At 42.1% G+C, this 115343-nt stretch carries 119 protein-coding genes, 3 pseudogenes and 2 riboswitches; of the genes and pseudogenes, 23 read left to right on the forward strand and 99 right to left on the reverse strand.

Features of this window, described 5'->3' with window-relative positions; translation table 11 throughout:
* A pseudogene (locus tag L1028_RS15165) lies at nt 1–200 on the reverse strand (IS110 family transposase); the annotation flags it as partial.
* Nucleotides 201–432: 232 nt separating this feature from the next.
* Nucleotides 433–666, reverse strand: a complete 234-nt coding sequence (locus L1028_RS15170; RefSeq protein WP_234535194.1) for a hypothetical protein — start codon at nt 664–666, stop codon at nt 433–435.
* 272 nt (nt 667–938) lie between these two features.
* Between L1028_RS15170 and pyrH the strand changes: the two genes are divergently transcribed.
* The 3 genes and pseudogenes from pyrH to L1028_RS15185 form a co-directional block, all read left to right on the forward strand.
* Complete coding sequence (gene pyrH / locus L1028_RS15175) at nt 939–1676, forward strand: UMP kinase (RefSeq protein WP_234535196.1); 738 nt, start codon at nt 939–941, stop codon at nt 1674–1676.
* A 403-nt stretch (nt 1677–2079) separates the two neighbouring features.
* Complete coding sequence (locus L1028_RS15180; RefSeq protein WP_279306867.1) at nt 2080–2955, forward strand: aminoglycoside phosphotransferase family protein; 876 nt, start codon at nt 2080–2082, stop codon at nt 2953–2955.
* Nucleotides 2894–3403: pseudogene (locus L1028_RS15185) on the forward strand (alpha/beta hydrolase); the annotation flags it as partial. The gene L1028_RS15180 and the pseudogene L1028_RS15185, both read left to right, overlap by 62 nt.
* Before the next feature lie 79 nt (nt 3404–3482).
* Here L1028_RS15185 and L1028_RS31700 read toward each other — a convergent pair.
* Together L1028_RS31700 and L1028_RS15190 are read right to left on the reverse strand one after the other, a co-directional pair.
* Nucleotides 3483–3725, reverse strand: a complete 243-nt coding sequence (locus L1028_RS31700; RefSeq protein WP_423803048.1) for an integrase core domain-containing protein — start codon at nt 3723–3725, stop codon at nt 3483–3485.
* A gap of 22 nt (nt 3726–3747) precedes the next feature.
* Nucleotides 3748–4368 carry an IS3 family transposase gene (locus tag L1028_RS15190; RefSeq protein WP_234535199.1) on the reverse strand — a complete coding sequence of 207 codons (621 nt, stop codon included), beginning with the start codon at nt 4366–4368 and terminating at the stop codon, nt 3748–3750.
* 222 nt (nt 4369–4590) lie between these two features.
* Here L1028_RS15190 and L1028_RS15195 point away from each other — a divergent pair, with 222 nt between their 5' ends.
* Nucleotides 4591–5391, forward strand: a complete 801-nt coding sequence (locus L1028_RS15195; RefSeq protein WP_234535201.1) for a hypothetical protein — start codon at nt 4591–4593, stop codon at nt 5389–5391.
* Between the two features lie 1006 nt (nt 5392–6397).
* On the opposite strand, the gene L1028_RS15200 is transcribed toward L1028_RS15195, so the two are convergent.
* The 4 genes from L1028_RS15200 to L1028_RS15215 form a co-directional block, all read right to left on the reverse strand.
* On the reverse strand, nt 6398–7726 hold the full coding sequence (locus tag L1028_RS15200) for an SMI1/KNR4 family protein (RefSeq protein ID WP_234535203.1): 1329 nt from the start codon (nt 7724–7726) through the stop codon (nt 6398–6400).
* Nucleotides 7727–7744: 18 nt separating this feature from the next.
* Nucleotides 7745–8077, reverse strand: a complete 333-nt coding sequence (locus L1028_RS15205; RefSeq protein ID WP_234535205.1) for an endonuclease V — start codon at nt 8075–8077, stop codon at nt 7745–7747.
* A gap of 757 nt (nt 8078–8834) precedes the next feature.
* Nucleotides 8835–10259 carry a PQQ-dependent sugar dehydrogenase gene (locus L1028_RS15210; protein ID WP_234535207.1) on the reverse strand — a complete coding sequence of 475 codons (1425 nt, stop codon included), beginning with the start codon at nt 10257–10259 and terminating at the stop codon, nt 8835–8837.
* Nucleotides 10260–10476: 217 nt separating this feature from the next.
* Nucleotides 10477–10737 carry a hypothetical protein gene (locus tag L1028_RS15215; RefSeq protein WP_234535208.1) on the reverse strand — a complete coding sequence of 87 codons (261 nt, stop codon included), beginning with the start codon at nt 10735–10737 and terminating at the stop codon, nt 10477–10479.
* A 273-nt stretch (nt 10738–11010) separates the two neighbouring features.
* On the opposite strand from L1028_RS15215, the gene tlp reads away from it, so the two are divergent.
* Complete coding sequence (gene tlp / locus L1028_RS15220; protein ID WP_234535210.1) at nt 11011–11235, forward strand: small acid-soluble spore protein Tlp; 225 nt, start codon at nt 11011–11013, stop codon at nt 11233–11235.
* Nucleotides 11236–11483: 248 nt separating this feature from the next.
* On the opposite strand, the gene L1028_RS15225 is transcribed toward tlp, so the two are convergent.
* The 14 genes from L1028_RS15225 to melA all read right to left on the reverse strand — a co-directional run bounded on the left by L1028_RS15225 (nt 11484) and on the right by melA (nt 23368).
* A complete protein-coding gene (locus L1028_RS15225) occupies nt 11484–11780 on the reverse strand; it encodes a putative immunity protein (protein WP_341482550.1) in 297 nt (98 codons plus the stop codon).
* On the reverse strand, nt 11781–12008 hold the full coding sequence (locus tag L1028_RS15230) for a hypothetical protein (protein ID WP_234535215.1): 228 nt from the start codon (nt 12006–12008) through the stop codon (nt 11781–11783).
* Nucleotides 12009–12023: 15 nt separating this feature from the next.
* Nucleotides 12024–13901 (reverse strand): asparagine synthase (glutamine-hydrolyzing), encoded by a 1878-nt coding sequence (gene asnB, locus L1028_RS15235; protein WP_234535217.1) that lies wholly within the window; start codon nt 13899–13901, stop codon nt 12024–12026.
* A 171-nt stretch (nt 13902–14072) separates the two neighbouring features.
* On the reverse strand, nt 14073–15254 hold the full coding sequence (locus L1028_RS15240; RefSeq protein ID WP_234535219.1) for a hypothetical protein: 1182 nt from the start codon (nt 15252–15254) through the stop codon (nt 14073–14075).
* Between the two features lie 106 nt (nt 15255–15360).
* Nucleotides 15361–16299: an alpha/beta fold hydrolase gene (locus L1028_RS15245; RefSeq protein WP_234535221.1), complete on the reverse strand. Its 939-nt coding sequence runs from the start codon at nt 16297–16299 to the stop codon at nt 15361–15363.
* A 275-nt stretch (nt 16300–16574) separates the two neighbouring features.
* Complete coding sequence (locus L1028_RS15250; RefSeq protein ID WP_042188496.1) at nt 16575–16799, reverse strand: DUF896 domain-containing protein; 225 nt, start codon at nt 16797–16799, stop codon at nt 16575–16577.
* Nucleotides 16800–16825: 26 nt separating this feature from the next.
* A complete protein-coding gene (locus L1028_RS15255; protein ID WP_234535223.1) occupies nt 16826–17248 on the reverse strand; it encodes a MarR family winged helix-turn-helix transcriptional regulator in 423 nt (140 codons plus the stop codon).
* A gap of 145 nt (nt 17249–17393) precedes the next feature.
* Nucleotides 17394–18491, reverse strand: a complete 1098-nt coding sequence (locus tag L1028_RS15260) for a HAMP domain-containing sensor histidine kinase (protein ID WP_234535225.1) — start codon at nt 18489–18491, stop codon at nt 17394–17396.
* Between the two features lie 83 nt (nt 18492–18574).
* Nucleotides 18575–19213 carry an ABC-2 transporter permease gene (locus L1028_RS15265; RefSeq protein ID WP_234535227.1) on the reverse strand — a complete coding sequence of 213 codons (639 nt, stop codon included), beginning with the start codon at nt 19211–19213 and terminating at the stop codon, nt 18575–18577.
* A gap of 17 nt (nt 19214–19230) precedes the next feature.
* Nucleotides 19231–19866 (reverse strand): ABC-2 transporter permease, encoded by a 636-nt coding sequence (locus L1028_RS31705; protein WP_423803049.1) that lies wholly within the window; start codon nt 19864–19866, stop codon nt 19231–19233.
* Nucleotides 19859–20728 (reverse strand): ABC transporter ATP-binding protein, encoded by an 870-nt coding sequence (locus L1028_RS15270; protein ID WP_234535228.1) that lies wholly within the window; start codon nt 20726–20728, stop codon nt 19859–19861. The genes L1028_RS31705 and L1028_RS15270 overlap by 8 nt, the downstream gene beginning before the upstream one ends.
* A complete protein-coding gene (locus L1028_RS15275; protein WP_042188506.1) occupies nt 20725–21105 on the reverse strand; it encodes a GntR family transcriptional regulator in 381 nt (126 codons plus the stop codon). Before L1028_RS15275 ends, L1028_RS15270 begins: the two co-directional genes overlap by 4 nt.
* Before the next feature lie 158 nt (nt 21106–21263).
* Nucleotides 21264–21944, reverse strand: a complete 681-nt coding sequence (locus tag L1028_RS15280; RefSeq protein WP_234535421.1) for a M14 family metallopeptidase — start codon at nt 21942–21944, stop codon at nt 21264–21266.
* Nucleotides 21945–22069: 125 nt separating this feature from the next.
* Nucleotides 22070–23368, reverse strand: a complete 1299-nt coding sequence (gene melA, locus L1028_RS15285) for an alpha-glucosidase/alpha-galactosidase (protein ID WP_234535230.1) — start codon at nt 23366–23368, stop codon at nt 22070–22072.
* 254 nt (nt 23369–23622) lie between these two features.
* Between melA and L1028_RS15290 the strand changes: the two genes are divergently transcribed.
* Nucleotides 23623–24486 carry an AraC family transcriptional regulator gene (locus L1028_RS15290; protein ID WP_234535232.1) on the forward strand — a complete coding sequence of 288 codons (864 nt, stop codon included), beginning with the start codon at nt 23623–23625 and terminating at the stop codon, nt 24484–24486.
* Between the two features lie 11 nt (nt 24487–24497).
* On the opposite strand, the gene L1028_RS15295 is transcribed toward L1028_RS15290, so the two are convergent.
* Both L1028_RS15295 and L1028_RS15300 read right to left on the reverse strand, forming a co-directional pair.
* Nucleotides 24498–25022 (reverse strand): GrpB family protein, encoded by a 525-nt coding sequence (locus tag L1028_RS15295; RefSeq protein WP_234535235.1) that lies wholly within the window; start codon nt 25020–25022, stop codon nt 24498–24500.
* Complete coding sequence (locus L1028_RS15300) at nt 25019–26242, reverse strand: MFS transporter (protein WP_234535236.1); 1224 nt, start codon at nt 26240–26242, stop codon at nt 25019–25021. Before L1028_RS15300 ends, L1028_RS15295 begins: the two co-directional genes overlap by 4 nt.
* 177 nt (nt 26243–26419) lie before the next feature.
* On the opposite strand from L1028_RS15300, the gene L1028_RS15305 reads away from it, so the two are divergent.
* Nucleotides 26420–27199 (forward strand): GNAT family N-acetyltransferase, encoded by a 780-nt coding sequence (locus L1028_RS15305; RefSeq protein WP_234535238.1) that lies wholly within the window; start codon nt 26420–26422, stop codon nt 27197–27199.
* Between the two features lie 24 nt (nt 27200–27223).
* Nucleotides 27224–27538: a DUF4190 domain-containing protein gene (locus L1028_RS15310; RefSeq protein ID WP_234535240.1), complete on the forward strand. Its 315-nt coding sequence runs from the start codon at nt 27224–27226 to the stop codon at nt 27536–27538.
* A gap of 74 nt (nt 27539–27612) precedes the next feature.
* Here the strand turns inward: L1028_RS15310 and L1028_RS15315 are convergent, their stop codons facing one another.
* From L1028_RS15315 to L1028_RS15375, 13 genes are all read right to left on the reverse strand, one after another.
* Complete coding sequence (locus L1028_RS15315; protein ID WP_234535242.1) at nt 27613–28797, reverse strand: response regulator; 1185 nt, start codon at nt 28795–28797, stop codon at nt 27613–27615.
* The gene (locus tag L1028_RS15320; protein ID WP_234535244.1) at nt 28778–30559 is read right to left on the reverse strand and encodes a cache domain-containing sensor histidine kinase; all 1782 of its coding nucleotides are present in this window, start codon (nt 30557–30559) and stop codon (nt 28778–28780) included. Before L1028_RS15320 ends, L1028_RS15315 begins: the two co-directional genes overlap by 20 nt.
* Nucleotides 30560–30636: 77 nt before the next feature.
* The gene (locus tag L1028_RS15325) at nt 30637–31560 is read right to left on the reverse strand and encodes a carbohydrate ABC transporter permease (protein ID WP_234535247.1); all 924 of its coding nucleotides are present in this window, start codon (nt 31558–31560) and stop codon (nt 30637–30639) included.
* 17 nt (nt 31561–31577) lie between these two features.
* On the reverse strand, nt 31578–32471 hold the full coding sequence (locus tag L1028_RS15330; RefSeq protein WP_042188566.1) for a carbohydrate ABC transporter permease: 894 nt from the start codon (nt 32469–32471) through the stop codon (nt 31578–31580).
* A 76-nt stretch (nt 32472–32547) separates the two neighbouring features.
* On the reverse strand, nt 32548–33921 hold the full coding sequence (locus tag L1028_RS15335; protein ID WP_234535249.1) for an extracellular solute-binding protein: 1374 nt from the start codon (nt 33919–33921) through the stop codon (nt 32548–32550).
* Nucleotides 33922–34148: 227 nt separating this feature from the next.
* Nucleotides 34149–35339 carry a Ger(x)C family spore germination protein gene (locus tag L1028_RS15340; protein WP_234535250.1) on the reverse strand — a complete coding sequence of 397 codons (1191 nt, stop codon included), beginning with the start codon at nt 35337–35339 and terminating at the stop codon, nt 34149–34151.
* Complete coding sequence (locus L1028_RS15345; RefSeq protein ID WP_234535252.1) at nt 35332–36435, reverse strand: GerAB/ArcD/ProY family transporter; 1104 nt, start codon at nt 36433–36435, stop codon at nt 35332–35334. Before L1028_RS15345 ends, L1028_RS15340 begins: the two co-directional genes overlap by 8 nt.
* A 36-nt stretch (nt 36436–36471) precedes the next feature.
* Nucleotides 36472–38136 (reverse strand): spore germination protein, encoded by a 1665-nt coding sequence (locus L1028_RS15350; RefSeq protein ID WP_234535254.1) that lies wholly within the window; start codon nt 38134–38136, stop codon nt 36472–36474.
* Between the two features lie 177 nt (nt 38137–38313).
* Nucleotides 38314–40512 carry a DEAD/DEAH box helicase gene (locus L1028_RS15355; protein ID WP_234535256.1) on the reverse strand — a complete coding sequence of 733 codons (2199 nt, stop codon included), beginning with the start codon at nt 40510–40512 and terminating at the stop codon, nt 38314–38316.
* Nucleotides 40509–41828, reverse strand: coding sequence for an ATP-binding protein (locus L1028_RS15360; RefSeq protein ID WP_234535258.1), 1320 nt, complete (start codon nt 41826–41828; stop codon nt 40509–40511). Before L1028_RS15360 ends, L1028_RS15355 begins: the two co-directional genes overlap by 4 nt.
* Before the next feature lie 15 nt (nt 41829–41843).
* Nucleotides 41844–43439 carry a TerB N-terminal domain-containing protein gene (locus L1028_RS15365; protein WP_234535259.1) on the reverse strand — a complete coding sequence of 532 codons (1596 nt, stop codon included), beginning with the start codon at nt 43437–43439 and terminating at the stop codon, nt 41844–41846.
* Between the two features lie 192 nt (nt 43440–43631).
* Nucleotides 43632–44834, reverse strand: a complete 1203-nt coding sequence (locus L1028_RS15370; RefSeq protein ID WP_234535423.1) for an MFS transporter — start codon at nt 44832–44834, stop codon at nt 43632–43634.
* A gap of 91 nt (nt 44835–44925) precedes the next feature.
* Complete coding sequence (locus L1028_RS15375; protein WP_234535261.1) at nt 44926–45693, reverse strand: DUF1836 domain-containing protein; 768 nt, start codon at nt 45691–45693, stop codon at nt 44926–44928.
* A gap of 113 nt (nt 45694–45806) precedes the next feature.
* Between L1028_RS15375 and L1028_RS15380 the strand changes: the two genes are divergently transcribed.
* Nucleotides 45807–47132, forward strand: coding sequence for a hemolysin family protein (locus L1028_RS15380; protein WP_234535262.1), 1326 nt, complete (start codon nt 45807–45809; stop codon nt 47130–47132).
* A gap of 35 nt (nt 47133–47167) precedes the next feature.
* On the opposite strand, the gene L1028_RS15385 is transcribed toward L1028_RS15380, so the two are convergent.
* Both L1028_RS15385 and L1028_RS15390 read right to left on the reverse strand, forming a co-directional pair.
* Nucleotides 47168–47701 (reverse strand): GNAT family N-acetyltransferase, encoded by a 534-nt coding sequence (locus L1028_RS15385; RefSeq protein WP_234535264.1) that lies wholly within the window; start codon nt 47699–47701, stop codon nt 47168–47170.
* 27 nt (nt 47702–47728) lie between these two features.
* On the reverse strand, nt 47729–48085 hold the full coding sequence (locus L1028_RS15390) for a VOC family protein (RefSeq protein ID WP_423803050.1): 357 nt from the start codon (nt 48083–48085) through the stop codon (nt 47729–47731).
* A 158-nt stretch (nt 48086–48243) separates the two neighbouring features.
* Here L1028_RS15390 and L1028_RS15395 point away from each other — a divergent pair, with 158 nt between their 5' ends.
* Nucleotides 48244–49590, forward strand: coding sequence for a TrkH family potassium uptake protein (locus tag L1028_RS15395; RefSeq protein WP_234535266.1), 1347 nt, complete (start codon nt 48244–48246; stop codon nt 49588–49590).
* A gap of 59 nt (nt 49591–49649) precedes the next feature.
* On the opposite strand, the gene L1028_RS15400 is transcribed toward L1028_RS15395, so the two are convergent.
* On the reverse strand, nt 49650–49925 hold the full coding sequence (locus L1028_RS15400) for a hypothetical protein (protein WP_234535268.1): 276 nt from the start codon (nt 49923–49925) through the stop codon (nt 49650–49652).
* 177 nt (nt 49926–50102) lie between these two features.
* On the opposite strand from L1028_RS15400, the gene L1028_RS15405 reads away from it, so the two are divergent.
* From L1028_RS15405 to L1028_RS15415, 3 genes are all read left to right on the forward strand, one after another.
* The gene (locus L1028_RS15405) at nt 50103–51335 is read left to right on the forward strand and encodes an aminopeptidase (RefSeq protein WP_234535271.1); all 1233 of its coding nucleotides are present in this window, start codon (nt 50103–50105) and stop codon (nt 51333–51335) included.
* Between the two features lie 50 nt (nt 51336–51385).
* Nucleotides 51386–52615 carry an aminopeptidase gene (locus L1028_RS15410; RefSeq protein WP_234535273.1) on the forward strand — a complete coding sequence of 410 codons (1230 nt, stop codon included), beginning with the start codon at nt 51386–51388 and terminating at the stop codon, nt 52613–52615.
* 220 nt (nt 52616–52835) lie between these two features.
* Entirely contained in the window at nt 52836–53018 is a 183-nt protein-coding gene (locus tag L1028_RS15415; RefSeq protein WP_234535275.1) for a hypothetical protein, read from the forward strand.
* 71 nt (nt 53019–53089) lie between these two features.
* Here the strand turns inward: L1028_RS15415 and L1028_RS15420 are convergent, their stop codons facing one another.
* From L1028_RS15420 to L1028_RS15465, 10 genes are all read right to left on the reverse strand, one after another.
* Entirely contained in the window at nt 53090–53782 is a 693-nt protein-coding gene (locus L1028_RS15420; RefSeq protein WP_234535427.1) for an AlkZ-related protein, read from the reverse strand.
* A gap of 26 nt (nt 53783–53808) precedes the next feature.
* Nucleotides 53809–54381 (reverse strand): TetR/AcrR family transcriptional regulator, encoded by a 573-nt coding sequence (locus L1028_RS15425; protein ID WP_234535277.1) that lies wholly within the window; start codon nt 54379–54381, stop codon nt 53809–53811.
* Between the two features lies 1 nt (nt 54382).
* A complete protein-coding gene (locus tag L1028_RS15430; protein WP_234535279.1) occupies nt 54383–55099 on the reverse strand; it encodes an MBL fold metallo-hydrolase in 717 nt (238 codons plus the stop codon).
* A 90-nt stretch (nt 55100–55189) separates the two neighbouring features.
* Nucleotides 55190–55447: a hypothetical protein gene (locus L1028_RS15435; RefSeq protein WP_234535281.1), complete on the reverse strand. Its 258-nt coding sequence runs from the start codon at nt 55445–55447 to the stop codon at nt 55190–55192.
* A gap of 38 nt (nt 55448–55485) precedes the next feature.
* The gene (locus tag L1028_RS15440; protein WP_234535283.1) at nt 55486–55689 is read right to left on the reverse strand and encodes a helix-turn-helix transcriptional regulator; all 204 of its coding nucleotides are present in this window, start codon (nt 55687–55689) and stop codon (nt 55486–55488) included.
* Nucleotides 55690–55860: 171 nt separating this feature from the next.
* On the reverse strand, nt 55861–56463 hold the full coding sequence (locus L1028_RS15445; protein ID WP_234535285.1) for a nitroreductase family protein: 603 nt from the start codon (nt 56461–56463) through the stop codon (nt 55861–55863).
* 117 nt (nt 56464–56580) lie between these two features.
* A complete protein-coding gene (gene pstB, locus L1028_RS15450; protein ID WP_042188599.1) occupies nt 56581–57357 on the reverse strand; it encodes a phosphate ABC transporter ATP-binding protein PstB in 777 nt (258 codons plus the stop codon).
* Nucleotides 57358–57396: 39 nt separating this feature from the next.
* A complete protein-coding gene (gene pstA / locus L1028_RS15455; protein ID WP_060623454.1) occupies nt 57397–58293 on the reverse strand; it encodes a phosphate ABC transporter permease PstA in 897 nt (298 codons plus the stop codon).
* Complete coding sequence (gene pstC / locus L1028_RS15460; RefSeq protein WP_234535287.1) at nt 58290–59192, reverse strand: phosphate ABC transporter permease subunit PstC; 903 nt, start codon at nt 59190–59192, stop codon at nt 58290–58292. The genes pstA and pstC overlap by 4 nt, the downstream gene beginning before the upstream one ends.
* Before the next feature lie 91 nt (nt 59193–59283).
* The gene (locus tag L1028_RS15465; RefSeq protein WP_234535289.1) at nt 59284–60216 is read right to left on the reverse strand and encodes a phosphate ABC transporter substrate-binding protein PstS family protein; all 933 of its coding nucleotides are present in this window, start codon (nt 60214–60216) and stop codon (nt 59284–59286) included.
* 332 nt (nt 60217–60548) lie between these two features.
* On the opposite strand from L1028_RS15465, the gene L1028_RS15470 reads away from it, so the two are divergent.
* Entirely contained in the window at nt 60549–61433 is an 885-nt protein-coding gene (locus tag L1028_RS15470; protein WP_234535291.1) for a LysR family transcriptional regulator, read from the forward strand.
* Nucleotides 61434–61593: 160 nt separating this feature from the next.
* On the opposite strand, the gene L1028_RS15475 is transcribed toward L1028_RS15470, so the two are convergent.
* The 18 genes and pseudogenes from L1028_RS15475 to L1028_RS31195 form a co-directional block, all read right to left on the reverse strand.
* On the reverse strand, nt 61594–62583 hold the full coding sequence (locus tag L1028_RS15475; protein ID WP_234535293.1) for a substrate-binding domain-containing protein: 990 nt from the start codon (nt 62581–62583) through the stop codon (nt 61594–61596).
* Nucleotides 62580–64364 (reverse strand): cache domain-containing sensor histidine kinase, encoded by a 1785-nt coding sequence (locus L1028_RS15480; protein ID WP_234535295.1) that lies wholly within the window; start codon nt 64362–64364, stop codon nt 62580–62582. Before L1028_RS15480 ends, L1028_RS15475 begins: the two co-directional genes overlap by 4 nt.
* The gene (locus L1028_RS15485) at nt 64361–65971 is read right to left on the reverse strand and encodes a response regulator (RefSeq protein ID WP_234535297.1); all 1611 of its coding nucleotides are present in this window, start codon (nt 65969–65971) and stop codon (nt 64361–64363) included. Before L1028_RS15485 ends, L1028_RS15480 begins: the two co-directional genes overlap by 4 nt.
* 113 nt (nt 65972–66084) lie before the next feature.
* On the reverse strand, nt 66085–67065 hold the full coding sequence (locus L1028_RS15490) for an ABC transporter substrate-binding protein (RefSeq protein ID WP_060623448.1): 981 nt from the start codon (nt 67063–67065) through the stop codon (nt 66085–66087).
* A 60-nt stretch (nt 67066–67125) separates the two neighbouring features.
* Nucleotides 67126–68118, reverse strand: coding sequence for an ABC transporter permease (locus L1028_RS15495; RefSeq protein ID WP_234535299.1), 993 nt, complete (start codon nt 68116–68118; stop codon nt 67126–67128).
* Between the two features lie 32 nt (nt 68119–68150).
* Entirely contained in the window at nt 68151–69650 is a 1500-nt protein-coding gene (locus L1028_RS15500) for a sugar ABC transporter ATP-binding protein (protein WP_234535302.1), read from the reverse strand.
* 241 nt (nt 69651–69891) lie between these two features.
* On the reverse strand, nt 69892–70737 hold the full coding sequence (locus L1028_RS15505) for a class I SAM-dependent methyltransferase (protein ID WP_234535303.1): 846 nt from the start codon (nt 70735–70737) through the stop codon (nt 69892–69894).
* Between the two features lie 32 nt (nt 70738–70769).
* Complete coding sequence (locus tag L1028_RS15510; protein WP_234535305.1) at nt 70770–71684, reverse strand: DMT family transporter; 915 nt, start codon at nt 71682–71684, stop codon at nt 70770–70772.
* A gap of 142 nt (nt 71685–71826) precedes the next feature.
* On the reverse strand, nt 71827–72963 hold the full coding sequence (locus L1028_RS15515) for a zinc-dependent alcohol dehydrogenase (protein ID WP_234535307.1): 1137 nt from the start codon (nt 72961–72963) through the stop codon (nt 71827–71829).
* Nucleotides 72964–73046: 83 nt separating this feature from the next.
* Nucleotides 73047–73865 (reverse strand): VanW family protein, encoded by an 819-nt coding sequence (locus L1028_RS15520; protein WP_234535309.1) that lies wholly within the window; start codon nt 73863–73865, stop codon nt 73047–73049.
* Nucleotides 73866–74390: a cysteine hydrolase family protein gene (locus L1028_RS15525; RefSeq protein WP_234535311.1), complete on the reverse strand. Its 525-nt coding sequence runs from the start codon at nt 74388–74390 to the stop codon at nt 73866–73868.
* Nucleotides 74391–74518: 128 nt separating this feature from the next.
* On the reverse strand, nt 74519–75241 hold the full coding sequence (gene queE / locus L1028_RS15530) for a 7-carboxy-7-deazaguanine synthase QueE (RefSeq protein ID WP_234535313.1): 723 nt from the start codon (nt 75239–75241) through the stop codon (nt 74519–74521).
* Nucleotides 75234–75716, reverse strand: a complete 483-nt coding sequence (locus L1028_RS15535) for a 6-pyruvoyl trahydropterin synthase family protein (protein WP_234535315.1) — start codon at nt 75714–75716, stop codon at nt 75234–75236. Before L1028_RS15535 ends, queE begins: the two co-directional genes overlap by 8 nt.
* On the reverse strand, nt 75716–76378 hold the full coding sequence (queC, locus tag L1028_RS15540) for a 7-cyano-7-deazaguanine synthase QueC (protein WP_234535318.1): 663 nt from the start codon (nt 76376–76378) through the stop codon (nt 75716–75718). The genes L1028_RS15535 and queC overlap by 1 nt, the downstream gene beginning before the upstream one ends.
* A 29-nt stretch (nt 76379–76407) precedes the next feature.
* Nucleotides 76408–76881 carry a preQ(1) synthase gene (queF, locus tag L1028_RS15545; RefSeq protein WP_042193989.1) on the reverse strand — a complete coding sequence of 158 codons (474 nt, stop codon included), beginning with the start codon at nt 76879–76881 and terminating at the stop codon, nt 76408–76410.
* 163 nt (nt 76882–77044) lie between these two features.
* Nucleotides 77045–77088, reverse strand: a riboswitch (PreQ1 riboswitch).
* A gap of 251 nt (nt 77089–77339) precedes the next feature.
* Nucleotides 77340–77585, reverse strand: a complete 246-nt coding sequence (locus L1028_RS15550; RefSeq protein WP_234535320.1) for a hypothetical protein — start codon at nt 77583–77585, stop codon at nt 77340–77342.
* Nucleotides 77578–77958: pseudogene (locus L1028_RS15555) on the reverse strand (AAA family ATPase); the annotation flags it as partial. The pseudogene L1028_RS15555 and the gene L1028_RS15550, both read right to left, overlap by 8 nt.
* A 95-nt stretch (nt 77959–78053) precedes the next feature.
* Nucleotides 78054–78314, reverse strand: a complete 261-nt coding sequence (locus L1028_RS31195) for an ATP-binding cassette domain-containing protein (RefSeq protein WP_341482551.1) — start codon at nt 78312–78314, stop codon at nt 78054–78056.
* A gap of 185 nt (nt 78315–78499) precedes the next feature.
* Here L1028_RS31195 and ymzB point away from each other — a divergent pair, with 185 nt between their 5' ends.
* Entirely contained in the window at nt 78500–78835 is a 336-nt protein-coding gene (gene ymzB, locus L1028_RS15565; RefSeq protein ID WP_234535323.1) for a protein YmzB, read from the forward strand.
* Nucleotides 78836–78895: 60 nt separating this feature from the next.
* Here ymzB and murB read toward each other — a convergent pair whose 3' ends face one another.
* The 15 genes from murB to bcaP all read right to left on the reverse strand — a co-directional run bounded on the left by murB (nt 78896) and on the right by bcaP (nt 94755).
* Nucleotides 78896–79807 (reverse strand): UDP-N-acetylmuramate dehydrogenase, encoded by a 912-nt coding sequence (gene murB, locus L1028_RS15570; RefSeq protein ID WP_234535325.1) that lies wholly within the window; start codon nt 79805–79807, stop codon nt 78896–78898.
* Between the two features lie 149 nt (nt 79808–79956).
* The gene (locus tag L1028_RS15575; RefSeq protein ID WP_042188632.1) at nt 79957–80757 is read right to left on the reverse strand and encodes an ABC transporter ATP-binding protein; all 801 of its coding nucleotides are present in this window, start codon (nt 80755–80757) and stop codon (nt 79957–79959) included.
* Between the two features lie 75 nt (nt 80758–80832).
* Entirely contained in the window at nt 80833–81867 is a 1035-nt protein-coding gene (locus L1028_RS15580; RefSeq protein ID WP_234535327.1) for a FecCD family ABC transporter permease, read from the reverse strand.
* Nucleotides 81867–82922, reverse strand: coding sequence for a FecCD family ABC transporter permease (locus L1028_RS15585; RefSeq protein WP_234535329.1), 1056 nt, complete (start codon nt 82920–82922; stop codon nt 81867–81869). The genes L1028_RS15580 and L1028_RS15585 overlap by 1 nt, the downstream gene beginning before the upstream one ends.
* Before the next feature lie 221 nt (nt 82923–83143).
* On the reverse strand, nt 83144–84151 hold the full coding sequence (locus tag L1028_RS15590; protein ID WP_234535331.1) for an ABC transporter substrate-binding protein: 1008 nt from the start codon (nt 84149–84151) through the stop codon (nt 83144–83146).
* A gap of 199 nt (nt 84152–84350) precedes the next feature.
* Nucleotides 84351–86168 carry an APC family permease gene (locus tag L1028_RS15595; RefSeq protein ID WP_234535334.1) on the reverse strand — a complete coding sequence of 606 codons (1818 nt, stop codon included), beginning with the start codon at nt 86166–86168 and terminating at the stop codon, nt 84351–84353.
* Nucleotides 86169–86291: 123 nt separating this feature from the next.
* Nucleotides 86292–86450, reverse strand: a riboswitch (cyclic di-AMP (ydaO/yuaA leader).
* A 197-nt stretch (nt 86451–86647) separates the two neighbouring features.
* Nucleotides 86648–87112 (reverse strand): disulfide oxidoreductase, encoded by a 465-nt coding sequence (locus tag L1028_RS15600; RefSeq protein WP_042128176.1) that lies wholly within the window; start codon nt 87110–87112, stop codon nt 86648–86650.
* A complete protein-coding gene (locus L1028_RS15605; protein WP_234535336.1) occupies nt 87109–87861 on the reverse strand; it encodes a DsbA family protein in 753 nt (250 codons plus the stop codon). The genes L1028_RS15600 and L1028_RS15605 overlap by 4 nt, the downstream gene beginning before the upstream one ends.
* Before the next feature lie 160 nt (nt 87862–88021).
* Nucleotides 88022–89338, reverse strand: coding sequence for a hemolysin family protein (locus L1028_RS15610; RefSeq protein WP_234535338.1), 1317 nt, complete (start codon nt 89336–89338; stop codon nt 88022–88024).
* Nucleotides 89339–89748: 410 nt separating this feature from the next.
* Nucleotides 89749–90153, reverse strand: a complete 405-nt coding sequence (gerQ, locus tag L1028_RS15615) for a spore coat protein GerQ (protein ID WP_423803051.1) — start codon at nt 90151–90153, stop codon at nt 89749–89751.
* A 245-nt stretch (nt 90154–90398) separates the two neighbouring features.
* On the reverse strand, nt 90399–90830 hold the full coding sequence (locus tag L1028_RS15620) for a cell wall hydrolase (RefSeq protein ID WP_234535339.1): 432 nt from the start codon (nt 90828–90830) through the stop codon (nt 90399–90401).
* Between the two features lie 213 nt (nt 90831–91043).
* Nucleotides 91044–91436, reverse strand: coding sequence for a DUF2500 domain-containing protein (locus L1028_RS15625; RefSeq protein WP_042194012.1), 393 nt, complete (start codon nt 91434–91436; stop codon nt 91044–91046).
* Nucleotides 91437–91627: 191 nt separating this feature from the next.
* Entirely contained in the window at nt 91628–91804 is a 177-nt protein-coding gene (locus L1028_RS15630; RefSeq protein ID WP_179085723.1) for a hypothetical protein, read from the reverse strand.
* Nucleotides 91805–92056: 252 nt separating this feature from the next.
* Complete coding sequence (locus tag L1028_RS15635) at nt 92057–93346, reverse strand: WD40/YVTN/BNR-like repeat-containing protein (protein WP_234535341.1); 1290 nt, start codon at nt 93344–93346, stop codon at nt 92057–92059.
* Between the two features lie 14 nt (nt 93347–93360).
* A complete protein-coding gene (gene bcaP, locus L1028_RS15640) occupies nt 93361–94755 on the reverse strand; it encodes a branched-chain amino acid transporter BcaP (RefSeq protein WP_234535343.1) in 1395 nt (464 codons plus the stop codon).
* 172 nt (nt 94756–94927) lie between these two features.
* Between bcaP and L1028_RS15645 the strand changes: the two genes are divergently transcribed.
* Nucleotides 94928–95848, forward strand: a complete 921-nt coding sequence (locus tag L1028_RS15645; protein ID WP_234535345.1) for an L-lactate dehydrogenase — start codon at nt 94928–94930, stop codon at nt 95846–95848.
* Nucleotides 95849–95933: 85 nt separating this feature from the next.
* Here L1028_RS15645 and L1028_RS15650 read toward each other — a convergent pair whose 3' ends face one another.
* Nucleotides 95934–96839: a tyrosine-type recombinase/integrase gene (locus L1028_RS15650; protein ID WP_234535347.1), complete on the reverse strand. Its 906-nt coding sequence runs from the start codon at nt 96837–96839 to the stop codon at nt 95934–95936.
* Between the two features lie 63 nt (nt 96840–96902).
* Entirely contained in the window at nt 96903–97799 is an 897-nt protein-coding gene (locus tag L1028_RS15655) for a LysR family transcriptional regulator (RefSeq protein ID WP_234535350.1), read from the reverse strand.
* A gap of 127 nt (nt 97800–97926) precedes the next feature.
* Here L1028_RS15655 and L1028_RS15660 point away from each other — a divergent pair, with 127 nt between their 5' ends.
* The 3 genes from L1028_RS15660 to L1028_RS15670 all read left to right on the forward strand — a co-directional run bounded on the left by L1028_RS15660 (nt 97927) and on the right by L1028_RS15670 (nt 101834).
* Nucleotides 97927–99249 (forward strand): APC family permease, encoded by a 1323-nt coding sequence (locus L1028_RS15660; protein ID WP_234535351.1) that lies wholly within the window; start codon nt 97927–97929, stop codon nt 99247–99249.
* A gap of 141 nt (nt 99250–99390) precedes the next feature.
* On the forward strand, nt 99391–100347 hold the full coding sequence (locus tag L1028_RS15665; protein WP_234535353.1) for an alpha/beta hydrolase: 957 nt from the start codon (nt 99391–99393) through the stop codon (nt 100345–100347).
* Nucleotides 100348–100523: 176 nt separating this feature from the next.
* Nucleotides 100524–101834, forward strand: coding sequence for an outer membrane protein assembly factor BamB family protein (locus L1028_RS15670; RefSeq protein WP_234535355.1), 1311 nt, complete (start codon nt 100524–100526; stop codon nt 101832–101834).
* 6 nt (nt 101835–101840) lie between these two features.
* On the opposite strand, the gene L1028_RS15675 is transcribed toward L1028_RS15670, so the two are convergent.
* The 5 genes from L1028_RS15675 to L1028_RS15695 are packed head-to-tail and all read right to left on the reverse strand — an operon-like array spanning nt 101841 to nt 103512.
* Complete coding sequence (locus L1028_RS15675) at nt 101841–102224, reverse strand: hypothetical protein (protein ID WP_234535358.1); 384 nt, start codon at nt 102222–102224, stop codon at nt 101841–101843.
* A gap of 3 nt (nt 102225–102227) precedes the next feature.
* Nucleotides 102228–102404: a spore gernimation protein GerPD gene (locus L1028_RS15680; protein ID WP_234535359.1), complete on the reverse strand. Its 177-nt coding sequence runs from the start codon at nt 102402–102404 to the stop codon at nt 102228–102230.
* A complete protein-coding gene (gerPC, locus tag L1028_RS15685; protein ID WP_234535361.1) occupies nt 102385–103005 on the reverse strand; it encodes a spore germination protein GerPC in 621 nt (206 codons plus the stop codon). The genes L1028_RS15680 and gerPC overlap by 20 nt, the downstream gene beginning before the upstream one ends.
* 48 nt (nt 103006–103053) lie before the next feature.
* Nucleotides 103054–103275, reverse strand: a complete 222-nt coding sequence (locus L1028_RS15690) for a spore germination protein GerPB (RefSeq protein WP_234535363.1) — start codon at nt 103273–103275, stop codon at nt 103054–103056.
* Between the two features lie 12 nt (nt 103276–103287).
* Nucleotides 103288–103512, reverse strand: coding sequence for a spore germination protein (locus tag L1028_RS15695; RefSeq protein ID WP_036687577.1), 225 nt, complete (start codon nt 103510–103512; stop codon nt 103288–103290).
* 116 nt (nt 103513–103628) lie between these two features.
* On the opposite strand from L1028_RS15695, the gene L1028_RS15700 reads away from it, so the two are divergent.
* Together L1028_RS15700 and L1028_RS15705 are read left to right on the forward strand one after the other, a co-directional pair.
* Nucleotides 103629–104087: a hypothetical protein gene (locus L1028_RS15700; protein WP_234535365.1), complete on the forward strand. Its 459-nt coding sequence runs from the start codon at nt 103629–103631 to the stop codon at nt 104085–104087.
* 239 nt (nt 104088–104326) lie between these two features.
* Nucleotides 104327–104503: a hypothetical protein gene (locus tag L1028_RS15705; RefSeq protein ID WP_167348469.1), complete on the forward strand. Its 177-nt coding sequence runs from the start codon at nt 104327–104329 to the stop codon at nt 104501–104503.
* A gap of 131 nt (nt 104504–104634) precedes the next feature.
* On the opposite strand, the gene L1028_RS15710 is transcribed toward L1028_RS15705, so the two are convergent.
* The 5 genes from L1028_RS15710 to L1028_RS15730 all read right to left on the reverse strand — a co-directional run bounded on the left by L1028_RS15710 (nt 104635) and on the right by L1028_RS15730 (nt 109957).
* The gene (locus L1028_RS15710; RefSeq protein WP_341482549.1) at nt 104635–105573 is read right to left on the reverse strand and encodes a GNAT family N-acetyltransferase; all 939 of its coding nucleotides are present in this window, start codon (nt 105571–105573) and stop codon (nt 104635–104637) included.
* A 112-nt stretch (nt 105574–105685) separates the two neighbouring features.
* Nucleotides 105686–106258 (reverse strand): GNAT family N-acetyltransferase, encoded by a 573-nt coding sequence (locus L1028_RS15715; RefSeq protein ID WP_234535367.1) that lies wholly within the window; start codon nt 106256–106258, stop codon nt 105686–105688.
* Between the two features lie 163 nt (nt 106259–106421).
* The gene (locus L1028_RS15720; RefSeq protein WP_234535369.1) at nt 106422–106835 is read right to left on the reverse strand and encodes a VOC family protein; all 414 of its coding nucleotides are present in this window, start codon (nt 106833–106835) and stop codon (nt 106422–106424) included.
* 34 nt (nt 106836–106869) lie between these two features.
* On the reverse strand, nt 106870–107793 hold the full coding sequence (locus tag L1028_RS15725) for a ketopantoate reductase family protein (protein WP_234535371.1): 924 nt from the start codon (nt 107791–107793) through the stop codon (nt 106870–106872).
* A 388-nt stretch (nt 107794–108181) separates the two neighbouring features.
* Nucleotides 108182–109957, reverse strand: coding sequence for an ABC transporter substrate-binding protein (locus tag L1028_RS15730; protein ID WP_234535373.1), 1776 nt, complete (start codon nt 109955–109957; stop codon nt 108182–108184).
* A 135-nt stretch (nt 109958–110092) separates the two neighbouring features.
* Between L1028_RS15730 and L1028_RS15735 the strand changes: the two genes are divergently transcribed.
* Nucleotides 110093–111328: an MDR family MFS transporter gene (locus L1028_RS15735; RefSeq protein ID WP_234535375.1), complete on the forward strand. Its 1236-nt coding sequence runs from the start codon at nt 110093–110095 to the stop codon at nt 111326–111328.
* A 168-nt stretch (nt 111329–111496) separates the two neighbouring features.
* Here the strand turns inward: L1028_RS15735 and L1028_RS15740 are convergent, their stop codons facing one another.
* Nucleotides 111497–112453, reverse strand: coding sequence for a helix-turn-helix transcriptional regulator (locus L1028_RS15740; RefSeq protein WP_234535377.1), 957 nt, complete (start codon nt 112451–112453; stop codon nt 111497–111499).
* 111 nt (nt 112454–112564) lie between these two features.
* Here L1028_RS15740 and L1028_RS15745 point away from each other — a divergent pair, with 111 nt between their 5' ends.
* Complete coding sequence (locus L1028_RS15745) at nt 112565–113500, forward strand: Gfo/Idh/MocA family protein (RefSeq protein ID WP_234535380.1); 936 nt, start codon at nt 112565–112567, stop codon at nt 113498–113500.
* A gap of 283 nt (nt 113501–113783) precedes the next feature.
* On the opposite strand, the gene L1028_RS15750 is transcribed toward L1028_RS15745, so the two are convergent.
* The 3 genes from L1028_RS15750 to L1028_RS15760 all read right to left on the reverse strand — a co-directional run bounded on the left by L1028_RS15750 (nt 113784) and on the right by L1028_RS15760 (nt 115229).
* The gene (locus L1028_RS15750) at nt 113784–114263 is read right to left on the reverse strand and encodes a flavodoxin domain-containing protein (RefSeq protein ID WP_234535382.1); all 480 of its coding nucleotides are present in this window, start codon (nt 114261–114263) and stop codon (nt 113784–113786) included.
* Nucleotides 114264–114293: 30 nt separating this feature from the next.
* Nucleotides 114294–114944 carry a TetR/AcrR family transcriptional regulator gene (locus L1028_RS15755; RefSeq protein WP_234535383.1) on the reverse strand — a complete coding sequence of 217 codons (651 nt, stop codon included), beginning with the start codon at nt 114942–114944 and terminating at the stop codon, nt 114294–114296.
* Between the two features lie 183 nt (nt 114945–115127).
* Nucleotides 115128–115229 carry a YjcZ family sporulation protein gene (locus tag L1028_RS15760; protein WP_234535385.1) on the reverse strand — a complete coding sequence of 34 codons (102 nt, stop codon included), beginning with the start codon at nt 115227–115229 and terminating at the stop codon, nt 115128–115130.
* Nucleotides 115230–115343 lie beyond the last annotated feature (114 nt).

Raw genomic sequence — 115343 nt, forward strand, 5'->3', positions numbered from 1 at the left:
TAATGGCCCGTTGCTTCTAATACGACGGTTGCACGCTTCCCCGTAAAGGATTCTAAATCTTGAGCAAAACGAAGAAAGGAAGCGAGTCCCTCAAGATCGTGTTTAAAACGAAATATCTTTCTGTAGGGGGTTCCTCTATCTGCAAAAGCTTGCGCATGACTTTCCCCTTTGGAAACATCCAAACCAATGACAGGATTCACATAATCACTCCCAATATATTTTCACCGGCAACCCCTAACCTTCTTGTCGTCCACATTATCGCATGTGATTCGGGATCATTGTCCCAACCAGCCTAATCATGGTTTAACAAGTAGGGGGGATGAACTGTATAGCTCTCGGGATCCGACTCCCACGGGCAGAAACGTTCGATCCCCGGCTACCGCTATCTTACGACCACACAAAAATGAGGTCCACCAGAAAGATCTGGTGACCTCATAATACGAAAGGGCAGGATAGTTTCATTTCACGGTGAACCGTATCATAAATAAGGGCAAGTTTTTTGCGTAATTCCTTGCGGGGCATTGGGATAAATTCGCTCTTAGCTTTGTCTTCAAGTTCAACCCTTAGCTGGTTGAAGTAATCTTGGACAAGATCGAGGAGCGCCTGCGGAATTGCTTTGGCGTGGCGAAGCACTTTTAAATCCTGATACGTAAAGATGATACGCAAAACAAATACCTCCTTAAGAAACAGAAATAGAGCCCCTTAGAACAGGAGCTCATGGAAATAATATATGTTTGAAATTCTGCCACTTTCGGTGTTGCGTTATACTCCCACACAGTATAGAATGAATTGATGACAAATTACTGGAAGGAGTGGGAATATGAGGTGGAAACGGGAGGCTTACAATAAGTCGATTGTTACAATTTCATATTCTCGTTCCATTAAGACACTAAAGCATTCGTTGCTTTAGTGTTTTTTATTTGCGCGGAGGTGTTAATTTGACAAGGTACAAAAGAGTTCTTATTAAACTAAGTGGTGGAGCAGTCGCCGGAAACACGGAATTTGGTTTTGAGCCTGAAAGGTTGGACCATATTGCCAATGAAATTATGTCAGTTGTGAATCTAGGTGTTGAGGTATCATTAGTTATAGGTGGAGGGAATATTTTTCGCGGTAATATGGCGGAAAGCTGGGGAATAGAAAGAGCAGAAGCTGATAACATCGGGACGCTTGCGACTGTTATTAATAGCTTGATGCTTCGAGGAGTTCTTAAAGCCAAATCAAACAAAGAAGTTCGTGTAATGACAGCAATACCTATTACATCAGTTGCAGAACCATACATCAGACTAAGGGCAGTTCACCATCTGGAAAAGGGCTCCATAGTAATTTTTGCGGGAGGAAACGGGCAACCCTACGTTACAACAGATTATCCTTCCGTTCAAAGGGCAATCGAAGTTAATTGTGATGCTTTGTTAGTTGCAAAACAAGGCGTAGATGGTGTTCTCAATGCTGACCCTAAGTTCGACAAAGAAGCAAGGAAGTTTAGGTCAGTTCACTACAACGATGTTTTAAAATATAACTTGAAGGTAATGGATCAATCAGCTTTCATCTTAGCTAGAGACTACAATCTGCCAATGCATGTGTTTAATTTTGACAAGCCGGGCTCAATGAAAGAAATTTGTGAAGGGAAAGATAATGGAACGATAATTAGCGGTGAGTCAATTTTGGAATTGGAATGAGTTGAAGATTATGAGGGGGTATAACAGCGCTCCTTCTTTTTCGAAATACTTGCCGTTACAGACAGCGCGGAGAACCGTATCACAAGTAGTGATAAAACGGAGAGTCGAATTAATGGTGAGTTTAAAATAGTAATAAGGAAAAGACCGGAGCACAGTAAATCCGGTCTTTCTTTGTAACAATCATTCAGGTAACGGGCAGTTTAGCGTACTACTTTAAAAAAAGTTCTTATTCATTCATGATACGGTTTCACCGTAAATTAACCTACAACTTATCAGAAGAATGCTGGAGTTGGGCGAAACAGGATTTTACATCATCTCATGTCGAAGAAGAGTAGAAGCAGACTACTTCGCTGAAAGGAGCCATTGCGGCATGATTGTGATCCCTGATACTTTTATTGAAAGAATGCACGAACTCTACGGTAAGCAAGGCATAGCATGGGCGGAAGTGCTGCCTGGGGTGATTACCGACTGTGCAAGCCGCTTCGACTTTAGTCCAGAAGCTCCATTTTCCAATTTATCCTATAACTTCGTACTCCGCGCAAAGCGCAGTGACGGGAAGCCAGTAGTCCTAAAATCATCTTTCATGAAGGACGAGCTTTCTAGGGAAGTTAGTGTGCTTCGTGCCTATGAGGGCCGGGGGGCGATTCATGTGCTAGATGCAGACGAGGAGTGGGGCGTGGCCCTGCTGGAGGGTGCCGACCCTGGCACACCGTTGTCGACAATTGAGGATGATGCGAGTGCGACGGATATCTTTTGCGAAGTATTTCGCCGCCTTCACCTTCCTGCACCAACCGGTAGTCTGTACCCGTCCATGAAGCAACACTTCGCGGCAATCGAGCGATACCGCGAGCGATTCGACGATGTAATCACTGCAGCACCACTGCCTGAGAGCTGGGTGGAAAATGCCGAAGAATGTCTGGCGTATCTCATTACGACCACGAGAGAGAATCTACTACTGCATGGAGACCTGCATCATGAAAACATCCTCCGCCAAGGAGAAGAGCAATGGGTTGTCATTGACCCCAAAGGCATCATCGGCGATATCCATTTTGATACTATCCAGTATCTGCTTAACTACGTTGATCGAGGTGGTAATTGCGAGCAGGTGCTACGGGGCCGGATTGCGATTATGGCCGATCGCCTTGGCCTGGACCCTCGCCGAATCGCGATGTGGGGTGTGGTACGAGGCGTGCTTGAGGCGTGCTGGACGATTGAAAATATACGGCCTGGATTATGTGAACAAATATCCAAACGAAGTAAGTTCCTTTGTCGGAATTGAGAGCAGTGTCCCCACGCAGGGAGGTACGGATGAGCCGTTTCAAACAGGGGTGTACAAACTGCTCAAAAAATCAGGGTTTTACCGATTGTTAATGAAGCTGGCCCCTGACCAATTGGGAGCCCCAGCCGTTGATGATGAGACCAGAGAACAAATTAGAATGTTATCACTCAAAAATACGTTTAATCCGAACAATCTAAATGAAGGCGAGAATTTCGGTCCTAATTTTAAGGCAGTTGAAAGCTTGTCCTTCCCCAAAGATCTTCCTGTTATTTTCTTTTTACAAGCGAATGATACAGAAACGGAAGGATGGATACCTTTGCATGAAGAGCAAGTTAAAGATTCTGTGCATGGAAAAGTGATGACATTCGAGGGAGAACATTATTTGCATCACACCCGATCCAAAGAAATTGCGGATAATTTCAGGAGATTTATGAATGAAATAAAATAAAAGATATAAATGAGTAGAGAAAAAGACACCTCGTCCATGGATGGTCAAGCCCCCATTTTATAGACACTGAAAAAAGACCCTAGGCAATAAGCTGTTTCCGATACTCTACCGGGGGCAGCTTATTTAGTTTTCGTTGTGGCCTATGTTGGTTATAAAATCGAATGTAATCTTCAATTTTCCTTTGTGCCTCATCCATATTTCGGATATGATATGGATAGAGTCCTTCCGTTTTGAGATGCGAGAAGAAGCTCTCCATCGAGGCATTGTCATAACAATTGCCCAGGCGTGACATGCTGATTCGGGCGCCAACCTTTGGCAGCATGTCGTGGTATGCATGGGACGTGTTATTTACATCCCTGATCGCTGTGAACGATCAGTCCAGTCACGTCTTTTTGCTGAGTCCAGGCCTGCTGAACGGTTCGGAGAGCCAGTTCATTGTCGTTCCTAGCGCTCATTTGATAAGCGATAATTTCGTTATTGAACAAATCTTTAATCGCAGATAGATAGAGCCACTTTTCGCCTACGCGATATTGCGTAATGTCTGTCACCCATTTTTGGTTGGGAGCATCCGCTTTGAAATCCCGTTTCAATATATTTTTCGCCACGCGATCTCCTTCGGAAGTAGCATAATTACAACGATGTTTTCGGCGGATCCTCGAACGAATCCTTAAATCCTGCATAATTCTGAGTACTTTCTTATGATTCATCCAAACCCCGTGGTCTTGCAGCAGGAACAATTGAATTTGGCGATAACCGTAGACTCCGTTATACCTTTCATACACCTTTTGAATCAGCGCCTTTGCTTCCTGATCCCGATCTGTTCCTTTGCGCTTCAAAAAAGCGTAGTATCCACTTCTGGAAACCCTGAAGAGTTTACATAGGTCGCTAACGGCATACTCTTTTGCGGCGCTCTCAATGACTCTATATTTGTGCGTTTCACCTCCTGCATCCAGATTTCCAAACACTTTTTTAACATTTCATTTTCCCGTTTGAGCTTTTGAACATACCCAAAAAACATAAGACAATTATTCCTGCTAAGTTATATAATATAAGAGGAAAGTAATATGCTGCTTTTGCTACCTGAGACCTTTTCATGAAATGACTTAGCAAAATTGGTAGATGCTTTACTATTAATAATCAAGCGGGGATAAGGCTATATGAAACGAAAGAGTTGGATTTATTCGCTAATGCTAGCAATTATAGTATCTGTTGTATTCGGGGGTGGCAGTATTTTTGCGGCTGCACGGAACATCACCGACATTGTAAAAGTGACCAAACCTGCTGAGATAAAAGTTGGGGAGTGGAAGTCATACGAAATAGCCATCACTGACTGGACCGATGCAGACGTTACGGAACATGACTTTACTCCGATCTCTTCAGATGAGAATGTTGTCAAGGTCGTACGAAAAACGCAATGGGTTTCTGAACTTCATGCAATAAATAAAGGGAATGCTACCTTAACTGTCAATATTGGAGAAAAGTTTGAACCTTATGTATTTACTGTTCAAGTGGTGGATGATTATACAGTCATTCCTGAACCAACTAAACCGGTAGTTATAAAGGAAGCTACACACGAAGAAATTATGTTACAGGATCTGGAAGATTACATTGAGCAGTTGCAGCCATTAGGAAGCTATGAAAAGAAAGCCATAACTACGTTAAATCAAAATAGACTCCTGAACGATTCAACCAGAAAAACACTCTTTCTTACTTTAAACAATACTGTATTGCCCAATTATACTAAATTTGTATCCGGGTTGAAAAACCTCAAAGCTAATAATGTAGAGTTGAAAGAAATACATACCTACTATCTGGCAGGAGCAAAACTCCAACTGGAAGGGTTCACTATAATGCGGGACAGCTTGAAGACGACCAAAATAAATTGGTCCAAATTCAATGCAGGTGAAAAAAAGAAGGCAGAAGGAATTAAGCAATTGAACAAATCCGAAATGCTTCTTGACAAGTATGCAAGTAAATATGTCAAATAAATATATTAATGAACAGAACACTTAAAGTGCTTTAAGTGTTCTGTTATTTTTTTTGAGGGGCCTGTGCCAAATATATAGACCGTTAAGGCATGCCGGCAGGGAGCTGGGGCACGGATGCTTCAAGAATGTAGATTATGTCATAAAGATAAAGTTCTTATAAATTCTCACATCAGCACAAAGCTAATTTCAAAATGGCTTTTAAATACCAAGAGGTTAAAGGTAAGAACGCTGTAAGTATAAACTTTAAGATGTATTATGAGAATACAATCAACACAAGAATCACTAAATATCAATGCCCTAATCATAGCTTAAGAAAAAAGAAAGCTATTTCAAAAATGAAATCCTATGTACCACCATGGATATCCATTGATTATCCAAAAAATTATGAGCTACTTAATTACGTAAGTTCTTATATAAAGAAGCATGATTATTAAAAACTGCTCCATTTGAGTTGTTGTTTTTTTTATGGCCAGAATAGGGGCTTTGTCGGCGAAGGGGCCAAGTTCTTGTCCTGTGGTTTTAAAAGGCATTGATATACAATGAATAGAACTACATAAGACATATGTACAAAATACGGGTTTTGTGAGTAAGTGGTATATAAAGTAATGGAGCAAGCCAATTTAAACCATACTAATGCTGTCTAATGACACAATCCCCCCTCATTAGTGACACAAATCTCCACTCATTTGCTTCTGGTCGCTCTTATCTTTATTGTAACGAGGGGAGATTTGTGTCATTAGTTAAATATAAGGTTATGAGTGTGGTGACACTTCGCGGCGACAGCTTCATCCGAGGAGGTATTTTGAATTAAAAAATTGGCAGTCTTCGTAATTTTAATCACTGAACCTTTGTCCAACATTTGTTTTTTTATCCAAATCAACATATACCGTGATACTTTCAGTTGAAACAGTCTCAGTATGATTAAATGTAACGGACCTATCCTCCCATTTGTAGATCAAACCACCCAAAACTGAAAAGGGATAGATCGTATCCACCTCTACTCAAATTATTCTTTGTCAAAATAATCATCTGGCAAATTTAATTCTTTTAAACAACCTATAGATTTTTCCCTGAAATTATTTTTGCTTTTATATTCCGGCCATGCAGCCTTATAATAAGGCAATAACTTCTTATGAGGGATAATGCCCCAAAATAAAATAGTGTTTTTCACAACCTCCTTGTCGCCACCCATTAACATCTGTTCAATGGTTTCCCAACTTTCCGATTTGTCATTGCATTTGCGTGTGGCATAGATTGCGGTAGTTTGTATATTCGAGTCGGTGTGGCACAAAAAGGGCGCAAAGTTTTGGAGTGTAATTGCGCCGGAGGATTCCAAAACATACCCCACATGACGTAACGTTTCCGGGTCCTGAACCCTGTCAAGACTTTGCAATATCACTTTTATAAATTCCGCTAAATCAAAAGATTTACCGTACCAGTTCAGAATGTTTAAAGCTTGTAGAAAATCCTCATTTCTTTCAGAATGCAACAGCTCGAGAAGAAAGTCTCTTCCCGCGTCAACAGAGGTTTTGCAGATTAGCTGAATGGCTGTGGTGCGATCATTTTGTCTTTGCTCAGCAACGCTTTTTAAAAAATCAATGGTTGGCTGCGAGATTTTCTTAAACTTGAACATTCCATTAAGCGCTTTTAACTTGATTTCTTCGTTTGGGGCGTTTTGATAAACCTGTATCAACACATTTTCATTGCCCGGCATTCTGCTGCCAAACCACGCGATATCATAATCCAGAATAATTTCGTCCAGCCAGCGCTCATACCAGTCCAGAAAGTTGTCTTCATAGATAAAGGAAAAGGGATGATCAGGATAAAAATCTGAAGTGTAAACGATTTTCCCACTGTGTTGCCCTTCAAGTACGAGATACATATCATATTCGCAGCCTTGTGTGCCAATGCACAACATGCCGCCCATTACCCTATCACGGGCTGCGTCGTATTCCAGGTCGGAGATGTCCTCACTATTGATCAGGGGCTCGGTCAGATGGTTCCATTCCTCTTTTGTCATTCTGGGGTGCAGAACGCATTTTGTAGTGAGTGCATTTCTATCGGTATAGGAAGTTGCCTTTTCAATCGAATAAATCCCGTAATACGGCCCGGCACCTCCATTTCCGACTTTCGTTAAAAACTGCGTATAAGGCTCCGGGAGTGTGACCTGATTCTTTGCTTGCCAGTCCGCAAGCTCTTTTGCTGTAAGCTTTTCATCAACCCTGTATTTGTGTGAGGATGCTCCAAACACCAAAAAAGCCGTATCTTTGCGCAGGGCCTTTTCGAGTTTGTTTTTTATTCGATCAAGTTGCGTTTCTTTCTTCCAAAACAACATATTGAATCCCCCTATTGATTATAGCCGGGCTTCCTTTGTTTGCTTATCCAGCAATTTCAGCAGATGCGGAAATCGGTATTCTCTGTGCATACTCTGTATGTGCTCGGCAGCGACTGCTACCTCCATGCCGATAGAGGTTATATACAAAGGCTTGGAGCTGTTGCCTCGGTAAATCTTTTTGACAAAGGCTTCGTTGTCGTGAAAGGCACTTTTTGCAACACCGATCACTGGAATTTTCCCTGAAAAATCTGTGTAAACATAATGTCCGAACCCAGGCTTTTTCTCATTGTTTAAGTACACATAACCATCCACAACAATGGTATGTATTTGGTTTATATCAGTAAGTTTCAACAGTTCCTGTATGCAAGGGAGCTCTCGTTTATAGAAAAAAACCCGTTTCGTATTCGTGAGGGTTTTCCGTATAAGACATGATGACTTCGAGTGGTTTAGAATCTTCCCAACATTGAAAAATAGCCCCCACTGATTTCGCTTGATTTTTCTCATAATACACATCGACAGCGATGATCATTGATAGCGATTCCTTCCTTTAAGCTCATTTTAAGTTATAGATTATAGCCATTATATCACTTAGTATTTTTTCTGCCGCAGGCGCAGCACAGAAAATATCTCAACCATGAGGTTCTATCAATACTTATTCATGAACAATCCAGAGTAGCCGAGATGGGGCTTACGGGCCAATTTTTCATAGATATGCCAATCGGACTGCTTGCTAGCTACAGGCTATTACGAGCTTTCCTCAAGGAATTCTAATATCGGTGTAATCAACTATATCCCTCTCATTCCTGGATTTAATATCTATATTAAACAGAGTTACTGATAATGATCTACGGGTAAGTTCCGTTTGTATAATGAAAGGCAGGGGACCACCAGCCTTTGATTGGATGATCTGATTATACCGAAAAAAGAGACAGCTTCCTCTAAAAAATAGAAGCTGTCTCTTTTTGGGTTGAGGGGCTTTTTCAGTGGCCTCCAGATACCGCATCGTTCTTTGACCCCAAAAAAGGACGCTGAAGAAACAAAAGATGCGTATGAAGTGGCATGGCATATGCCGAATGCGGATGATTAAGTCGAATTTTATAGTTATGAATTATGGAACAATTTCAAAAACGGTACCTTGGTTAAAATCAGCCACTTTCATAGAGCCATTAACCCCTAAATATAGTCTGGATTGATCCAGATTCGTTCCCAAACTAACAAAATATGCTGGTCGAGATCCGAAATTATAATCGGTTTCAATAACACTAAAATCATTTAGTTTACAATCTGCTTGTACCCTGGTATAAGCTAAAATCCCTCTAACTGGAGGGTGAGATCCTTCATCCCTGGCAAGATCGGTAAACACAACGCTTCCCGTTAAATCGGGGATTCCATTTCCCAAATATGGCTGGACTCCTGTAAGTGCAGTTCCTCCAAATTTGTCGGGTCGTGGATCCTTATGAAAATAACTCATTAAAGGCTGAAGACGCCTCACTGAAGTTTTTACTGCTTCATTGTAATAAGCAATAGTTTTCTCATCCAAAGTTGGATCTGCAGGGCAGCCCCTGATCATCGAAGTAGGAAAAGCACCTTCCCAACCTCGCCAGCCAAAGTTAATAAATCCTTCGTGGTCAAGTTCGGAATTCATTAAAGAAGCCTGAATAAGCTGGGGAACCGGTATTGGTTTATGATGAACGAATGAAAAAATCGACTCTACCAAATCCTGTCCGACATTTCCTACATATTTGATATAGTGGTTATAAAACCTTTTAAATGAAATACCCGGTATATTGCGAACCCCTTTGGCAATTACTGTAAGCGTTTCCTGAATAGGTTCGGGAAGTTCATTAAACCGTGTGACTACGGGTGGATTATAAATAAGTGTATTCTTAACTACATCAATTTCAATAATTTTTCCGGCTATTTCCATGTCATTCTGACTTAAATTAAATGGATCATAGCCTGATCCACCATCTCCGGTGGTTAGAACAAGTTTTCCTGTTTCAGGTGAAAAGTTTAAACTATTGACACCATTATGATTTAAAAATGGTCTTCTTAAGTTAAGTAATGTCCGTCGTTTTTGAGGTTGACCATTCGGTTGTAAAATCCATTCTTCAACTGTATCGATATGATCATATTGCGTTTCTCTATTTATCCACCTTAGGTTTAAAGTTCTGGGGTCACACGGGTTAGGCATAAAAGATTCAAAAGCACCTGGAAGAGCACCTGGACCTTGTGTTCCAGCTACTGAATAATGGAGATAAAACAGACCATTATAATAAAATTCGGGATGAAACGCTAGCCCTAGCAATCCCCGTTCATCATATCCACCACTAGAGACACCTAGTTTTATGATTCGCGGGCGAATATCTAAAAAAGTCCTTATAACTCCGTTTCGTATGTAAAAGATCTCTCCTACCTGGGTTGCAATAAATAATCTTTCAATTGAATCACCCGGAAGTATAGCTGTTTTCAAAACAGTGGGCATATTTATCTTACTTACAATGAGCCGTAAACTAACCTTAACTTTTATCAACTAACTTTAGCACTCCCTCCTCTTGTTTCCTTTTTTAAAATATGATTAGAACTGTTCCTTTAGTACCAATTAGGGCCGGGCAATACTTCCCGCTGTGGTATAGAACGTTCGCTGACTGACCTCAAGGGTCTCTCCAAGCGCTCCAAAACTATTGCCTGAAATTTGCTCCCTTATCCGAATTCACATGGAACAGGCGATGTTTTCAACCATTGAGACGTTATGAGCGTCTGGTAAAGAGAAATGCAAAAGAGACACCTTTTTCGGTACCCCCAGACGCTTGACTGGATACCCGCTCCCCTCCCTGCAAAGCATCATCCTGAATCGCAACAGTCAGTCGCTTCATTGCAGTGTACATCGTTTGGCTTGCGCCTTCACCTGTTTGAATGAGGGGCTCTGCATCCTTTATTTCTTCAATAGAACCCTCGACTTGTCTGGCTTTAGTTTGAAGTAAAGTTTTGCTGCTGCATGAGTACTTCATGTGTACCTTCTTCAACTATTCTGCCCGGTCCAAAACCATAATTCGGCTAGCAAGTTTCGCCAATCCCCTCCTATGAGTAACAAATACGGCTATCTTTCCTTTCAAAAAGTAAAGACGGTTGTGTTTGACCTCCTGCTCTATCTGACTCTGCTTGGTGGGCTAATACAGCCTCTACATAATAATATTACGATTATGCATAAAATCGTCCGTTAGCGAACAAGCTACTTGTTAGCGCTCCAGTGAGCGCTTCAATTACCAGGAGGCGATATACTAATGGCAAAACCGGATAATCGGGCAGATAATGTTGAGCATTTACAGCAAAGTATTCAGAATACACAGCAAAACCTGAATGAAGCTGAAGGATATTTAAACGAATTCTCCTCTGAAATCAGCAGCGAGGAACGTAACCAAATCGAAGAAAAAAATGAACGCCGTAAAGAAAGTATTAAAGGTTTTCGAGAGGAAATTAAGGACGAAGCAGAACATTCTCAGGAGTAAGAAAAAAACGGCGATTCAACCCCAGAAATTCGAGTGGGGCTGAATCGCCGTTTTCTTAATAAGGGCCATTCCATGAAACGTTGAGTTTTATGGCTGACTGACGAGCACGCAAGCGGTTTGTCCGGTCATGGTCATGACTGGCAAATGGAATAAAACAGGCGTATTCAATATCGAAGAGTTCGCTAATTATTACCATTTATCAACTTATATCAGTATCTTCATGCACGTTCAGTCTTATAGCTTCAATTTTAAAACATTTCTTCAACAATCCTTAATTGTCTTTCCCGTTCTTTAGTGGCAGCCCCGGCCACCGAGGAATCGTTGGATACATTCACCAGTTTAACCGCATAGTCACTGCTTACCATAGCGTGTCCTCTCACATGTCCAGTTGCTATGGCTTGTGCAAAAGAACGGGCAGCATACTTACTAGCCTCGGTTGTGGATTCTTTCGCCAATTCATTCACTATAAATCCAACTTTCCGTAAGTCAAAGGCTCTGATATCACCAGCTATACGCTTTTCTAGCGTTTCTATCCCTAAATCAATTCACGGGTCATTTTTAAGATGTTGATCCAGATGATCCAGGTGTTCAACAGCAACGCTCAAAGCCCATTTGGCCAGGAACTTCTGCGGTAATTTTTCAAGTGTCTCTTCAAGCTGATTTCTTAATTCATTATTGTCTACAATCTTTATCTTAGGACTACTGTAAGTAAATTCGTTAGTTTCTTTTATTTGCTGTTCATGTTTATTCCATGCGAATTCCTCAATGTTCAAACGATCACTCCCCCATTACAACACGGCACTCTTTAACTCTTTCAGATCTTCTTTCATAAAAAGCGTGTACCACACTGAAAAAATGTAAATTAGCCAGATTCTACGCGAATAATCACCTTTATTAATCCGATGCTGGATAAACATTTCTTCGATGATATTCATATTGAATATCTCTTCAATACCGCTATAGCGTATTTGCTCAAACATTATATCTGAAATCGGGGTCTTAAGCCAATCACGAATCGGTACGGGAAATCCTAATTTCGGGCGATTCACAATAGCATCTGGAACAATTCCTTCCATAGCTTTACGCAAAGCGAGTTTTGTTGTATTTTTGCCAATCCGATTGGAGACAGGAATTTTACTAGCTGTTTCGAAAACCTCTTTATCTAGAAATGGAACTCTTAATTCCAATGAATGTGCCATAGACAGCTTATCTGCTTTTGACAAAATGTCGCCAGGTAACCAAAAGTTCATATCAATAAACTGCATTCTTGTCGTAGGATCTAGGTGAACTGTCTTATCATAAAAAGGCTTAACGATATCCGTGGGATGTAAAAAGCTATTTTGAGCGTGTACCGATTCATGGAGCAAGTTCATCTTTCCACTTTTGTTAAAGATATTAGCATTACCGAAAAAGCGTTCCTCTAAAGGTGTCAGCCCCCGCAGTAAATAATTTTTGCCATAAAAATGATATGGATAGATGGTTAATGTTTTTCGTAACGAATCCTTTATGAAGTTGGGCATCCATGTGATGGGTCTTAATGCATCTGGCTCTCTATAGATTCTGTATCCTCCGAATAATTCGTCAGCGCCTTCCCCTGATAGGACAACCGTGACATGATCTTTTGCAAGCTGATTGAGATGATAGAGCGCAATGGCGGAAGGATCCGCAACAGGCTCATCTAGATGCCATACCGTTTTCGGAATACTCTCAAAAAAGTCTTCTGTAGATAAGATATGAAAATAATGATCCGTTCCCAGTTTAGCTGCCGTTTGATTTGCAATGATGGTTTCATTGTTTACCCCTTCAAATCCAATCGAAAAGGTCTTTGTTGATTCTTCTGCTTTCATCATTGCAGCTATAGCTGTGGAGTCAATTCCACTGGACAAAAAACACCCTCTATTCACATCACTTTGTAAATGAAGGTTTACAGACTCTTTCAATTTCCACTGAATTTCTTCCGCATAGTCTGCTAAAGATCGTTTTACCGGATGAAAATGGGGTTCCCAATATTTCTCGATCTTCATTTCACCACCAGCGTTAACAAATACTCGTTCTGCAGGTCCTAATTTATAAATATGTTCAAACATCGTATCCGGTTGCGGCACATACTGAAAAGTTAAGTAGCTAAATAAACTTTGATATTGAAGCTTTCTGGGTACCCCTTGCACTGCAAGAATGCTTTTGATTTCAGAAGCAAATAAAAGATTATTCTCGTCTTTGTAATAATAAAAAGGCTTGATGCCAAAATGATCTCTGGCAGCAAAAAGGGTCTGTTCCTTAACATCCCAAATCGCAAAACTAAACATCCCACGTAAATGATGAACACAATCCTTACCGTATTCCTCATATAAATGCACAATGACCTCTGTATCTGATTGCGTTTGAAAGTGATGTCCCTTTAGCCTAAGCTGATCTCGTAGTGTTTTATAGTTATAGATTTCACCATTAAAAACAATCCAAAGAGTACGATCTTCATTCGTCATCGGTTGGTTGCCATCACGTAAATCTATAACGGATAACCTACGAAAACCGAGCCCAATTCGAGAATCGAGCCATACGCCTTCATGATTAGGACCTCGGTGATTCATTGCCTCTGTCATTTGTTTTAAGGTTTCTTCTTGTGGAGGTTGTCCATTATATTTTAATATTCCTGCTATTCCGCACATGCTATTGTAGTCCTTCCTATAGTAAAGATTAGGATATAGAGTGCCCACAATTACGTTCATCAATCATCTTTTTTTAGAATCACGCTGGTGAATCGAACTTTAATCCATAAGAAAACGCCGAATGATTCACTATATGAATCTTTCGACGTGTTTGGATAAGGCTATATAAAGTTACTGTTCGCCAATAAGCTGCTTAACTATCTTCGCCCCCTGTTTGCGTAAGGCATCGTAATCGTATACTTCTTTAATTTCACCTAACTGGCTTTCAATATTAGTTAGATCATTCATTTTAAAATAGTTTCTCAAAATCTCGTACGGTGTCATCCCTGGTTTCTTCCCTGGTACATCTTCTATCGCTTCTTTCCATGGTAAGTTTACCTTATCCATCGTTAACTCCAAAGCGGCACCAGTTTCATAACGCATACTTCTTTCCAAAAAAGAAGGTGACTCCGCTTGCCCATTGGCAATAAAATCATATGCCTGTATAAATGTCACATGGTAAGGCTCCTGCTTGGTGGCCAGCACCATTAAATTACCGCCAGTTAACTTACTATAGCGATATTCCAAATACCTTGCAGAACCTTCAATGGCTTCTGCCTTCGTCTCGCCAATTAATTGGGGCCATTTATAGTACCTGTAATTTCGTACAACTGTCCAATCACGTAAATACTGTTGAATGCGTTGAGGATTGTTTTCAGCCATTGCTTGATCCAACAGTTTAAACTCGATGCCCATCAAAGCGTAATTCTCCTCATTTACAGGATAGTTATCGATATGCTCAGCCCCATTGGCATCATACGTCCAGTCTTTTTGTTTGAAAATATGAAACCCTTCATGCAATAAAAAAGAAGAAAAATCAAAATATAACTCGGGATCGCTGAACATTTTGGGATAATACTTAAAATACATTGTTTCCATACCTTTCAGATTTAGCGTCCCAAAATTAACTGGAAACCATGCCGAGAGGGTTGTAGGTGAAAAACGACTGATCCGATATACCTTCGGTAAGCCCATCGACTCGGGCATTTTGATTTCTTCGGCAAAAACCCCGTCCTTCATAGGTACATTCACGGCAAACCCTTCGCTACGAATCAGTCCGCTATCCTTAGTCGTTCGCACCAGCAACAAAGGTTTGGTGTCAAATCGATAATCCTCATTCCAGAGCTGATCACTGGATTGCTCGAAATGGTTATACAACTCGGATAACTCCGTCAGCATCAGCCGATCGGTTTCAGGCAAGGATTCAAACGTAGTACGGTAGGTCTTATTTAATAAAACGGATACCAAGCATATCCCAACTATACCTGCCAATATCGATAACAGGATGTTTCTTTTTCTATTCCTCTTGCTCATGGTTTACCTCGCTGTTTATTTCTTGTTATATGAGTAGTATGATTCAAGCTAAAAAAAACGTCAAATGATTCACCATATGAATCGTTCGACGTTTTCTCATTCACACTTATTTTATCTCTCTCATGAAGCTTCTAAAGTTCTCCACGATTTCTTTCGATCGGGTATGGTGTAAATAATGATCGCCTTCAAACATCATTATCTTCCCATGTAAGGAATCTTTGATCTGTTCTTCATGTAAAGCTGCCCAGCCCTCAACATCCGAATTATCTTTTACTAAGAAGAACATCACAGGAAGTTCTTTAGGGAACTTTAAGTTTTCTGCGGCTTTGAAGTTGCTTGAGAAATAATCTGCTTCGCTGATGATGTTTGGATTCATCATGTTTTTAAGCGAAATCATTCTATTTTGCTCTTTCGTTTTAGCATCAACATCGGGTGCAATGATTTGATCAGGCGAGAGTTTAACCAGCAATCTGTAGAAACCCGATTGTTTAAGGGATTTTAAGGCTGCTGTTGGAAGTTCATCGCCGGCTCCTTGTGCCGGAACACTGCTGTCGATCCCTACGAATGCACTAACTTCGTTTTTGTATTTGTTTACATAGTCTAGAGCATAAATTCCGGATATGGAGTGTCCCATCAGAATATAACGGTCTATATTTAATTGTTGTAAACACTCATGTAATTCACTCACAATATTTTCAGTACTTCGTTCTTTTTCGGTGACATCACTTAATCCATAGCCAAATGGCTCAATCACAACCACTTTGTAAAATGGAGATAACTGGTCAACAAGCGGCTTAAAATCAATACCCGGCGCTGCTGTTCCATATCCTGGTAGTAATACTACTGTCTCTTCACCATTTCCTTGAATTGTGACGTTCATGTTTTTTCCATCTACAGGTACAAGCTGACCATAGGGTTCAATTTTCCCTTTCTCGATTTTGTTGCAGATCACATTAACAGTAAAAACAATGGCTAGAAAAAGCGCTATGGCTATGACTATAACTCCTATTGCTTTCAGTAAAAAGAAACGTGTCCTTTTCATCATGTAATTCCCGCTCCCCACATATTTATATCTTCTCTTCTGTCCATATCATTCTAACAATCCAGTCTTAGATTCTGTGAAACACAAGTTTAAGTGAACCTTAACTTTCAGCATCAGCTAACGAAATCAAATTAAGCTTCCGTTAAGATAACTTTTATAAATATGTTCCACTTTCGTCCATTTGATATCATAAAAAACACCTTTAGATATTCGCTGATTAGCCCATAGGACCATTCAACGATATTCTAAAGGTGTAATTTCACTTCATTAGTTAAACATTAGTTCAAAGTTTCTTTACGCGATAAACGAATCTTTTCAGGCGTAACATCATTTCCCTCAGGATCTACAATCGTCACTCCCGATAGACTGTTACGAACTTGTCCACGAATTTCACGTAGATAATCTTCACGCAAAGCGATCTGCTCCACCCATTCACTTTTTGTCAGACCTTCTTCACGTTCTTTCCTGGCTAGTTCATTAATACGAGTCAAACTGGTAATCATCTATGTTCCTCTTTTCTAAGTTTTGATTAGCTTGCTAATAAATTAGCAACCATCTGTTTCATAAGCCTTCTTAATAATAAACGTTCTTCGGGTAGAATTCCTGTTAATAATTTATCCAGTTGCTTATTCCATATACGTTCCACAGGTTCACAAAGATTACGTCCGGCTGGAGTTAGATACACTCGGCTTACTCTGCCATCTTCAGGATCTCTTTTTCGAACAACAAACCCATGACTCTCAAGTGATTTCACCATATTCGTAATAGTTGGAGGCTCACAATTCAGACTTTCGCTTAACTGGATCTGTGTCATTCCATCTGATCTCCATAACCGGCATAATAACTGTTCTTGGCCCACATGAAGATTAAATTCTCTAAGCAATGCTGCATAATCTCTACGCATTTCCGCTGAAATTCTGTCCAGTAGTTCTCTTATCTCATCTTCAATCACAGCTTGTTCCCCCGAATCACCTTACAAATTAATTAGCAAGCTAATTATATCATGTTTTAAGAGGATTTCAAAGGTGGACGATCTTTAGATATCACCCACCAACGAATCCTCTTTAGGTTGGTACTTCATCGTATAAAAATGGTCTTCAACTACTGTTTCTCGGGAGTTTCACTTCAAAGATTGTCCGCACCACACTGCTTTGCACAGATACGGTTCCATTATGCTGCTCTACTATATTTTTAGTAATAAACAAGCCAAGTCCTGTACTTCCTGTTGGATGTGTTCGTGCACGATCACCCGTGTAAAACATATCAAAAATACGTGGCAGTTCTTCCGGCTCAATACAATTTCCATAGTTGATCACTTCAATGACTACCTCGTTAGCGTCCAAGTAACCGTGAATATCAATAAATTGACCATCGCTTCCGTATCGGGCTGCATTCATAAGAAGGTTCTCAAATACACGTGCTAACAATTCCCCGTCGCCGTATATCATCAGATGTTGTGCCATATCCATTCTGGAGATTAGACCATTTTTCTCAAAGACTGGATATAATTCTTCATTTAATTGTAAGAGAAGCTCACCGAGATCAATCGAGGATTTCTCAAGCTTAAGCTTGCCATAATTCATTCTTGTAATTTCAAACAGCTCATCGATTAATTTTTCTAAACGTTGAGATTTGGTATAAGCAATCGTCGTGTAATGCCTGGTCTGTTCAGGAGTTAATTGATTGTCTTTCAAAATAAAATCCAAATAGCCAATAACCGAGGTTAGGGGTGTACGCAAATCATGAGCCAGATTCAACACGAGTTGATCTTTACTGCTCTCGGCAATGTCCCCCCGCTCAATGGCTTCTTGCATATTCTCAATGGCTAGATTGAGATCATGACCAATCATCCCAAATTCATCTTTGGAGGGTATATCTACTCGTTCGGAGAAATCACCTGACGCTAGCTGATGAATCCCCTTTGATATTTCTTTGAAGTATTTTGCATACGGCTTAGTGAATAAGAAGAAGAATAGAATGGCTAGTGGTATAAAGATAATTAAAAATGTATTCACATCTCCAATATCTCTGATTACATAGCGAACTTTGGTTAGAGGATTCTCAAACTTCACCTCAGAGTGATAATATCGCTGGAGCACCTTATAGATTAAAAAGGTTATCCCACCGGATACTAGCATACTGGCCATCAGCAGCATAATCATTTTTGTACGAAAACTATAAATCATTTTAGGCATTGGATGTATACCCTTCCCCTACAGTATTTATCTTTGTAGTGATAATGGTATATGAATTCAATCTAAATCTCAAATTATTAATATCACAGATCTTTTTTCTCAAAGATCCGCAATGAAATGAGATAAGAACAGCTGAGTAAGAACACGTAAGCGAGTCCTAGTATGATATAAGGAATATAGCTAGACTTCACGCCAAAGCTCTGCCAGTTCTCTAATTCAGGAAACCATTGAAGCAAGCTACCAATCACATTCGGACCAACCATTATAATCATCATAAAAACGAGATTAACCACTTGCGTTCCTTTAGCCCCTAACCAGTAATGAATCGGTAAATAAAGCATAGCGAGGAGCGGGAAAATAGATATCGCAATACCAACCTCTTGCCAGAAATGAGGGGTTACCTCTTTACCTGTCATAATAATCAGGAGATAGGTAAAAGCAGTTGCTGCCAGCCCAATAAGCGCATACGGAAGGATTGAGAAGTATTTAGCACGGACAAGCTCTTGTCTCCGCACAGGGAGATTAACGAGAAACCGTTGCGTCATCTGCTGAGTATCCATAGAACAGGAGCTTATCAACAACAGCATGGGTGGCATTACCGTAAATAAACTGAAGCTATGATAGTTCGAGTAAGCTATAAAAATAAAGAAAGGGATGAGCAACATCAGAAATTTACGCAAAAGAATGAAGTCTTTTTGAATAAGACACAATGAATGATACACTATAATTCCTCCTTAGCTTATAACTCTTCCCTGCAAAACAATCGTAGTGAAATCTTATATGAGAAGTACAAGATGAATAGATAAACGATCCCTATCAAACTTATCTGCATTAGATGATCTTGCAGCTTTAAATGGGTTATTTTTGAGAAAACTGATGAATGTGAGAGTGAAGACCCAGCGTTTATGGTGGTTATCGTTATAACTACATTAAAGAAGATATTGAAGTAATAGTTTTTGTAACCAAGCCAATAATGAATCGGCAGATAAATAGACGCAGTCAAAGGAATCATAAGCAACGTTAAAGATACCCCTATCCAATACACTGGGCTAATGGAATATCCAAATGAAAAGGAAATTAGAAACAAAGCTAAAGAGCAAACTAAACCGATGAAACTATAAGGAATCAGTGATAAGTATTTAGCCAAGACAATCTCTTGCCGACTTACTGGCAGTCCTATAACAAACTTTGTGTTGTTATTCTGTGCATCCATTGAACAGGAGTATACGAGCAATAGTAAAGATTGAAATGTAGCAAACATACTGGAGCTATCCAATTGTATATATGCGACAAACAAAATACTCAAGAGAAATAAAGGGATGAAATTCCGCAGGAGAATAATGTCTTTCCGAATCAACAGCAAGAGATTAGACATACAAAGCGTTTCTCTTTACCGTAAAATACATGATTTCTTCCAGGGTAGGTATTTCGCATATCGCTTGATCTCTAAAATACCGCGCCTCCTCAGAATTGTGGTTAAGAAGCCCCTCAAAACCAAGTGCTGTCTCTCTAATCCCAATGAAACACTTCCGCACATCTCGATCAAGCAACTCTTTGTTGCCTTTTACCAGCATATATTTATTAGGTAGAGATTCTTTCATCTCATTAAATACTAGCCGCCCCTCATTTACAAAAACAATATAATCCGCTATCCGGTCTAAATCAGTCGTGTTATGCGTGGAGAAAAGAATAGATTTCTTCTCATCCTGGATATGTTCACTAAGCAGATCGAGCAGTTCTCTTCGGAATATGGGATCAAGACCTGCAGTAGGTTCGTCCATGATGAGCAGATCTGCACCGTGTGATAAAGCAATGGCGAGCGAATACTTCATTTTCATCCCTTTAGAGAGTTCTTTAATCTTTTTCCGCGGGGAAAGCTTAAACATCTCTATGTATTTCCTATAAGTCTCTTTATCCCACTGACTATAAAAGGGAGCAATCATCTTACTCATCTGATCGATGGTTAATTGATCGTAAAAGTAGTTCTCATCGGAAACATACCCAATTCGCTCTTTGTACTTTGCATTCTTTACGGTTGTTTCTTTGCCGAAAATCTCGATACTTCCTTGGTCGGGTTGTACCATACCCATCATCATTTTAATTAAAGTTGTTTTCCCTGCCCCATTGGGTCCTATTAACCCCGTAATATATCCTTCCTTGATACCGAACGTAAGTTCGCATAGGCTAAAATGGCCATATTTTTTAGATATTTGATTCAATTGAATGACATCGTTCATTCTGTCTCCTCCTCATACAGCAATTTCAACATCTCACTGAACTCAGCAAAATCAATCCCTAACATTTTACTCTCGTCGATAATCTCCTTCATTTTGTTCTCCATGATCCGTAACCGTTGTTCCCGAATAAACTCCTGATCTGCACCAGAAACAAAGGAGCCCTTTCCCACAATGGAATTGATAAGCCCTTCTCTCTCCAGTTCTTCATAAGCTCGTTTTGTTGTAATTACGCTAATCTGCAGCTCTTTGGCTAACAGTCGAATAGAAGGTAAAGGCGTGCCTGAGACTAACTCTCCTTGCAGGATCATCTGGCGGATCTGACTTACAATCTGTGCATAGATGGGCTCACCGGAAGTGTTGGATATCAATATGTTCATGAACTCGTGCCCTCACTCCTAGTTTATGTGTGTTCAATGTATATATGTAATATATACACTATGCTCTTTGTTGTCAATGATCTTTCAAAATCCACAAAAAACAAGCCGATTCCTATGAACTCAGGGTCAGCTTGCTTGACATTCAGCATATATAATCATCACCACATCAATCCAGCACTTCTTAAAAAGCGACTAACAATGTCTATCTGATAGCGAATACGAAGGTCACGATCAAGACTCCAGCAGGTTTCCACAGTAAATGCCTTCGCTCCTATGATACGGGAGACGGCTGAACGTGACGAGCCAGGGCGTTCTCGTAAACGGATATTAAAATGATAAGAAGGTTTAGCGATTGTACGATTAATGTCTTTTATGATACGTCTTGCCGTAACCGTTCCTTGGCTCCCCTGCTTAATTATTATAGACTGACCGAGGCGTTTCGGATTTCTTTGAGACAAACCGTTCGCTTCATGGAGATCAAGGTACCAGGTGGGGCGATAACGCCGTACTAATTGAAGCAAGGCTACGGATAACGGATGTTTGGCAGATCCATTCCGAGTACGTGGAAACGTTCGGTTCAAATCCGGCACGCCCCGAATTCGTTTACGATAGGCTTTTTGATTCATGAGGGGAACAATAATAAGCGTACCACGGTAAATATATAGTTCTCCTTGTCTTAAGTGATTCACGATGTTTTTCGCCGCACGAATGCTTGCCGTTTCATTCCCGTGTATGCCGGACACCACCATAAACACAGGACCAGGGAGCCCACCACTGATCACGTAATAAGGGGTGGCATGGGATGTGAACGATGCTAAGGTATAATTCTCAATGATCATCATGCCTCACCTCCGCATTTAGGTGTCCATATATGTGTATTCCGTAGGACCCCAGTTGTCCTAGACAGATAAGCAAAAAAAGCCTGATTTCTCAGGCTTTCTTTAGAATTTTAGAAATATGCAATTTATTTATACGCGGGCAGCCAATCTCCATGGGCCGTGATCAGCTCATCACACATATTTGTAATGTCATCCATCGACAGTTCGGCGGCAGTGTGCGGATCGAGCATAGCTGCGTGATAAATATGCTCTCTCTTATGAGTAATCGCTGCTTCGATTGTTAATAATTGTGTATTAATGTTCGTACGATTCAGTGCGGCACACTGCGGAGGCAGATCTCCCACGAAGGTTGGAGTGACGCCACTACGATCTACAAGGCACGGAACTTCTACACATGCCTCTTTCGGAAGATTGGTGATAAGACCTGTATTCATAACATTACCACCAATTTTGAAAGGTACGTTCGTTTCGATGGCTTCCATAATGTAGGACGCATATTCATGCGAACGTTCATGTACAAGCTCTTTGTTATTTACTAATTCTTCACGCATTTTCTGCCACCGTTCAATTTGTTCTACACAGCGGCGTGGGTACTCGTCGAGTGGAATTTGAAACCGTTCGATGAGCTCTGGATAATTACGCTTGATAAAATAAGGATGATACTCTGCGTTATGTTCTGAAGACTCCGTAATGTAGTAACCAAATTTAAGCATCATTTCATAACGAACCATGTCCCAGTGATGTTCTTTCTGCTTCTCAGCAGCGCGGCGTTTGATTTCCGGATATAAGTCCTCTCCGTCCTTCGTAACCTCGAGTAGCCAAGCCATATGGTTAATACCGGCAATCTTAGCCTGTACACCTGTCTGATCTATTCCCAGATGCTCGAATAAGCCTGGAATACAATGCTGTACGCTATGACATAATCCAACGGTATTCACACCACCATAAGTGTTCATCACATTCGTCAATACAGCCATTGGATTCGTATAGTTCATAAAGAGTGCATCTGGACAAACCTCTCTCACATCTGCAGCAAAATCAAGCATGACAGGAATCGTACGTAAGTTGCGGAAAATGCCACCGATACCAACCGTGTCCGCAATCGTCTGACGCAAGCCATATTTCTTCGGAATTTCAAAGTCTGTAATGGTACAAGGATCGTAACCGCCGACCTGAATCGCATTAATCACATATTTAGCTCCACGTAAAGCTTCCTTGCGATCCGTATAGGATTTCACGATACAAGTACTGCCACTACTTGCTTTTATATTACTCAGCATATTCTCGGAATCTTTTAGGCGCTGAAGATCAATATCATATAGGGCAAGCTCAAAGCCTTGAAGGGCTGGAGTTCTCATGCAATCTCCTAAAACGTTTTTTGCAAATACAGTACTGCCCGCTCCGATAAATGTAATTTTGGACATGTGAAATATTCCTCCTTAAGTAGTGAGTTCTACGGTCTCGACATCGCTAACCACTCCGAAAACCTCGATGAATTGTCCTTATAAACACTAGGATGTCAGAGGGTATCCGTCTCTCTCTTCACTATTCACTATAAATGAGAGCGATCTCAATGAGTATGGAGAAATACAATTCATATATGGATGTTTGTTGCATTTAAGTGGTCCGTCCTATAATCTAAATGTAATTCAAATCACGTATAGGAGGTCAGAAGCAAATGGCTTCAGAGCATTATCATTTCACAGCAGGGTTTAATCTTGCTCCTGATGAACCCGACCTGACTGTATTGTTCAGCGGAGAAGGTAAACCGGTCCCGGGACATAAGATGGGGCCTTCTGTTCACGATTACTACCTTATACATACCGTAATGGATGGAAAGGGTGTGTTTCAGAGTGGAAGTAATTCTCATGTATGTGGTACGGGAGATACCTTTGTTATTTTCCCAGGGGCATTATTCAGCTATCAGGCAGACATGGAACAGCCTTGGACTTATGTATGGGTAGCCTTGCAAGGAGAAGCTGTTCAGCAGCTATTTAAAGAAGTGGGGATTACACCGGACAAGCCGTTAATACACTTAGATAACCTTATAGAGATACATAACTTGTATGAACATATTCGTTTTTCCTTTCAGCAGTCTGCTTATCCAAGGTTGGAAAGTTTGGAGGCTTCTGGGTGGCTGCGCCTTTTGGTGCACAAATTCGGCCTTGCGAACATAGGTTCGCTCACACCTAAATCCGCACAATTACCGGATGTTATCGACCGCCAGATCAATCAAGCGATCCGCTGGATCTCTCTCCAATTTCATCAACAGATCAGTATCGACCACATGGCGTCCTCTCTTGGTTATCATAGGGCACACCTCTCTAAGGCCTTTAAGCAAAAGATAGGAATGTCACCCAAGCAATATTTGTTAAAGGTTCGCATGGATAAAGCAAAGGAACTGCTTGGAGGAACGCTCACCATCGACCAGGTATCCTCTTCGGTCGGTTTCAATGACGCGTTGTATTTCTCCAAACAGTTCCGTAAATGGAGCGGCATGTCCCCCAGTGAATATCGAAACCATCTTCGATCTGGCACATGATTGCTTATGGGTTATTTCATGGTTTTCGATAAAATCGAGGTGACAAACGCTGTTTTTCCCTCACAGTAAGCATCCATATCGTAGCGGTGTTGTTCTGCCAGACGCTGTTTGACCTCTGCATATGCTTGACGCGCTACCGCATTTGAACGGAGATAGTCTCTAAAAGCGATATGCTCTAAATACCCTTTTCCATCCTTAGGGCATGCATACAGATGATATTTCATAAATCCGTCTGCTTGACGTCTTTCGAAGGCTTCTCTGCCCTCGATTCCCAAGTTTCCTTGATGTTCATAGCCATGCTGTTGTAAACGTTCTATGATTTGTGGGAGTACATCGTAGCTATCCATTACAAGATCAAGATCTATGATGGGTTTAGCAGCAAGCCCTTCAATGGAAGTACTCCCCACATGCTCTATCGTAATAATGAGGTCGCCAACATAAGATAACAACTGTTCTCTTATTCTATCGAATTCTACCTTCCACTCTGGATCATACGGGACAACTTCTACGACTTTCGTCTTCTGAGCGATACTCATGCACCTCCTGCGTTGAATGTCTTCTTCTCAATTCCTCTATAGACTATCCATATACATATAGCGGCCACAATTAGCATTCCACCCATCAAGCAAACGCCACTCCAGCCCCAATGCTGCCATGCAAAGCTTCCTAGTGTTGATCCAATAGCTCCACCTGTAAAAGTGCTGACCATAAACACAGTATTTATTCGGCTGCGCGCCGCCGGCTCAAGTGCATAGATCCGTGTTTGGTTACTAACCTGTGACCCTTGTACTCCAAGATCCAGAATAATAACACCGGCAATCAGGCTCCAAATTGTAAATCCAGCTAAACCGAAGAATCCATAAGCAATCAATGTCAGCAACAGTAGTATACCTACTATCTTTTTCGGTGCGATTCTGTCAGCTAACCTCCCGATAAATGGAGCACCCGCAGCACCTGCTACACCGATCAACCCAAACAAGCCTGTGATAGAGCTACTATAGTGGTAAGGTTCACCTTCTAGAAAGAAAGCCAGTGAAGTCCAGAACACGCTGAAGCCACCAAACATACAAGCACCAATCAGTGATGCTTCACGAAGCGTCGAATATCTGCCAATCAAATTCCCCATTGATTTCAGTAGATCCGTATAGGATGAATTATTTTCTGGTTTCTTCTTTGGAATTAGTTGGTATAAGATAAGGGATAACAATAGCATTATAACTGCGGCAATCCAGTACATGGCTCTCCAGCCGAACAGATCTCCTATAATTCCGGATATCGTTCTTGCCAGCAAAATACCAAAAAATAGCCCGCTCATTACGGTTCCAATAACCTTACCTCTTTCTTCTGGCAAAGCGAGCTCCGCCGAGAGAGGAATGATGACCTGCGGCACCACCGTAGTTATGCCAATAGCAAAACTGGCGATATACATCCAAATAAGGTTCTGAGCTGTAGCGAAACCAACAAGTGATAGTGATACAGCAATAAGAAGTCCGGATATTAGTGTTCTTCGTTCACGAATGTCGCCTAACGGAACAAAGAATAACATCCCAAGCGCATAACCGATCTGAGTAAGCATCGATACATATCCTACTGCGTTAGAGGATGCATGGAATGTTCGTCCTATATCGGCCAAAAGGGGCTGATTGTAATACATATTTGCGACGCTTAATCCTGATGCAATGGCTAAAATAAGTATGAATTGTTTAGTTAGGCCTCCTCCTACACGAACTGCAGCGGGTGTGATAGATTGTGTCATGAAATTCTGTGCCTCCGATTACGTATGCTGCATCAAACAGCAAGCTTTATTTTCCTAATACATTATAGCAGTCACTGTCAAGCTAACGTATGTCTGCGATATAATAATTATCCTAAATATAATGATTCTGCATAAGTACAAATTATATTGAAATATACGGAGTGAGGAGTAAATAACATGCACCAGAATGACCGAATTATGACCAGATTGCGCAAGGAACCATTGAAGAATGTCAGTCTATTAAAAATGCTAACCTCATTCCACGAAGTCATGGAGTCTCATCTTGTCGAGCAAGGAAATCAATGGGGTGTTTTATTGCTTCTTCCTGCCTCAGCCTACGCATATGATCATAGAGTATATCCTCAAGCGGATTACATCGCATTTATGGATTACAGCAGCCCAGATGTATTTCCGGCGCTGTTTCAACTGCTGCCTCCGCAAGCAAAATTTGTATTTAAACTGCAAGACGTGAAATACAAAGAGGCATTGTCTTCATATTTTTCAATGGAGAAAGTCCGGGGTTTCTACTCATACAGTACAACTGAGGGACAAATCTTTCCGAAGGACGAAGAAGTTGTTATCAGTCATGTGGTTGACGACAGATTAATTCCGCTGTGGGCCGCTAATCATTACACGAAAGACGAAATAGAAGACTATTTTCAATATGGTGCTTTTTCCGTGTCAATTTTCCTAGGCGACAATCCGGTCAGTACCTGCTTAGCGTTCCGTAATGAAGAAACCATCTGGGAAATCGGCGCTGTACATACTTTAGAATCCTCTCAAAGAAACGGATATGCGAAAAAGGTGGTCCAAACCGCCATACAAGTAACGTTAGAACGAGGGTTTATTCCACGCTATCATGTGCTTGAAACAAATCAAGCTTCCATCAGACTAGCTGAATCTATTGGACTCGCTCCTTGTGTACAGCTAGAACACTGGATTAACTATATCCAATAACACGCTTGATAGGAGGTGATTTGAATGAGTTATGGGCCGAACGAGAATCAAAACTATTATCCTCCCCCGCCCCCACCAACACCGATGAATGGAAAGTCAATTGCTGGTTTCGTCTTAGGAGTGCTTTCCATAATTGTTCCTTATATCGGATTTTTGTTAGGGATTGTAGCGGTTATTCTGTCTGCCCTATCCCTTAGAGAAATACGGATTCGGTATGAGCAAGGAAGAGGCTTAGCTATTGCGGGTCTGGTATGCGGGATTGTCGGCACTCTACTTTACGCCATATTAATTTTATTTTTCGTTATTTTTATATACGCAGCTTCTGGTTACCCATACTGACCTATACACAAAAAAAGATCTCTATAGCCACCCTAATGGCTGCAGAGATCCTTTTTCTTTCCTAAGAACAAAATTCAGTAGGTTCCATTGTTAAGCTGCTGACGATACTCCGTCGGAGTTACTAGGAACCGCTTGCGGAACATCTGTGTAAAATGTCGCATGTCCTGATATCCAATACGTTCAGCGATTTCTGCCACCTTAAGCTTCGAGTTTACTAGCAGCAGCTTTGCTTGCTCCAATCGTAAGGATGTCACGTATTCTTTATAACCTTGACCCGTCTTCTGTTTAAATAATTGACTGAAGTAGACCGGATTCAGAAATACAACGGAAGCAATCTTTTCCAAAGTAAGGTCTTCGAAATAGTGTTCTTTTACATACTGCAATGCGATGTCTATGGCTTTTTCGCCACTACCTTTCGCTGGCGTTAAATCCAACACTTGCGAATTCACTGCCTCTCTTAAGCTCGTTACGATCTGAGGTACAGTATTTATATCGTAGCTAAGTCCGGAATGTATCATTTGGAAGGGTGTTTTTAAATATTGCTTCAAATAGGTCCGCCCATCTTCAAGAAAAGATTCTAATCGTGCTTCTTCTCTTAAAGTGATTAATCCCAGCAGACTCTGGCGGTCATAGCTGACCACAAACCCGCTCCCGTCCCGCTCTATCAGCTCAGTTAACACATTCTCTACAATAAAATGTTCTATCCGAATGTTTTTATCACCCGCATCCATTTGTAGCAAAATCAAATAGAAGCATTGATGATCTTCTATTAATTGGCTGATGTCTAAATTACCGAGATTATAACCAGAAGCGAGCCTCTGAAATACACCTTCTCTTAAATATTTCAGACTTGACCTTAATCGGTCTTCATCTTTAATAAGTTTATGATCCTGTTCTATTTCTAGCGATAAGTTACTAATAATCTCAAGTAGCTTGCTTTTACCGATCGGCTTTAGTAGATAATCTCTCGCTCCAAGACGAACGGCCTCCTGCGCATAGGCGAACTCACTGTGTGCAGAGATGACCACCCATTTGACATAAGGATACCGACGCTTAGAAATCCTCATGAACTCTAGGCCATTCATACCGGGCATAAGAATATCTGTTAAGACGATATGGATGGACTGTTCCTCCATAATCTTGACAGCTTCTTCTGTCGACGCAGCAACATGTACACAATAATCTGGATAAATACTTCTTATAGTGCGCTTAATGCCTTCTCGGATCACCCGTTCATCATCAGCTATGAGAATGTTCACGACTACGCTCTCCTTCCTGCGGAATCGGCAGCATGATAGAAACCTCGGTTCCTTCTCCAGGTAAGCTTCGAATCACAAGACCATAGGATTCTCCGAACATATGCTGGAGCCGCCGATGTAGATTTTGAAGACCTATCCCCATTTTTCCATTTTCTTTCGTTGTTGGTCGATCCAAGGATTCCACCAGCGCATTCAGCTTCTCTGCATCCATACCTTTGCCATTATCTTGAACGACGATGTTCAGCACTCCAGCTTCTTCAAGTATACTCACCTTCAGAATACCTTGACGATCAAGCGATTCTAATCCATGTTTCACAGCATTTTCAATGACCGGTTGTACAGTCATCTTGGGAAGGCGAACCTCAAGCCATCGTTCATCTATATTTATCTCAATCCGCAGACGACCTTCCAGCCGGATAGAAATAATATTTAAATAGTGCCCGATTTGTTCCAGTTCTTCCCGTAGCGTGACTTCTACGTCAACTTCCCAATGACTGCTGTACCGGAACATCGAAGATAGCGAGAGAACAAGTTCACCCAGTTGCTCATTCCCTTCCTCATCCAGCATCCAATAAATCATATCCAGAGTATTGTATAGAAAATGTGGGTTCACTTGAGATTGCAAGGCATGAAGCTCAGCATTCTTCTCACTGACGGAAGAAAGTTTTACCCGCTCGATTAGTTCTTCGATTCGGCGAACCATCCGATTAAACGAAGCAACAAGAATATTAATCTCTTGATAAGAAGAAACATTCACCATTCCACGAAAATTACCGATCTCCACCTGCTTCATCTCACGAATCACCTTTTTAAGCGGCAAAGAAATCGTTCGTGAAACAATAGAAGCTATCAAAGTAGAGACGAGAACAAGAATCGAAAATACAATGAACAGATAACGTTTCATCTCTACCAACTCTACATTCAGGTCGCGATTAGGTGTGATACTAAGCACCCACCAACCTGAGAAGGACAGTTTAGAAGCGACAAGCAGACGATTGGCTGTCTGTTCGACCACAACATTCTGGGAGTTCTGCAAAGACGGGAGCTGAGTTAAATCAGGTTCCTGATCTTCGGCAGAGGATACGAATCGTCCATCCTGCGACATTAAGTATACCTGGCTATGCTCACCCAGCTTCACATTATCCAGCGCATCCAGAACAGGCTTCGGATTCATCTCGTACAGAACAATGCCAATCGGTTTGTGTTCATTGAGATCGTAAATCTGACGGCCGAAGGCAAACACAGGACTATCCTCCACTTGATCGATAAGAGAATGTTCATAGACGCCGAGCCAGACCATTTTACCGGAGGAAGCTTGCAGCTGATGGTACCAATCTTCCTTCATATATTCGGGATCAACCACATTCATATAGTTTCCGTAATTATAGATCTTACCTTTATCTGTAATGACATGAATACCTACGAGATCATCCCGAGAATAAAATATAGCTCCTAAAATATTGGTAATCGTCTGTTCATTGATGTAAGCTACCGCGGGCTCAGTGCTTGTCTCATTAATCAAACGTATCAATTCAAAGTTATTGCTGAGTGATTTAGAGAGACTATCATACCCTTTGTACAGTAAGCTAAATAGATCCGCCGTCTGAGCGACATTCTTCTGCGATAAATCACTTATTTTCTCATGAAACTGTACAGTTGTGCGGTTGTAATAGAGCAAACTCACAATTAATAGAATGCTAGACATACAAAAAAGAAACAGCAAAAACAATCGATGGTGGATGGAATGAAAGCTGTTTCTCAAAAAGGCTTCCCTCCTCAAACTCATCTGTCCTGCTGCTTCTTCATTATAATTCCATTATTGTAATTTGCAATATCGATTTATCCTTTTACTGCTCCCGCCACCATTCCTTTTGTAATCTGATTGGATAAGAAGAAATAGATTAAAATGACGGGTAACGCACCCATCACTAGAAATGCGCCGATATTCCCATAGTTTACAGAATACTGACTAACGAATGTGTACACGCCAAAGGGCAAGGTCTTCAATTTCTCGGAAGAAATGAAGGTGGCCGCTAAGATATACTCATTCCAGATGTTGATGAACGTTAGAATACACACAGTCATTACCGGTGGTACGGATACAGGAAGAATGATCGTGCGGAAGATCCGATATACGCTCGCCCCATCAATAAAGGCTGATTCTTCGATTTCATGCGGAATGCTCTTCATAAACCCACTTAATATGAACACCGCTATAGGGGTTGAAAAAGCAACATAAGGCAATATGAGCGATAAGTGCGTATTCAGAATATGCATATTTTTGAAAATGATCATCAGCGGGAGCAAAGTGGCCTGCATGGGAATCATCATCCCCATTAAGAAGATCGTCATGACCAAGTTGCCGTAACGCCAACGGAACCGTGAGATCGCGTAAGCTACCATCGAGCTAAGCAGGATGACGAAGATCATTGTTACACCGGTAACCAATACACTGTTAGATAAATATTTTAGATAGCTACCGGACTTATAAGCCTCGCTATAATTATGCCACTGAAATACTTTAGGAAATGAGAAAAAACTTCCTCCCAAAATCTCTTCATTTGTCTTCAAGGAATAGAGCATTAGCCATAGAAGAGGATATAGCTGGGTAACGACAGGAATCGCAAAGAGAAGATACACGAATCCTTTCTTGAAATATAAGAACGTATGAGTTTCACGGAAGACATTATTCTTATATTTCTCGCTTAAACGCTCATCGTCCTTGTAAGGACGCTTTGGGCGTTTATGCTTGACATTCCGCATGATCGCGCACTCCTTTGCTAACTGAATTTTTTCTCAAGCTTATTAAAGATAGTATTAATGCTAGCAGTAAACACAAGGCACAGTATGACCAAGAACGAAGCGATAGCACTACCATATCCATATTTAAAGGATAAGAAAGAACTGTTGTACATATGTGTGGAAATAACATCTGTAGCATGAGCGGGTCCACCGGCTGTCATAACCATGACGAGATCAAAAGCCTGCAAAGACCCTATAAAGGCGAGTACGATAGATATTTTAAAGATTGGAATAATCAGCGGAAAAGTAATATATCGATCGGCTTTGAATCCGTCAGCCCCATCAATCTTTGCCGCTTCATACAGCTCATCCGGGATATTCTGAACCCCGGTATATTGAATCAACAAATGGTAGCCGAAATATTGCCAAAGAGATACTGCATAAAGCGCGAACATCGCAATTTTAGGTTCTGTGATCCAATTGTGAGTCCAGCTATCCAGCCCAAGAGAGATCAGGACGCCATTCAACATCCCGCCCATAGAGACAGGATCATAGATCGTTTTCCAGAGCTGTCCAATGATAACCACCGACAAAATAACCGGCGTAAAGTAAATAGAAACTAAAGTGTTTCCTTTTCTCACGTACCGATTTAGAAGGATAGCCATCAACAAACAAAATGGAATTTCCACCATGGAAGCCACAGCATAGAGTAACGTTCTCTTTACAGATGGCCAAAACACCGGATCATGAAAAAACATCTCTTTGAAATTAGCAAGTCCAGCAAATGTTTTCGTAGTCGTAATTCCGTCCCATTGTAGCAATCCTGTATAAAAGGATACTAGGATAGGAGCAAACACCAAGCACACATACAAAAGCAGGCAAGGTAACACGAAGACGGCGATTGTGCGCGCTGGAACCTTTAGTACCTTCATTATTTCCGCCCCCTAGAATGTAAACACGATGCAAAGAAGCGTTTAAGCACCCTCGCATCGCGTTTTCGAAACCTTCTTATTTATTAGCTTCAAATGCGGTTTGATGTTCTTTAGCTACTTGAGCGGAATCCACTTTTTGAACAAAAAGATTTTGGATGCTGCTTAGATGGACTTGTGCCGTTGCTGGGTTCATGGTGTTGTCAAAGGCCAAGTCGCCACCTTTAACCTGATTGAACAATCCTGAAATGTTGATCGCCAGATCAGAATATCCTGCGCCTTTCAGGTCCCCATCCACTTTTTGACCAATTCCTACAGCATTTTTAAGTTCAAATTGTTTTTTAGGAAGATTGAGTGTGAAGAAATTCAAGAAATCTTTCGTTTCTTGTAAATGCTCACTGTTCGCAGAAATCGCAAAGGCGCTACCTGGTGCGAGCATGAATTCATTTGGATCCCCTTTACCATTAACGCTTGGGAATTGGAAGGCCCCTGCTTTACCAGCGACTGAGGAAGCGTCAATTGCACCTGTTTCCCATGAACCGATAACCCACATAGCAGCTTTACCGGACTTGAAGATATTACCACCTGCATTAGCATCGATGGAAGTTGCTCCATCTGGGAATGCACCTGCTTGCACGAGGTCTTGGAAACGATCTACAGCTTCTACGAACGCAGGATCTTCAAATGTTTTTTTGCCATCAAGTACATCTTGAAGGAAACCAGGTCCTCCATTGGTGCGAAGCAGGATATTCATGAACAAGAATGAACCCGTCCATGAATCTTTTTCACCGATCGCGATTGGCGTAATGCCTTTTGCTTTCAAGGTTTTTACATCTTGGAGTAGTTCATCAAATGTTTTAGGAGTGTCTGCGATTCCCGCTTGTTCGAAGAGTTCTTTATTATAGTAGACTACCTCAATGTTATTACCATCTGGCAGCGCATAAACATTACCATCGAAGCTGTAGTAATCAAGTAGACCGGATTGATAAGTATCTTTCAGTCCATTTTGATCCAGCATATCATTCAGAGGAGCAAACAGCTTAGCATCAACGAAAGGTTTCATTTGTGCAGCCGGGTTAACAATCGTAATATCAGGAATTTCTTTGGAAGCAGCTTGTGTTTTCAATTTGACCTTTTGCTGGTCCGTATTTAAAGTATCCAGTTCGATGTGAATGTTAGGGTTTTCTTTTTCATATTGGTCAACTAATTCATGAAGCATCTTATAAGAAGGTGTTGCTGGATCCGGGTAAATATTTTGAAAAGTAATCGTGACCTTCTTACCGCTTTCGGTTTTTGTAGTTTCGGCATCTGGAGCATTCGTAGCTGTATTCCCTTTCGACTCTGTAGCGCCTTTACTCTCGTTGTTGTTTGAATTTCCACACGCTGCCATACTTAAAACTAAAGCTGCTGATAACGCAATTGTTGAAGTTGCCTTCATTTTTTTGCTAACCATTGTTTGACGCCCCCTATTTTCGTTATATGCTAATTATTATACTGTTAAGCGCTTTCAACAAGGTGTTAAATTTAAGATATATGGTTTGTTTTTTCTAGAAAAATACAATATATGTCCGAACATAACGAAACACCCGCTAATTCGGGCGCTTCGATTAAAAATATTTTCGATATTCTGTCTGTTGCAAGCTTCGTTCTATAGCCAATGTTTTCTGCCTGGAAATTTGTTCAATCAGATGTTGAACCAAAATCGGTAATCTTAAGCTTTAAATCAAAGGTCACTGGAATCCGAGTAAATTCCTCGTCCCAATGGTCCTTAATCTGTTTCCAGACATGCGGCTTTTCAATGCTGTACCAATCTCCGAATCCTGCTACATCCACTTTGTAAGTGGACTGCATTTTGTGGATAAGAGCATTTATATGTTGAGTTTGTGCTTCTTCAAATATTTTCTCTAGTTCTTTGAAATAATCAACATCCGAGGAATGCTTTTCAACATCCCAATTCTCTATTAGTCGTCCAGTCGACTCAATTGCAACATGAAATGATAACTTCTTTTCACCGGTCTCTTTCAGCGTAATCTTGCTCTTAACAGATTTTATCTCATAAGTAATTGCGTCGTTCGACTGATCATATGCTTTGAGGCTCCCGCCTTTTATCCCTCCCTTGATCCAAGCAATACTCTCCACATCATCTTGGTCGAGATTACCGATCCAATGTCCTGTATCTCCCTTGATAATACCGGCTCCGGAAAATTTGACCTCACCTTGTGCCTCCATAACGTTCTGCAACACAAAGCTTTGCTTGGAGTACATCAGCGCATCTAGATTCGATAACGTTATACCCTTCATAACTTTACTGGTTCTGAAGTTGTTATGGACCATCTCCACCAGTCGAAAGGAAGGAATCTCCTCCTCGGTCGTCATAAGCGTATCGGACGCGCGCCCTTGGCTAAGAAATATGAGACAGCTGGGACGGATATCGTTATCCCGCAGTACAAAATCCATCAACTGTCTGATCTTCACCTGTTGCACTAGATCCTCTGATATGACTATAACCTTGAGGTGATGGCCTATAATCGGACGGTTCTTGCGAATGGAGAACTGACGGAATATTTCAAGCAGAGAATCCCCTGTTTCTGAAATATTGTTAAAATGGGTTTTGATTTTTTCGCCTTCTTTACCAGAGGTTCCGATTGTTCTTTCAGGCACAATTTGTACGGTTGCCGTAACTTTATTATGCTTTTGGTAGCTCCCTCCACGTTCCTCAAAATCCCGCTCGAGCGTTCTAGGTTCCCCCTTGTCAAGCGCCAATCCCGTAATAACACTCAGGTCTTCAATCTCTTTGCTGCTCCAACAACCAGGCTGTGTAAGCAGAATCATGAATATTAATAGGAAGTGTATAATTCTTTGTCTAAACATTCTGCTTGAGTCCTTTCTTCCTGATCAGTAATACAACCGACAATAACAGTGGCAACAATATAAAAATCAGCACACCTACATAGCCGATGGAATCACCAAGTTTGAAGACATCATTAATGCGTTGAGGGATCATCGTGCAGATGAAGATTACAGGCATTAAGGCGAAAATCACCGGATGGATCTTCAGGTGGAACACTTGCGAGATTCCAAGTGACGCATTAAAGAAAAAGCTGCAAAAATTGCAGAACATCTGCATCAGCCATATGACTAACAGCGGAAATTCAAATCGTTCAAAAAAGAAACCTGAAATTTCAAAGCTCCGTACCAAATCTATCGTAGGCCAGGTACTGGTGATTACAGAATTGATGGACAGACCTCCAATAACCATCACAACAGTAACCAAATACAGTACCAGCGGGATGCAGAATCCGACCATCATTCCTTTGACCGCTTCTTGCGGGTGCTCCATAAAGGCCGTCATTGTCATTACAACCTCACATCCAGTGAAGATCAGGATGCTCGACTTCATCCCCCGGATGACCGGCATCAGCCCTTCACTCATGAAAGGACGCAAATGATGGATATCAAATATTCTGGAGCTTAAGATAAAACAAATGATCAGGATAAAAATACTGATCGGGAACACAATTTGAAACACACGGGCAATGGAATTAATCCCACCATACACCAAATAAGTACCGACCCAGATGAACGGCATCACTACCGCCCAAATAGGAGTGCCTTCCAGAAGAAAATATAACGTTACTTCCGCTAATACACGGATTTCGAAGCCTGCAATGACAATAAAGTACAGAATCAGCAGTGAACTCAGCACACTACCTGGAAGAATCCCAACAATTCTTTTAGAATACTGAAAGACAGTTTTACCTGGAAATTGCTGACTAAGCTTCACCATAACCATGATTACCATAAACACAACGACACCACCCAGCACCACAGAAACCCAGGCATCGGGAGTCTGCACAGCCTTGACTACATTTCTTGGCAAGGTCAGAATTCCAGCACCCAGCATCGAATTGGTCAATACTATGGTAGCCTGCGAGGTTGTGATCTTGTCATCCGTACGTTTGAACACTGTGATCTTCCCCCTGCTCCTGCAAGAATACATTCACTACGATTTACGATTTTTCTTCTGGGTCTTCAGCATCTCTGGTCTTTGCTTCATGATGGATAACGGTGCACGGACGAATAAATCCTTCCAGTCACTTACCCGGAAAGGGGAGATAGGCGTGATGTAAGGAACTCCAAAACTTGAAAGTCGAGTCAGATGGCTGCAAATCAGCAGGAAGAACAGGATGGTTCCGTACATGCCCAGGACTGCCGCAAATAACATGCCTGCGAATCGTAAGATCCGGAGAGTAATGCCGGTACTATACATCGGTATGGAAAACGAAGAGATCGCTGTCACGGCTACGACAATTACTAGAAAGGGACTTACAATACCGGCCTGTACCGCGGCATCTCCAATGATCAGACCTCCGACAATCCCCATTGCCGGACCTATGGGCTTCGGTAGACGAATTCCAGCTTCACGTAAGATCTCAATGGAAATCTCCAGAATCAGTACTTCAATTAAAGCAGGAAAGGGTACACCTTGGCGTGCTTCAATTATGGAAATGGCCAGCTGAGTAGGAATTAGTCCCGGATGAAAGGAGATAAAGGAAATATAAAGCGCAGGGGCTAACAGAGCCAGAAATGCTGCGCAAAACCGTAACACCCGTAAAAGTGTACCTGGAAACCAGCGCTCATAATAATCCTCGGGAGACTGTAAAAGCATACTGAACGTCACTGGAACAATAAGTGCAAACGGTGTGCCATCAAGTAAAATTGCAATTCTTCCCTCTAATAAGGAGGCAATCACACGATCGGGTCTTTCCGTATTTTGTGTTTGCTGAAACGGACTTAAATAATCATCCTCGATCAACTGCTCCACATAGCCAGATTCCAGAATAAAATCCATATCAATTTTGGAGATCCGGTCCTTCACTTCCTGAAGCAGATCAGGATTTACAATGTTTTTCATATAAGCGATAACCAGATTTTTCTTGATTTCACTGCCCACTTCAACCTTTTTCATTTCCAGATTCTTATTGAGCCCTTGGCGCCGTAGCATAGAAGTATTCTCACTGAGTACTTCGGTAAAGCCAATCCTAGGTCCCCGGAGTAAAGCTTCTGAGGTTGGCTCCGTGATTGCACGCACAGCTCCATGTGGAAAGCCCACCAGAAGCATCTCACGCATGCCTTCGACAATCAGTGCAGTGTATCCAAACAGGACAGACTCCTGCAGATGGTTCAAATCTCTAGCATCACTAAGCTGAGCCAGTGGGAGCATATTTTGTTTCATATAAGTGTATATTTCTTCCGATGCTTGCATTTCGCCGGCAAACATCAGATTTTGCAACACCTGTTGATTGATCAGTTCTTCATCCTGCATGCCCTCCACATAGACCAATGCTGCTCGTGCCTGAATACCTTTGACTGAGAATTCACGGAAATGCACATCACTATTCCCCCCCAATGCCATTCTTATTACTGCTAGGTCGGCTTCGTAGTCTTGGGTAAACACTGTAGACAAAGGCTGCTGTTGATTTGCTTCTCCTACCTTCTTCGGTTCCGAATCCTGAGATTTAGCCCCTGATTCCTTGGAACGTCCGCTTCCAACATAAAAATACAAATGCTTGTAAAGATAATAAATCCCTATGGGAAAGAGCAGCGTGATCGCCGCCTGCATAAAAATTGTCCAATCCGGAATATAAGAGGCTATTTTAGACCACATCGTTATCATCCTTTAATAGGAATCTTCTAGATACTATTCTCCGCTCGCCCTATATTTATACAACTTTTGGAATAGGAGGAAAGTCTAGATCGGCGCAAGGGGATAAATGTTGCTGTGCGTCCGAACATAAAGAGACGCCCGCATAAGCGGGCGTCTCGATTAAAAATATTTAAATAGTTACTGTGGTTGCCGCCATTGTTTTAGCACTTCAAGCAACCCCGGAACATCTAATCCATCTAAAGAAAAAGCTTTGCGCAGCAGCTCATGTGGGATGAACTCGTCATATTTCCCGAGGTAGGGTGCTTCATCTGGAGATAACAATGTTAAAGGATCAACGGCAGCCATACTCTCAGCGATGATCTCCGCTTCCAGCGTTTCTGCATCTGTTTTGCCTGCAACCACCATATAATAAGGCTCCATCGGCACGATAGATCGAAGTCCCTGTGAGCTCTTCAAATTATTCTTGAGAAGGCGTTCTAGTGTGCGGAATTGCCGACTACCGGCCCATGGTAAGATAAACATCGAATCTCCACCTGCTGGCATAACGGAACGTTCAAGCATCCCACTTTCCTTCGCTAAACGACGAGCTCGTTCAAGCCGCGCAGCCGCACTCGGAGCAAGATACGGATACAAGGATGTTGCGCCTAACACTTCACGTATTTTGGTCATAATCCGTGTATGCACATCACCACCCGCTCCAAGCCATAACGTATCCACTTTACCTCGTGAGGTTTTTACATAAACAGCTTTATGGCGATTATCGACCTCTTCTACCTTCCAGAGCTTCCCTGCCAGAGTAAAACAGTAACCCGGTGGTGGCACTGTTGTGATCGAACCGATCTCTTCAGTCCCGTTATAGACAACATGCTCTTCATCGTCTTTGAAGACTGCATAGAAGCGGAAGTTGTTCACGATCTTCTCCCCTGCCATCCCGATAATCAAGCTGCCTTCATCCATCTTCTCGATTTGTCCCATACCCAGCATATAAGTCATGAAGGTATCGTAATCCGCAGGATCAATGCTATTGAAGGAAGGTAAACTTAGCACTGCTTCCTTTAAATCCTCCGGCTCCGCTTCCCCCATACTCTTCAATATGCTCATCGTCTGATGGTATAACAGCCCGACTGGCAGCTGACGCACCACCAGTGGTTCAACCCACTTCTCGCGCACATATAGCTCTATAACCGCTATCGCTCGAAGCAGCGTCCAAGGCATCCGTGCCGGAAGCTGCGCTTCCTCATCCTCTTCCTCGGGCGTGACAAAGATCATCTCGGATGCGGCGTCACCGCGCCTGCCCGAGCGACCGAGTCGCTGCACAAAGCTTGCGCAGCTATAAGGAGCGCCGACCTGGAGCACCCGCTCCAGCTCTCCTAGATCAATGCCCAGCTCCAGCGTCAATGTCGCTGCCGCAACTGCAGGTCCGGAGCCTTGCCGCAGCGCGGCTTCCGTCTCTTCGCGGAGCATCGCGGAGATGCTGCCATGGTGAACGTGAAAAACATCACGTTCCCCACGCTTCGCGGCCGTTCTCCGCAGCTCAAGGGTAGCCGTCTCCGCATCCGAGCGGCTATTCGTGAAGATCAACACTTTCTTAAGATGCGTATGATCGTAAATGAAATCATAGTAAGACTGCTTCGCGCGTTCTAAATGCTCCGCCTGCACTTCATCCCGTGCATCCGGGAAAGAGAAATGCTCCACACTTAAACGGAGCTTACGCCCGCCTTGTGGAGCGGACACCTCTACACTCTCCCTTGTACCAGCCGCCAGCCACTCCGTCACCGAATCATAGTCGCTAAGCGTAGCCGATAGACCGATTCTACGCGGATAACATCCCGCCATTCGTGAGATTCTCGCCAGCTGACTCAGAACCTGAATCCCCCGATCAGCGCCCATAAAGGCATGCACCTCGTCAATGACAATATAACGGAGATCATGGAACAGCGCCGGGATAGCATTCGGACGGTTCATCAATAGTCCTTCAAGCGATTCAGGGGTAATCTGCAGCACGCCGGAAGGATTCTGCACCAGCTTCGTCTTATCAGCTTGGGGAACATCCCCATGCCAGTGCCACACCGGAATATTGCCCTCACGGAGCAAATCGTTCAGCCGTGTAAATTGATCGTTAATCAATGCTTTCAGAGGAGCGATATACAGAATACCAACCGAACCGGAAGGACGTTCATACAGCTCAGTAAGCGCTGGGAAAAAGGCCGCCTCTGTCTTACCTGAAGCTGTACCCGAAGCAATCAGTAAGTGATGCGGCGTATCAAACAACACACGACAGGCATCCACCTGCGCCTCGCGCAAAGTCTCCCAACGGTTCTTATAGATAAACTCTTTAATGAAAGGAGCCAGTCTATAAAACGGATTATCACTCATAATTCAAACTCCGCGAGGAATCCATCTAACTCGTTTTGTTCAGTATAGGCAGGTTTAGAGGTTCGTTCGCCCACTAGCTTCTCGAAAGAAATCTCCGGATGCTGGTGCAAGGTGTGAAGCAGATCCATGAAATCACGCACCACTTCACGCGGAGTCAGGAGCTCGTCTGCCCCTAATCTGCCTACAGCTTCTTCCATAAAATGAACCAATTGTTCCTGTGTTAACTGTGCTTCGTAACCATAATGAAGGGCATGGATATCTCTAAGCTTTTGCAAAAGGATCAAAATTTCTTCATGTGAGAGCATGTCCAGTGCAATAATAGGCCCAGTATAATTGTTCAGACCTGCTGCACCGTATCTTCCTGCAACTAATCTTGAACGCAGCGCTTCATAACTAAATAATCCTCGCCGGCCATCCTCCACAAATTGCGGAGTCCCCCCTATAAAAATTCCCAGGCTTTCTGCCTTGCCCTGCATCGTATCGTTGAACATCGTAAGCAGCTTTTCATAGTTGCTCTGACGTGAGATACTGTTCGTGATTTTGTAGAGATTGACGCCTTCGTCTATGAACAGCAGCAGTCCCTTATAACCAATAGCAGAAGTGAATTCCGCCCACAGCTTCATATAATCATACCAATTATCATCATCAATAATTACGCCTACACCGAGCGCTTTTCGTGCTTCCGTTCGAGTAGCGAATTCACCTCTTAGCCAGCGAAGGGAATCCTGCTTCAATTCATCGTCAGCGAGCTTATGTGCATTCCAATAAGAAGCCAGAACTTTGGCAAAATCAAATCCATGTACCAAACCGCGCATTTCGGAGGCTACAGCATAGATTCGTTTCTCAACTTCGTCTCCAAGCTGGGGGTGATCAGGGCCATATTCATTCTCTTGCATCACAGACTGCTGAAGCGTAATGATCCATTTTTGCAAAATAATCTCCAGAGCGCCTCCATCTGGACGTGTCCGGGTAGACAAATGACTCATGAGCTCTCGATAGGTAGCAAGACCTTGTCCTTTCGTTCCCACTAATCTTCGTTCAGGGGATAGATCCGCATCGGCTACTACAAAATCCCGATCCATCGCATAATTGCGAATCATCTGCAAAAGAAAGCTTTTGCCGCTACCGAATTTGCCTGTAATCAGCTTAAAAGCAGCTCCACCCTCCGCAATATTATCCATATCTCTCAATATCGCTTCAATCTCTGGCCGGCGGCCTACGGCTATATGCTCTAGTCCGATACGCGGAACCACACCGGCTGTCAGTGAATTGACTAGTGCTGTCGTCATGCGTTTGGGTATTTTTAAAACATTCATCCAAAGTTCACCCCATTAAATATTAAGCAGATAAATTTTATAATCTTCTGCAATTTCTTCGCCATCTATAATCAAATCACCAAGAATATCCATTGCGATATCATTGATCTCATCAATCAAGAGCTCTGACATCGTGCCATTTGCAGCCGCTAGCTTCTGTATGGTTTGTGTTCCATCCTCGTTCATAAGGGTAATCAGAGCTTCGTGTTGGAGTGGACTTAAAGCATAAGAGAACTGCTCCCACTCCGTATTTACGTTAGCAGATTGAATTTCTTCTATAGTTAATTCAGGATCAAGAGACTGAAGCGGTACAATGATTTCATCTTCAATTTCTTCTTTTTCTACTACTTCTTCAAGCTCGGATTCCTCAATAGTAATCTCAAAACCCCTATCCTCAAGCTCTTCCAGCTCATTCATTTCCTCAACCGTAAGCATAGTTCGTACAATCTCGGAATCACTCTGCAGCCTTTCAAGCTTCTCACGATCAATAACTACTGCCGGCCCCTTACCTTCCTGTTTCTCTTTCTCAAATTCCCGCTTCAGAAAACGAGTGATAAGGTCATCCATATCCGCATCCACATTAACCCCTTTGAGCCGACCTCGATACCCCAGCAGTTCCCGTAATTTATTCTCAGTCAAACGGAATAGCCTTGTAATCAAACTGCGAAGCGGTGGAGATTTACTGATACGCACAACTGGTATAAGTACAGAATAACCATACATCGAAATATCATATACGGCGCTACGGAATAAATAACGCTCTCGCATTACTGAGGGACCTGGTGGGAACATTTCAACCAAATTCGAGCCATGTTTCCGACTGACATAAGCGTTGATCAGTGCCACTACCTGTGGAATATATCGTTCGAGGGCTTCTTTACCTTCCCCCATATAAAACTTCGATTTACTAATATCGTAGTCCGACATTGCTGTTAATACCGTAAAAGTTAACTGCTCAGGAGTTACAGTAAGACATTTCTCTAACTCTAGCTCTGCCAGATCTCCAGCGAGACCGCGTGAACGAGCAACGATTAAAGATAGAGGCACATCCAAATGATGAACAAACGAGAAGTCCGCGATCCAACCACCCAAATATTGATCCAGACGTTTATAATTTTCTCGATAAGCTTCCCAGATTTGACTGAGCTGCTTATAGCCATCATAAGGGTCTTGCCAACCTACACCATTAATAAGCTCATACACGTGCAGAAAAATATATGAAAGATCCGTTTTTGGATATCTACCCTGCCTAACTTCATTACGCCAATAAAAATACCATCTACTTTGCGTGCCTGTCATATGACCATACGTTGGCCAGTAACTCTTAAAAGGAACAAATAGTGCCGAATCCTCAGTTCTATGCTCCAACTCCTTCGCTCTAGCTACAAATTGACCTTCGGTAGTTGTCACAGGCTCTGGCGTGTCGGTCTCCAGATCCCAAAGCTGAAGCTGTAAAGAAGATTCAGACGACGCTTTAGGCTTCCCAATAATTGAAGTAGATAACTTAGGCAGCGCTGGTTCTGATGAATTTCGCGGGGGAATAGGAACATTTTGTTCCGTACTTTCCCAGACTAATTCCGTGAAATGAGGCTGATTCCTATCCTTACTCATGTTCGATCGCTCCGTTCTTATAAAAGAAGGACTAATGGAAGCACAACGCCTTCTTTGCGGGGGCCCTAAATATATAGTTTCTAATGTTAAAAAAAACGGCCCTGTTCACAACTGTGAAGGAACCGTTTTGTTCTTATTAAATTTTAGCATTGTTGGTAGATTAACATCAAGTATGTAATGAAGAATTATCCTCTACAGGAGCTCCGTTCCCTTTGTCTCTTTTCCTAGGAAGAGCACCGCTAATGCACCGATAATAATCGTTACAAAAAATAACATGAAGATCGAACCAATCGCTATAGATTTACCTACCAGCAACCCTACTAGTAAAGGAGCGATGATACCACCAATCCGGCCAAAGGAAGTCGCTAAACCAGCACCTGTTGAGCGAATGGTTGTTGGGTACAACTCTGGTGTATAAGCGTACATGCCACCCCATGCTCCGAGATTAAAGAAGGATAAGCAAATCCCGGCTGCCATCAGCATACCTTCTGTAGTTGCATTTCCGAACCATGCCGCACTAACGGCAGTGAACAGCATATAGATGACCAGGACAAATTTACGTCCGAACTTCTCGATGAAATAAGCGGCAGTAAAGTAACCAGGCAACTGAGCGAGTGTCATGATAAGCACGTATTCGAAGCTTTTAACTAAGCTGAAGCCTTTAAGGACCATAACTGTAGGTAGCCATAGAAACATCCCATAATACGAGAACACTACAGTAAACCATAAAATCCATAGCATAATCGTAGAACGACGATATTCCGGTGACCATACCGTTGCGATACGTTTTTTCAAGGACACCGGTGCCTTCTTAATCTCTGCAAACTTCGGTGAATCGTCTATTGCGCGTCTTAAATATAGAGCATACAGAGCGGGAACAGCACCAATACCGAATGCAACTCGCCAACCATAATCGGGAATGACGAAGAATGCAATTAATGCAGAAGCAATCCATCCAACCGCCCAAAAGCTCTCCAGTAGCACAACCGCACGGCCTCTCTCACGGGCAGGCATACTTTCAGACACTAATGTTGAAGCGACGGGCAGCTCACCACCTAGTCCAAATCCAGCGATAAACCTAAATACACAGAGTATTCCGAAGCCTGTTGCAAAAGCCGATAAACCACTCGCAGCCGAGAAAATTAGGAGTGTCCATAGAAGTATCGGTTTACGTCCAAAACGATCGGCTAATATCCCTGCGGCCGCAGCACCCACAGCCATGCCCACGGAGTTAATACTTGTCAATATGCCTATCTGCTCCGGTCCCAGATTCCAATCTTTGGCTAAAGCTGCTACAACAAAAGAAATCATCCCGACGTCCATCGCGTCGAACATCCAGCTTAAGCCTGCACTGAAGAGTAATTTCCTTTGCTTCGGATTCCGCAGCAGTGTCATTTGATTCACTTCTAAGCCCCCTTATATCCAACATATATCTTATGAAACTTACTTTTGATTGTTTCACTTATACATATTAAAATTGAAGCGTTCAAAAATCAAGAAATAAAGCAGCATTAAAGTATTGTCTGGCAAGCGATTGAAAATAACAGGTCTGAACAGCTATCGTGGCTATCAGCAGTATATTGCGTACAGATTCTCTCTGAGATCTCGTAAGATGCGTCAGCCGATTAATCACACGATCTGTGGAACTTCTAAGCAGGGAATCTTCTTTCCAGGAAAACTCCTTGTGCAAAAGCTGATCTACTTTACATTGCGTTTGTATAGTTGGATTACTCTTAATCTCCTCAAAAAGTCCAGCATATGCAAAATATAGTTTTGCCGGTTCTATAAGATCATCATCGTCGCGATCTGGCTTTAAGAACATCAGTCGGAATAGCTGACGGATACTTTCGAAATTCAGGGCCGATTTGAGATCATCAATCATAAACAGAAGTGCTGCCTGATTGACTGAATACTTCTTTCCCTCTCTTGGAGAACCGAGATACTCCTTAAAGTCGCGCTTCACCCAGTTCTGCATAGTAGTCACAGTCAACGTGGAATACTCTATAAGATGGCCTAATGAAGCAATTTCACCGAGTGAAAAGCCTTTAACATTATCGCCCTTAATGATCTTTTGTAAAATGGGTGGAACATCTGTAGATAAAAAGGCGGGTAACGAAGTCCCCTTTTGTACTTCATCAAGATGAAATTTAGTCCATGCCTCTTGGAGGATATTCAGCGATTTCCGGTCTGATAATCCGGTCAATGAGAGCAGAAGACTGGACATCTCCACACGAGTCAATGCAAATGATTCCATATCTGTTTCCCTCCACCATTTGATATTTCTCTGAAAAGTTCGTAGAATAGTTCATAAGAACTCATAATATGAGTATAACCTATTTTAGGAACGAAAGGGATGGTAAAGATTATATGGGTATAGGACTTAGTTTGACGTTGGTGGCTATTTTGATTATTTTAACCGCTTTTTTTGTAGCAACGGAATTTGCATTGGTGAGACTTAGAGGTAGTCAGATCAGTCAAATGGTGATCGAGGGAAAGAAGAATGCGCTAGCTGTACAACGAGTGTCTGCTAATCTTGACGGGTACTTATCTGCTTGTCAGCTCGGGATTACAATCACTGCGCTGGGTATTGGTGCACTGGCAGAGCCAGCGTTTGAGCAGTTGCTCCTTCCAGTATTCGACTGGGCTAATATTAGTCCAAGTGTGAGTCACCCTCTTGCTTTTGCATTCGCATTCATCATTGCAACATTCCTACATGTCGTTGTCGGGGAACTTGCTCCGAAGACAGTAGCTATAAACATTCCGGAAAAAATCGGTCAAATTACATCACCGCTGATTATTTGGTTCTACAGAATTTTGTACCCACTCATTTGGTTTATGAATGGTTCCGCAAATCTGCTTGTTCGCCTTTTCGGGATGAAGCCTGCCAGTGAGCATGGAGACGCTCATAGTGAAGATGAGATTCGTTTGATCTTGTCCGAAAGCTATGAAAGTGGAAAAATTAATAAAGCTGAATATGGCTATGTCAACCGGATCTTTACTTTTGATGAGATGTTGGCCAAAGAAATCATGGTTCCACGAACCGATATGGTATGTCTTTTCACAAATCATTCATTGAAAGAAAATTTGGAGATTATTCGTAAGGAACAATATACTCGCTTCCCGGTTGCAGAAGGCAGCAAGGATAATATCATCGGAATGATCAATACGAAACAGCTTTATTTGCAATATGACAATAACCCTGATTTTGATTTCAAAGGCTTGATTCAGCCAGTCTTAACCGTATCTGAGGTAACACCTGTTAAGAACCTTTTAACACGTATGCAATTGGAGCGGGTGCATATTGCCCTGCTGCTTGATGAATATGGTGGAACATCTGGACTCATCACGATTGAAGATATTTTGGAAGAAATCGTTGGCGAAATTCGAGATGAATTTGACGGTGATGAACGCAGAGAAGTTGAGAAACTAAGCGATACAAATTATCTGTTCGATGGTAAGGTATCTCTAATTGAGGTCAAGGAACTTACTGGTCTTGATTTCGAAGATGAAGAAGTGACCACGATTGGAGGCTGGTTATACAGTCATATCCCAGATCCAGCCGTTGGCAAAAGTATTGTTCATGACCATGTAACCTTAATCATTCGTGAGATGAACCGATACCGTGTCCGCAAGGTTGAGGTCATCATTGGGACATCAGGTGACACTGAATCATCAGAGCTTGAGAATTCATAAGCTTTTAATCATAAAAAAAGGATAGAGTTATCAGATTAAATCTGATCCTCTATCCTTCTTTCTTTTATCAAAATCTTACTCATGTAATATTCATCTACCCATTGGCTATCGATCACAAGTGATTTTCTCTTTATCCCTTCGATCTCAAACCCATTTTTGATATATAGCGACATAGCTAGCTCATTATGGGTCATAACTGTTAGCTCTAACCGAACAATTTCTGTATTCTCAGCCCATGCATCCAGTTCTTTGAATAGCCCCGTACCGATCCCCTGACCTTGATACTGTCTTAGAATGCCAATGACTATGTACGCACTATGGCGATTGCGTCTAACATTTCCACCTCTAACCGATATAAATCCTATCAAAAGGTTATCAACCTCTGCACCAATAAGGATTGAAGTATCTGCTGAGGCGAATCTTTCCATCATCTCTTGGACCTGATTTAGACTGGATTGCCGTTCATCCGGCTCTAATAACATAAATTTGGATTCCTGATCCAACTGATGCTGTAAACGAAGTAATGCTTCTGCATCCTCTGGGATCAGCTTTCTTAGTGTAATGACCATTACTTACTCCTCCGGGCTGCAAGGTTCTTAACAACGACAGACCATAATAACATTACCGTCAGGATCTTTAAAATTAAACCAATGGTCATGCTCGATATCCGTAAGAATCTCTCCTCCATTCGCTTTCACATAATCATAAGCAGCATCAATATCTTCGGTATTCAGATGAAAAGATGGGATATTAAGAATGGACTCAGTAGTGTAAATCTTGCTGTCTAATACGATTTCTGGTCCCTGCATGGGGATGACGTATAAATGCCCGAATAATATCTCCCCATCTAAAGGCAAACCAAGCAATTGGCAATACCATTCTCTTGATTTCTCAATATCCTTTACCGGAATAAAAACTGCACCAATCTGATTCAGAATCGGACTTATCACCATTAAGAAAGCCTCCTCTTTAAAGTTGCAGAATAGGGTGTTATTCTAGAATAATTCGATAAAATATGTCAATTACCTCCCTCCACTTAGGGAAGGTCTGGCAAGTTATGCTATAATTTTGTAAGCACTACTCTAATTTTACGTATGACAGGAGAATTAATTTGGCTAACCTGAACTTCGGTGGATTGAAATTAACTCCACCTAAAGTCTTATCGCTAGGTTTTGTAATACTTATTACTGCCGGAACTTTTTTACTATGTTTGCCGGTCGCCTCAGTAGAAGGGCATATTTCTTTTATTGATGCGTTATTCATGGCAACATCGGCAACCTGTGTTACAGGTCTGGCAGTCATTGACACGGGTACACAGTTGACTACTTTTGGACAAGTTGTTCTACTCGTATTATTTCAGTTTGGGGGATTAGGTTTTATTACGATGGCCACCTTGATTACTTTGGTCCTTAATAAACGAATATCCTTTAAAGAGCGAATTCTGATGCAAGAATCTATGAACCAGAATTCCATGCAAGGTATTGTCCAGTTAATCCGCAGAGTCCTGATATATTCCCTGGTTATTCAGCTCACAGGTGCCGTCATGTTTGCCGGTAGGTTTATGATGGATATGCCTTTCGGGAAATCTGTGTATTATGGAATTTTTCACAGTATTTCTATCTTTAATAATGCGGGCTTTGATCTATTCGGTGATATTCATGGGCCCTTTAGTGGACTTACTCGTTTTGTAAATGATCCTATCGTGAATTTCACCTCGATGATCCTCATCTTTCTTGGAGGGGTTGGTTTTATCGTCCTGTCTGATGTTTTTGACTTCCCAAAACGTAAAAAGCTTACTCTACATTCGAAGGTTGTTCTTTCAACCTCAGCGATATTGATTGTCGTTGGGGCTGCTCTATTTTTCATACTAGAGTTTAATTCTACGCTGAAGCCCTTGAGTGCAGGTGGAAAGATGATGGCTACATTTTTACAAGCAATAACACCACGTTCAGGCGGTGTCACTACAGTTGAAATTCCACTTATGCGGGAATCAACGCAATTTCTAATGATCCTGCTAATGTTCATTGGGGCTGCGCCTGGATCTACTGGTGGGGGAATTAAGATTACTACGTTCGCTGTTCTAGTGGCTGCGGTTTCTGCAAGATTAAGGGGTAAAGAGGATATTGTAATGTTTCGTCATAGGATCGCTAAAGAAAATGTCTATAGAGCCGTGACGATGACATTAATGTCTCTAATGTTAGTGGTGATCGCTACGATGTTGTTATCTGTAACAGAGAAGGCTGAGTTTCTTGCTGTACTCTTTGAGTCCATATCCGCATTCGGGACTTCAGGACTCTCCATGGGACTTACTCCAGAATTGACTACGGCGGGTAAAGTGCTCATTATTTTTCTAATGTTTCTGGGTCGGACAGGTCCGCTAACCCTAGCTTATGCACTCAAGCCTAAGGGTAGTAAGGAACTTTACCGCTATCCTGAAGGAAAGATTAGCATTGGGTAAAGCGAGATGTAACCAGCGGCTATGAATCGCCGCTGGTAATCTCATCAACACTTGTATGTTTAATCTTCAACGATCTCTTGTTTATCTAATGCAGCATCAAGCAACTGATTGTATACATCGTCATCATTCTCAAGCAGCGCGTCGGTTTCTAAGAACTGCTCTTCGCTACCAGGTTCACCCGCGAAGCTTAAGCTGTAATCCCATTCCGTTCCCCTTGTACTAAAGAAAGTAATCTCATATGGAGCCTTATGGTTTTCGAGAGTGAATATCGTCCTCCCTACATAGCTTTTATCCTCTTTACGGCTCATTTCAGCACTTACGATCTCTAAATTCATCCGCTAATCTTCCTTCCATTCATCAAATCATTTCCCCTTTCAGTATAGCATTGAAATGAATGTAATTCCTCAATTTACACTGTAAATTCCATGTAATTGACTTTTTTCATCCGGCGGTTAATAATTTAGTACAATACTTGTAAAGTACCAAACTATTAGTAATTGGAGGAAAAATCGATGACTGATTTCGAGGCAAAGCTTAGTAAATATGCAGATCTAGCTGTGCAAATTGGGGTTAACGTTCAACCAGGGCAAATTCTGGTGGTGAATGCGCCGATTCTTGCAGCTGATTTCGTTCGTATGATCACCGCCAAGGCATATGCGATTGGAGCACGCTTGGTGAAGGTGAACTGGAGTGATGCGAGCATTACGCGCCAGCAGTTTGAACATGCTGCTCCAGAAGTGTTCACTGAACCGCCTACTTGGTACGCAGGTGAAATGACCGAACTCGCCGAGAAGGGTGCGGCTATTCTTAACGTGATCGCGGAAGATCCTGATGCACTTAAAGGTATTGATCCTGTACGCATTTCCAATTATCAAAAAGTACGGGGAGCCGCACTCACCAAATATCGTGAAATGCAAATGTCCGACAAAGTTAGCTGGAGTATTGTTGCCGTACCTTGTCAGGCATGGGCGGATAAAGTATTCCCGGATGTTCCAGCTGAAGAACGTTTAAGTAAACTTTGGGAAGCTATTTTCCACACCGTGCGTCTTGATCGTGAAGATCCAGTAGCGGCATGGCAAGAACATCTCGACACCTTAGATCAAAAAGCAAATGTACTCAACGCAAAAAAATATAAGAAGCTGCATTACATAGCACCGGGTACAGACCTAAGCATCGAGCTTCCAGAAGGTCATATTTGGGCGCAAGGAGACAGCATTAATGCGAAAGGTCATTCTTTTGTAGCCAATATGCCTACCGAGGAAGTATTTACCGCCCCTCTGAAGACTGGTGTAAATGGCACCGTACGAAGCACCAAACCTCTCAGCCATGGGGGCAACATTATCGATGGATTCTCTATTACTTTTGAGAACGGACGAATTGTTAGTGTTAGTGCAGAGCAAGGGCATGAAGCACTAGAGCACCTCATTAGTATGGATGAAGGAGCAAAATACCTCGGTGAAGTTGCATTAGTTCCTCATAAGTCCCCTATCTCAGAGTCCAATATTCTTTATTACAATACCTTGTTTGATGAGAATGCATCCAATCACCTAGCTATAGGTATGGCTTATGCTTTCTGTTTAGAAGGCGGTAAAGATATGACTCCGGATGAACTGATTGCACATGGATTGAATAATAGCGTTACCCATGTAGATTTCATGATCGGTTCTGCGGAGATGAATATTTACGGGATTTCTGCTGATGGAACAGAAGAACCTGTATTCCTGAATGGAAACTGGGCGTTCTAATAACAGTAAATATGAAATAAAGACTTGAGATATTGGAAGGAGTAGAAACTATGTTGGATTTCAAGCAAAAACTGGAGAATTATGCCTTGCTGGCAGTGAAGATTGGGGTTAATATCCAACCTGGACAGACGCTTGTTGTAAATGCCGACATCGTTTCCGCAGAACTAGTGCGTCTTGTAGTACGTAAAGCTTATGAAGCGGGTGCGAAGCTAGTCAAGGTTAATTATAGTGATGAGGTTGTTACACGTACTCGTTATGACCTTGCTCCATCCGATTCCTTTTTGGAACCGCCACAATGGCAAGCAGATGAATTGGAAGACTTGGCTAAAAAAGGTGCAGCATTTCTATCGATAACTTCAACGAATCCAGATCTATTGAGCGGTGTTGAGTCAGGAAGAATTGCGGATAATCAGCGGATCTCTGGACAGACATTAGCTCCATATCGTGAGCTGTTAATGGGGAATCACGTAAGCTGGAGTATTGTAGCATTCCCATCAGCATCGTGGGCGGCAAAAGTATTCCCTGAAGCATCACCTGATCAGCAAATTGATTTGCTATGGAATGCTATCTTTAAAGCTACACGTGCGGATCAAACTGACCCTATTCAAGCATGGAGTCAACATTTAGATGGTCTGAAAGCACGTTGTACTACCTTGAATGATAATAAGTTCCGCAAGCTGCACTATACAGGACATGGAACCGATTTAACGATTGAGCTACCAGAGGGGCATATTTGGTGTCAAGCAGGAGCTGTCAATGGCAAAGGAGTCCCTTTCCTAGCCAATATCCCTACAGAAGAAGTATTTACTGCCCCACTGAAGTCTGGTGTGAATGGTAAGGTAAGCAGCACTAAGCCGCTTAGCTATGGGGGTAATCTTATTGACAATTTCACTCTCACCTTTGAGAACGGAAAAGTAACGGAGTTCACCGCTGAAAAAGGTTCAGAAACGCTTGCTTCCCTTATCGCGTTAGATGAAGGTTCTGCTTATCTTGGAGAAGTCGCTTTGGTGCCTTTCCACTCCCCGATTTCTGAGAGCGGAATTCTATATTACACCACATTATATGATGAGAATGCCTCCTGCCATTTGGCCTTAGGTGCAGCATATGCCTTTACCCTTCAAGAGGGTACGACAATGACCAAAGAACAATTGCAAGAAAAAGGAATGAACCAAAGCCATACACATGTTGATTTTATGATGGGCTCACCTGAAATGAGCATTGATGGTATTAAGGATGATGGAACAACCGTACCTATCTTCCGTGATGGAGATTGGGCTTGAATTATTCGCTTAAATTATTGAATAAATAAATGCCAAACAACCTGCTTGGTTCCTCTTCCGAGGACAAATGCAGGTTGTTTTTTATTGCATACAAGATATCCAGAAAATAAATAGTCCAAATTTGAATAAAAGTTCAATATTTGTTCACACTATTGTTGATTTCCGTTCACAAATATGTCACAATACAGTTAAGGATTGAATTTCCAAGGAGGGGATTATCATGTTAAGAGATCCAGTATCCAATGAAATTGACAGCGTTGAAGAAGAACAGCTCGAAATTCAAGCACCGGTGGATTCAAGAATTGTTGCATCTAATGCAATCAAATATACCGCCTATGTTATGCTGTTTTTCGGATTCTTGTATTTCCTGATTGCTTACTTGGCACCCATGTTGGAACAATAATGTGATGGATATGATTTTATTAGAATACGCTTACGGTTAATCACTCTCAAGGGAGTAGTGATTAACCGTTTTTATTTCCATGAGAATGCTTTGTTCGTCCAGGCTATTGCTGCAGGCGACCATATGCCATTCATTTTCGAATGTAGCCAAGCTTTTGCGTCTTCTCTATCGCCTTCAAATGCGGAAAGACCGTTATCTTCCATCCAGTGGCTTACAGTCTCAAACGAGGTACTGCTCCAGCCATTTTTCTCACCTTCTGCATTTTGGCGTTCTTTTACACCTGAAATAACGATGTCCAGCGATGCCTGAAGCTCCGTAACCGCATTATCAAAAGCCGTCTTCTTTTCTTTAGCCTTCATATCAGCTTCAACACGAAGTATACGCGTATCAATCCCTTGATGTTCACGAATAATTTGCAGTAAAGTCACTGCTTCTCTGCTGGCTAATCCGTCATTATAACGTTCTTCTATAGATTTAGTACTACCTACAGCTACCACAAATGCTGGAAACCACTCCCTAGAGACCAGGATAGCTTTTTTCTTAACAAATTTACCGTATCCAGCCAGGCCTTCACCAGGAAACCTTACACGCCATGACCATGGATCTAGCTCTGAACCTGTATGCCAATTCTCCGCTTTCGTTAATCCGTTTAAAGATGGGTGCTCAGGAATCAGAGTGGCAAGCGGCAAAATCCCAATCTTGGCAACGATTTCTGCAGTTTCCCCAAAAGTGATAACACTTTCCTTTTCATATCCCTTATACATCACTACATCATCTCCTATGTACTCCATTATTTAGACTTCATATTTCCGATGCCGGCAATATAAGTACTGATGAGCCGAGATAGGCTCACATTAGTATCAAGCGCCAGTCCAAAACCGCCTTTTTGTTCCAAAGAGGCAAAGCCATGCAATATGCTTCGTAACCCGCGTACTGCATGAATTTCTCCTTCATCACCCAATTGATAATCCTTCATCACATGAATGATAAGCTTCAAAATATGATCACTTGCCGTTTCCAGCTCCGTATTTGCTTGTTCAGGGGCTCGCAGCGTTGTCTCGTATAATCCAGGTCGGCTTCTAGCAAAATCCACATACGCTCGCCCCATCGCCTGTACAGCGTCGTCTCCACTAAAGTCTTTAGCTGCGTTGTTCATTGCATTGGAAAGCTCTCCTAGTCCATAAATCGCAAGTTGTGTGCGCAATTCCTGTAGCCCGTTAATGTGATTGTATAAAGACGGAGAACGAACACCTAGTTTGTTAGCCAATGCGGCTAAGGTTACGGCCTCTATTCCTTCATGATCGGCGATTTCTGCTGCTGCAATAACTAGCGTACGACGATCTAATCCTGCTCTAGGTGACATTTTAATTACTCCTATCTTGAATCATTTGTGCTTTGTGAATAGCCTTCTCCATGGTTTGTACTGGGTTCCTAAGTAAGTCTCCATGTCCAGTAGCCAGTATAGTCGGGGAAGCCTCTAGAAGCTTAATCGCACTTTTTATTGCTTGATCTTTACTCCAGGTTGCCATAGCCGGAAACGGAAACCAAGGAATTACGGTTCCTGAAACTGCGGTTCCCCGGAAGGTTTGAAAAGCATCTCCAACGATAACAGCGCCGCTTCGTGAATCAATGAAGGATATAGAACCAGGGGTATGACCAGGCGTTAGAATTGCTGTTAATGAACCAATGGTATCCCCATCATAGAGTAATACATCTGGCTTTGTTGTGACCTTCTTGGGTACGCCTCCCTTAATAGGGGTCTGAGGTTCTCCCTCACGAAGTGAACGATCTCCGCGAAGCAATGCCGAATCCCTTTCTGAAATGTACACCTGAGCCTCTGGAAGCTGTCTCTTTAGCTCATCCAGTGCACCTATATGATCGTCATGAGCATGCGTTAATATAATACGAGTGATCTTTTTATCAAGCTTCACTGCGGTATCGATAATTCCTTTTACACTAAACGGCATTGCCGCATCTATCAAAGTCAATTCATTGTCTTCCTCAATCAAGTAACAATTCACAGGAAACACTCTTGGCATCCAAGTCAGCTGCAGTAAATGACCTTCACGTGTTAATCTCATCGTTACCCTCCATAAAACTAATGGTATTAGCTTAAATATAAACTAATCATATTAGTTTTACAAGCGTGAATTATTAGTTTTCGTAACCATCTAGATTTTGTCCGTATCTTTATTGGATCTTTTAATAATGAACCACTGCATCCATGTAATCCCTTTGAAAAATATAAAGGAACCCACAAGGATGCTCATGATACTTTTTGCAATATCCAAATCCCCGGCTTCTCTAAGATCAGATACGAACATTAACACAGCCCATATTAATGTGCTGGCAGCTCCCCAAAATAAATTGATTTTCTTATACCCTCTCACGTCGCCTTCTTTACTCGGCAGCAGATATATTCCGTTCATCCTCAATCCTTAATCCTTGATCTTTGACCCTCTAAATCTTATTCCTCCCAAAAAATATCGTTTAATGTTCGATCCAATGCCTTACAGATGGCTATGCACAACTTAAGCGTTGGGTTATAGTTTCCGGCTTCAATCAGACCAATCGTCTGTCTTGTAACCCCTACAACTTCCGCTAACTGTTCTTGGGAAAGATCTTTTTGTATACGTGCCAGCTTCATCTTGATGTTCTTGTTCTCCCCCATGCTTTTCCCTCCTTAATAAAATTCATCCACTTAACCAAATTGTAATCAATATCAATCATTATGTACATTATATATTGCTATATATTCATAAAACAAAAAAAGCATCCCTTCGGATGCTTCGGAGATATATTCCTTTGATATTCATTATTTAAATACTATAAAATCTTCTGCTTATTCCACCACATCGTTCTCTGGATAGCTATCAATGATCTTCAGTAGTTCAGAAGCATCCGTCCGTGGACGGCTGTCTGGCACAGTCTCCGGGTATCCAGCATGGATCATAGCTATGATCTTCTCTCCTGGCTTCACACCAATTTTGTTACGGAATTCAGGATTATTGATATAAGGATCGGTCTTCCATATCGTTCCCACACCTTGCTCCCAAGCCGCTAGCTGGAAGTTCTGCACAAGTGCTGACGCTGCTGCAAAATCCTCATCCCACTCTCTCTGCCGCGGATCTTCAGGCATCACCACAATTAACGTTAAAGGAATATTTGAGATATATTCTTTTCGCTTAGCAGCCACTTCAGGATCAGAAAAGGCACGTTTCACGAAAGCAAATGCCGCTTCAGCCAAGAACTTTGTACCATCACCTTGAAAAGCAATAAATCTCCACGGCTCACGCACCCCATGATTGGGCGCCCATACAGCTACATTTAACAATTCCTCTAATAGACCTTGTGGCAGTGGATCTTTTTTAAAAAGCTTAATTGAGCGACGTTCCTTTATTACTTCAGCTACGCTATTCTTTTGAGTCGGTTGAGTTTGTGTCATAAGATCCACTCCCTATAATAATGATAATCATTATCAATAATAATACAGTATCTATCTCCCTTTTGCAAATAATAGAAACAAAAAACACCGTTCCCTAAGGAACGATGTTGAAAGGCTTCAGCCGAAACGACCCATGATATATTCTTGTGTCATTTGATTCTCAGGATTAGTAAAGACCTTATCCGTCTTATCGTATTCTATAAGAGATCCTAGATAAAAGTAAGCCGTATAATCAGAAATCCGTGCAGCTTGTTGCATGTTATGGGTCACGATTACTATGCGTAGCTCTTCTTTTAACTCCTTGATGAGCTCCTCTACTTTACCCGTGGAAACTGGATCTAGTGCGGATGCTGGTTCGTCCAAGAGTAGAATTTGCGGGTTAACTGACAACGCTCTTGCAATACAAAGCCGCTGCTGTTGTCCACCGGACAATGCTAATGCTGAATCTTTTAAACGGTCCTTCACTTCATCCCACAATGCTGCTTTACGAAGGCTGCTCTCTACGATCTCATCAAGTGCTTTTTTTCCTTTAACCCCATGGTACTTAGGTCCAAAGGCAATGTTATCATAAATGGACTTATAGAACGGATTCGGCTTTTGCCAAACCATCCCGATCTTCTGACGCAGTTTGATAACGTCTGTTCCAGGAGCATTAATATCAACGCCATCAATCCAGATGCTTCCTTTGGTTGTTGATCCGGAGATTTCGTCATTCATACGGTTCAGTGAACGAAGAAAGGTTGATTTACCGCAGCCGGATGGGCCGATCAGTGCAGTAACCGTATTTTCAGCAAAAGGAAGACTAATCCCCTTAACTGCCTCATATGTTCCATAAAAAATACTCAGGTCCTCGGTTTGAAAAGATTCACGCACTGCTGTTGCCGACGTTCCCATCGATTACTCCTCCTACATCTCTACTTTAATTTTTAGGAATTAGTTCATTCTTTTTGAAGCTGTAAGCTTACGATAAATAAATCTTCCGAAATATCGTGCTGCCAAGTTGAAGATTAATACCATAATTACAAGTACTGCTGAAGCTCCCGCAGCTATTTGCGCGGCATCAGGAGCAATGCCTTCACTATTTACCTTCCAGATATGAACAGCCAGTGTTTCAGCTGGACGAAAAGGATTCAGTGGTGAGTTCGGGCTAAGTGGATTCCAGTTGGTGAAATCTAGTCTTGGGCTACTCATTCCTGCAGTAAACATCAATGCGGCTGCTTCCCCAAAGACACGGCCAGCGGACAAAATAGTACCCGTAATAATCGTTGGTAATGCTACTGGAAACAACACAGAGGTTACGATTTTCCATTTGGACAATCCTAGTGCAAAACCAGCCTCTTTTTGTTGCTTTGGAACACTACGGAAAGCTTGTTCAGTAATCCGAACCATCAGCGGTAGATTAAAGACCGTCAATGCCAGTGCTCCAGAGATTAAGGAGAAGCCAAGATTAAAATAGTTAACAATCAGCAATAGACCAAACAAGCCGACTACGATTGAAGGGAACGAAGATAATACCTCAACAATTAAGCGAATAAAGCCTGTGATTTTTCCTGGCCGAGCATATTCTGCCATGTAAATACCGGCACCCAGACCAAGAGGTACTGTAATTATTAGCGTGAGTACCAAAAGGAATAAGGAGTTGAATAACTGCGGGCCAATTCCTCCACCTGCTCGAATTTTTTGCGGTGCAGAGAATAGAAAATCCCAACTAATGTGACTAAGACCTCGAAAGAGGATATATCCTAATAGACCAACCAGAATAGCTACGATGAGCAATGCGAAAAACACAATAAGGCTTGTGGCAATTTTATTTACGGTTCTCGGCTTCAAATTTTATTTCTCCTTTCAAGCAGTCTCACAAAGAAGACAAATACAAAGGTCATCAGCATAAGAACCAGTGCCATACTCCACAGAGCATTATTGTGCGCAGAGCCCATGGTTGTGTTCCCCATTCCAAGTGTGATTACACTCGTCAGGGTAGAAGCTGATTCAAAGAGTGATTTTGGTACGAATGGCGCATTCCCGATAACCATCTGTACAGCAAGGGCTTCACCGAATGCACGTGCCATCCCTAGTACAATACCAGTCATAATAGCAGGAAACGTTGTCGGAATAATCACTCGAGAGATCGTCTGCCACCGGGTGGCACCAAGCGCATAGGAGGATTCCTTTAAATTTTGCGGCAATGAAGCCAGCGCGTCTGCAGCCACGCTTGTAATCGTCGGAAGAATCATGACCGAGAGCACAAGCGCGCCTGCAGCTACCCCGATGCCTTGACCAGGCAGGTTGTTGCGTAGAAACGGTACAATAACACTTAATCCGATGAAACCATAAACAACTGAAGGGATACCTGCCAACAGCTCGATTACGGGCTGAAGCAATTTTTTTCCCCATCCTGGGACAATCTCAGTCATGAACAGCGCAGCGCAAAGGCTAAGTGGACTAGCAATCAATGCTGCAAGTAGAGTAACTAAGAAAGATCCCATGATAAACGGAAAAGCACCAAAGGATGGCGTATCTGCTTCAGGTGACCACTTTGTTCCGAATAGAAAATCAGTAACGCTAACATCGCCGCTTGTGAAAGTTGAAATACCTTTAGACGCCACAAAATATACCATCGATACAATGATTGTTATCAATAGCAGTACACAGAAGGACATATATGTACGTCCCACAAAGTCTTCAATATGATGTTTCTCGATGCGTGAGTTTTTTAGTTTCACCCTCAATTGCTCCCTCTTTCTAAAGTGAAAAGAGAGGCAGATGTATCCGCCTCTAATCACTTGAGATTCTAATCCTTACTAATTGCTTAGAAGTGAATTACTTAGCTGTAACATTTCCTGAAACGTCACGAGTAACTTGCATTTTCACTGCTGGAATGTATCCAAGCTCAACGACTTCACCTGTTTGTACTTCGTCTGTTAAGAAAAAGTCAAGGAATGCTTTTACCGTTTCATTTGGTTCGCCGTTTGTGTACATGTGCTCGTAAGCCCATACTGGATATTTACCAGAAATAACATTGTCTACAGAGGCTTCTACACCATCAAGACTAAGTGTTTTGATTGAATCATCAAGGTATGAAAGAGCCAGATAACCGATAGCCCCTGGAGTTTCTCCGATCATTTTCTTAACAGTACCGGAGGAATCTTCTTGAATCGATCCTGGGATATCTTCAGTTTTAGTTCCTAGTGCAAAGCTTTCAAAGGTTGCGCGAGTACCGGAGCTGCCTGGACGGTTGATGATTTGGATTTTTTGATCCGCTCCGCCAACTTCTTTCCAGTTCGATACCTTACCTGTGAAAATATCTAGAAGCTGTTGCTTAGTCAAGCTGTCTACGCCAGCATCTGGATGGGTTACTGCTGCGATCGCTACTACTGCTACTTGATGATCTACAAGAGCTGCTGCTTTTTCTGCATCTTTATCTTTTAGTTTTTCTTCTGCGAATACGTCAGAGTTACCGATATCTACTTGTTTCTCAGCTACTTGAGTAAGACCAGTACCACTGCCGCCGCCTTGAACCTGAATGTCCACACCAGCATTTTTATCCATGAAATTCTCTGCTACCAGCTCAACCAATGGTTGTAGTGCTGTTGAACCTGAAGCTAGAATCGAACCACTTATTTTAGCGCCGCTACCTTCATTTGTAGCTGCAGCGTTTCCTCCCGTGTTGTTTGCCCCACCATTACCGCAAGCTGAAAGTGCCAGTACGCTTGTTAAAGCCAAAGTCATAACCCAAGATTTTTTTAATTGCATTGTTTTGTCTCCTCCTAAATGTTTTGTTAGCACGGCTTCCTCAAACAGTTCATATGAAACTGGCTTCGAAAGCTTTAACATGGTGTTGTGGAGCTTTGGCCCCCATATGCTTGTTTACTGTAAAAGTGCATTGTACGCATATGCTATTGTTGTTGTCCGGAGCTTCTTGGCCCCTCTGACTCTTCTTATTCTAGGGCTCGTTCGTTAGAGAAACTTCTTAACTTTGTAAAGCCAACAATAAAAATACCAATAGAAACTATATATATGTATAGATTTAATCTATAATGGAGATATAATTTGTTATCTAACTTAGCATTGTGCGGAGGAAAGTCATGAATATTATGAAGTTTAAGATCGTTATCCTACTTGAAAAATATAAGAAAGTAACCGATGTAGCTGCTGAATTAGGCCTTAAACAACCCACAGTATCTTTTCATATGAAGAATCTAGAGAATGAATTTGGAACGCCTTTATTCCAATATCGAAGTGGAAGAGTACTTCTCACAGATGCGGGTCGGGCCCTTTATCAATATGCGCTCAAGATTGTCTCACTTACAGCCGAAGCTGAACGTACTGTTAAACAGTTTTCTTCCCCGTCACAAGGTACTTTAAAGCTGGAAGCAAGTTATATTCCTGCAACTTATATTTTACCTAAAGCGCTAATCCAATTCATGAAACAATATCCTGGGATTAATAATTCAATGACGATCCAAAGTGATACTTTGTTAAAGGAACGACTCCGAAGCCGAGAAATTCAAATGGCTATTTTACACACTTCTGATTGGCATGATGAATCCTTTAACTTTCAGCTGGTTGTCCGCGACGAGCCTGTGCTCATTTTTGCCACTAGTCACCCTTTTGCAACTATAGAGAAGTTAACACCAGAACAGATCGCGCTTGAGCCTTGGATTCAGTATGAGGGTGGTTCTTGTTTACGGGGATTTGCGGATCAATGGGCAGAAATAAATCATAGTCGCTTGTGGAACCGATCCGAGTTGAATTCACCTGAAACTCTAAAGAAGTTAGTTAGCGAGGGAGATGGCGTAGGCATTTGTTCTAGAGTCAGCATTGAAGCAGAACTTGCGTTAGGTCGTCTTTGTTATGCTCCTCTACCGGGAGTTTTGCCTGAGAGCGGCGGTTTTGTACTGGCTTGGCGAAAAGATCATATATTAACGCCATTGCAGCAATCTTTTGCCGAAATATTAAACAACTTATAGGTCCTTATATGCTTTAAAAGGGAGCGTCCAAAGCCATAGTGGTTTTGAGCGCTCCCTTATTTGAAATATAGAAAGTAAAAGTTTCACACTATACTTATCCTTATATTTCTCACATAAACGCTAACCGTCTTTTAGGAACGCCGAAGGCGTTATTGCTTGCTTATTCTATAAAGGGAAACATTAACTTTTCATTCTCACTTGTGTACATATTTTCCTTCGTAATAAATTCGGAGCCTGTATCCATAACAGGAGCTACTTTGTGACCTGAAACGACTTCAAGTGCAGTTTTCACAGCCAAGTACCCCATAGTAAAAGGTTTTTGAATCACTGTTCCCAGCATCGTTTCATTCTCCAGCAACTGAACCTCACTACTGGAATTGTCGAAACCAACCAGCTTCACTTTTGATTTCAAGCCCATATCCATAATTGCCAGTCCCGCACCTAACGTAGAGGGCTCATTGAGACCAATGATTCCCTTTAGTTGTGGCTGATTCTTTAGAAGATCAACAGTTAATTGATATGCCTTCTTCGAAGATCCGTTACTATAAAGGGTATCCTGCACAAGATTAACTCCATTCTGAGATAAAGCATCCCGAACCCCTTTCTCCCTCTCGATAGCTGTAGCGGAGCCTTGTACAAAATTCATAATGGCGACTTGATCGTCGCTTTGAATATTTTCAATCAACTTCTGCGCTGCTTTACGGCCTGCTTCATAATTATCTGTGGCGATAAAACTCTCCGATATACCGCCGTTCAGTCCCGAGTCTACCGTAATAAGAGTGATACCAGCAGCCTTAATCTTCACTGCAACCGGAACGAGACGATAATAGTCGGTAGCAGCCAAAATAATGGCATCGGGCTTCTCCTCCATCGCCTGTTCCAGTATTTGAATTTGCTTATCCACATCTAGCTCGGTATCTGTACCTACCGTATGGACATCTGCACCGAATTCCTTGGCAGCAGTCGCCACACCTTGTTTCATTACCTCCCAGAATTCAATACTGGTATCGATAGTCTTAGGAACGTAGATAATGGTTCTGACTTTTGGATCAAGCTCATTCGTAAACATACGATAACCTACCCACCCGAGCGCTACAATGAAGAATAACAGTAGAGCAGACAGGCCTATTTTTGACCATAGTGAACTCATGGACACTCCTCCTCATAGAGCGCAGGAATTCTTAAAGTGACCGTCGTCCCTTCTTCCATTTCACTTGCAAAAGACAAACCGTAATGGTCCCCGAAATAAAGCTGAATGCGATGGTTTACATTCGAGACGCCTACCCCACTGCCAATCCTGTAATCAGCCTTTTGAAGCAGTAACTTGCCCATCTGCTCTGGATTCATGCCGACACCATTGTCAATAACCTGAATGGTAATATCGTTTTGCTCTTTTTTACCCCTAATCAGGATGTGCCCTTGCTCAGGATTATGCTTTATCCCATGATAAATCGCATTTTCAACTAAGGGTTGAAGGACCAATTTCAATATACTGCATTCAAGAATGTCTTCATCCACTTCTATCGAATAAGTGAATTTATGGCGATAGCGCATATTCTGAATCGTTAGATAGTGTCGAATATGTTCTAATTCTCTTGCGATCGGGATCAATTCCTCGCCCTCACCAATCGTAGAACGCAGCAGCTTCGATAATGATGAGGTCATTTCGACCACCTCCTCCTTCTTACCGGTCTCTGCCATCCAGATGATCGAATCTAGCGTATTATACAAAAAGTGGGGCTTAATCTGTGCTTGTAATGCCTTCAACTCACTCACACGCTTCATCTCTTGCTCCATCACAATCTGGCTCATCAACTCTTTAATCTTCATAATCATCAGGTTAAATGTTCGGGCAAGCTTGCCAATTTCGTTCGTGCTCTCAATTTCCACACGAATGTCGAATTCACCGCGCTCAGCCTTTTTCATGTTAATTTCTAGATTCTTGAGCGGCTTAGTTAGTGCGTACGAAAGAAGTACAGATATAGCCATGGCAAAGATGAGACTTACGGCTCCCCACAAGGCAGCGGTACCTTGCATCTGCTGTTTGTTAGCAACTAGATCATCTGGATAGGTTACCCCTACAATCTTCCAACCAAAGCTGGTTGTATCCACCGTGTACAGCTTCTGTTCGTTCCCTGTATTCACCGTAACCGACCCGCTCTTAATCCCAAGAACGGTTTCCAATTGCTCGAACTTAAGCTGTGAGTAGATCAGCTGCTGTTGAGGATGATAGACTAGGCTCCCTGACGGATCTACGATGAATACATAACCGCGTTTTCCCAGTTCGATTTGTTTACACAAATTGTTAATAACGCTGTAATTAAGATCCACAAGTAACACACCCTGTCGATCTGCTTCCATTTCAGAAAAAGTATCCGAAAGCTTTCTGCTGATCGACACTACCCAACGATATTCATCCTGAAATAAGTGCTGCACATGTGAAGAGGAGACAGCCACTCCCGTCTGGTTCAAAGCTTGCTGATACCACTCTTGAGCCATCAATTCAGGAAGCGGTTTCAAAACTGCGTCCAGTCGATCCGAAACCGTTATCCCCTCCGAGCTTGCATACACTATAGAAGAAATGTCGGTGCGGGATTGGACAACAGATCGAAGATATTGGCTGGCTAACTGCTTATCTTTGACCTTCCCTTCTTTTCCAAAACTCGAACCTTTTACATATCTCTCAAGATCACTACTAGTTAATACCAAAGCAGCAATACTCTCCATGTTGCTAATATAATTCTCGATGTTCAGTTTTACTTGTTCTATTAATTGTGAAGTATAGGCTACGGAATTCCCCATGACGGCAGCTGAGGAGAGTCGGTATGAAGTATAGCTTAGTACTATAGTCGTGCAGAGGATAAGAAGTGAAAAAGAAATAGCGATATTATTATGAATACTTCGGCTTCGGAAGAAGCGGCGGGGTTTCATAGAAGGAGATTCTCCTTCTGTCGCTGTCGATATTCCTTCGGTGTGATCCCAACATTACGTTTGAAAATCACACTAAAGTACTGAGGATCAGCATAGCCAACTCTAGCAGCGATGTCATAAGTCTTCAACTGTGTGACGGTAAGGAGCTCTTTAGCTTTTTCCAAACGAAGGCGAGTCAAATACTCAATAAAAGTCTCTCCAGTATGCTGTTTAAAAGTCGCACTGAAATAACTGATGCTCATAAAAATATGGCTGCACAGCTCATGAAGTGAAAAGCTGTCATTACAATAATTCTCCCGAATATAAACTTCTGCTGCTTTCATCTGAGATGTTCTGACGGTTGTTCTTTGTTCCGATAGCTTGAGTATCAACTCGTGGCAAGTTTTCTCCAAATAATTCCTTGCTTCATCTAAAGTCTTGAGGGCTGCAACCTCAGCAAACATATTATGCGAAACAAGCTCTGTATTTGGGAATCCGATATCGACCACATAGTTCATTAGAGTGACGAGCATTTGGTAGATGCTACTGCGGCAGTCTTCTATAGAAGAGCTATTGCTCTTTAGCTCCTGAAACCATTTCAAGAGGACCTCCGAGATCGCTGATGCTTTACCTGTCTTCAACGCGGATATGAATTGCTTTTCCCATGAAGAAAAATGTGCTTGATCCAATCCTTTGCCGAACTCAAGATCCTGTATGGAGATAACCTTATCTATGCCTAAAAGATATCGATATTCTATGGATGAAATCGCTTCCTGGAATGATTGTGGAATTTGCTGTAATTCAGCGTATTTTCTACCGATGCCGATGGTTGCAGTCAGCTTCAAGTACTTGTTCAGGCTGGTTTGTACTTGATCTGCAAGAAGTTGTGTTGTGACTTCGATCTCTTCGGAATCCCCTGATAATATCGCAGCGAGTTTTCCATCTCTCGTCTGAAATACGACACCGCCCTGCTCCTTCTCAAGTTGCTCCTGCACAATGTTAAAAGCAGCAAAGCGCAGTAGCTCAGCATCAGAAGCAATATCCAGGCTACGATTGTCCATTTCTATATCGATTACGATAGCAAGGTTAGCCGCACCCTGCAGCTGTATATGAAAATAATTCATTTTATTCTCGATCTCGTCGTTTTTCATACGAGTAGTAACAAGCTTCTCCAGAAAACGTTCGCGAAGCAAAGGAAAACTCTGATTTAATTGCATACGAAGCTTTGCGATATTGGCCTTTTGCAAATGCTCTTCATCCAAATCCTGCTTCATCTTGCTTAGATATTCGGCAAACTCACGAGCATTAATTGGTTTTAACAAATATTCCGTCACCTTCAAGGTTATAGCCTGTTTAGCGTATTCGAAGTCTTCATAACCAGTTACGATAATGACCTTCATGTCACGGTATCGTTCCATTACAGCTTTGGCCAATCCTAGTCCATCCATAAAGGGCATGCAAATATCTGTAATAATCACATCCGGTCGAACCTGCTCAATTGCATCAAGGGCATCTCTGCCGTTATCGAAATCTCCAACAAGTTCAAAACCATGATTATTCCATGCTATCTTCTGTTTAATCCCCTCACGTACCTCATCTTCATCATCAACTAGAATAATCTTATACATCCAACACCTCCTCAGCTATTGACTCATTGATTACTTGTAATGTAAAAGTTTACCTTTTCAGATAAGCATAATAGAGGTTGCCTTCTTGAGGCAACCTCTATTATTAATCTCTTCTATTCATACAGCAGAGGTTTGATCTCATCGGAATCTATATTGTTCTTATCATACCAGTGAAACCCTGTGTCAATATTCTTTTCAACGGTCTCCCCTTTAATCGCCTGTACAGCTGCCTTCACCGCTTGATACCCAATACCAATGGGGTCCTGTGTAACAGCGCCAGCTACAACACCACTACGAATAGCATCCATTAACTGTTTACCGGAGTCAAAGCCGATAACCACAATCTTTCCACCCATCTGTAATTCATTTACTGCATTAGCTACACCTACTGCAGAACCTTCGTTTGAGCCATAGATTCCTTTTAGGTCCGGATTGGCTTGCATCATCGCTTTCGCAAGATCCGTGGACTTCAACTGATCTCCACCGCCATATTGCGGCTCTAACACTTCAATATCAGGATATTTCGCTTTCATTTGTTCTAAGAAGCCATCACGACGCTGTTGACCTGTGCTGCTTGTTTGGTCATGTACAACTAAACCTACTTTACCCTTTTTGCCGATCAACTCAGCCATTTTATCAGCTGCCAAAGCTGCCGCCGCTTTATTGTCAGTTGCTGCGGTTGCTACAGGAATATCGCTATCTACACCAGAGTCAAAGCCAATGATTGGAATATTATTTTCCTTTGCCTTTTCCAGATATGGAATCGCTGCTTTGCTGTCGAGAGCTGCTAACGCGATTGCTGCTGGTTTCTTATCTAGCGCCGTCTGCAGCATCTCTATTTGTTTATCTACCTGACTCTCGTTTTCAGGTCCTTCAAACGTAATCTCGACATTAAACTCCTTGGCAGCCTTCTCGGCTCCTTGCTTCACCGCTTGCCAGAATTGATGCTGGAAGCCTTTTGAAATGACTGGGATATATGGTTTGTCTGAGCCGGATGCACTCTTCTTGCTATCACTGTTGTTACAAGCACCAAGTAAGGTAGTAGCCAGTAACAGACTGGCAAGCATGATAATCCCTCTTCGACGCTGTTTCATTTAAATCTTCCCCCTCTTCATTTGCTTTGTATATCACTCCGTATGGAGATAATACCTCGTTCATTGCTTCCGTCTGCGAAGAATATCAGCATATACTGCTATGATGATAACAACACCGACAATGACTGTCCGCCATTCCTGAGCAACGGACATAATCTGTAAGCCATTCGTAAGTACACTCATAATCAGTGCACCAATAATCGTACCTAGAATAGAACCTACGCCCCCGCTTAAAGATGTGCCTCCAATGACGACAGCCGCTATAGCTTCAAGTTCATAACCAGTGCCAAGTGATGGCTGGGCTGAATTTAGCCGTGATGCCATCAAGATACCAGCGATTCCGCTGAAAATCCCTGTGATGGTATAGATCACAATCTTCCATTTGACCGTATTCACACCGGATAAGCGAGTTGCTTCTTCATTGCTGCCAAGTGCAAAGTTATAGCGTCCAATAATGGTCTTCGACAAGATGATGCTTGCGATAACACCGAGCAATAGGAAGATTACGATGGTGTTAGGAATGCCTGGGATCATCTTGCCCATTGCAATCTTGGCAAAAATCGGATCATCATTGAAATAAATCGGCTTGGCACCCGTTATGACAAGTGACAATCCTTTAGTGACCATCATGATCGCCAGCGTAGCAATGAAAGGTGGAATATTCATTTTCGCCACCATTAAACCACTTATAAAGCCACATAGTGCACCAGCTAGAATTCCACCTACAATTCCTAGTGGTACGGGCAGACCCCAGAATGTAATGATGACACCAACCATTACCGAAGAGAAGGTCATTACAGTACCTAACGCAAGATCGATTCCACCCGTAATAATTACAAAGGTTGCGCCCAGCGCTAATACTCCAATTACAGCAGTCGAGACGAGGATTCCAACTAGATTAGAAAACTGAAAAAAGTTACTTGATGCTACGGAAAATAAGATGACCAGTATGATCAAACTTGCGAATGCTAATAATTTTTGTTTAAACCCTGATTGCGCCCCGGTTTGCTTCGAGCTGATAGGCTGGCTAATCCCTTTATCTGCGATCTTCATGACCTTGACACCTCCGATAAACTCTTGAACGATTATGAACGCATCGTCGCATATTTCATTATCGCTTCTTGCGATGCTTCTTCTGCGAGTAGTTCACCAGTTATACGTCCTTCACACATGACAATAATGCGATGGCTCATTCTTAGAATCTCCGGGAGATCTGAAGAGACTATAATGATCGCTTTTCCCTCACCTGCTAGCTGATCAAGCAACTTATAGATCTCACTTTTCGCTCCTACATCAATACCACGTGTTGGTTCGTCAAAGATCAACACATCGCAATTTCTCGTTAGCCATTTTCCGATAACTACTTTTTGCTGATTGCCACCGGATAAGAATTTGACTTTTTGACTTACACTTGGAGTCTTGGTTGCTAGTGCTTCCGCATGCTGCTCCGCGGACTTTCGCATCTCCCGATCCCTCATCCATCCGAATGTATTACGGAATTTGTAGAAGGATGCAATCGCATTATTCATGCTAATGTCCATATCTACAAGCAGCCCGTAGCGCTTGCGATCTTCAGACAAATAGCCAATGCCATGTTGCACCGCTTGATGAGGCTGTTTTATACGAACCGTATTTCCATGTAGCTTAATCTCACCCTTATCGATAGGATCAGCTCCAAATACGGCACGAACAACCTCAGTACGTCCAGCTCCCATTAATCCAGCGAAGCCCAGAATCTCACCTTTATTCAGATGAAAGCTGATATCCTTCAACAACTGCCCATTAGATAAATTTCGAACCTCTAGTACGACTTGTTGAGTCAGTAACGAAGCCGTTGGCTTCGACGTTTGATACAGTTCACGACCAACCATCATGCTAATAATCTGATCAATGGTTATTGAATCCGTCCGAACGGTATCCACATAACAACCATCCCGCATGACAGTAATGCGGTCTGTGATCCGTTTCAACTCATCCATGCGGTGAGAGATATATATAATACCTACACCTTCTTCTCGTAATTGCTCGATCATACGGAATAACTCGTTAATTTCCGTATCTGTCAATGCTGCAGTTGGTTCATCCATAATCAGTACCTCCGCATTGAAGGACAAAGCTTTAGCGATTTCAACCATTTGCTGATTAGCAACTGTCAGATCTGAGACCAATGTCTTCGGATCTAGTTTTAGATTCATCTGATCAAACAGTTCCTGCACCTTACGATTTAGCTCCAGATCATCAACGAACCATTTCAGTGCCTTGCGCGGCTCACGACCAATAAATATATTTTGGGCTACTGTAAGATGCGGCATTAGATTTAGTTCCTGATGGATAATACTAATCCCGAGTTCCTGCGCAGCACGAGTATTAGTAATCTCCACCTCAGATCCCTTGTACCACATCTGACCCGCATCCTTGGAATAGACACCTGTTGCAATCTTCATTAAGGTTGATTTTCCTGCGCCGTTCTCACCAACTAATGCATGCACTTCCCCACGCTTCAGCTCAAATTGACATTGATTCAATGCATGAACACCTGGGAAAAACTTATCAATCCCCGCCATTCGCAGTAATACTTCGTCCATTTCATATCCACCTCAAATCCTTTATGAATGCCTTTTTATAAAGTAATCGCTTTCAAATGTTGAATGTAAAATTATTGTATTACCTATAGGTTTCCAATGTAATGGAATATTCTCCGTAAAAAAGTTTAAAATTTTATGTTTTGAAGCAAGCAAAAAAGACTACACCGTCCTTTCACGGACGAAGCAGCCTTTAGTTCAGCTCATATGTGTATAACAGTTGTAATCCTTACATTCGAATAACCTACAGGTTCTGACCATTTCCAGCCACTAAGGTGAATGTCTTTGGTATTCCTTTATCATAAACATCCGAGGATAGATTGGGTTCTTCAACCAATTGGCGGATCACAAGCCCGGAACTGGCAGCAGCTGTTACAATTTCTCCAAGCGTCCAGCGGCGCCAATATACAACGCTATGTTCCTGTTCGTCTAATGGTTTGCCTGTGGAAGGCAAATACTTAGAGTACGAGACCTTCTTTTCTTCCAATGTCGTATCGAAATAGTCCCCGCTAACTTTGTGCTTACGAACCTTCGCTGTAGAACCCTTCGAGGATATAAGCTTAGTTGTCACAGGATGGAAATCACGTAGAACAAAAATCCCACCAGGAGAAAGTAACTGGCGGACGGTTTCCATAAACGGTGCAAGGTCGGTAAAGTAGTGTACAATTCCTAATTCAGCAAATACGATATCATATGAACCATCGAGCACGTGATCTGGCAGCTTAAGAACATCCGATACGATATAGTTAAGCTGAACACCTGCTTCTTGTGCGAGATCAGCTGCATAACGCGCATTAGCTTCTGAGAAGTCAGCAACAGTAACGTCCGCTCCAATTAATGACAGCGCGACCGCCTTCATTCCGTTTGATCCCATGAGATTCATCATCTTTTTACCCTGTACATCTCCAAAATAAGATGAGAGCGGGTACAGCTTTGCACCTGGTTCCTTAATCAACTTGGCTGCGGCCTCTGACGGCGTACCAAATCGGGCAACCCAAGCTGTGTACGTGTCTTCGTTCCATAGTTCCTCACTCGTTGGCCCTGTGTTTTTTTCAGTATTCTGATCTACAATTTGATCTTGTTCTTCCATACCTTGCGACCCCTTTATGATTAAAATATCTGTTATGAAGCATTCTGAATGGCATCTGCCAACTGAATTGTTTTCTTTCTACCAGCATACAAATATACGCCCAGTCCAAACATAACCAAAAGTCCACCTGCCCATTGTAGCGCAGTTAATTGTTCTCCTAAGAGCAGATAAGCTAGGATACTTGCCCCCACTGGTTCTCCTAAGATGTTCATTGATACCGTAGTTGCGGATACATACTGAAGTAACCAATTAAATAAAATATGGCCGAACACCGTTGGTACCACCGCTAGCAATAGGAAGATTCCCCACTCATTCGCAGGATAGTTGAAGAAGGCAATCCCCATTATCAGATTATATATAGCAAACACGCCAGCCGCTGACAAGAACACTATCAAGCTATACAAATATGAAGGCATGCGCACTACAAGCTTTTGACCGATAAGCATATGCACAGCTACCGCTACTGTACCTCCAATCGATAACAAATCACCTTTAAGATTATCTGCAGAGATACCAATATCTCCCCAGCCGATAAACACTACTCCGCCAATAGCAATACTCAGCCCCAGAATCGCAGATACAGCCGTTTTTTCTTTATACAAAAAATAAACACCCAGCATAATAAACACTGGCTCCAGCGCCATAATCATCGTTGAACTAGCTACCGAAGTATACTTCAAAGAGCCCATCCAAAGCAAAAAATGTAGAGCTAGCATAGTGCCTGAGAGCACTAGCATGATCCAGTCTTTTTTACGAAGAGCGAACGCTGCTCCGCTGTATGTTCTTGCAAAAGGCAACATCAGCAGGGAGGTGAACAACAGCCGATACATTCCTTGTATAGATGCTGGCGCTGCAGACCACTTAATAAAAATGGCAGAAAAAGAGATAGCCACAATCCCAATCATCATTAAAATCGGAATAGGAAGTGGCGGTTTTTTAAGCTTCACATGGTACGCGTCCTTTCAATATCTTAAGTCACTTATGTTAATTTAACGCACACCGTGAAAAAATGCATCTATTTTCACTAGATTTCACTAAAAAAAAGCATAAGCAATGTCATTTCTGACGAGAGCATATGCTTCTTATAGGCTACGGCCTCAGAACCACCTTGATGCAATCCTCTTTTTTCTCACTAAAAACATCATAGCCATGCTCCGCTTTACTGATTGGCAGGCGATGCGTAATGATATCTGTAGGATCAAATTTATTCTCTTTAATCATCTTATAAAGCAAAGGCATATAGTGAATAACAGGGGCTTGTCCCATCTTTAGAGTAATATTACGTTCAAATAGATGACCCAGCGGGAACATATTGTAATTAAGCCCATAAACTCCTACAAGCTGAATAGTTCCGAATTTACGTACGATATCCGTGGCCATTCTAAATGCGCTGAGTGAGCCTCCCTGTAGCTTCAGCGTGGTCTCCACTTTTTCCAAGGCAGATATTTTGGCATCCAAGCCTACACAGTCAATTACTACATTTGCGCCCCCACTGGTTATCTCCTTCAAATGAGCTGCAATATCCTTGATCTCTTCAAAGTTATAAACTTCAACATTATTGGTCAACTTCGCATGCTGCAGCCGATAGCCAATATGGTCAACAGCAATAACTCTAGAGGCGCCTTTGATCCAAGCAAATTTTTGAGTAAGCAGTCCCACCGGCCCGCAGCCGAGAACAATGACCGTATCCCCAGACTTCACTCCTCCGCTTTCTACTCCCCACCAAGCTGTAGGCACAATATCTGATAAGAAAAGCAGCCTCTCATCTTCCATTTCTGCATCCTCAGGAACTACAAAAGGGCCGAAATTACCATAAGGAACCCGCAGCAATTCAGCTTGCCCGCCAGCAAAGCCGCCATAAGTATCGGAATACCCTAAATAACCGCCAGTATCCTTGGCATCATTAGAATTGTCACACTGGCTCTCCATCTCATGCTGGCAGAAGAAGCACTGACCACAGGCCACATTAAAGGGAATAATGACACGGTCGCCTTTCTTAACTTTAGTTACTTCAGGACCTACCTCTTCAACAATTCCCATAGGCTCATGACCAATAACATAGTCATCATGCATACCTGGAATTTCACCATTAAAAATGTGCAGATCTGATCCACAAATCGCTGTAGAGGTGATCCGAACTATAATGTCATCCTTTTTCTCAAGCTTTGGATCAGCTACATCTTTAACTTTCACTTTCTTCTTCCCTTGGTAGGTGAGGGCCTTCATGCTGTGAATCCGCTCCTTTGAAGTATGGCATAGGGTTGAACGATAATGTGTCTTTCTATGTTATAACCCTAAGCCCTATCCTCTTATCCATGAAGAAGCGGAGAATACATCATAAGTGCGTAATTATCGGTTATAGCTTCATCTCCAACCAGCTCTCCGGTCCGTGTAAATACTTTTCGGCTAATCTTGTTACTGCGGATATACCCTCCCCAAGGTTCTAGGCTAATCCGATGATCACTTTCATACACTTCATATTCATAAAGGGACTGCTCATCGCATCTCCATTCCCCATGTAAATGACTGTCATCCAGCCAGAGCTTTAATTGATACGTCTGTGGAGTGTTATTCTTCAGCTGAAGATCCAAATAGTTATATGAACAGGTCTCCCCGCTTCCAAAAGGCTGTGTACGCTGTTCATCTGGAAATACATCATAGCTGTGCCGATGTCGTTCCGTGACAGTAAGTGGAGTGTGCAAGGCCATCCAGTAGATCAGATTGGACAACTGGCACAGTCCCCCGCCAACTCCAGAATGGAAGCCACCATAATGCAGCACCATCCCGTCCAGATACCCTTTTCGCTTACTGGGCTTACCGATGCTTCTCCAATAGGAAAAAGTCTCCCCCGGGCGCACCATGAGCCCATCCAGTTTCGCTATCGCCAGACGTAAATTGGTTATTTTATTGTATTGAAGTACCATATCTACATTCCGTAGACTTCTTAATAACGGTGTAGCATGAGTCATCACTTCATTAGATAAAATTTCACTTGTACGCTGCTTCGCCACCTTGCTGCGGCTAGTCCACCATTTCAAATATCTTTTCCAAATAAAATATCGCTTTCCGGCAAATAGTCTAAGGCGAGAACGCTGAATAGGTTTCATGGCAGCCTGAGGTGTATTCATCTAGAACTGAACCTCGCTTTCAGCTCGTAACTGGGCGAATCTACCTCCAATTACCGCATTATGATGCTTAATGATCTCACTACTACTCAGAACCCCGTTATCAAAGGTGCTATGAGCATCTTGAACGAGAACGCTCTTATATCCCATACTATAAGCACGTCTTATCGTCGTATCTAGGCAGAACTCACTTTGCATCCCACAAATCACCAGATTCGTGATCCCGAGCTTTTGTAGCTCATCTTGCAGTTCGGTTCGGTGAAAAGCATCCCAAGTCGGCTTCTCCACAATAACTTCGCCTTTCTGCGGTGTGATGCGGTGACTGATCTGCCATGAGGGTGTACCTTTTGTATATTCCTCATCTTCAGTGTGTTGAATATAAACTATTGGAGTACCTGCTATTCGAGCTTTTTGTTGAAGGGAGACAATCCTTTCCATCACACCCTCTTCATCGTACAGCTTTTGACCAGGATAGGAGAACATAGCTTCTTGAACATCGATAATTAATAGTGCAGTTGAATTTCCCATTAAGTACCTCCTGCAACTTTTATGAAAATCATACCAGATGATGGGACATTCTTTCTACCTGTTTAAAGATTCAAATCAATAAAAAAAGGGCATCTGCTAAGCAGACACCCGTTACATTTCAATACTTTTTACTTGCCACGCTTATTATGCCAGATCAATGCATGCAGTTGCGGAAGTACACGCACTCTATTCATTTCTGGATCCAAGATTACTTTATTAAACAACCACTCCAGCCTTCCCAAAAGTCGAGCAGAAATGTCGCCCTCTTCAGTGACATCATCATTCCCAGGCTGCAGAAAGAGCTGCACATTTGGATATCGCTGGTGAATGTCTTTTGCATAATTAAAGTCCTTATCATCAAACACAACGACTTTAAGACTGTGCGTAAAGCGGCCCAGATTCTCCATCTTACTCATGATGTTATCTAGTATTTCCCAATTCGTCGTCATCCCTGAGCTTGGCGGCTTGGGACTGATGGTCAGCACATCCACGTCATTGAACCATTCCTGCCATTTACTGCCCTGAGTTTCTATTGCAGCTTGTATCCCTCGCTCGTGTAGCAGGTTGATAAAAGTGCCCATTCCTTCACCAATCAAAGCAGGATTACCGCCTGAAATCGTAACACAGTCGAAATTATCTCCAGCTAACGCTAATAGTTCATTCATGATTTCATCCGCGGTCATCATTTGAACCTTATCCTTAGTAGTACCATCCCAAGTAAAAGCGGAGTCACACCAGCTGCAGCGATAATCGCAGCCATAGGTGCGGACAAACATCGTCTTCACACCAATTACCGCACCTTCACCTTGAATGGTCGGACCGAACATTTCAATTACGGGAATCTTACTCACAGTCGCAGCCTCCATACAAGCGGTAAGATGGCCCATCCTCAGGGATATCTTCAGCCAGCACCTCTGCCCAGGAGGTTGGTGTCTCCCACAGCTTTACAGCGTACAGCGGCAGTCCCGCTTGCTTCAGCTTATAAGCTATATAACAGGACATATTTTCAACTGTGGTGCGAAAAGACAGCAAAGCTACTTTGGAACCAGTATCCGTTAACGTCTCTAACACAGGTTCATTTCCCATAGCGAGAAAAGCGTGATCTAAACGATCTACAAGGCTTTGTTGTACTGTCATTTTGATATCGCTGAAATCAATGACGAAACCTTCATCCGAGTGACCTTCAGCGGTCATAGGTTTGCCCTTAAGCACTACTTCAAGCTTATACGTATGTCCATGCAGGTTGCTGCATTTCCCTTTGTGACCCACTAACTGATGCGCCGCGTCGAACGTAAATATTTTGCAGACTGAGACCTCGTTAAGCATTAAGAGCTTACCCCCGTTCTCTCCGCCTCATATTGTTCAAGACCACGCTGACGTAATAGACAAGCTGGACAAATTCCACAGCCACTGCCAATAATTCCGTTGTAACAGGTCAGGGTGTGTTCGCGGATATAATCAAAATAACCCAGCTCATCGGCCATCTTCCACGTTTCTTTTTTATCCAGCCACATCAGCGGAGTGTGTATCGCAAACTCATAGTCCATGGATAAATTCAGCGTAACATTCAATGATTTCACAAAAACATCACGGCAGTCCGGATACCCGCTAAAGTCTGTTTGGCAGACACCAGTAACGATATGGGAGTACCCCAGCTGTTTAGCTAATATGGCGGCAAATGATAAAAACAACAGATTTCGTCCATCCACAAACGTACTTGGGAGCTCATCCCCTTCACCAGCAACGATATCAATATCCTGACGTGTGAGTGCATTTGGTGCCAGCTGATTTAGCAGCCCAAGGTCAAGGATATGCTGTTTTACATTAAACTTAGCAGCTATTTCTGTAGCCACTTCGATTTCCGCCGCATGACGCTGATTGTAGTTGAAGGTCACTACCTGTACTTCTTCAAACTGCTTCAAAGCCCAAACCAGGCAAGTGGTGCTATCTTGTCCGCCGCTAAATACGACGAGTGCTTTTTTGTTCATCTTTATCTCTCCTTATCAACTTGTTGGGATTAGCGGTTATCCACTTTTTCCGGATAGAGGTCGTGATTCATTAAGCGGTGCTCCGCCATTGCCTCATACTTCGTACCCGGTCTTCCATAGTTGCAATAAGGATCAATAGATATGCCTCCACGCGGAGTGAACTTGCCCCATACCTCAATGTAACGCGGGTCCATCAGTGAGATCAGATCATTCATAATAATGTTGACGCAGTCCTCATGAAAGTCACCGTGGTTACGGAAGCTAAACAGATACAGCTTTAATGATTTGGATTCCACCATTTTCTGTTCAGGAATATACGAAATATACAGTGTGGCAAAATCCGGCTGACCTGTAACAGGACAAAGACTAGTGAACTCAGGGCAGTTGAATTTAACAAAATAATCACGCCCTGGATGCTTGTTATCAAACACCTCAAGAATAGCTGGATCATAACCAAACTTGTACTGCGTTCCCTGATTACCAAGCAAAGTGACTTCTTGCATTTCCTCTTTCAATCTTCCTTCTGACACGACAAAAAACCCCTCTCTTTTCCTTCGGCCTTGGCCGATAATGGAAAGAAGAACGAGATTTCGAAAACTTGGCTCCACTAAGAAGAAACGGAAGCAACGTCCGGGTTAAGGACTGCATCCGCTTATATGATTTAATATACTCTTAGTTTTTTATAGAGGGAGTTCGCGAACCTCTCCTGCACAATCCGTACAGACTTCTTCTTCAATCATATTGCGTCTTGAATATACCATGGTAACTTGCTTCTGACAAGTTCTACGCTTTTCCCGTCTTCCAAATCCAGAACGAAAGCACCACAATCCACAAGAGCAAAAGCAGGCTTTCTAGGAGCAGTACTCCTTCTCCATTTAGAATACTGTTCAAATTCTGACCAAGAAAAATACAACCATAAATGCGGAGCTGATGGCTGAACCATGTTTGGAGGAACTTACCTTTAAACCAATGATAATTCCAACTTACACAAAAATAATTCCACCCAATAACATATACAGCAAGGAAGGTAATAAATCCATGAAGGAGTAATCAACAGCGCATCAAAGGTTTTACACTCCCGCTCCTCAATTAATCCTGGACCGGTAATCATGATCCCAACCATCACTTGCGCAAACAATATCCAAGTAGAAAGAAGCATGAAGTCCAACCCGCCCTTGTCCACTACAGTGATGATGATTTTAGCCATAAATATAGGCAAAATTAACAGCTTCTTCTGCAATCGGCCAGGATTTCATAACCACTTTCCCATCCTGCTGATATTTAACTTCAATTTCTGGTTTACCATAAATGGTCTTAAGTCTATGCGGTTCATCAAGTGCCACCAATGCACCAGCGTGCATGATGCCTACTCTATCGCTTAATTCCTCGGCTTCGTGCATATCATGCGTCGTTAAAACAATGGTTGTGCCTTCTTCTTGAATTCTCTTGATATGATTACGTATGAGTGAAGCTGAATTTGGATCTAACCCACTTGTAGGCTCATCTAAAAACAACACTTGAGGCTTATGTAATAATGCTCTGGCGATTAGAACACGCTGCTTCCAGCCTTTGGATAAGCTGCTTACTTTAGCTTTTTCCTTATCTTACAGCTGGAGGGTTTCCATGACTTTATTCACTCGATTTACAGGCACACCATACAATTCGGCAAACAGCTCTAATTTTCTCGTATAGAATAGCGTATATACAGATTGGGAAGCTCGAAAACAACACCAATTTGAGCATGGTTTTCTTTTTTATGACGTGAAATATTCATGCCATTAATTAAAATTTCTCCGCTTGTAGACTGAAGAAGCCCTGTCATCATGCGCATCGTTGTAGTCTTCCCTGCACCATTTGGACCTAGAAATCCAAAGACCTCACCTTTCTCCACCGTGAAAGTAATTCGATCAACTGCACACCTCTCTCCTGATAATATTTTGAGACCTCAGTTAGCTGAATCAATAACACTCCCCCCTTTTTAGAATAGTTAACTTTCTTCTATCCTTATTCTGGTTGTAGAGGATTATCTCTGTTGTTGCTATTCTGTAACATTCGGATTCAAATCCTAAGAAAAGGGTAACTTAAACATAATAATCTTCGAGGTAAGGGTGGGATCATCTAATGGAACAAAGTATACAGAAACTAATGGACTGGATTAACAGTCATGTGAATGAAACCATTGTAATTGAAAAGAAAGAGCTTCGAGATCTGGATAAAATTCATTTTAATCTGGAGGCCGTTGCGTTTCGGAGTGCAGAGGATGTTATCGATGATTATCTCGGGAGTGCGTTAATATTAAAAGGATTTGGCAGCACTTTAAATGCTGATGGTGAGCTAGTATCGCTACCACACTCCACCTATGACTTAGCTATTGACGGGCTTCGGATTGAGGACATAGGTGATCGCAAGGCCGAAATAACTACCGATAGAGCTAAATATACCCTTTCAGTGGATTAAACCATATGTAATGACAGCAAAAGAGCCCGCAGTAATCTGCGGGCTCTTACTAATTATAGGTTATTCTTCTCCAATGATCTCCACTTCAGTTTCAAGCTCCACGCCGAATTTATCTTTCACAGTCGCTCTTACATGATGAATCAGTCCAATGTAATCGCTGGCGGTTGCATTATCAGCATTTACGATAAATCCGGCATGCTTTTTGGAGACCTCAGCACCACCGATTCTTGTTCCTTGCAAGCCACTCTCTTGAATTAACTGACCTGCAAACCGACCTGGAGGACGTTTAAAGACACTCCCACAGGAAGGATACTCAAGCGGCTGCTTCGATTCACGCAAGTAAGTCAGTTCATCCATCTTCGCCTTGATGGCTAAGGCATCACCAGAAGTCATAGCAAAATTGGCCTCAAGCACGATGTATTCACCGCTTGCGAACACGCTTTTTCTGTATCCCCATTGCAGCTCATCCCCTTGCAGAGTCACCAATTGTCCGCTCTTAGTTATAGCCAGCGCACTATGCAGTACATCTTTAATTTCTCCGCCGTAAGCGCCTGCGTTCATGTATAACGCTCCACCAACCGTTCCTGGAATACCACAGGCGAACTCAAGACCCGTAAGCTCCATATCCAATGCATATCGGGACACATCTATAATCTTGGCGCCGCACTCCGCATATAAGAGATTATCCCTAATCCCCATTTCCGTAAGTCCTGCCGTTTGTAGAACGATCCCACGCACACCGCCGTCACGAATAATCACGTTGGAGCCGTTCCCAAGTACTGTAAGGGTTATCCCATTCTGTTCCGCATATGTAACGATCTTTTGAATTTCCTCATAAGTAGCTGGTGCTGCCAAAATATCAGCTTTACCGCCCATTTTGGTATACACGTGATCTTTTAAGTTCTCATGACTCTTTACAATTCCTGCAGTCATTAGCTGCTCTAGGTCATTTCGAATTTTGTCAATATTCATGTTCATACTCCTTTAACCATGTATAAATGATGGTCCTTATCTATTTTTAGTAGTGGTATCATGGATTTGTAGGCAACCACAACTGTAACAACGAACAGGCTCCCTTGTCAATGACGGGAGCCTGTTCGTTGTATGATTTTCAATTATGATTACACAGCTTTGTAGGCTGCAAGCTCGTAAGGAAGGCACAGCGGCACACCGGTGCGTGGATCTGGAACAATATCTGCCTCAATTCCAAACACTTCCCGCAGTACATCAGGTGTCATAACTTCAGTAGGTGAGCCTTCACTAACCACAGTACCGGATTTAATAGCTACCATATGCTGTGCATAACGAGTAGCATGATTCAAATCATGCACTACCATGATAATGGTACGGCCTTCTTCCTCATTCAGCTTTTGCAGAAGCTGTAGAACTTCAAGCTGGTGAGCCATATCTAGAAATGTTGTTGGTTCGTCCAGAAAAAGAATGTCAGTTTCTTGCGCCAATGCCATAGCGATCCAAGCACGCTGACGTTGTCCACCAGATAAGCGGTCAATCGGACGGTCATGGAAAGGCTCCATACCTGTAACAGTGATGGCATTGGAGATAATGCTGCGATCCTCAGCTGTCATTGTGCCGAATCCTTTTTGATGCGGGAAACGGCCATAGCTGACAAGCTCAGAAACCGTCAGACCGTCTGGAGCCGTAGGGTTTTGCGGTAAGATCGCAAGCTGACGGGCTACCTCTTTCGTTGAAAAGTTATGGATCGATTTGCCGTCCAGCATTACACTGCCGCTCTTAGGTTTCATGATCCGGGCCATTGTCTTAAGAATTGTAGATTTACCAGAACCGTTAGCCCCCACTAGTGCGGTGATTTTTCCCGTAGGGATAGTTAAGTTCAACCCTTTAACAATTGTAGCCTCTGCATACCCAATACTTAACTCTTCTGTGTTCAAACGTTCTGACATGTTAACAACTCCTTAAAAGTTTTATGGAGCTATGCTCCTAGAATGAACTACATAGTAAAACTCGCTTCGTACGCATTATGCTTTTGATTTGGCGAGTAAATATAAAAAGTAAGGTGCACCAATGATCGCAACCACGATGCCTGTTGGAACTTCTGCAGGCTGTAACACCCATCTACCGATAGTATCAGCAGTAATCATAAGAAGCGCCCCTGTCAACGCACTAGCGGGCAATAATACCTGATGACGAGGTCCCACAAGCTTGCGGGCTAGATGTGGTGCAATTAGGCCGACAAAGCCAATTCCCCCACTTACAGCAACGCAGGAGCCGGCAAGCGCAACTGCTGTCACTAGAAGGAGAATACGCTCCTTCTCCACTCGCATTCCAAGTCCTAATGAAGTATGGTCCCCTAGATTCAATACATTAAGAATACGAGCTTTATAGAAGACGAACGGTAACAGAATCGCTATCCAAGGTAGCAGAGCAAGAACGAATCTCCAATCGCCACCCCATATTTTCCCGGCGATCCAAGTCGCTACAAATTGATAATTATTAGGGTCAAGCCGAAGTGCCAACACAAGCTGGCAAGCATTAATTCCGGCAGCGACCGCAATCCCGATAAGAATCAACCTTGTTGGAGATAGACCATCTGCTTTTCTATAAGCAAGAATATAGATTAAAGCGGCGGTTAAGCTAGCCCCCCCAAGCGCTAAGAGCGGCAAGACAAATACCGGAGCTGCTGTTGTAGCCGGAAAAAACGAGATGAAAATGATTACCGCAAAACCTGCACCCGCACTTATGCCCAGCGTAGCCGGTTCGGCAAGTGCATTTCTAGCGAGACTTTGTAAAATACAGCCTGACACTGCAAAGCCCGCTCCAACCAACAATGAAATTACGATGCGAGGTAATCTGAAATCAAATAAAATAAGCTTTTGCTGATGCGTTCCATCACCCAGCAGTGTGTGTAATACCTCCCGTGGGGATAGACGCATAAATCCTGTATTCATACTGACAATAAAGACAACAACGATCAATATGGCAAGGAGCGATAAAACTGAAATAGCACGTCTACGGCGTTCATTTTCATTGGGAGAAAGGGTTGTTCTGTGCATTAAAGCTCCCCCTTCCGCTTACTCGCCAAGTAAATAAAGAAAGGTACACCGATGATGGCAATTAATGCGCCTAGCGGCGTCTCATAAGGGGCATTTATCATTCTAGCGGCGATATCCGCAAAGATGATCAATAAGCTCCCAAGAACTGCCGAGCAAGGAATGATCCAGCGATAATCTACTCCAACGAAATGTCGTGCTACATGTGGAATAATTAGTCCTATAAAAGCAATCGGGCCCACCATTGAGACTGCACTTCCGGCAAGAACTACTACAACAATCATACACGCCAACTGTACTAATCTTGTCCGCTGCCCCAGACCAACTGCAACTTCTCTTCCTAAGCTGAGCAAGGTGACAGACCGCGATAACATCATCGCAGCGATTAATGCCACGAACACCCAAGGAAAAATAATCTTGATCTGAGTCCAGCTTGCCCCACCCATTCCGCCAGCCAGCCAGAAGGCTATATCCTGGGATAAGTTAAAAAGAATAGCTATGCCCTGACTAACAGCAACTAGTAGTGCACTAACCGCGGAACCTGCCAGCGTCAATCGTAAAGGTGTAAGGCCATTAAAAGATAGCGACCCGATTCCAAATACGATAAAAGACGCTATAGCAGCACCTATAAAACAAAACAACATAAGTGAAGTGAAGGAGAGCGAAGGTGCAGAAGCAAAAACTATGGCCAGCGCTACACCTGCTCCCGCATTCAAGCCTAACAGACCTGAATCCGCAAGAGGATTCCTTGTCATCCCCTGCATGATTGCCCCTGCTACTGCGAAACAAGCACCGACCAAAGCGCCTGCTATCGCGCGTGGAAATCGCAGTTCTCTTATCACCTGATGTTTTTGTATATCTGGATTGAAATGAAATATTGCTTCCCATACCGTAGCTAGCTTGATATCTGCCGCACCCACTGAGACCGAAAGTGCCAGTCCAAAGGCAATGGCAGCGAGTCCAATCACTAGAATACCCATTGCAGCTGCCGGTCGGGTATGTAGAGTTTTTTGTGTATCATTTTTATTACGATGTGCGAAATCTGAGGGTGAAACCATGAGTCGTCTCCTTAATCGATAGTTACAATGGTCTATATGATAACAACAATCATTCTCATTATCGCAAAAAAAAATTAGGTTGTACAATTGTAGGAGTTATTTTCAGTAATACAGGAATGGTTTATAAAAAAATGGTGCAGATCTAAGTATCCTAAGATACTTGATCTACACGCCCTTCCCCACCTAAATGATCAGTCACATTCATGGTGAATTACGACATTTTATTTCACAAAACTTTTTAACACATCGTCAATAATTTTGCCACCAGCGTTCGCACCACTGTATAGCCAACTGCTTGTTGAGCTCATTTCATGCACATTACCAGCTTTTACAGCCGGGATGCCTTTCCAAATTGCACTATCCAGAATCCCCGAACCCTCAGTCTTATCACTATTTACAAGGATAATATGATCTGCTGTCAGCTCAGAAAGCTTCTCTAGCGAAATTGGATTCCAAGTAGCTCTTGTACCAACAGGAATTTCTGTTACTAAGTTAGGAAGCGTTACACCAAGGTCTGTATATAATACAGCACCACTGCTGCGAGTTTCGTCTACAATATAGAAATTCTTTTGTACCAACCATAAAATCGCGACGGACTCTTCTCCAATAGCTCCTTTAAGCTTTTCTTTCGCTGCAGCCGCCTTGACTTCATAATCTTTAATGGCTTTCTCTGCTTCAGGGGTCTTGTTCAGAATTTCACCAATCTTGAGTAGCGATTTACGCCAATCTTGATTTAGCTTATCCCCAATCACATAAGTCGGTGCAATCTTATTCAGTTGGTCATAGATACCGTTCTGTACAGATGACTCCGATGGGACGAGAATAAGATCCGGAGCGAAGCTGGTTACTGCCTCGAGCGGAAGATCGTAGCTGATCGTAGGAACATCCTTCAATTCAGTGGACAGATAATCTTGAATACCATTAGTCACTGACCATTGCGCTACTGGAGTCACACCTAGAGTTACCAAAGCATCCTCCAGATAAGAACCCAGTACACGCCCAGGATTAGCTGGAATCGTTACTTCATGTCCCATTGCATCCGTTAACGTCTTAGGCGCTGCAGGAGCTTCTGTAGCTTCAGCAGTAGGTGCCGTCGTTGGCTCTGTTCCTGCGTTTGAAGCGTTACCGGGATTATTATTACCGCAAGCGGATAAGAATAGCACCATCACCATTAATCCGACCATCGTTAATTTCATGCTTCCAAATCTTTTTCTGTTAAACAAAAACATTAAATACCCTCCTAGTGTGTACATCCTATGTTATTCAAAGGTGTTGACTACCTCAGTCACCTTTAAATGATATTGATTCTCATTCTCTATGTCAACATATAAATTTTAAATTTTGTGGATTTGCAATAATTTCCTTCCTAATAACACAAAAAAGGCTATATTCCGAACGTTCCGGATATAGCCTCTCCTTAATGATCCATTATTTATTCAAATGATATGGGACAGTCGCAACTACAACATCTTTTGAATTAATTAGATACGAACGGATTAACAAGCTAGTCTGATTATGAAGTACGGCTTGCCACCAATGCTTAGTTATAAACTGTGGAATCAGGATCGTGATATGATCCGTCGCTGCGGTCTTCCATTCTACAGTATCAATAAATTTCACTAACGGACGAATAATACTGCGATATCTGGAACGAAGTACAATTAGGCGTACACCTGGATTCCATTCCTCCCACCGTTGCTCCATTTTTTGAATGTCCTCTTCATCAAAGCCAACATACACGGCTACAACATTATCCGTTAAAGACTTGGCATAGCTGATGGAATGCAGTACGGCACGTGTTACACCGGCAACAGGAACAACAACCGTGCTGCCTTTAATCAAAGGTTTATCTGTACTCGGGCATATACGAAGCTGATCTGCAGTGTTCAAATAATGCTTGTGAATCCGGTGGAAAACGAACATTACAGCAGGTAAAAAAATGAAAGCCATCCATACGCTTGAGAACTTTGTAATAATAAAAATTAGCGTAATCGTCAATGTAGTCAGCATACCGATGGTATTTACAACAAATCTTTTTTTCCATCCCGCTGGTTTTGTTTTAAACCAATGAACCATCATTCCTAGCTGTGACAATGTGAAAGGAATGAAGACCCCAACCGCATAGAGTGGAATCAAGCTTTCTGTATTTCCGTGGAATGCAGCTACAAGCACAGCAGACAGAACGCCTAGAAAAATAATACCATTGGAGAAGCCCAGACGGTCACCACGAACCATAAAAGCATGTGGCATATATTTATCTTTTGCAAACATAAATGCGAGCAGCGGGAACGCTGAGTAAGCCGTATTAGCCGCCAAGAACAAAATTACTGCTGTGATCCCTTGAATGAAAAAATATAAGGTTCCGCGGCCAAAGGTCGATTCAGCGATCTGAGAAACAACCGTTGCCTTTTCATTAGGCACTATGCCGTACCAATACGCAAGTAGTGTGATACCTGTAAACATAAATCCCAGTATAACCCCCATGACCATTAAGGTCTTGGCTGCGTTCTTTTCAGCTGGTGCTTTAAAGTTTGGAATGGCATTAGATACAGCCTCTACACCCGTAAGTGCCGAACAGCCAGAACTGAAGGCTTTTAATAGTAGAAACAAACTAACATTAGAAACAGCAGAGCCAATTTCAGGGACATTCGCATGCACGCCACCTGCTGCATATTTAATAATACCGGAGATAATCAACACTACAATCGACACAACAAACAAATACACCGGGATCGCAATGAATGAAGCTGATTCTGTAACTCCGCGAAGATTGATCAAAGTAAGTAAAATAATAACTGATACTGCAATAAGAACGGTGTGATTATGAAGACTTGGAAAAGCCGATGTGATCGCATCCGTCCCTGCCGACGCACTAACAGCTACGGTCAGAATGTAATCCACTAACAAAGACCCACCCGCCAAGAGCCCTGTCGGAACACCAAGATTACTCTTGGCAACGATGTAAGCTCCGCCTCCCTGAGGATAAGCGTAGATCGTCTGCCGATAGGATAAAATCAGGATGGCCAGCAGGCCCAATACGGCTAATGCAATTGGCAGGGAATACCAGATGGCAGTAAACCCCACAGCCACTAGTACAATCAGAATTTGTTCCGTTCCGTAGGCTACAGACGAGAGCGCATCAGAAGACAGGACAGCCAGTGCTTTCACCTTGGATAACTTTTCATGATCGAGTTCGTTCGACTTCATCGGACGCCCGATCAATAGTCGTTTTACCTTGCTTACCATTGTGGATACAGTTCCTTTCTTTGAGAGCAGAAACGGAAATTCCGCGCGCTGTTTTCATTGGTGGATTTCATAAATGCAGACACTAAAAATAGCATACGGAAATGATCCGCATGCTATGCATGGTCATTATCCCACCTTTGCTTACGAGGTTAGCTGGCGGATTCGGGCTGTGGTTTAGCCCTACGGTACAAGTCTAATTGACCCCTTCCGATTCACCCCATTGGCACTAATGCCAAGATTGGTTCCCCCGTTTTTCCTTAGAAAATTCAGCGCATATTCAACTTCTCACAAGGTCTAATATTAGTCTACAACGTGTATACAGTAAAGCATTGAAAATATTGAAAATAGAATGAAAAAACATCCAATAACCGCAAATATAGCGTCTTATTGGATGCTCTCTTTCATTCTCTTCAATTATCCCACTGAACCGTGTTTTTAATCACTTTTCAAATTTTTTTGGATCACTTAAAGTTAAAAAGTCAAAACCCTAAACTTTCCTCTGTATCTAATTCCATCACTTCTTCTTCCTTACGTCCGTACCAAAGTAAAATGCTAATTAAAGCAAAAGCGATTAATGCAAGGAAAGGAATCGTAATGAATCCAAAAAAGTTCAAGTAATCCTTATTACAAGGAACACCGATTGTACAAGGAAGCACTTTACTTAACGCAGGAATCTTCTGCTCCGCATAATGATAGATCGAGATACTGCCACCAATCAAGCTTAGTGGAAGTACATATGGGATAATCCTTTTATCCCCCCGAAACGTCGCAATTCCCAAGAGGAATAGCTGAGGATACATAAAAATTCGTTGGAACCAGCAAAGCTTACAAGGTTCATATTTCAATACTTCGCTTAAATACAAGCTACCGGCAACAGCAACTAAAGAGACGAACCAGGCCAGATACAGGCAGTTACGCTTGCAAAAAGATAGGAACTTTGTCACTTTACCTCCACAGCTTTTGCGGCGTCATTAATTTCAGTTGAAATCGCTTCAATGTTAAGTGGATCCGCAGTTATTACCCCATTAATGTAAAGGGATGGTGTAGTCGTCACACCCGCTTCACTAGCTAACTGCATACCCTTATTCAGCTCATCTGCATACGTACGATCCTTGATATCTTTACGCAGCAGTTCGTAATCGATAGCTAACTTCTCTTTCTCCGCAAGGCTTACTAAGAAATCTTCAGTCGCCCATTCTTCGCTTTCATCACCTTGTTGAGCATATACAGCATCATAGAACTTCCAGAATTCATCATGATTCTGATGGTAAACAGATAATGCAGCAAGTGAAGCAGTCTCAGAGTCTGGACCAACGAAAGCCATATTTACAAAGTAGAGCGCTGCTTTTCCGTCATTGACAAAATCTTGAACAATTTTCGGTTTAACTGAAGTTGCAAATTGAGAACACGCTGGACATTTTAAATCTCCAAATTCAACAATTTTAACAGGTGCATCCTCTTTACCGACTCTAGGCAGCTCACTGTAATTGAATGCTACTGGTTCTCCCGATGTGGCATTTTTTGCGGCATCTTTCGAAGCTAACATAAACAATCCAACAAAAATGATGACTACTAAAGCTATTGAACTAATAATTAAAATTCTCGTCTTCTGCTTTTGTTGCTCCTGTTCTACCCGCCGTTTCTCTTGTTTGCTCAGCTGGGGAACGCTTGTACTTTTATTAGGTTTACTCAAGGAGAGTTCCTTTCTGTCCTCTGTGGACTAATGTAGTTTTTATCATATACATTTAAAATTATATAATTTTTAATCTCTTTTTGGCAAACAATACTGTAAAAACGCTGTAAAAAAGACACAGCGCTATAGCACTGTGTCCTAATAATTACTAATAAGTTCGTTATGCACCAGCTTCTTCAGTCAATAGCTGTAACTTCAGTAGCTTAATTCGAGAAATCCGCTTATTATCCGTTTCTTCAACAATAAACAGATGATCATCAAATTCTACAGACTGCCCTTTTTGAGGTGGATTAACCTCCAGTTTAGAATACAGCCAACCGCCTATCGTATCATAATCCTCAGTTTCCATATGGAGACCCAAAAGATCATTAATCTCTTCAATAAGCATCAAACCGTCAATGGAGTGTTCATCCTCCCCCAGCTTCTCAACACCAGGACGTTCTTCATCGAACTCATCCTGAATTTCTCCTACAATCTCCTCCATGATATCTTCCAGTGTTACCATTCCTGATGTTCCACCGTACTCATCAATCAGAATGGCGATTTGTGTCTTTGCGCGCTGCATGACTTTCAACAGAGCACTAATCTGAATAGATTCTGGTACGGTTAGTATAGGACGAATTAATTTATTATAGCTTTGTTCACGATCCCTAATTAAGTCCTTGATATGAATGAAGCCTAGAATGTGATCCTTATCTCCATCACAGACTGGATAACGCGTCCTCATTCCATCAAAAGCAATCTCAAGGTTCTCTTCCGTTGAAAGATGATTATTCAGACAGATCATTTCTGTCCGAGGAATCATGATCTCACGGGCCATTGTATCCACAAATTCAAAAATATTGTCAACCAGCGTCATTTCGGTATTATCAATAAAGCCGCTTTTATTACTTTCTTGCATGATAATACGGATCTCTTCTTCCGTATGCGCCGTTCCCAGCTCTGAAGCTGGGGCTAACCGGAAGATCCGTAGTAAACCACGTGCCAGCCCATTTACGATCCAAATCACTGGATACATGATCTTGTAAAACACATTCATCGGCCCAGATGTTAGCAAAAGGACAGATTCAGCCTTGTTAACTGCAATAGTCTTAGGTGCAAGCTCTCCTAGTACGATATGCAAGATAGTGATAAACATTAGAGCAATAATCAAAGATACAACATTAACAGCGGTTACTCCAAAACCTATACTTCCTAATAAGGGCCCAACAAGGTTAGCTATAGCGGGTTGCCCCAACCATCCTAGCGCAAGTGAAGCCAATGTAATACCAAGCTGACAGGCGGATAGATAACCTTCCAAGTTGCTAACGATGCTTCTCGCTTTTAAAGCTTTTTTACTACCTTCTTCAATAAGGGTATCAATTCTACCGCTTCGTACTTTCACCATTGCGTATTCGACTGAAACAAAAAATCCATTTAATAATACCAACAGAATAATAAGACCTACGTGTAATATACCGGGTAAAGGGTCGCTCAATTTATAATCCTATCCATCATTCTCCGTACGGATGGATAGGCCCACCTCCTTCGTTTTTTCAGAGTATCGGCAAGATGCTTGCCAGTTGTTCCTTTCAGTATCAATTTCCCAATGGTTTCATCTCCAGTCTGGAATCACGTTTTTGAATATATACTTTATTATATTAATATATTGGGGCAAACCGCAAGCATGCGTGTCCTTTCGAAAAAAAATGGGTCTTTATTCCCCTTATTATTCCAAAATATCAGTATGTACAAGCAAAAACGCCTTCGTCGTCCCAAATGGACGGTAAGCGTTTATGCGAGAAATATAAGAATAATGTATAACGTGAAACTTATACTTTCTTATATTTTAAAGAAAACCCCCTCACCGTTAAGTGATGGGGTTCATCCACAAATATAAGGACCTGATTAGCGACAGTTTCTTGTTGTAGGAGGATTACCGATCACACCAGGATACTGGTAAGTAAGGGGCTCATCAAATGTAGCATAATCAAAATAAATCATAAGTAATACAGTACGTTGACCAGTTACTGGGTCACTAATAATAATGTGGTCACGGCCCGCAGCTTCCAGTACACCCTTGTAAACTTTGGCATTCCACTCTTTGTTATTTTCGTAAGTAAAATAAAATGTACCTACTTTACCTAAATTCAGTCTGAAAATATTTTCGATATACGATTGTTCAAACTGTTGAGGTGGGTTTTGAACTACAGCCCCTCCTGGTGTCATCGGACTTCCGCTGCTAACTTGTGGTGGCATGCTACCCATGCCTGGCATCCCTGACATCCCTGGCATTCCTTGCATTCCTTGCATTCCTTGCGTTCCTTGCATTCCTTGCATTCCTTGCATTCCTGTAGACATTGGCATTTGCATACCTGAAGAAGAAACACTACCAATAGTGTAAGTAACGGGGCGGTATGGTTGAACGATCATTTAATGAAACCTCCTAATTGTTTATCGGAGCAGTTGCTCCCTTTGGACACAAAAGAACCTTTACACTAGCTTACTGTGAGAATTACTCATAATAATGAGTAATTCTCTTTTACACAGTTACCCTGTTAATTACCAATAAATACAGCCGGGCAATCTTCTCCAGTCGGAGTAAAGAAACAATGAGCTTTAAAGCGGCCTGTGTTTTGTTGGTTATACCAGGTTGGAGGGCAATCTCCTACAGGACGGAAGAACCATAAAGCATTAGTCGCTGGCCAGGTTCTCTCACCTGCAATTGCACGTCTGGCAAGACGGATGTCTGCTTCTCTTGCCCGTTGATAGAAGTAGCTTTTTTGCGGGGCTTCGAATCCTCCTGGACTTTGAAAGACCATGTCATTCACATTACGAATATTCATAAAGTCCAGGCAATTTCCAAGAATTCGGTTGACACCAACATTGCCGACCATAAGCATGCCGAGATCTCCGTCTTCCTCAGCTTCTGCTCTCATCAACCGCGCTAGCACCCTCACATCTTCCGAGTTCGTTTTGATGACGGCCACGCTGTCTCCTCCTTGGGGTTGCTTCGTAAGCAACCTCGTTCTTAACTGCATGGTGTATTGTATGTGCATTAGCCCAAGAGGTGACAGTTCTAACCTAATTTTAAAGCCATTTGTATTCCGTTTAGTTGCTTAATAGTCCGCATATAAAAACCATCCCTCTGCTCCATTGAATAGTACAGAAGAATGGTTTAAAAATGAATGTATAGCTAATGACTACTCCGCTGTGGAGTATTGTGGTTGTCTCTCAAATCCGTGATATCTAGTTCCTTGATAGGTAAGCATGCCTTTATCGCCTTCTGCACTCATTCCATATTCATGGCCATCTACTTTAAATTCAATTCGACTGCCCCCATTTAATTCATACGTTAAGTAGTATGTTGTACTCGTACGACTTGAACCATTATCTTCTTGAACCTGCTGCTGCCTTATTTCACTCCGTTTGCTGACGATACGGGCAGGGATGGTTAACATGGGTGAGCTATTGTTCCGGCTCCATTGAAGCAAACCCCTGCCTGCTGATACTGCAAGAATACCAACCATTACAATGAGAAATATTGGCATCACTGTTCCAGAGAAATCAAACATCCATGAAAGATCCGGGCCCATTCCCATGACATTTTCCCCCTTCATACCCATTAATTCAACCCTTAACTTAGCTTCAGGCACTTCTGTACATGTATATGCCTCTTCTAGTCCAGAAAGCATTAAATTAGTGATACTTCATACAAAAAGACCACTTCGTTTTCTTAGAAATCAAGAAATCGAGTGGTCTTTAATCATAGTTTTGAGTGATCAGATTAAGCATGAACGAGGTCTAGCAATTGCTTCGTTTCGTCAGTTTCAACATCTAACATACCATTGTCTGCCCAGCATGCTCTGCATTGTTCTTCCGTTTCACACAGGTGAGCGTCATCACAGTTGTAGCAAAGTTGCAGTAGGTTTCTTGTCATATAATCTGTTTCAAAAGTTTTCATTGTAATCTCTCCTATTCGAAAGTTAAGTTTGTGAAAATTTGAACTTGTTCTATGTGTTAAATATATCACACGATCATTTAAATGTCATGTGATTTTTTTCACATCTATAAAGAAAATTTTAATTAAGTTTTTTCCTTATATTCAATCAATCAAAAACAAATTGATTTGGAGGCTGATTCCTTCATATTCAGATAAAAGAAGAAGCTGTTCCATAAGTAGTATCCACTACTTTCGAAACAGCTTCACTCTACTTTACATCACACGCCAACTAATCCCACCATTTGTAGTTTGTAAGAGGATCGAGCGTTTTTGTTCTTTTTTCTCAAGCAAAAGCCACCCCACCTCTGCGGAAATAAACTGCATCTTAATCGTCTCAGGATATTCCTCAAGCTTCGACCGCAGAACACTGCTCTCCTTAAGAGGGAGCCAAGTTTTCCCTTGATTAACGGTATGGTAAAGAGTGTTACCAATAATGGACCAACCAACTTGCGAATTCAGAAACGTCGGAGCACTCTGATGATTCCCTTCGGTTGGACTCTTTAATTCGAAAGGTGCAAATTTCCAGTTATCTCCACCATTAGCGGTAAAGTAACCGTGGTAAGTAATCGTCTTATCTTTATCATTTTGGCAGCCCACAGACATCCAACCATTAGTCTTACTAGCATCGAAGAACTCTGGTTTGCCAGTAATGACTCTGTCACAGCTTTCCAGTTGTTCATTTACCAGAAAAGACTGTCCTGGATTCCAACTCCCACCACCGTCCTTAGTTATAAAGATCTTTGGAAGGGCACCGGTCTGCAAAGTCACAAATCCATCTACACGATTTTTGAAGATCATTCCAGTACTCACACCTGTGAACGGAATCGAATGATTGGGAAGGTTCGGTTTATACTGTTCATTCTGCATCACTTCTTCCCATGTGGCCCCACCGTCTGATGTTGAATAAATCGTTTTGCTTTCCTTATTGGGAGTAGCGTTCGCAGAGGTCATCAGCCATCCCTGTGTTGGTGAATTGAAATAAACGGAAGATATATTATTATCATCACCTAATGAAGAGATTTTCCAGCTCTTCCCTCCATCTGTGGTTCGTAGCACTATATTCTCTGTCGTACCAAATGCACTTCTTATAATCCAACCATGATTAGAGTCAGTAAAAAAGATACCTTTTCCATAGACAGGTGTGGAGAGGAACTGCACATTGGGTGCAGGAGAAATATTAGCCCAAGTCGCCCCGTTATTATGGGTAACGTATAAACGAAGTTCATTTTTTGTTACACCCCATACCATGCCCTCAGTCTCACTAAGCAGATGAAAACCCGTAATTCGAGTTTGAACCTGATATTTCGGGCCACTCTCTTTGTTAGTATTGTTACTGGGTGGTGTAATCAGAGTAATCGTCTGTCCTTCTTCCGGTGCTTCTGTAGGTTGTGGCTGTGGAGAAGGCTCCGGTGGTGGTGAAGAACATGCTGAGACTATCCACGCTAAAAAAAACAGCATTATAAACATTCTTAGAGTTTTCAATCCAGCGGTTCTAGATGTCAATGCCCTCTCTCCTCTCAATTGGAATCATATTTATAATTTAACTTACTATTACGGTAGCCGTATAGAAAATAGATCAGAAGTCCAAGACCCGTCCAAATCAGAAATCCAATCCATGTCTCACTTCCTAGATTATACATCAAATATCCGCATGTTGCCGCACTTAGCAATGGAATGAAGGGTACCCAGGGTACTCTGAACCCTCTTTTCATATTGGGATGAATAACACGCAGGGCAATTACCCCCAAAGAAACGACAAAGAAGGCAAACAGTGTTCCAATGCTTGTTAAGTTAGCCAATCGATCCAAAGGAATAAAGCCCGTTAATACAGCTATAATGATCCCAACCATCCACGTACTACGAATAGGTGTCTGTGTTTTAGCATTGATCTTAGATAATCCTCGTGGTAAAAGACCATCACGTGAGATTGCGAATAACAGCCGAGTTTGACCGAACAGCATTACGAGCAGTACGGTGGTCATTCCCGCAATAGCTCCAACAGAGATTAGACCCGCTATCATATCTTGATTTACAACACGAAGCGCATAAGAAACGGGATCACTAACATTTAGATCCGTATAAGGTATAATACCCGTTAATACAAGTGAAACTAGTATATACAATACAGAACATATAGCAAGGGATGAAATAATCCCTATAGGCAAATCGCGTTGTGGCTGCTTTACTTCTTCTGCAGCAGTCGATAACGCATCAAAACCTATGTAGGCAAAGAAGACAGTTGCCGCACCGTTCACAACTCCTTGATAGCCAAAGGGTAGGAATGGAGTCCAGTTCTCTGGTTTAACATAGAAAAATCCAGTTACGATAAACAAAAGCACTACAGCTAATTTGATAACAACCATAATGGCATTAAAACGAGCAGTCTCTTTAGTTCCCCGTGTTAGTAAGTAGGAAATTAGTAAAATGATTATTACTGCTGGTAAATTAATAATGGTACCTGCTTCCGCATTATACGCCCCGGATAGTGCTGTAGGAATGTGGATCCCAAAGCCCTCTAAAAGTCCCTGTAAATAGCCAGACCATCCGCTGCTTACTGCAGCTGCTGCAACGCCATACTCTAACACAAGGTCCCAGCCCAAAATCCAAGCGAGTAATTCTCCAAAAGCTACATAACTATAAGCATAGGCACTTCCGGAGACCGGGATGGTCGATGCAAACTCTGAATAACAAAGGGCTGACAGCACGCAGGCAAAAGCGGCTAACAGGAATGAAATGACAAGGCCAGGACCAGCGTGTTCTGCTGCTGCTACTCCTGTCATTACAAAAATACCAGTACCAATAATCGCTCCTACACCTAGCATGGTTAGATCCAACGCACCAAGTGTTTTGTTTAACTTGGTTGCCCCCGAGTTTGAAGGTGCGATTAGCGGTTTTTTGCGGAATAAATTCATTCTTACATTCTCTCCTGTCTAGTCTTGTTGTCAAATTGATTAGAGAATTTCTATTTAGTATGCCCAAAATGGGGTAATGCATTAAATAAGACCTGCTTGAAAACAATAACGTTAGCGATTATGATGGACAAGATTAAAAACTAAAAATTTAAAATACTGAGGAGATGAAATTATGCCCCCGAAACCCAATCGTGTCGTAGTCATTGGTACTGGAGCAGTTGGTACAACAACAGCCTATACATTACTGCTACGGAGACGTATGCCTGAGCTCGTACTTATTGACGTTAATCAAAAGAAAGCCCTTGGAGAAGCATTGGATATGAATCACGGCATGCCCTTTGTTGGTGGTGTGAAGTTATGGGCTGGTACATATGAAGATTGCCGTGAAGCGGATATCATCATTGTAACTGCCGGTGCATCACAAAAACCAGGTGAAACCCGGATAGATCTGCTCCGCAAAAACATTTCAATTTTCAAAGATATCGTTGAAAAAATAACGAAATATAACCAACATGCGATTCTACTTATTGCTACTAACCCTGTAGATATTTTGTCTTATGCCACTTTAAAAATAAGCGGTTTTGACCGCAGACGAGTAATTGGTTCCGGTACGGTGCTGGATAGTGCACGCTTTCGCTACCTCATTGGCCGCCACAAAGAAATTGATCCTCGCAGTATTCACGGTCAGATTATCGGGGAACATGGAGACTCGGAGCTTCCTGTTTGGAGTCTAGCGAATATTGCCGGGACCGATCTCGGTTTTGACGAAGCAGAACGTGATGAAATATTCCAGGATACTAAAAATGCTGCTTATGAAATTATTGATGCCAAAGGCTCAACCTCTTATGCAATAGCACTAGCACTTGACCGAATCGTAGTCTCCATTCTGCATAATGAAGGTGCAGTATTAAACGTCTCTACTTTATTAAATAACTATAACGGGGTTTCGGATGTCTACCTTGGCGCCCCTTGCATCGTAGATCGAACCGGTGTACGAGAAGTACTAGACCTTCCATTGAATGAGACAGAAAAAGCTTTATTCCAGAAATCTGCCGAGAAGCTTAAAGCTGAGATTGCTAAGCTAGAACTATAAGAAAATGAATACATGGGGCTCTCCCTAACGTCATGATACATGGCCGAAGGATAGCCCCTTTTTTATGAAAGTACTTTGAATTCTATCAAATCTGGACTTGCAATTTCGACATGGCTTCTTCTTTCTCCCGGCTCGTGATATGCGTGTAAACCGTTGTTGTCTGAATGGAAGAGTGTCCCAGCAGCTCCTGAACCGTCCGTAGATCCGCACCTTTTCGTAGCAACATGGTAGCGAAGGAATGTCGAAGCTTATGGCTGGAATATGGTCGACGTTGTGCAGCAGGCACATCCTTTTGGAAACGATCGAAGGTGTCCGCAGCGATTTGTTGAATGCCACGTATGGACAACCTGCGTCCTTTTTGTGAAATGAACATAGCTTCCTCTTTACTGCGCCAAGGATTTAATCGTTCTTCTATTGCCAGATCGAGAAAAGGTACCACATCCTCTGGAATCGGTACATTACGCCATTTACGTCCCTTACCGAACACTCGAAGCGAATGTCTTTCTACATTATAATCACTTAAATTAAGCGTGTGGACTTCCCCCACCCGAAGCCCCATATAGGACATGAGTAAAAAAACTGCTAAATTCCGACCTTTGTATTTCCCATCTATAGAAGATAAAAATCGCCCCAGGTCACCTTCATCTAAGTAGACCGGTTCGCGATTGATCTCAGTTTTAGATTTCTTAATCCCAGCTGCAGGATTGGTTAGAAGCAATTCCAGCTCAATTAATGCCTTAAAAAAACAGTTAATTGAGGCATGCTTCCGGTTACGGGTAGCATCACTTACTCCACGTTCACGCACTGACGTAAGAAAAGAAATAACATGTAGCTTCTTTACGGACTCTAGCTTTTTACCATTCAGACTTTCTAAAAACTGTTTTACATCCACTAAATAGGATTTCTGCGTGTAGGGAGTGTAACCGGCATCCTTCATCCAGATTAAAAAAGCCTCAAGCCCCTCTTCGTAGTCTTCACTCCACTCATTCATGGCTTCGAGCCTCCCTTGATTTCGACAATCTATTGTACCATAGAATAGCTACGAGAATTAAACTTAGCTGCTCCATTTTTCAGCATGCTTTTGTACGGATTTTAAAAACTCTGTTAGAACAGGAGATTTCCATTTCTTATGATGGTAGGCAATTTGAGTAGCTACACGCTGCGATTCATCATTCCAGTTCAACCTAGTTAACTTCCCTTCCGTTAATTCGTTGTTGACAGTAATCATTGGAATAAAAGCGATGCCTAGACCAGCCATAACACATTGCTTGATCGCCTCGATACTCCAAAACTCTAGTGTAGGGTCAGGAAATACACCGTGTCTATTTAAATGATGTTCAAACAAAGTACGGTAGCTACAACCAGTTTCCGTATGCAATATCGTTTCTCCCTTAAGATGAAACGGTTCTACCACTGAAAGGCTCATTAAGGGATGATCCGGTGGAGCGATCAGGGTCATTTGTTCATGCACCAGTGTTTCTATATTCAGATCTTTATCTTCCGTCTCTGGTTGCAATAGGAAGGCCAAATCCAGTTCGCCGGAACGGACTAAATCCGTTAGCTCCCAGCAGGCTCCAGGCTTCAGAAGAATTTGGACCTTTGGATATTTCAGTCGAAATTCCTTGATAATGCCTGGTAAGCGAAAAGCAGCCAGAGATTCAGGTGCACCAATCCGTAAAGACCCTGTTAGCTCACTCTCGGAGCGAAGAGCATCTTGCGCTAGAGAGTGCATTCTGGAGATCTCTTGAGCGAATGGGAGTAGACGGCGGCCTGCATCGGTTAGGATGATCTTTTTACTGATCCGATCGAATAAAGGCTGACCTATTTCAGTCTCTAGTGCTTGGATTTGTGCGGTGATACTGGATTGTGCATAATCGAGCTTCTGTGCAGCGCGTGTGAAGCTACCTGTCTCCACTACAACAATAAAGGCAAAAAGATGACGTGATTCCATGCGTACCCCCTGAGTGATAGTCAACCATCGGAATTTCGAATGGATACTATTCAAAGATTCTGTTTTTCCAATGGATCTATTATCTGCTACTCTATAACAAAAGACAATGAAAGCAGGATTAAAAATCATGAATGATTCAAGTTCAACCACATTACAAAGAAACATCGGCATGCCGCAAGCCATAGCTCTTTATATCGGCGCTGTATTAGGCTCAGGAGTCTTAATCGTTCCCGGTCTGGCTGCAGAAATGGCTGGTCCCGCTTCATTGCTGGCATGGGGATTTATGACGCTGTTAATCTTGCCAATGGCCTTATCCATGGGTTTACTCTCTGCCAAATTTCCTAACGCTGGAGGTGTGTCCCACTTCGTTACCCTTGCGTTCGGACCTAAAGCTGGATCTTTAGTGGGCTGGTTCTTCCTGATGTCCGTTCCGATTGGTGCGCCTGTCGCCGCGCTGACCGGAGCTGGTTATATGACAGCCGCAATGGGCTGGGATGAACCTGCGAGAATTACTATCGCTGCTGTTATGTTGGCCGTTGGCCTGATTACTAACTGGATTGGTATGCAGGTGGCTGGAAAGGTACAAATTGCGGTAGTGATTGCGATTGTAGCTGTTCTCGTCTTCTCCTTTGCTACCGCGCTCCCTCGGATGGAGATTGAACACTTCACTCCATTTGTTCCACATGGCTGGATGAGCATTGGTCAGGCTGCAGCAATCCTATTTTGGTGTTTTATTGGTTGGGAAGCTGTCTCACATCTCTCTGAGGAGTTCAAAGATCCACAACGTGCTGCAGTTAAAGGTGTGACCATCGCTGCTATAATTGTAGGTGTTCTATATTTCTTATCCGCTTTAGCAACGGTTGGTACACAAAGCTACCTTAAAGGTGGGTCAAGTACTTCACTTGTCTGGATCATAAGTCAACCTCTTGGACCTTGGGGAGGATTTATCGCAGGTCTTACAGGTCTCTTCATTTGTACCGCCACCATTATCGCTTATGCCGGTGCAGCCTCGCGTGTGGCTTATGCATTATCACGTCAGGGCTATGCGCCGCAATGGATGGGTAGACTATCCAAACCCTATCATACCCCTATCGGTGGGATAGCTTTCCTGCTCCTCTGTTTTGTAACGGTGATGTCACTGTACGGTAGCGGATCGATATCTATCACTACTTTGATCCAGTTTCCGAATGCGACATTTATCTTAACTTATATCGGAGGCTGTGCCGCGGGGATACGCCTGCTCAAAGGAAGTCGCTTAGGTGTAACGATTAGCTGGATCTCTTTTCTCGCAACTGCTGCAGTGTTTCCTTTTACAGGCTGGGCGATAGGTTATCCGTTGCTTATTACTTTGATGTTTATTTTGATCTTTCGTATCAAACATAAACAAGAAGTTGCCGGAATGAAGGAGATAAGACGAGAAATTCATGAGGCCCAACGAAAAGCATTATAAAAATCAAAAACCCGTAACCAGTCCTACATCAGGATCGGTTACGGGTTTCTTCTAATTCATTTTCGTTTCAGCAGCTCCTTAGATGGTTATGGAATGAAGAGGTTAAACTATACTATGACCAGATAAAGGAGACGATACATCATGCCAAATCAACCAAAGATCATTCTTGAACCAGCAGCGCGGAAATTTGCCGATGATAATTCCAAACCTCCGTTCCTTCCTGATCTTGGACCAGAAAAAGGTCGTGAAACGGTAGATACTGTACAATCCAGTGAAATATATAAACCTGAAGTTGATATTGAAGATCTTATGGTGCCAGGAGGACCTAACGGTAATGTTTCTATAAGAATTGTTCGGCCCCCTAGCTCCTCTTCCGTCTCGTTGCCAGTGATCCTTTACATTCATGGTGCAGGCTGGGTGTTTGGTAATGCACATACCCATGACCGCCTGATCCGTGAACTAGCTGTTGGTGCGGAGGCTGCTATTGTTTTTCCAAATTATAGCCTCTCTCCAGAAGCTAAATATCCTACAGCAATTGAAGAAATCTATGCTGTTCTGAAATGGATCGCTGAACAGGGAAGTGATCATGCCCTTGATGCTAGCAAGCTATCCATAGGTGGTGATAGTGTCGGTGGAAATATGGCAGCCGCCATTACGCTTATGGCTAAAGAACTCAGGGGCCCGAAGATAGGGAAACAACTTCTGTTCTATCCGGTAACGGATGCCTCCTTCGATACCCAATCCTATCATGAGTTCGCCGAAGGATATTTCTTGCAGCGGGACGGTATGAAATGGTTCTGGGATCAATATACTACTGACCCTGAGGAGCGGAATCAGATCACAGCCTCCCCGCTTCGTGCTAGTGTTGAGCAATTACGCGATCTACCCGAAGCACTAATCATAACGGGTGAAGCAGATGTTCTACGTGATGAAGGTGAAGCTTATGCCGCCAAATTACGTGAAGCCGGGGTCACAGTCACAGCAGTTCGTTTTCAAGGTATCATACATGATTTTGTGATGCTAAATCCTTTAGCTGAAACCAATGCCAAAAAAGCCGCCATTAAGCTGGCGACGACATGGCTTCGTGAAGGCTTTTAAATAACTGAATACTCTAACCATGGCGAATTGGTCTACACAAGAATTTTGTGTAATCAATTCGCTTTTATTTGTTAACATAATCATAATTATGTTAACAACTTTATTTTTACAAATAAGAAACAAATACCCATACTCCGCGTCAATATATACTAAATGATCTATAAGGAGCTAAAATCGTGAAATATGTACCATTCATGCTAAAGACTGCTATTTCTTCCTCCTTGCTCGTATCTGGAGCTGGTCTATATTTGCCTGGTGCTCAAGCAGCAACTTCCACTACGTCCTCTTCAACAGCAGCCGATACAGTGACTACTATCAAACCCTTATGGCACGACAAAACAGATGGTCAAGGGATTTATAGTCAACAATCCCCTATTTCAAATGGATTGTTCTATTATTCATCAGGTGGCACACTAAAGGCTGTTGATCTCACTACAGGAAAAGTTAAGTGGTCCTACAAAAACGGATCGAATCCTGAAATTATAACGAATAATTCGGTTTTCTTTATCACTAATGAGGGTTATCTTGTAAAAGTTAATGCCCAAACGGGAAAACTCCTTTGGAAGGTTAAGGCTGCCAAAGATCCGATTGAGATTGGCGCTTTCACGGAGTTAGTTAGCGGAGTGTTGTACTTCCGGAACGAGCATGGTGGAATTGCGGCTTATCATCCAGTTACCGGTAAAAAGATCTGGGAAAATAAAGACATCCCTATGTATGTAGGGAGTATCGACGGTCTTTATGACGGGGTATTGGTAGTATCCAGCACCGTTGATAATAGGCGTACGCAGTTTTTCGGTCTCGATCCAGCTACAGGCAAGAGGTTATGGAGAATTCAGGGATTTTATAGCTTTGTTGCTTATCGGCATGGTCAATTAATACTCCGCGAACAAGCAAATGCTTCAAATGATGTCTCTAACGAGCCTATTAAAGGCTATCAGTTGACCTTGGTACATGTAGATGTTAATACTGGAAAAGCGAAGACCAAAGAGAACTATAAACCACTCGAAGATGTCAGTAGACTTGGTAATACTTTCACATCACTTCAAGGCTCGTACCTCTATACAGTTGATGGAAGTTTAGATAATTTTGATGGCAATCCACTTTACCGGTTTACCTTGAGTCAAGAAACAACGACTGAACCCAAAAGTTTTGAAGAGTATGGAAATTGGGTGGCTGGTCCAGTGAATAACATGGCTTTTTTCCAAAATGGTACACAGATGACCGGAGTTCCAATAAACGATAATGAAATCACAAGTTTCAACGGACCGGACAGTCCCGCGCTTAGCGTTCAATTGATCGGTAAGGGGATCTACGCTGGCTATGAGAATGGCTACTTCCATATCCTAAATGCAGAAACAGGAAAAGCGCTTGGCAAAGTAAAGACTGGAGCACAACAATACGGCAAACTATTTAGTGCGAATGGTATTCTCTACATCCAGACAGAACACGATCTATTCGCGATTTCTCTGCCAAAAGAATTAAAATAGATGCTGTTACGCCTCATCTTTTGAAGCTATTTCTCTCTTAAACTCACTGGTTCGACTCTCCAGATGAACAGAACCACCATTTCCAATCTGGAAGGTCGTTCCAGACTCAATCGATAAAATCCTAATATATTGCATATTAATGGTTGATTCCTCGGAATCATTCAAAATTTCAACTTCATCTTTAACATTCACTTGATTCGGCCAGGTCACATGAGGGATGTCTAAGCGTAAAGCCTCTCTATTATTGCTAATAATCTCTTGCATGTTATATAGGTAATTTTCTTTACTGCCCACAAACTTGGACTGAATCCGCTCTACAGATCCACATATGAATATCGAACTGTCAGACAGATTATTGATATACACATCTAGTATACGTGAGGTGTGCATTTGTTAACTGCCTTTTTGGACTTGATCTGGAGCACTCGGAGCATACTCTATCACGCTGTCAAATGCAGAAGAACAGTTAATCGTCTGTGTATCCCCTACTAAAAATACCGAAGAACCTGATATTGAAACCACTTTTACTGCGTTTACATTTATGTCTCTGTTAATCACGGTTACTTTCATGCGGCTCCCGCCTTCCAGTTATGTTAATTTCCAAATGACGCTCTACCGCCGTAACAATATCTCGTTTGATTTGCTCAACAATAGAAGCACTCTCCTCTTCTGTGTTTCCACGCCCTTCCTCTGAGGCAGGAAGCTGGCTTACATACTCGTTAATCCGGCCATCCATCTGATTCAGCAGATCCTGGGTTACCATTTGGATATACTGCTCATCAATACTTAAGTTCTGCTCTTTTTCTAAGCGTGAAAATTGTGAAGGAACTTCCTCTTGCACATACTTCAGAATCTCTGGACGAATCTTATCAGATAATGCAGTTGCAGTTGGTGTCCCTCCCTCTTGCTCCCCAATAGGCTTACCATTGATCATCGCTTCATCCAGATTATTACCCTCATTTGGTGTTATGCCTATATTTAAAGTGCCTTCCAGCTTCTCAATTTTCAATTGTTCAAAATGATAATTTATAGGACCTATACTTGCAGCTTTATTATTCTTAATGTTGTCAATGTCACCTTGTAAATCTTGGAGCTGTTTCTCTAGCAGTTGAATCTTTTCAGCTTGCACTCTTAATGCATTAAAGACTTGCTGAACATAATACGGGTGCATACAACCCCCTCCTATGGTTTATTGTATGCGAAGGATAAGAGCCTAATTCTAGCGTGTATATAGTTCAGTTGGTGGAGGCAAGGGTACAAGAGGTGAATCACTTACTGCTGGTATTGGCGCAGGAGGAGATTTTGGAACGTCACCAGTCTGATAACTATGAGACAAGGCATTAATGCGTCCGGATGTGCCGATCTGAAGGACCGATGAATTTGAGATCGTACCAATTTTTAGATTATTGACCGATATGCACTGATATACCGTAATATTCATATAAACCCACCCTTAAGGAGGCGATACTTGATCCACCACATCTGAATCCATTGTGTTCGTACTGCTGGCTGCATTATTCGTAATGTTTGTACCTATGGAGTCACCTATGGAGAAGGAGTTGGCACCGGCATAGATTTTGGAGTTACTGCTCAAAATAACGGATGCCGTATTTCCTACTAAGACTGTGGAACTGGGGCCTACGCTGTTGATTTTAATGTTTCCGATGATTGAAACCACCAAACCACTCCTCCCTTCGGAATGATAACCTATTCTATGTAGATATCCGCCCAGATGTCACTGAATAAGTCATACGCCCATACAATGGATAAAAAAATGAAGGAGGTTCAGCGTTCATGAGCCCCAATAAATCGAACCCTTTAGATTGGATGAACGAAGATCCCTTTTTTAAGAAAAAGCTATCCTTAAAGTCGCTTGAAGAGCAATGGAAGCTGGATCCAAGCCAGATCGATGGCTATGTTGAAAAAATAATCAGAGAAGCTACCACGGCGACCACTTCATCATTTACAGAAGAAACTTCAAGTCTGCATGTTGAGCATCTGGACACACATAATTATCTAATTACTAAAATTCGAATTCCAAGTGGAATTCACCCCGAAAGTATATGGGCACAAATCAACCGAACCCAAATCAAATTAAGCGGTCTTGGAAAAGATCATAGGGAGATCATCCCACTCCCCATTCCAGTCAATCCAGATCAGAGCAGAGGCACTTATAAACAAGGCTCATTACAATTCAGAATGCTGAAAATGTCAGCAGGTAAATTTAGAGATATCGACATCCGTTATTTATAAGAAATTCCTTAAAATCCCTCCTTTTCGCTCGTCCAAGTGGTGATCTTTCCTCGAAAAAACGTCTTAAAACTAAAACAGCGTATAATTTAAGTTATGCGCTGTTTTTTTTAGGGCGTTTTTCGCCCTTATTTATCTTTTATTTTGTCTGCAATCACAAAGGAATTTATAAGCTTCATTCTCCGAACTTTAAGGTTCCCTCGCTCATAAGATAGGGTATCAATCGCAAAGGTGGGCTATTTATGTCCAAAAACAAGCGCGGCAAAGCACTCTGGCGTATGCCATCCCGAGGCAGAGGAACATGTCTGATCTGCGGTAGCACTCGTATTAAGCTTTTGTACATCGGAAAAGGACTTTCAGGCGAAAAGGTTAACGTGTGTAAGAAATGCGAGGGTAAACAAGTAACTAACAGTAACTGAACAAAATTGTTCAGAGGATTTCCAGTAATCATCTATTGCATGGCGAACGGATTACTAAAAAAGTGCAATCCTGTCATCGAGCCTCGATGAAACCGAATCACACTTTGCTTAGTAATCCTCCACTTCAAAAACTATAGGAGTTCTATACGATACCGTCTTTCCTCACTTGATAAACTGAATCCGACAGATTCATAAAGATGCAATGCAGAATCATTATCGGTTAACACCATTAAAGATGCTTCTTCAAGTCCATGTGTTCTGAAATAGTTTAACGCTTGAGAAAGCATGTACCTAGCAATTCCAAATCTTCTCCACGGCTCAAGTACAAAAACATTTTCAATATACCCACTTTCCTCTTCCTGCCATACCATCAAGCTGCCTACTACCCTCTCCCCTTCTCGAACAACCATAGAGTTCCAAAGCGGATTTTGCTTAAACTGAGATAGTCGTTCTTTCCCGAGTGGGGTTCCTGGCCAAACCTCTGCTTCCAATTCTAAATAATGATCTTCTTCTTGTGGCGTCTCCATCATCCAAGTCGCAAATTCAAATTCCTTTTTCAGTTTAGGTACGGTGTAGGAATTATTAAGAGTATGATTCATTTTAAATAAGCTATTGTATTGACAGAAGCCCTTTTCTTTTTCAAAAAATTTCGTATTTGCGATCTCCGATGCGTTATTCCCCATACAGAGCGTCGTTTTGTACTCTGCTGATAAAGTTTCCTTCAATTCAAGTGCTCTCAAGAGCAGCGTTTGATACAAGCTCTCTAATAAATCATGGTCTTCTTCTCGTTCAGGTATTGTTTTCAAATTCAAATAGATCGAATGTCTGCTTTCCTTTGAACGCCCAGGCGGCACAATATTTATGATCTCTACTTGACCTTTGGCAACCATTTTCCCGTTTTCAAAGGCGCAGTACACATTCTCCCAGTTTCCCTCATCACCAACCCACCAAAAAACAGCATTTCCCCGCGAAGTAACCGAGTTATATAACTCACCCAGTAATGGCATGTCCCCTTGTTCAAAATGACGAATCGTTGTTCCTTCTGATGAAAGAATCGTAGATTTTGTCAAAGCAAAACCCCTTTTCATATAAATTTTGGCATACATTAAGAGTAGCACATCTCTTCCAATTTCACTTGTTAATGAATAGTTAAAATTAACTCTTATCTTATGTATCTTGCGATTATACCTCCTGACCTGCAGCCCTCGAGATCATATAATAGTCGTTGAAAGTCACCAGTGCGTTGCCCACAATTTTTGAATAACCAATATTTAATAATGCGCTTATTCTTTGCTCAGCGGTAGGAATGGCCTTGGTAATCATCGCATCAACCCTAAAACAATCATAGAACTCCTTCTCAATCATTGAGAGGATCTCTGTCAGAACTCCTTCATTCTCCAATCTCGAGATCAGATCAAGCCTTAGAACACCAATCAGTCCTACCTCTTCAACGCTCTCATTTCTCGCAAAAAATTCAATAGTACCAACTGCTTTATCACTCTCTTTCTCCACAATAGTAAATCGAACGTAACCATGCCCTGCATATTCATCCAGCCAAAATCGTATACAGCCACTCATCTCTTCTTTCGTTTGAAAGTTAAAATCGTTATTACAGTTATCGCTATTGAAGAGCGGGATAGAAGCAGCGTCAGAATAACATTCTAGTAGGTCTTCAGCGTCATCCTCTTGAACCAATCTATACACCAATTGCGCACTTTCAAATACCGGGCATACCTGATATGGGCTAATGGACATCTTAAATTCCTCCTTCACTTGTCTATCATGGTTAACAGGGAGCAAATACCCTATTTAGATTTAAAATCAAGAGTTGCTGCTCCGTTCAAAATGAGGTCGTGTTAGTCATTACACAGACGAACACGACCTCTTGTGACACGGAGTATTTATATGCCCTCTACCCCTACGCATTCCCCGAAAAATTTAATTGCCAGGTCACACCAAAACGATCCGCTACCCAGCCGAATTTTGGACTGAACGGATAACTTCCTAGAGGCATGAGAACCTGTCCACCTTGTGCTAATGATTCGTAGACCCGATCAATCTCAGCTTCACTCTCACAATTTACATATAAGGATATCGCCGGTGTAAAGGTAAACCCGTGCTGAACATAGCTATCTATACACATAAATACTTGTCCATGCAAAGAAAAGGAAGCCTGCATTACACTCCCTTCAGGTCCTGCTTCGTTCGCTCCATAGCGCTTAATGCTAATAACTTCAGAATCATCAAACAAGGACATATAGAAATTCATAGCTTCTTCTGCCTTACCCTCGAACATTAGAAATGTCATGATTTTTTGATTCGTTTCCTTCATGATTGTCCAGCTCCTTATTGTGATTTAATATAGATCATCTCATATCATTAACGCTTTCGTATACTTTCAAACGGGCATACACGGTTTCGAGAACCGGATACGCACCTTGACCCGGAACAGCCATAGCCAGAAGTGCACCATGCAGATGGTCTGCTTCTACAGGTAGTTGCTTATGCAAATCCCGATGCATGGATGAAGTAAACTCGGGTAGCACAGAAAGCATCTTTTGCATCGTGGAAGCTGACATTTCCGGTCCCACAGGCATTCCAGCATTTTGAGCCAAACTCACAATCTCTTGCAGAAGCTGCTCATAGATAGCACGTGCTTTTGGAGATGTTAAAATTGGTCCAACTGAGCTATCCATTAAAGTAGTAATCCCACTTAGACTAGCTACAAATATATATTTCTGCCACACTTCGCGCTGAATGTCAGAACTTAATGTCACAGTGAAACCAGCATGATCCAAATGACTCAGCAGCAATCTTGTTCGTTCTGACTCACCACCTGCCCATTCACCAAACACAATACTATGGAACGAACTGCTTTGAACGATAGTCCCTATTGAATCTAGTGTTGTTTCTATATAACAAAGACCACCCAGTACATGTTCTAGACCAAAACGCTTCTGCAAAATGCTAAATTGATCATAACCATTGAGGAGCGGGAGGATCAGTGTATGTTCACCGACGTAGGGTTTAATGTCATTCATCACCTGAGTCAAATGGTATGCCTTGACCGCTATAATAATGCAGTCGAAAATCTCTGCTTCTTCCCTATTAGAAATCGTTCGTACAGAAGTCTGAAAATCCCCATGAACACTTTTTACAAACAAACCGTCCGCTTCTAACTGAATCTGTTTGGCATTTCGAACGAGAAAAGTTACATCTTCTCCTTTTTGTACTAGACGCCCCCCGAAATATCCACCTATAGCTCCTGCACCCACGATAAGAAAACGCATAATAGTCTCCCCTTCTTTTTCCTTAATTTAAACAAACAAAAAGACCTTTTAGCTATCTGCTAAACAGGTCCGAAAGGCAAAAAAAGAGTCAAGTATCGACCGTTCTTTTGTCTCGGTCCTTACGGATCTGAGCAAAATCCAACGAGTTCACCTCCATGGCTACAAGTAAGTTACTATTCATATATCAAAACCTATTAGAGCACCATTCGATAATTTATCGATACAGCCTCCCTGGAAAGTATAGCAAAAGAAAACATTCGTTTACAAGCATTAAATACCTTCGGCGTACCTAAAGGACTGTAAGCGACTATGTGAGAAATAGAAGGATAATGTATCGCGTAACTTTTTTTTACTTTCTTATATTTCAATAATATTTAGGTAACTCTCCTTAAAGACTAGCAGTTTTGATCCACAGTTTTGAGATATCCAGAAATCCGAATGAACTGGTGTGAAGTCCAAACAAGCTTTGATTTAGCTGCGCTTTTTTATTCATATGACAGCCATATAACACCCAATAGTTGTCCCTAAGCACGCCTTCTGCCTGATTCAGCAACTTAATTCTTTCTTCCTTAGGGGAATGCGCGAAATCGGTGAGTACATCTGAGAATAACAAGATCTGATTGTCTCTCAGCAGAGAAAAAAGATAATTAAGTTTATTATTAAAGTAGTTAACCATTCCCCACTGCCAATCATCTTCAAGAACCTCTTCAGCAAGAAGGATTTCGGCGGTGTTCTTTATATCTGCTGAGTTAAACCCGTTGAATAAATACAGCTCAACATGCAGTCCTACTGAAGCAGCTCGTGCTTGAAGCCACAGAGCTTCTTCTCGCCCCTCTTTTTTGTCCTTTGTAGCTAAAGTTAAGGTCTCCCCTTGGTAGCCACTTGCCACTATAAGCTCTCTCGCGTGCTCCAAGGTAGGCTCAATAATATTTCTCTTACTGCTCTCCCAAGGTAAAAAGCTATCAGCAGGGGTACTACGGTTCCCTCCTAACTCCTTAATTAAGGCCGCTCGGCTGTAAAGGATTCGTATAGCCTGCCGGAATAGTTGGTGTTGATGAATTCCGTCTTTATTGAAATTGAACAAGAGATATCGGCATCCCAAGGCAGGGTAGTCAATACTGTGGTTACAGATGATATTAGGTAATAAACCTTCCTGTGCAGATTCAGGAAGTTCATACAATCGTTCATTTGAAGCTTGTTCTGGCAAATACCAGATTTCCACACGATCTAGTAGCGGGCGTATACCGTAATAATAGTCAAATGCCGCCAGGACTAGCACATCTTCATTAAGATCCAGTAAACGATAGGGCCCTGTTCCACTCACTTCATTAACAAGATCTACGTCATGAGGAAGAATCGACATATGAATACAGCTGAACAGGTGGAGAAAAAAGAGATTCGGACGAGACAGCTCAAACCTGACCCTGTGATCTCCTTCAAGCTCTACTCGTTCAATATCTTTGTACAAGCTCAACGCCGGACTGTTCAAATCTATAAGCCGTTGGAATGTCTCTTTTACGTCTCTAGAGGTCATAGTCCTGCCGTGATGGAATCGTACACCTTTCCGTAGATAAAAAATATAACTAGTACAATCTTCATTCGCTTCCCACATATGCGCCAATCCGGGAAGAAAGGTATCACTTGCCGCATCATAGGTAACTAATGTGCTATAAATTTGTCCGAGTAAATAGGATTCAAACGCGGTATATACATAAGCTGTATCCAGCACTTCCATATGCCGGTTACGTGTAATCCGCAAGACATCCAATCCTGATGTCGACTCCGTTTCACTACGGAAGCCCATTTGCTTATTTAACACCATTAATAACCGTTCCTTTAATGTGTCGCTAACCTGACCACGACTTAATAACTCTATAGCTTCCTTAATCTTCCCTTTATTAATCAGTTCCTGAAAGTTGTCCTCCAGCACCTCTTCAATCGTTCGTAGAAAAGTTAGCTGCGAGATATTTCCACGCCCTCTTCCAGGTTGCCAGTGTATAAAACCCTGCTCTTCAAGTTTTCGCAGAATAAACTTTACGTTACGCGGAGTGCAGCACAGAATTGAAGCAAGTCTATCTATGGTCACAGGATTAGCTTCCCCTAAATTTATTGAGGATGGGATGGCTATTGCTAAACATAAAAAATGATTACTAATATGGTCCACGATCGTTCACTCCTTTAAAGGTGAAACACTGTAAGTAATTCTTACACTTTTACTTCCCCCTTTTATCATTATAATTATACATATATCATCAATGAATATGCAGTACTAATATCAGATTAGGAGAACTTTTCAATTATGAACCAGCATCTAAGGCATATTCACCCACTAGCTTGGACTATCATCGTCGGTACGATGTTCGGACGTCTGGTAACTTCAATGAGCATTCCGTTCTTATCCATCTATTTAACCCAAGTCCTTGGAGCCACCCCCACACAAACGGGGATTACGGTAGCCGTCAGCTCTCTGGCAGGCGTAATGGCCAGCTTCTACGGAGGATATATCTCGGATATTGTAGGCCGCAAAATTGTCATGTTAATCTCCGTATTTGGCTGGGCGGCAGTATTCTTCGGATTCTCTGTGGCACAACATCTGTGGGTGTTCTTCTTGGTCAACACACTGAACGGTTTATGCAGATCCGTGTTTGAGCCAACATCACGGGCACTTTTATCCGACATTACCCCTGCTGAAAGTAAGCTGCTTGTATTCAACCTTAGATACGCTGCGATTAACCTTGGTGTTGTCTTTGGTCCGATTATTGGAGTACAGCTCGGTTCTGCCGAATCTACGTTTCCCTTTATGATTGCAGGAATTGTATATGTTGCATACGGGCTTGTGTTATTCGTGCAATTCAAATTGCATCGATCTACCATGGAGAGTCATATCCAAGCTGAACCACCACGTTTACTTGAAGCCTTGGCAACAACCGGTAGAGACCGAGTATTCTTACCAGTTCTACTTGGTACAATCTTTTGTGTGCTTGGATACGGACATTTTGGTTCAACTATGGCGCAATATTTAGCAATGAACACCCATTTCACAAATGGTGGGCAATTATTTTCCTATATGCTGTCACTCAATGCCATCACAGTATTAGTAGTGCAATATCCTATTGTACGTACGGCTAGCAAACTCTCACCGATTGTTCCATTGATTCTCGGAAATATCTGCGTTGCTTTTAGTCTTCTCTTAGTAGGTTTAGCCGAAGGTGTAGCCCTTCTAATGTTCAGTGTGGTCCTGTTTACGATAGGGGAAGTTCTTCTCTTTACGATGATGGATATGTTAATTGATCGGATTGCGAAGCCTGAAATGAAAGGTACGTACTTTGGAACGATTGGCTTTAATAATTTGGGAAGTGTAATCGCGCCTATTTTCGGCGGTGTGTTGTTGGATCATTATGGAGCTCAGAACGGCCTTACGATCTTCCTGCCACTCGCTTTAACCACGGCTATAGGTCTTCCTTTTCTAATCGTAGCGCACAAGAGGCTTGCTGTTAGAGAGAAGTTATCTCTTGGCGTTGACGCTAGCACATAAAAGGCTAATTTATTAAATCTAAAGGTTATTAAGGAGCAATCCGAAGTTAGTTAACATATTAATTATTATGTAAACTGTTTGAATGAAAAAACAATTCACAATAAAAGCGGGACCGTTTCATTGCAGAACATGCAATCGAAACGGTCTCTTTTTCACAAAAAAATTATGCTAATTATAAACCTCCTGAAGCAAATTCGCCTGTACTTTCACATATTGTCTCAGCTCCAAAGGTTCCACAATCTCGGCTTGTCCAAGTATCCCCCAAATATTCGTACATGCACTATCATAGCTATACATATTTACAATAAGGGTTAATTGATCTCCTTCCTCTACTCTATTCATGATCTCTACTCCGTGTAGCGAGGCCTCTCTCCTCTTATTCGTTCTAATCAATACTGGGTAGATCTCTTCCTCTTTACAAGCTTGCTTAAATTCCCTCTCCTGCTGCTTCCAGTGCCTTTCTAATGAAAAGTCCTGAGGGATAGCGTACGTCTCGTCTATAAGCTCCGTAGAGGCGATTCGCTCACATTTGAACGTGCGGATTTGTTCGATTACTTCACAGTAGGCTATAAGATACCACTCTTCTTTTTTCACAACTAGACCATAGGGCTGTAATTTCCTGTTGGAAATAACTCCGTTAATCTTGTGGTACTCAATCTGTAGTTTCTGAGATCTCCAAACAGCAGTTCGAATCGATTCCAGACATGGAATCTCTAAGCGTTCTGTCCACCAAGGCGTATCATCGAAATAAAAACGTCTTTGTGCCTTCTGGATATCCGTCTTATAGGAAGCGGGTAATGTTTTTTCTAATTTCAAGAGAGTTGTCTTTAGTTTTAATCCGGAATCTGTATGTCCGCCAGAATGAATCCCCATTCCAGTTAGGAATAGATTGATTACATCTTCCCCATGAAGCTGATTTAGGTTAACAGTATATCCCTCCATCAAGGAGATGCCACCATTCGGTCCCGGCGTGGATAACAGCGGTATTCCAGCTTCAGCTAATACATCAATGTCTCTATAGATAGAACGTACGGAGGTTTCCAACGCTTCAGCTAAGTCATTGGCCTTCATCTTCCCTCTCGATTCCACTAATAATAAAATTGCAATCAAACGATGCAAACGCATGGGGAGCCTCCAAGTTTTTCTTTTTTTATAGTATACATCATAATTCTTGCCAAGCTGTTGTCAACAATAGAAGGTTATGATTAGTTCATTACATTAAAGGAGCTGATACACATGAATATAGGCGTATTGGGAACTGGATTCGGAGCTTATCATGCGCAGTTATGGACGGCAATGGATCGAGTAGATAAAGTAATTATCTTTGGTCGGAACGAAGCTAAGCTGCAGGAGCTAAAACAATCTTTAGGCGTTAAGATAACTACTAACATTGACGATATTATGTTTGACTCCACCATCGATGTGATTGATATCTGTTTGCCCTCTTTTTTACATAGGCAGTATGCAGTCGATGCGCTTAAGCATGGAAAACATGTATTCTGTGAGACACCGGTTTGCTACAACTTGGAAGATGCTCTTGCGATGAAGGAAGCCGAACAATTGTATGATTCGCGAATTCTCGTCAACCAGTTTATTAAATTCGATCCTGCGTACAAATATCTTTACGAAGCGACTCATAATGAGAAATATGGAAAACTCTTATCTCTTACCTTAAAAAGAGAAACACCTCCCTTGTGGGGTGACCTCGGTCTTCACGCTATTGCTACAAATCTGATGATTCACGAATTGGATTTTGTGACCTGGATGCTGGGGTCTATGGAGCCGCACTCGGTTTGGGGAACCGATGGTGGTAAAAGGAATCAAGCCTTAGTCCATGCAATTTTTCAACAACCTAATGTATCCGCTGAGATCGTTGCTTCTTCACAAATGCCGGCTTCGTATCCTTTTACGGTAGGCTATAAGGCTTATTTTGAACAAGGCAAGCTTGTCTATCAAGAGAGTGACAACATGAATGGAGCTGTTGAAAGCTCATTAATTGAATATAACGCTGCAGGTAAACAAGATCTCTTGTTAGAACTAGCTAATCCCTATGAAAAAAGTATGGAGCATGCACTCCAATGTCTAGAGGAGGGTAGTTCATCAATAATTGAGTTAGATCATGCCATACAAGCCATAGAACTAGCTATTAGCATTGAAAAAAAGCTTGTATAAATGAATCGAGGGATGTTATATCCTTTTTCATGGGTTTAGTATGTAGGGTGAGGTAAATTGTCTGTTGATGGTTAGTGTCTAGGGTGAGGCGGTAGTGGATTTTGAATATTCTATTGCGAATTTTTCATATGATGAAATAACGGAAAATATTAGCGATAAAATCAATACTTTTTATAAGAAACCATTATCCTAACTAATAATAATTGGTATCTAAAACAAGAACTAGTTAACATAATTTTTATTATGTTAACTAGTTTCAGGGAGATCTATTTTCCACACTCGTTCACCGCTTCTTTAGAGCAAGTGCAAACCGTTCTATCGTCTCTTTCGATAATCCATTTACACTCTTATTCTTCCCTTTTACCACTCGCAGAACCACTCGGTCTAATGCAGTCATCTTCTCTTCGTAGATCTCATCACCGAACACTTCTTTTGTAATTGATTGGTTATACAACTTTTCTGGAAATGAAGATTTCAATTCTAGTATGGCTTGCTCCCCCTTCGCTCCTGCACAAATAAACAATCCAACGCGCTTCTTAGCTAGTTCATTTTGATATTTTGAAGCAAAATCCATCATTTGCTTTTGTATTTTCCCAAAATAAATAGACCCACCTAAGATGACAGTATCGTACCGTTCTAATGTAGGCTCTTTAGCATGCATTAAATTAACTACTTCAGTCTCATCACCCAACTGATTTTTCAATAAATAGGCAGCTTTCTCCGTACATCCATATTTAGAAGTATAAATAATAATCGTCTTCATTCTAATTGTTCCCTCCACCCTCTGATCTTCCTACTGTGTTAAAGGCTCACGTATCTCCCTGGTTGCAATTGAAACCATAGAATCCAAATAACAAGATATCAGTGCTTCAACCTGATCTTCAGGCAAATCTTTTTCCACAATCAAACGCATAATTAATCCGAACGCAGCACTCCATATTACTTGAGCAGTGAGCTCTATCGAAGATTCCTTATGTTGTTCTTTCGATTCGAACCTGGATAGACATTGGCAGAGCATACCTATCGCCTTACGCTCCTGAGCAGCTCCCTTGAATAGAACCGCTGTGTAACTAAGAACAGCCGGTGTATCATTCAGCATTACATTACGGTACTCAACACTTGTGGAAAGGGTCATCCTGATCCATTGCTCAAGTGATTGTCTCAAAAGCGTCTCTGGTGGCAGTTCATGCTCCTCCTTGCGCTGTACGGACTGAAGCCCGGCAACCATATCTGTATATTTTTGTTGCAAATATCTCACCACAATTTCATCTTTACCCTGAAAGTAATGATAAATAATACCCGGAGAATACTCTATTTTCTCTGCAATTTTGCGAATAGAAAGCTTTTCAATACCCTCCTCTGCAATCAACAAAGTTGCAGCCTGTAATATCATTTCCTTCATTTCCTCACGCTCACGCATTTGCCGTTGTTCTTTAGTCATCATGACATCTCCTTATAATTTGAACATCGTTTAATCATTAAACACTGTTAAATATATATAAGTTATAACGACTTTTCTATATAGTAAGTCACAGGCAAACCACCCAACCCTTATTGTCATATCCAGACATGAAAAATCCGCCAGTCCATATGGTCTGGCGGAACCCAACTTCATGATGTTAAAGGATTACAGACAAAGAGTTTTAGTGATGATAACCAACAGGATAAATAGAACCAGAATCGCTCCTGTGGAAGTAAATCCACCAAATCCTCCTGCGAATTCGCCCATTTTAACTCCTCCTTTGTAATTGAGTACATCATAAGATATGCTAAATCCCCCTCTGTGCTTGGGTAAAATGAACAAAAATAACCCAACAATCCTGTTAAGGATGTCAGGTCATTT

The organism is Paenibacillus pseudetheri (assembly GCF_924513355.1).
Lineage (GTDB): Bacteria > Bacillota > Bacilli > Paenibacillales > Paenibacillaceae > Paenibacillus_AQ > Paenibacillus_AQ pseudetheri.

Bases quoted from the DNA above. Each gene is read 5' to 3' on its own strand.
- L1028_RS15355 (WP_234535256.1), bottom strand. From the start codon at position 40,512: ATGAGTGATAATCCGTTTTATAGACTGGCTCCTTTCATTAAAGAGTTT.
- L1028_RS15300 (WP_234535236.1), bottom strand. From the start codon at position 26,242: ATGACACAATCTATCACACCCGCTGCAGTTCGTGTAGGAGGAGGCCTA.
- L1028_RS15720 (WP_234535369.1), bottom strand. From the start codon at position 106,835: ATGAAGGAAACGAATCAAAAAATCATGACATTTCTAATGTTCGAGGGT.
- L1028_RS15200 (WP_234535203.1), bottom strand. From the start codon at position 7,726: ATGTTGTTTTGGAAGAAAGAAACGCAACTTGATCGAATAAAAAACAAA.
- L1028_RS15535 (WP_234535315.1), bottom strand. From the start codon at position 75,716: ATGCTTAACGAGGTCTCAGTCTGCAAAATATTTACGTTCGACGCGGCG.
- gerPC (WP_234535361.1), bottom strand. From the start codon at position 103,005: ATGCACCCGTATTATGTTCAGCAAGTCTTTAATGCATTAAGAGTGCAA.
- L1028_RS15505 (WP_234535303.1), bottom strand. From the start codon at position 70,737: ATGGAAGAACAAGATCAAATTGTAGATCAGAATACTGAAAAAAACACA.
- L1028_RS15290 (WP_234535232.1), top strand. From the start codon at position 23,623: ATGGCTTCAGAGCATTATCATTTCACAGCAGGGTTTAATCTTGCTCCT.
- L1028_RS15435 (WP_234535281.1), bottom strand. From the start codon at position 55,447: ATGAACGGAATATATCTGCTGCCGAGTAAAGAAGGCGACGTGAGAGGG.
- tlp (WP_234535210.1), top strand. From the start codon at position 11,011: ATGGCAAAACCGGATAATCGGGCAGATAATGTTGAGCATTTACAGCAA.
- L1028_RS15705 (WP_167348469.1), top strand. From the start codon at position 104,327: ATGTCCAAAAACAAGCGCGGCAAAGCACTCTGGCGTATGCCATCCCGA.
- L1028_RS15715 (WP_234535367.1), bottom strand. From the start codon at position 106,258: ATGTCCATTAGCCCATATCAGGTATGCCCGGTATTTGAAAGTGCGCAA.
- L1028_RS15425 (WP_234535277.1), bottom strand. From the start codon at position 54,381: ATGTCACCTAGAGCAGGATTAGATCGTCGTACGCTAGTTATTGCAGCA.
- L1028_RS15415 (WP_234535275.1), top strand. From the start codon at position 52,836: ATGTTAAGAGATCCAGTATCCAATGAAATTGACAGCGTTGAAGAAGAA.
- L1028_RS15585 (WP_234535329.1), bottom strand. From the start codon at position 82,922: ATGGTTTCACCCTCAGATTTCGCACATCGTAATAAAAATGATACACAA.
- L1028_RS15525 (WP_234535311.1), bottom strand. From the start codon at position 74,390: ATGGGAAATTCAACTGCACTATTAATTATCGATGTTCAAGAAGCTATG.
- L1028_RS15270 (WP_234535228.1), bottom strand. From the start codon at position 20,728: ATGAACGATGTCATTCAATTGAATCAAATATCTAAAAAATATGGCCAT.
- L1028_RS15430 (WP_234535279.1), bottom strand. From the start codon at position 55,099: ATGAGATTAACACGTGAAGGTCATTTACTGCAGCTGACTTGGATGCCA.
- L1028_RS15515 (WP_234535307.1), bottom strand. From the start codon at position 72,963: ATGAAGGCCCTCACCTACCAAGGGAAGAAGAAAGTGAAAGTTAAAGAT.
- L1028_RS15380 (WP_234535262.1), top strand. From the start codon at position 45,807: ATGGGTATAGGACTTAGTTTGACGTTGGTGGCTATTTTGATTATTTTA.
- L1028_RS15660 (WP_234535351.1), top strand. From the start codon at position 97,927: ATGAATGATTCAAGTTCAACCACATTACAAAGAAACATCGGCATGCCG.
- L1028_RS15475 (WP_234535293.1), bottom strand. From the start codon at position 62,583: ATGAGTTCACTATGGTCAAAAATAGGCCTGTCTGCTCTACTGTTATTC.
- L1028_RS15480 (WP_234535295.1), bottom strand. From the start codon at position 64,364: ATGAAACCCCGCCGCTTCTTCCGAAGCCGAAGTATTCATAATAATATC.
- L1028_RS15275 (WP_042188506.1), bottom strand. From the start codon at position 21,105: ATGAACATATTGATATCCAACACTTCCGGTGAGCCCATCTATGCACAG.
- L1028_RS15465 (WP_234535289.1), bottom strand. From the start codon at position 60,216: ATGCAATTAAAAAAATCTTGGGTTATGACTTTGGCTTTAACAAGCGTA.
- L1028_RS15180 (WP_279306867.1), top strand. From the start codon at position 2,080: ATGCACGAACTCTACGGTAAGCAAGGCATAGCATGGGCGGAAGTGCTG.
- L1028_RS15500 (WP_234535302.1), bottom strand. From the start codon at position 69,650: ATGGACGAAGTATTACTGCGAATGGCGGGGATTGATAAGTTTTTCCCA.
- pstB (WP_042188599.1), bottom strand. From the start codon at position 57,357: ATGGGAACGTCGGCAACAGCAGTGCGTGAATCTTTTCAAACCGAGGAC.
- ymzB (WP_234535323.1), top strand. From the start codon at position 78,500: ATGGAACAAAGTATACAGAAACTAATGGACTGGATTAACAGTCATGTG.
- L1028_RS15755 (WP_234535383.1), bottom strand. From the start codon at position 114,944: ATGATGACTAAAGAACAACGGCAAATGCGTGAGCGTGAGGAAATGAAG.
- L1028_RS15520 (WP_234535309.1), bottom strand. From the start codon at position 73,865: ATGAATACACCTCAGGCTGCCATGAAACCTATTCAGCGTTCTCGCCTT.
- L1028_RS15410 (WP_234535273.1), top strand. From the start codon at position 51,386: ATGTTGGATTTCAAGCAAAAACTGGAGAATTATGCCTTGCTGGCAGTG.
- L1028_RS15445 (WP_234535285.1), bottom strand. From the start codon at position 56,463: ATGACACAAACTCAACCGACTCAAAAGAATAGCGTAGCTGAAGTAATA.
- L1028_RS15420 (WP_234535427.1), bottom strand. From the start codon at position 53,782: ATGTATAAGGGATATGAAAAGGAAAGTGTTATCACTTTTGGGGAAACT.
- L1028_RS15305 (WP_234535238.1), top strand. From the start codon at position 26,420: ATGCACCAGAATGACCGAATTATGACCAGATTGCGCAAGGAACCATTG.
- L1028_RS15370 (WP_234535423.1), bottom strand. From the start codon at position 44,834: ATGACACTGCTGCGGAATCCGAAGCAAAGGAAATTACTCTTCAGTGCA.
- L1028_RS15260 (WP_234535225.1), bottom strand. From the start codon at position 18,491: ATGCCTAAAATGATTTATAGTTTTCGTACAAAAATGATTATGCTGCTG.
- L1028_RS15495 (WP_234535299.1), bottom strand. From the start codon at position 68,118: ATGAAGATCGCAGATAAAGGGATTAGCCAGCCTATCAGCTCGAAGCAA.
- L1028_RS15655 (WP_234535350.1), bottom strand. From the start codon at position 97,799: ATGGAATCACGTCATCTTTTTGCCTTTATTGTTGTAGTGGAGACAGGT.
- L1028_RS15240 (WP_234535219.1), bottom strand. From the start codon at position 15,254: ATGAGCAAGAGGAATAGAAAAAGAAACATCCTGTTATCGATATTGGCA.
- gerQ (WP_423803051.1), bottom strand. From the start codon at position 90,153: ATGCAAGGAATGCAAGGAATGCCAGGGATGTCAGGGATGCCAGGCATG.
- L1028_RS15375 (WP_234535261.1), bottom strand. From the start codon at position 45,693: ATGGAATCATTTGCATTGACTCGTGTGGAGATGTCCAGTCTTCTGCTC.
- L1028_RS15625 (WP_042194012.1), bottom strand. From the start codon at position 91,436: ATGGGCCCGGATCTTTCATGGATGTTTGATTTCTCTGGAACAGTGATG.
- L1028_RS15195 (WP_234535201.1), top strand. From the start codon at position 4,591: ATGCTAGCAATTATAGTATCTGTTGTATTCGGGGGTGGCAGTATTTTT.
- L1028_RS15310 (WP_234535240.1), top strand. From the start codon at position 27,224: ATGAGTTATGGGCCGAACGAGAATCAAAACTATTATCCTCCCCCGCCC.
- L1028_RS15390 (WP_423803050.1), bottom strand. From the start codon at position 48,085: ATGGTGATAAGTCCGATTCTGAATCAGATTGGTGCAGTTTTTATTCCG.
- L1028_RS15690 (WP_234535363.1), bottom strand. From the start codon at position 103,275: ATGAATATTACGGTATATCAGTGCATATCGGTCAATAATCTAAAAATT.
- L1028_RS15405 (WP_234535271.1), top strand. From the start codon at position 50,103: ATGACTGATTTCGAGGCAAAGCTTAGTAAATATGCAGATCTAGCTGTG.
- L1028_RS15760 (WP_234535385.1), bottom strand. From the start codon at position 115,229: ATGGGCGAATTCGCAGGAGGATTTGGTGGATTTACTTCCACAGGAGCG.
- L1028_RS15675 (WP_234535358.1), bottom strand. From the start codon at position 102,224: ATGCACACCTCACGTATACTAGATGTGTATATCAATAATCTGTCTGAC.
- L1028_RS15250 (WP_042188496.1), bottom strand. From the start codon at position 16,799: ATGATTACCAGTTTGACTCGTATTAATGAACTAGCCAGGAAAGAACGT.
- queF (WP_042193989.1), bottom strand. From the start codon at position 76,881: ATGCAAGAAGTCACTTTGCTTGGTAATCAGGGAACGCAGTACAAGTTT.
- L1028_RS15350 (WP_234535254.1), bottom strand. From the start codon at position 38,136: ATGTGGTCTAAAATAGCCTCTTATATTCCGGATTGGACAATTTTTATG.
- L1028_RS15215 (WP_234535208.1), bottom strand. From the start codon at position 10,737: ATGAAGTACTCATGCAGCAGCAAAACTTTACTTCAAACTAAAGCCAGA.
- L1028_RS15575 (WP_042188632.1), bottom strand. From the start codon at position 80,757: ATGTCAGAACGTTTGAACACAGAAGAGTTAAGTATTGGGTATGCAGAG.
- L1028_RS15365 (WP_234535259.1), bottom strand. From the start codon at position 43,439: ATGAGTAAGGATAGGAATCAGCCTCATTTCACGGAATTAGTCTGGGAA.
- L1028_RS15740 (WP_234535377.1), bottom strand. From the start codon at position 112,453: ATGCGTTTGCATCGTTTGATTGCAATTTTATTATTAGTGGAATCGAGA.
- L1028_RS15680 (WP_234535359.1), bottom strand. From the start codon at position 102,404: ATGAAAGTAACCGTGATTAACAGAGACATAAATGTAAACGCAGTAAAA.
- L1028_RS15650 (WP_234535347.1), bottom strand. From the start codon at position 96,839: ATGAATGAGTGGAGTGAAGACTACGAAGAGGGGCTTGAGGCTTTTTTA.
- L1028_RS15360 (WP_234535258.1), bottom strand. From the start codon at position 41,828: ATGAATGTTTTAAAAATACCCAAACGCATGACGACAGCACTAGTCAAT.
- L1028_RS15630 (WP_179085723.1), bottom strand. From the start codon at position 91,804: ATGAAAACTTTTGAAACAGATTATATGACAAGAAACCTACTGCAACTT.
- L1028_RS15745 (WP_234535380.1), top strand. From the start codon at position 112,565: ATGAATATAGGCGTATTGGGAACTGGATTCGGAGCTTATCATGCGCAG.
- L1028_RS15340 (WP_234535250.1), bottom strand. From the start codon at position 35,339: ATGTTTAGACAAAGAATTATACACTTCCTATTAATATTCATGATTCTG.
- bcaP (WP_234535343.1), bottom strand. From the start codon at position 94,755: ATGAATTTATTCCGCAAAAAACCGCTAATCGCACCTTCAAACTCGGGG.
- L1028_RS15470 (WP_234535291.1), top strand. From the start codon at position 60,549: ATGAATATTATGAAGTTTAAGATCGTTATCCTACTTGAAAAATATAAG.
- L1028_RS15295 (WP_234535235.1), bottom strand. From the start codon at position 25,022: ATGAGTATCGCTCAGAAGACGAAAGTCGTAGAAGTTGTCCCGTATGAT.
- L1028_RS15700 (WP_234535365.1), top strand. From the start codon at position 103,629: ATGAGCCCCAATAAATCGAACCCTTTAGATTGGATGAACGAAGATCCC.
- L1028_RS15590 (WP_234535331.1), bottom strand. From the start codon at position 84,151: ATGTTTTTGTTTAACAGAAAAAGATTTGGAAGCATGAAATTAACGATG.
- melA (WP_234535230.1), bottom strand. From the start codon at position 23,368: ATGTCCAAAATTACATTTATCGGAGCGGGCAGTACTGTATTTGCAAAA.
- L1028_RS15550 (WP_234535320.1), bottom strand. From the start codon at position 77,585: ATGGCTAAAATCATCATCACTGTAGTGGACAAGGGCGGGTTGGACTTC.
- L1028_RS15725 (WP_234535371.1), bottom strand. From the start codon at position 107,793: ATGCGTTTTCTTATCGTGGGTGCAGGAGCTATAGGTGGATATTTCGGG.
- L1028_RS15335 (WP_234535249.1), bottom strand. From the start codon at position 33,921: ATGGTTAGCAAAAAAATGAAGGCAACTTCAACAATTGCGTTATCAGCA.
- L1028_RS31700 (WP_423803048.1), bottom strand. From the start codon at position 3,725: ATGCTGCCAAAGGTTGGCGCCCGAATCAGCATGTCACGCCTGGGCAAT.
- L1028_RS15665 (WP_234535353.1), top strand. From the start codon at position 99,391: ATGCCAAATCAACCAAAGATCATTCTTGAACCAGCAGCGCGGAAATTT.
- queC (WP_234535318.1), bottom strand. From the start codon at position 76,378: ATGAACAAAAAAGCACTCGTCGTATTTAGCGGCGGACAAGATAGCACC.
- L1028_RS15595 (WP_234535334.1), bottom strand. From the start codon at position 86,168: ATGGTAAGCAAGGTAAAACGACTATTGATCGGGCGTCCGATGAAGTCG.
- L1028_RS15645 (WP_234535345.1), top strand. From the start codon at position 94,928: ATGCCCCCGAAACCCAATCGTGTCGTAGTCATTGGTACTGGAGCAGTT.
- L1028_RS15735 (WP_234535375.1), top strand. From the start codon at position 110,093: ATGAACCAGCATCTAAGGCATATTCACCCACTAGCTTGGACTATCATC.
- L1028_RS31705 (WP_423803049.1), bottom strand. From the start codon at position 19,866: ATGTCTAATCTCTTGCTGTTGATTCGGAAAGACATTATTCTCCTGCGG.
- L1028_RS15440 (WP_234535283.1), bottom strand. From the start codon at position 55,689: ATGGGGGAGAACAAGAACATCAAGATGAAGCTGGCACGTATACAAAAA.
- asnB (WP_234535217.1), bottom strand. From the start codon at position 13,901: ATGTGCGGAATAGCAGGAATATTAAAATATAATGGACAACCTCCACAA.
- L1028_RS15280 (WP_234535421.1), bottom strand. From the start codon at position 21,944: ATGATCATTGAGAATTATACCTTAGCATCGTTCACATCCCATGCCACC.
- L1028_RS15400 (WP_234535268.1), bottom strand. From the start codon at position 49,925: ATGAATTTAGAGATCGTAAGTGCTGAAATGAGCCGTAAAGAGGATAAA.
- murB (WP_234535325.1), bottom strand. From the start codon at position 79,807: ATGAATATTGACAAAATTCGAAATGACCTAGAGCAGCTAATGACTGCA.
- L1028_RS15245 (WP_234535221.1), bottom strand. From the start codon at position 16,299: ATGATGAAAAGGACACGTTTCTTTTTACTGAAAGCAATAGGAGTTATA.
- L1028_RS15325 (WP_234535247.1), bottom strand. From the start codon at position 31,560: ATGCGGAATGTCAAGCATAAACGCCCAAAGCGTCCTTACAAGGACGAT.
- L1028_RS15385 (WP_234535264.1), bottom strand. From the start codon at position 47,701: ATGGTCATTACACTAAGAAAGCTGATCCCAGAGGATGCAGAAGCATTA.
- L1028_RS15485 (WP_234535297.1), bottom strand. From the start codon at position 65,971: ATGTATAAGATTATTCTAGTTGATGATGAAGATGAGGTACGTGAGGGG.
- L1028_RS15750 (WP_234535382.1), bottom strand. From the start codon at position 114,263: ATGAAGACGATTATTATTTATACTTCTAAATATGGATGTACGGAGAAA.
- L1028_RS15490 (WP_060623448.1), bottom strand. From the start codon at position 67,065: ATGAAACAGCGTCGAAGAGGGATTATCATGCTTGCCAGTCTGTTACTG.
- L1028_RS15580 (WP_234535327.1), bottom strand. From the start codon at position 81,867: ATGCACAGAACAACCCTTTCTCCCAATGAAAATGAACGCCGTAGACGT.
- L1028_RS15330 (WP_042188566.1), bottom strand. From the start codon at position 32,471: ATGAAGGTACTAAAGGTTCCAGCGCGCACAATCGCCGTCTTCGTGTTA.